Genomic DNA, 98,110 nt, shown 5'->3' with positions numbered 1-98,110 from the left:
TTGTTGTTTTAGCGGGGATTGGCTGCGCCTTTCCCTTGACGGTCCCCTTTGCAAATACAAGCCTGTATTGCGAGGCAATACGCTTTGTTGTTTTATATAAAATACTGAAGCAGGGCTTCGTATTTTATATAAAACAACAAAGCCTGCAACTTTCGTTGCAGGCTTTGTGCTTGTAGTGACCGCGAAGGGATTCAAACCCCCAACCCTCAGAGCCGAAATCTGATGCGCTATTCAGTTGCGCCACGCGGCCAATAATAAGTAGCGATCAGTCTGTAAAGACCGATCTATTTTTTGCTAAGATAATTTATTTTTAACAATATTAGAAATGGTTTTCCCATCGGCTTTTCCTGCCAATTCCTTTGACACCAATCCCATTACTTTCCCCATATCCTTCATTCCTGAAGCTCCGATACTTTCTATAGTTTGCAGAACTACTTTTTCTACCTCTTCCTCGCTTAATTGCTCTGGCAAAAACTTCTCAATAACTCTGGCCTGCGCAATTTCCGGTGCGGCTAAATCCTCACGTCCTTGCTCTATATAAATAGCGGCACTGTCTTTTCTTTGCTTCACCAATTTTTGAACCAGTTTCACTTCCTCTTCTTCAGAGAGTTCTTCGCCGGATCCAGTTTCTGTTTTTGCCAATAATAAAGCCGATTTTATAGCTCTTAAAGATTCCAAGGCTACTGTATCCTTGGCTCTCATTGCAGCCTTCATATCTTCCATTATCCTTTGCTGTAAACTCATCTCTTTATATTTTTAGCGCTGCGAAGATAAAAAATAAACCCGAAAATAACCGTAATTTTCGGGTTTAAACTTTATAAAAAAAACAGCTATTTTTATCCTAGTCCACATTGTCGTGTAAAAATGAATTATTAGACCTTAATCTAATCTCATCATTACCATCTTCACCCAAAGTTGTTCTAGAAATCTTGTTCTCTCTAGGGGTCTCATTTAAATCTATTCCCTGCCTTTTATACGCAGGTTGTTTAGAAATCTCTTCCAAGTTATTAAGACTGTTTTGAAACTTATAATTGTAATCTTTTAATTTTCTTCTTCGTTCGTCTGCTCTTTCTTTTAGCAATAAATGAATTGGAGTATTCATTGGATCTTCTACCTCCTCGACAATTTCGCTAGGTTTTGCTTCCTGCTTTAGAACGGTGCGCTTTTCTATTCTAAGTTCTTCCTCTACAATGGTCGGTTTGGCAGTCTCTTTGGATTTTGATTGAGCACTATTCAGTTTACTCTCCAAATCCATGTAATCGTCCAGGCTATATCGCTTTTCTCCACCTTTATTATAATCGACGGATGGGGTTACCTCCACAGGATCCTTTACGGCCATATTCTTAACCTCATCATCAAAATCCAAGGTGACAATTTGCTCCTCTTCCACCTCATCGGCTTCCGATTTCTTAGCTAAAGGCATATCGAAACTGATTTCGAATTGATCTTCACCTGGCACCTCGTTCGTTATTTCCTGAGCATCTACGACTTCCATCTCTTTTACTGTGTTAGAGGTGTCAATAATAATAAAATCGTCTTGGGCACTTTTTGATGCCACCTCTTCATGAAAGACAGTAAGGTTTTTTATATATTCACTAGTAGACACTAAGTCTCCCTCGGAAGTCTTCTCGTCTAATGTATGTTTAATAGGCTCCGTTTTAACTTCCTGTTTATCCTCGACCAACTGATGAACCACATTTTTCGAAACCAATACTTGTTCCGCTTTTTGCTCATCTTCTAACGTATGAATGATTTTTTTTGTTTCGGTATTTACAATATCATCCTGTTGGTCTATATTAAAACCCGTGGCAATAACCGTTACTGCGATCGCTTCGCCCAGTCCCTCATCTTCTCCAACACCCATAATGATGTTTGCTCCAAATCCTGCCTCATTTTGGATATGGTCGTTAATTTCCCCTATTTCATCAATGGTAATTTCCTGGGACCCCGAAACAATAAGCAATAACACATTCTTGGCACCGGTAATTTTATTATCGTTCAACAAGGGCGAGTCCAATGCCTTCATAATAGCCTCATGGGCCCTTGCAGAGCCCGAAGAAATAGCAGATCCCATAATGGCAGTACCACTATTGGAAAGCACCGTTTTGGCATCACGTAAATCTATGTTTTGAGTATAGTGATGCGTAATTACCTCTGCGATACCACGCGCAGCAGTAGCCAAGACTTCGTCCGCTTTAGAGAATCCGGCTTTAAACCCAAGGTTGCCATATACTTCTCTTAATTTATTATTGTTGATGACAATTAAAGAATCTACATTAGCACGAAGTTTTTCGATCCCCAACTGAGCTTGTTGGCAACGCATTTTACCTTCAAAAAGAAAGGGCATGGTAACGATCCCAACCGTAAGTACATCCATTTCCTTAGCCATCTTGGCAATTACAGGCGCAGCACCAGTTCCTGTTCCACCGCCCATTCCAGCCGTAATGAAGATCATTTTTGTAGTGGTATCCAACATGTTTTTAATTTCTTCCATGCTTTCGATCGCAGCTTGTTCCCCAACCTCTGGGTTGGCACCAGCCCCCAATCCTTCGGTCAATGAAACCCCTAACTGTATCTTATGGGGTACAGGGCTATTTTCTAAGGCCTGCGAATCGGTGTTGCAAATAATAAAATCGACCCCATTGATTCCGGCCTGGAACATGTGATTGATCGCGTTGCTACCTCCCCCACCGACACCGATGACTTTGATTACGTTACTTTGATTCTTGGGTAAATCAAAAGATATGTTTTCGAATTCTGTGCTTTTGCTCATCTTTTCTTGTTTACTGGTTGCTTTCCTACGTTCTTTCTTAATTGTCTTACTCTGCGCTATCTAAAAAATTCTTAAATCTTTCAGTAAATCTTTCAAAAATAGATTTTTCAGCTTTTACTTTTTCTTTTTTAGCCTCTATTTTTGAATCTTCCGCCACGATTTCTTTTTCCGTGGTCTCTTCCATCAGAATTTCCTCTTCCTCGGAAACACCTTTTGGTTTATTTTGCACGGCATTCATTAATAAACCAACCGCTGTAGCATACAAAGGGCTCGCTATTTCCTCATCGGAATCCCCCGCTAAATGCTCGTTAGGATATCCTATTCTCGTATCCATTCCGGTGATGTATTCTACTAATTGCTTTAAATGCTTTAACTGGCTTCCGCCACCAGTTAGTACGATGCCGGCGATCAATTTTTTCTTTTGCTCTTCATGCCCGTAGTTCTTTATCTCTACATATACCTGCTCTACAATTTCCACTACTCTGGCATGAATAATTTTAGAGAGATTCTTTAAGGTAATTTCCTTTGGCTCTCTTCCTCTTAATCCGGGGATAGAAACAATTTCATTGTCCTTATTTTCTCCTGGCCAAGCCGACCCGAATTTTATTTTTAATAGCTCTGCCTGTTTTTCTATAATAGAACATCCCTCTTTGATATCTTCTGTTATTACATTTCCACCAAAAGGAATTACGGCCGTATGACGGATTATCCCATCTTTAAATATCGCTAAATCGGTAGTACCGCCACCGATATCTACCAAAGCCACACCAGCTTCTTTTTCTTCCTGACTAAGTACTGCGTTTGCCGAAGCTAAAGGCTCCAAAGTAATATTGCCCAAGCCCAAGCCTGCACTTTTTATACAGCGACCAACATTACGGATAGACGATACCTGCCCTACTACCACATGAAAATTGGCTTCGAGCCGACCTCCGTACATCCCCATAGGCTGCTTGATCTCTCCTTGCCCATCAATTTTAAATTCTTGAGGCAATACATGGATAATTTCTTCCCCTGGAAGCATTACCAATTTATATACTTGATTACATAGCTTTTCTACATCTTCCTCATTGATTACATCTTCAGAATTAGATCTCGTTATATAATCACTATGTTGTAAACTTCTTATATGCTGCCCAGCAATACCGACCACTACGTTTTCAATTTTCAAACCAGAATTTGCTTCTGCTTCCGCTACGGCTGTTTGAATAGATTTTATGGTCTGGGTAATATTGTTGACCACGCCCCGGTGCACCCCAAGACTTTTAGACCTCCCAATACCTAAAACTTCAATCTTTCCGTACTCATTTTCCTTGCCAACAATAGCTACAATCTTGGTGGTACCAATGTCTAAACCAACTGAATATTTACCTTGTTCCATACCTTATATTTTGGTGCAAACTACCTGGTTATTAAATTCTAAACTAACTCTACTATATTGACTCAATGTTTTGTCCTTATATGCCTTCGAATAAAAGGCCTTAAAATTGTTAAATTTCTTGGGCATCTCTTCTGTTCTCCCCAAATCGACCACAAAATTATCCATTCTAAACTTTAAAAGATAATTTAGATCCTCTGTTACGTGTATACCTATCACGTTTTTCTTTAAAAAATCATCCCGGTTAACAAATGTTATAATATCATGTACGTCACCTAGGCTTTGCTCTGTAACGTTTCCCGTAACCAAAGGAACTCGTGCCGAATGGTTATTCGATAAAGGCATACGTTTTCCATCCTCATCCACATAATATTTCGCAACACCTTCTACTCGCCCGATGGGCTTACGCTGCTCTATTTTAGCCCTTAACTCCCCCTTTATTGTCAAATAAACATGGGCTTTTTTCACCATTTCATTAGATTCTATTAGTTTTTCTACAGCATTCAAAACTAATTTTTCTTTAGGCAAGTTTTCTAAGTTCCCTAATTTTTGTATCAACAAATTTTGAACGCCCTCATGGCTAAGATAAAAATTTTGATCACCTATAAAAGAAATGTTCACCTTTTCTATATGTCTCCGATTATTGCGATGGTTCGCAAATATATAAAGACCTATTACTGTAAATAACAGGACTCCCATCGCAAAGAAATTCCAATTAATTTTCATAATAATTCTTTTTTAATATTTGCTACCTCTAAACCAATATCCCCTGCCCCCATCATTACTAAAACTTCGGGCTTCTGCGCCTTTATTTCAGCTAATAGATTAGACTTTTCTATTAATTTTTTATTAGGATTTTTAATCTTATCCAGCAACCATTGCGAGCTTACCCCTTCAATTGGTTGCTCCCTTGCCGGATATATATCTAACAAGACTATACTGGTAAACTTAGCCAAACTTTTTGCAAAGTCGTCTACAAAGTCTTTTGTTCTGGAGAATAAATGTGGCTGAAAAACGGCCAATACTTTTTTCCCTGGATGCATTTGGGAAACCGCTTGGTACACCGCATTAATCTCTGTTGGGTGATGCGCATAGTCATCAATAAAAATGAATTCCTCCGTATTTATCTGATACGAGAACCTTCTTTGAACTCCCTTAAAAGTCTCCAATGCTTTTGCAAGGCGATGTGGCGGGGCACCAGCTTGTATCGCCATTGCAAAGGCAACTAAGCCATTGAGCAAATTGTGCTCCCCAGGCTTATGGAACTTTACTCCGCTGAGCGTCGTCTCCGGAGTTACCAAATCAAATATGTAGGCTCCATTTTCTATTTTTATATTTCGGATGCAATACTCCGAATCGTCTTCAATCCCGTAAGTAATCCCCTCTATAGGCAAACCATTGCGTACAAAAAGCTTTCCATTGGGCTTCAATCTTTTCGTGAACGCAACAAAGGAGTCTTTTAATGCCTCACTATTGCCGTAAATATCCAAATGATCGGCATCCATAGAAGTTACACAAGCAATATCCGGAGAGAGCTGTAAAAATGAGCGGTCGAACTCATCGGCCTCTACCACAGAATACTTTGTGCCTTCCAATAAAAAGTTACTATTAAAATCTTCTGATATACCACCCAAAAAGGCGGTCATAGCAAAACCTGACTCTTTTAACAAATGAGCTAAAATACAAGTAGTAGTTGTCTTGCCATGGGTCCCGGCCACCGCTAGGCAATAGGTATCCCTGGTGATCAGCCCCAATACTTCTGACCGTTTTTTTACCGTAAAACCCCGATCGATAAAATGGCGGTATTCTGAATGGTCTTTAGGTACAGCCGGAGTATATACAATCAATGTATTTTCGCTATCCAAACATTCTTTCGGTACTAACTTTAAATTATCCTCGTAATGAATATCAATTCCCATACCTTCCATATCCTGGGTCAGCGGAGATGCCGTCTTATCATAACCGGCTACCGCCTTTTTTATAAACTTAAAGTATCTGGCAAGTGCAGACATACCAATGCCACCTATACCGATAAAGTAGACGTTATGTATATCTTTTATATTCATTTTTATGCTTTAATTCTTAAGGCGATTATGCCGTACATTTAATTTTATACATTTCAAGGTCAACTATTTTAAAATATCCGGAAACCTTTTCACTCCCTTCTTCAGGGCCCTTATTCCTGCTTATACTTTAAAAGCAACTACCCTTTACCCAACATTTTTTCGATCTCATCAACAATCCTCTTAGTGGCATCGGGCAAGGACATTCTTTTTATATTGTCACTCAACTCCTGTTGTCTATTTTTTGTCAGCATTAAATCGGTAAAATCCTCTTCAAACTCAGTATCCAAATCCCTTTCAGCAATCATAACCGCAGCATTTTCTGCTACCAATGCCTTGGCATTTTTGGTTTGATGATCTTCTGCCACATTTGGCGAGGGTATAAAAATTACCGGCTTTCCCACAATACTCAGTTCCGAAACTGCTCCTGCCCCTGAACGCGAGATAATCATATCGGTGGCCGTATAGGCAAAATCCATTCTGTTTATAAATGGATATACCTTTACCTCTTCGCTATCGTACTTTTTGTATTCTTCATAATACAGTTTACCACATTGCCAAATCAGTTGCAATCCGAAAGTTTTAAAAAAAGATAGTTTATCCTCTATCAATTCATTGATGCGTCTAGCTCCTAAACTCCCCCCCAACACCAATAATGTGGGCTTATCCATATCCAGGTTAAAGAATTGCATAGCATTATCCCTGTTTTCTGATAGGGAAATCAGATCTGACCGAACTGGGTTTCCTGTTTTCACGATTTTATCTTTCGGAAAAAACTTATCCATCCCCTCATAGGCCACACAAATCTTTTTAACCTTATCGGCTAATAACTTATTAGTGATTCCTGCATAAGAATTTTGTTCTTGGATCAGACATGGAATACCCTTTACCGACGCTACCTTTAAAAGGGGCCCGCTTGCAAACCCTCCCGTACCTATAACAGCATGGGGTTTAAACTTATTAAGAATGCTAGCCGATCTCACCAAACTACTTATTACTTTAAGGGGAAACATTAAATTTTTAGGGGTCAGTTTCCGTTGAACCCCACTTATCCACAAGCCCTCTATTTTATAACCAGCCTGTGGTACTTTTTCCATCTCCATTCTGTCTTTTGCCCCTACGAACAAAATTTCAGCATCGGGAAATCTTTCTTTTAACTCATTGGCGATAGCAATGGCCGGATATATATGTCCGCCTGTACCACCTCCCGAAAGTATAAACCTATAATTGTCCACTTAATACTTCTAAAGGGTTATTCTCATCTATTTCTTCTGATTCGGACTGACTTTTTTTGTTACTGGCACTAAGAATAATCCCTATTGCCAAACAGGTCATCCAACTCGATGTTCCTCCACTACTGATCAAGGGCAATGTTTGTCCGGTAACCGGAAACAACTCTACCGCCACGGCCATATTTATCAATGCCTGAAAGACTATAGGGAGTCCAACTCCCAACACTAGTAACTTTCCAAAAATTGTTGGATGGCTATTGGCTACCACCACAATCCTAAAGAGCAACAGCAAATAAAAGAACATTAGAGTAAATCCACCGATCAACCCATATTCTTCTACAATAATGGCATATATAAAATCTGAAGAACTCTGTGGTAAAAAATTCTTCATAACGCTTTTCCCTGCGCCATTACCTATAATACCCCCCGTAGCAATAGCGATTTTTGCTTTTTCTATTTGGTAATTACCTTCAGTATCTTCCGGATTAGAAAAACTTTCTATTCTATTCATCCAGGTATCTACTCGGTTCGGAAATAAATCCGGAACCGCCTTGGCCGTAAGGATGAATATGGTAAGCAGCAACACTCCTGCCCCTATAATCCCCATTAAATAACGTATGGGGTATCCTCCCAGAAAACACAAAAGCAGCACCATGCTAAACATAATCCCGGCAGTGGAAAAATTCGCTGGCAAGATGAGCATGATCACCAAAAACACCGGCGTCCATAACGGCAAAATACTTTCTTTAAAAGTAACGGTCCTATCCTTTATTTTAGTCAAGTATCTGGCCACATATATCATAAGCACCACAGAAGCTAAACTAGAAGTTTGAAAAGTAATCCCAACCACTGGTATACGTATCCAACGGCTAGCATTGGCACCGTCTATTACGTCTCCTTGTGCCAAGGTAAACGCCAATAAAAGCAACACCACCGGCATAGCTATTAAAGATAACCCCTTAAAAAAGTGGGTCGGTATACGGTGAACCCCATAAATAATCCCAAAGCCTAGAAGTAACAGAAAGGCATGCTTTACTAAATAGCCGATAGAGGTTCCGCTACCTACCACATACACCAAGTTGCTACTGGCACTGTACACTGGTAAAAATGAAAATAACGCCAAAAGGGCTACCACTGCCCAAATAGCCTTATCTCCACTTATATTTTTAAATAACCCAGCCACCTACTATAATTTATGTATTGCTCTTTTAAACTGATTCCCTCTATCCTCATAGTTATCGAAAAGGTCAAAACTTGCACAAGCAGGAGACAATAAAACCGTATCGCCACGTTCGGCCAATCTGTAGGCCATGGCAACTGCTTCTTTCATAGTTGTCGTTTCCTGTATACTATCTATAACGTTTGCAAAAGCATCCTTTATTTTAGAATTATCAACTCCCAAACAAATAATAGCCTTTACCTTTTCCCTTACTAAGGACATTAATTCTTTATACTCATTCCCTTTATCTACCCCACCGACAATCCAAATCGTTGGTGTTTTCATACTTTCCAATGCGTAATAAGTTGCATTGACATTGGTAGCTTTGGAATCATTGATATATTGTACGTGATGAATCTTCAACACTTTCTCTAACCTGTGCTCTACCCCCTGAAAGCTCTCCACACTACGACGGATCGAATCCTTCCCTATACTTACTAGCTTGGCCGCAGTTGTTGCTGCCATGGTATTCTTAAGGTTGTGCTTTCCTTCCAAGGCCAAATTATCTGTATTCATCTCCATGATCTTATTTTTTATGATCAAAATAATTTTATCATCTTCCAAATACGCCCCTTCATTTAATTTTTTCTCTAATGAGAAAGGCAATAACTTCGATTTTACCGGGTTTTTCGATAACCAATCTACAATCACTTCATCGTCGGCATCGTAAATTAAATAGTCTTCATTGGTCTGATTTTTTGCAATCCTGAATTTTGAGGCTATATAACTCTCAAAATTATAGTTATACCGATCCAGATGATCTGGTGTAATATTCGTTAAGATGGCAATATTGGGCCTAAAATCGACCACCCCGTCCAACTGAAAACTACTGATTTCCAAAACATAGTAATCGACATCGGTATTAGCCACCATTTTTGCGAAACTATCCCCAATATTCCCCGCCATTCCCACTTTTAAACCGCCTTCTTTTAAGAGGTGGTTTACTAATGCCGTAGTGGTTGTCTTCCCATTGCTCCCTGTAATCCCGATAACTGTTGCTTTAGTATAATTAAAAGCAAATTCTATTTCCGAAACAACAGGAATATCCTTATCCTTTAACAATTTAATTAAGGGCACATTGTCTGGTATACCCGGACTTTTCATCACCAAATCGGCATTTAAGATTTTAGCCTCTGTATGCTGATTTTCTTCCCAATCAATTTTATAGTCCCTAAGAACCTTTTTATACTCTTCCTTTATAGTGCCTTTATCCGACACAAAAACATCGTAGCCTTTTTGCAAACCCAATATAGCGGTGCCAACCCCACTTTCTCCTCCCCCTAAAACCACTAATCTTTTCATATGTGTTTTATTTATTGTTTTTTAACGGTCATATGTAATTCGCATAGCTGAATTCGTATTTGCAACCAATTTTCGGTCATTCTCATTTCATTTTAACGAACCTTTAAGGTAACGATGGTTATAACTGCCAAAAGAATCCCTACTACCCAAAACCGGGTAACGATCTTACTCTCATGATACCCTTTTTTCTGATAATGATGATGCAGGGGTGCCATTAAAAAAATCCGTTTTCCCTCACCGAATTTCTTCTTCGTATATTTAAAATATCCCACTTGTAGCATCACAGAAATAGATTCCGCAAAGAATATTCCACATAAAATTGGGATCAACAATTCTTTTCTAATGATTATAGCGATCACCGCAATAATACCTCCAATGGTCAAACTTCCCGTATCTCCCATAAAAACCGTGGCGGGATAGGCATTGTACCATAGAAACCCTACTAGAGCCCCCACAAAGGCCGCTAAAAAGACAACTAATTCTCCTACTCTGGGTATGAACATTATATCTAAATAATTAGAAAAGATATAGTTCCCCGATATCCAGGTAAAGATCATCAAGGTCAATACAATAATGGCCGAGGTACCCGCGGCCAGCCCGTCTATTCCATCGGTGAGGTTAGCGCCATTGGATACCGCCGTTACTATAATGATTATTATAGGAATAAAAACCAACCAAGCATATTTTTCTGCTCCTTTTCCCATCCATGAGATAAAGCTGGTATAATCTAATTCATTGTTCTTAAAAAAAGGAACGGTCGTTTTGATCGATTTTATTTCTTCACTGGCCTGTTGCTCCATTACGGTTCCTTGAGATGTCATCTTATGAGAACTTTCCTTCATGGTAACCCCTGGATGAAAGTATAAGGTTGTTCCGACGATAAGCCCTAAAACAACTTGCCCTAATATTTTGAATCTTCCTTTTAATCCTTCCTTATCCTTTTTAAAAATTTTAATATAATCGTCCAAAAACCCTATTGCCCCCATCCACAAAGTGGTAATGATCAAAAGAATCACATAAATATTGCTCAATTTGGCGAACAATAGCACTGGAATAAGGGTTGCCATTATTATGATGAGTCCTCCCATGGTAGGCGTACCAGCTTTTTGGCTTTGTCCTTGAAGACCAAGATCTCTCACTGTTTCTCCTATTTGTTTTTTCTGAAGGAATACTATAACCTTCTTACCGTAAACGGTAGCGATAAATAAGGACAACAACACCGCCAAAGAAGCACGAAATGTTAAAAACTCAAACAGTCCTGCCCCTGGCAATTGGTATTCTTTTTCCAAATATTCGAACAAATAGTATAGCATAAATTAATTTTCCTTGCTTTTCGTAATTATATCTTATTTATTTAGACCGTTTAGCAGGTCTTTCACTATTTTAAAATCATCAAAATCTATCCTTGTCCCCATAGTCTCCTGATAGGTTTCGTGTCCTTTTCCGGCGATCAAAATAATATCATTGGGAGCCGCCATCATACAAGCCGTTTTAATTGCCTGTTCCCGGTTCTCTATCGACACTATTTTTTGTACATTTTGAGGCTCCACCCCAACTTCCATTTCCGCTATGATGGCCGTTGGCGACTCCGATCTTGGATTATCGGATGTCAAAACCACTTTATTACTTAAGGAAGAAGCTATATGCCCCATTAAAGGACGCTTGCTTTTATCCCTATCTCCACCACAGCCTACCACTGTGATAACATTTTCATTTCCCGTCCTTAATGAGTTGATGGTCTCCAATACATTTTTCAAGGCATCGGGAGTATGTGCATAATCTACTATAGCCGTAACTTTTTGTTTGGAGATATAATACTGAAACCTTCCATCTACATTCTCCAACTCACTGATAAGCCGTAAAATCTCCAATTTCTCGAGACCCAAAATATCTGCTGTAGCATAAATAGCCAACATATTATAGGCATTAAAATCTCCTATCAACCTAGACCAAACTTCGTTTTCTTCAATTTTAAGCAACTGCCCATGAAATTGATTTTCCAGAATTTGAGCCTTGTAATCGGCGTAAGATTTTAAGGCATAGGTATGTTTCTTAGCCTTGGTATTTTGCAACATAAACAAACCGTTCTTATCGTCTATATTGGTAAGGGCAAAAGCCTTTTTTGGCAAATTATCGAACAATTGTTTTTTAATATTTCTGTACTCTGCAAAACTATGATGATAATCTAAATGATCGTGTGATAAATTGGTAAAAATAGCCCCTTCAAAAACCAAGCCATCGGTTCTTCTTTGATGGATACCATGAGAACTTACCTCCATAAAACAATATTCTACACCGGCATCGTTCATTAACTTTAAATAGCTATTAATCGTCAAGGCATCTGGCGTAGTATGCCTTGTAGGATATACTTTGTCATCCACCAATATTTTTATGGTAGATAACAACCCAACCTTAAAGCCTGCTTTCTTGAACAATTGGTACAACAGACTGCTCACAGTCGTTTTTCCATTGGTACCGGTAACTCCAACCAGTTTTAAATTCTTTGATGGGTTGCCATAAAAGTTTGAAGCCATTATAGCCATGGCTTTATTTCCGCTATCTACTTGAACATAGGTAATTTCGTTGATCAATTTTTCTGGAAGCTCTTCACAAACAATAGCCTTTGCTCCTGCTGCTATAGCGATATCTATAAACTGATGCCCATCTGTCAAAGTTCCCTTTATGGCTACAAAAACATCGTCCATACCTATGGCACGAGAATCGAAACAAATATTGTTCACCATCACGGCAGTACTACCGCTTACCGCAGAAATACCAACTCCATACAATATATCTTTCAATGTCTTCATAATAGCTCCAAAACGATTTTTGCATCTTTTACTAAATCTGCCCCTTGGGAAATAGACTGTTTTTTAACCTTTCCATTTCCTTTAACCTCTACCTGCACTCCTAAGTTCTCCAAAATGGAAACAGCATCCATGCCACTCATTCCTTCTACATTTGGCATCTGATGATATTTCTTATTAGCCGTATCATAAAATTTCTGATAAGCTGCATCTAACTTGGCATCTGCCAAAAGAGTTACATCTACCTCGTCCACCAAGGGGGAAGTAGCATATATTTTTTGCGCCACAGATTTAAAAACCGGGCCAGATACATCGGCTCCATAATACCCAACACTCTTGTCTGGTTCATGAATAACTACGATACAAGAATATTCCGGATCATCCGCTGGAAAATAACCTGCAAAAGTCGAAATATATTTTAATTTATCAGGGTCTTTAGCCTCATAATGTTTCTGGGCAGTCCCTGTTTTTCCGGCCATGGAAAAATTAGGGGAATACAATTTATGACCTGTCCCATGTTTTTTTTCTACTGCATTTTTCAACAACTGCCTAACCTTAAGCACTGTCTCCATAGAACAAATAGAGGGATTAATGACTTCCTTATCAAACTTAAGAATAGTCTTATCCCACTCCTTTACCTCCTTTATAAGTCTCGGCTTTACCATTTCTCCATTATTGGCTATGGCATTATAAAAAGTAAGCGTCTGCAAGGGCGTTAAAGACACTTCATAACCATAAGACATCCAGGCCAAAGAAATACCAGACCACCCTTTATCGCCAGGGTATCTAATGACCGGTTTCCCCTCTCCTTTTACCGGCAAACCCAATTCTTGATGAAGGTTCATGTTCATCAGACGGTTCACAAATTTTTCGGGATTGTCCTTATAATTATTATGAATAATTTTGGCCATTGCGGTATTTGAAGAAACTTCAAAAGCTCGTCCTGCCGAGATCTTTCCATATCCCCCGTACTTAGAGTCCCTAACCGTACGGTCGTATACCTTAAACCGTCCGTTTTCTGTATCTATAACAGTACTAGTATCGATCACCTTATCCTCTAAGGCTACCACCATGGACACCAATTTAAATGTAGAGCCAGGCTCGTGAGATTCTCCTATTGCATAATTTAACCTTTCATAATAATGACCATCCTTGGTACGTCCCAGGTTAGAGATTGCTTTAACCTCCCCTGTTTTTGTCTCCATCACTATTACAGTACCGTGATCTGCCTTATACTTTTCCAATTGTCCTAATAAAGCATGATGAGCAATATCCTGTATATTGATATCTATAGTAGAAATTACATCGTACCCATCTTTTGGTTCTACCTCATTATCCCATCCTATAGGTTTCCATTGCCCCTTGGCTATTTTTTGCTTCAATCGCTTCCCTTCCTGTCCTCTTAGGTAATCCCCAAAAGCGCCTTCTAAGCCCACGCGCGTATAGTACCCGTTTTCATCTACCCTTTCATAACCTACACTGCGTTCTGCAATTTTCCCCAAAGGATGTTCTCGAACCGTTTTTTGCTCAATAATCAATCCTCCTTTATAGGGTCCTTTTTTAAACAAAGGCATTTTCTTTACCGCCATATACTCAGAATAGTCCAAATTCCTAGCGACTAAAGCATAACGGTTTTTATTAGCTCTTGCCTTTCTTAACAATTGTTGATAGTAAGAAGATGTCCTTCCGAACAATTTCCCCAAGGCGTCGGATAAAGGCTTTATATTTTCCTCAAAATCCTTACTGCTAACGGTTTCGGCATCGAATCTAATGGTATATCTGGACACGGAGGTTGCCAGCAAACTCCCATCATCCGAATACAAGTTTCCCCTGTTGGGGGCTATGGTAAACAATTTAGAAGTACTCTCCATAGCCAACTTCCTGTATTTGTCCCCGTCTACCATCTGAATACTGACCAATTTGACCAAAACAGCAAATGCAAACAGAAATAGACATCCTGCCACAATATATAACCTAGTCAATATGCTCTTTTCTGTTATCGGCACTATTCTTTTGTTAGTCTTTTTACTTTTATTTTCTTAGGGGGAGTTTCGGAAGGAAACAAGCCTCGATTTTCTACCTTTTGCAATATGGACGACTCTAGTTTCAATTCTTGCACATCGGATCGCACATCTACAAATTCACTTCTAAGCTCTTTCACTTCCTCGTTCAAGGCTGCTATTTTATGAACTAATCCATCGGCCTTATGTGAACTCGCTATCATTATAGTTGCTAAAAACGAAACAAAAACAATAAACATCCAGTTTTTAGGAGCACCACCGTCTACCAAAAACTTTCCTTTTAATATGTCTAAGATCCCATCCTTCATATTCGACATACAGCATAAGGTTTTAACTATTCCAAAAACACCAACAAGAATCTAAAGAAAGTTATAGTTTTTCGGCTATCCTTAATTTTGCACTTCTGGCTCTATTGTTTATTTTTATCTCTTCTCTAGTCGGTACGATCAATCCACCTACCTTTTTAAAAGGCACATTGATATTTCCGTAAAAATCCTTCTCTGGCTCTCCTTCAAACTGACCAGATCTTATATACCGTTTTACCAAACGATCTTCTAAAGAATGATAACTAATCAGACTTAACCTTCCTCCCTTTTCCATTAATTCTGAGGACTGCTCCAAAAACTCTTTAATCACCTGAATCTCTTGATTCACTTCAATACGTATCGCCTGATAAATTTGGGCCAGAATTTTATGTTCCCTAAACTTTGGCAGGTATTGTTTCAATACCTCTTTTAACTGCTCGGTCGTTTTTATAGGCGTTGTTTCCCTGTAAGCTATAATTGTTTTTGCCATGGCATTGGCATTTCGCAAATCGCCATATTGAAACAAAACCCTTCTAAGCTCATCGTAATCGTACACATTAACCACCTCAAAAGCCGATACCGTATTTTTTTTGCTCATCCTCATATCCAAATCTGCATCAAACCGAGTCGAAAACCCTCTTTCTGCCTTATCGAACTGATGGGAAGAAACCCCAAAATCTGCCAAAATACCATCTACCTTTCGTACGCCATAGAACTTCAAGAACTGCTTTATGTATCTAAAATTTTCATTTATCAATTGAAAACGGCTATCATCAATAGCATTTTTCAAAGCATCCTCATCCTGATCAAAGGCCAACAACCTTCCCTTTTCGCCCAATCGATTTAATATCTCCCTAGAATGCCCACCTCCACCGAAGGTAACATCCACGTAAATGCCGTCAGGCTTAATATTTAGTCCATCCACGGACTCCTTCAACAAAACCGGATTATGATAATTCATCTCTGTCATCCCCCATTATTTCTTCTGCCAGACTTGAAAAGTCCTCAGCTGTTTCTTGCAATATCTTCTCATAACTATCCTTATCCCAAATTTCTAATATTCCAACCGAAGAACTCAAAACTACCTCCTTCGTTATCCCTGCCGTTTCCACTAAATTTTTCGGAATCAACAAGCGTCCGGTAGCATCTATTTCGACAATTTTCACTCCTGCCGTAAACGCTCTTATAAAATTGTTAATTTTTTTGTTATATCTATTTTTTTTACTCAACTCCTCCATCACCAAATTCCATTCCGCCATTGGATACAGCTCTAAACAAGAATGAAAAACAGAACGTTTTATCACAAACCCCTCATTTAGAACAGGTGCCAATTGAGTCTTCAAAGCCATAGGGAGCATCACCCTTCCTTTGGAGTCTGCTTTACAATCATATGTCCCTATGAAATTTACCACTTAAAATGGCTGGTTTTTAATTGATAACTCAAATATATAGAAATTATTACCACTATTTACCACTTAATACCACATTGTTAATAAATAATGTTTATTTTCGACAAATCGACAGATTTTTACGTCTTAAAAACAGATCAAAAAACTGGTAAAAATCTCGTTTTTCACAAAAAAATATTCGAAAGTTACGGTTCACAAAAGTTAGCTGTGCTTGCATAATTAGGAAATGCCTATATTTGCGCATCAAGATTAGAAGCTGTCCTTAATGGAAGAAAAAATAATTAGCGAAGGAAAATACCGATATATAGAAATAGGAGATGGTACCCCCATTATAATCCTACACGGGCTAATGGGAGGATTAAGCAACTTCCATGGGGTCATGAGTCATTTCCCCGCAAAAGGATATAAGGTTTTAGTACCAGAACTACCAATATACAACATGCCTTTATTAAAAACCAATGTCAAAAGCTTTGCAAAGTTTTTAGATGGTTTTATAACGCACAAGGGCCTTAAAGACGTCATATTACTAGGAAATTCCTTAGGAGGACATATTGGATTATTATACACCAAATTGTACCCCGACACCACAAAAGCCCTTATCATTACCGGAAGCTCTGGGCTTTATGAAAGTGCCATGGGCGACGGTTATCCAAAAAGAGGGGATTACGAATTTATCAAAAAGAAGGCTCAGGATGTTTTTTACGATCCTGCAGTTGCTACCAAGGAGATCGTAGATGAAGTTTTTGCTACGGTGAATGACCGGATTAAACTGGTAAAAACTTTAGCTATCGCCAAAAGTGCCATTCGCCATAACATGTCTAAGGACTTACCACACATGCACACTCCTACCTGCATTATTTGGGGAAAGAACGACACGGTCACCCCTCCTAATGTGGCAGAAGAATTTCAATCATTACTACCGGACTCTGAATTGTTTTGGATAGACAAATGCGGTCATGCTCCAATGATGGAACACCCGCTAGAATTTAACTCAATTTTGGACCAGTGGTTGACCAAACGTAATTTTTAAGTAAATTACACACAAGGAGCCAATCCTTATAATATCATAATTAAAAAAAACAGATGAAAATAAAGTCGGCTGACTTTGTCATGAGCAATTCCAAGGTTGCCCATTGCCCAAAGGACCCTATACCCGAATATGCATTTATTGGTCGCTCTAACGTAGGGAAATCTTCCCTGATCAACATGTTAACGCAGCGAAAAAATTTAGCAAAAACTTCGGGAAGGCCTGGTAAGACCCAATTGATAAATCACTTTAAAATTAATGAGAATTGGTTTCTAGTGGATTTACCAGGGTACGGTTATGCCCGCGTTTCCAAGAAAGACAAGAAAACATTTCAAAAATACATCACCGATTATTTTCTGGAGCGCGAACAGTTAGTATGTGCCTTTGTACTGATCGATATTAGACATGAGCCGCAAAAGGTAGACATGGATTTTTTAGAATGGATGGGAGAAAACCAAATTCCGTTTTGCATCATATTCACTAAAGCCGATAAATTAAAACCTAAAGCCATAGAAAACCATGTCAATTCTTATATCGGAAAATTACTGGAAGGTGTTTGGGAAGAGGCCCCTCAATATTTTATCACTTCCTCCTCAACAGGAATAGGACAAGAAGAGGTTCTCAATTTTATAGAACCTATCAATGAACAATTTTACAAAAAAGGCCTCTAGGCCTTTTTTTATGTGCTTCAAGACCAACAAAGCCAAGGAAAATTAAATATCCTATCGCTTTTCTTCTTTTTCCAAAATTAACCTTATCAACTCCTCTGGACTTTCCAACGCATTTATTTCTCTACTACTGAGATAAACGCGTAAATCATTCATGGGACCAACCAAAATAACAGGAAAAGAAAAGTTATATCCGTAATTATCCCCATAGTGCTCCTTGAATTCATCTCTATGAAGCACATTTAATTGAACAGTCGATTTTTTTCTGAAATCTTTCCATACTTTCCGCTCCACAAATACCCCATGTGTCAATTCGCATAACTTACATTGGTAAGTTTTTGGACTCCAAATTTTATGTACACTATCTAGGACAGCATTCCCAATACCGGAATCTGCATTGTACACCAAAACAAGTGATTTCACCCCCTGCAGTTCAGTATTTCCCATACCCATCTATTTCGTCAACATAGCAGCACTAAGCACCCTGTCACCTATAAAGTAACCAAAAAAAGGGCGTTTTGAACGCCCCTTTATATTTTTATTTCTTCAATTCAAGTTTTTCTGCAAAATAGTCACAAAAATCTTTCATTGTAGCCGTCATTTTTTCGTCTTGGGTAGCCTTATAAAAGGTATCGGACAAAGACACCAAAGTCTGATGAAAGAACACCTTCATTTCATCGACAGGCATATCTTTCGTCCACAAATCTATTTTCAAGGATTCTTGGTTTTGACTATCCCAGACAGACAATAACATTGCCTTTGCTTTTTCATTTATTATTCCACCATCTTCAGCAGACCAACTCAGCTCTTCCGGTACCCTATTTTCGTCCAATTCAACTTTTAAAGTAATTTCAGATGTGTGCGTTTTTGCCATGTACTTTTATTTTATTAAAATTATAACCTATTTTATTTTTTTGGTTTATACCCGGATTTCTTAAACAATTCTTCTTCTGGCAAGGACAACATTTCATCCAATCCCACCTTGTTGTTTTGCATAAAGGCCCTTACGATCTGCCAACCTACAAACCGACCGATTCTTCCCGGTGTTTCGTTATCTAAGGTCAAACGGAATTTAGAAAATGGTGCTGGATCTAAAAAACGCGCTCTTAGACCATAGTCTGTACTGTACAACAATTCTCTTTCTATAAAATATCTCCAAATATAGTCTTCATTTTCTATCGCCCAATCTAATTGTTCCGAGCTGTACCCTATTTTATTAAAATCGCTTTTAAACGGCATTATCACATCCTTCAGATATAATTCCTTGCCGTAATAAATAAGCTGCGATAAAAAACTTCGGTCTTCAGGTACCGGTATCACCGTTTTTGCCCAAGCACTACAGACATCACTAGCCAATAATTCCTTATCCAAACCAGCCGCAATATAGCTAGAGATGCCCTGATAAAATTTATGGGAAGGCCCTAGGTAATTATCCAAGCTTAACAGCAATAAGCTATCGGCAAAAATAACACGGTTATGATAATCAACATCAGAAATTAAAGTGATCACCTTAGGAGCTTTTGCTTTAGGAAAATAATACTTTATGTGTTTAAATAGTCTCTCTAACTCCTCCTGTTCGGTATTAAAATCGGGAAAAGCCTGGCCCACTTCTTGCAAAATCTCTACTTGTAGACTATCATTTAACTTTTGAACCCAAACACTATCTGAATATTGCTCGGGAAATAGATAGGGATACTTTTTTTTTAAAACGGGAATATCCTTGTCCTCGGCCTGAGCAAATTCCCTCTCGAACCTAGAAACATCTATTTCTACCTTAACCTTGGAGATTTCCTCGGCAATTTTATCGTCCATTTTACAACCGACGACCATTAAAACTAAAACGCCAAAAAACAGTGTGAAGTAATTCATTATAAAGTAATTCTCTTTTAGTTTCATTAATTAGCCCAGAGGTTTTATTTTTACCGACAAAGTTAAGTTTTTAAACCTAATTAAATGTTCTAATGCAAACTGAAAAAGTTATAGACCACATAGTAACCTGGTTACAAGAGTATGCCAACAAGGCCAATATGAAAGGTTTTGTCATTGGTATTTCTGGAGGAATAGACTCCGCCGTAACTTCTGCCTTATGTGCCAAGACGGGATTGAGCCTCTTATGCTTAGAAATGCCTATCCACCAGGCCAAAAACCAAGTCACCCGGGCCTCAAACCATATCGATTGGCTACAGGGCAACTTTCCCAATGTAGACAGAAAACAAATAAACTTAACACCAGTTTTCGACAGTTTAATAGCTGCGCTTCCAGCCGTTGAAAATGAAGAAGAGCGGTTTATGTCCCTTGCAAATACCAGGGCACGACTTCGAATGACTACGTTGTATTACTTTGCTGCCTTAGACAGCTTACTAGTTGCAGGAACAGGGAACAAGGTAGAGGATTTTGGGATTGGATTTTACACAAAATACGGAGATGGCGGAGTAGATTTAAGTCCGATTGCCGATTTGTTAAAAAGCGAAGTTTACGAAATCGCCAAAGTATTGGGAGTCCAAAACGACATTATCCAAGCAGCTCCTACAGATGGACTTTGGGGAGATGATAGAACAGACGAAGATCAGATCGGAGCTTCCTATCCAGAATTGGAGTGGGCGATGGAAATGGTGGAAGCCGGAAAAAACGAGGATGATTTTAAAGATAGGGAAAAGAAGGTTTTTAAAATCTATAAACGCCTTAACACTATTAACTTACATAAAATGAATCCAATTCCAATTTGTGAGATCCCTAGTGCGTTAAAACTTACTCTTTAGCAGTAATTATACCACTTCGGTCGAAAAAAAGGCCAATTATTTCTTAATGTAAATAAAAAAAAGGAATTTTACCCTGAAATTAAGCCAAATTAACCTTACATTGCATATCATATTTTGAACGTTTTTATTGTTGCGGAATATTGATGGTGAAATAAAGAAAAATAATTCAAGATGATCAAAATTTTAGTTGCAGACAATCACCCTATCATTCGAATGGGTGTAAGACAAGTTTTAGAACCAGTTTCCGATATTGAAGTCATTGCTGATGCCTCAACAACAACAGAATTATTTCAACAACTTGAAACTTTAACTCCAGACATCATACTTTTGGAGATGGATATTCCTGAAATTAACGGAATTGCTACCCTTAGAAAAATTAAAAAAGAATACCCTTCTATCAAGGTTATCATATACAGCGGTCAATCGGAAGACGTTTATGCCCTTAGCACTATTCGTGCAGGAGCTTTCGGATATCTTTCAAAAGCATCGGATGTAGATTATATCCTAAGCGCCATCAGAAAAGTAAGCGCCGGTAGCATGTTTATTACCAATGAATTGGCACAACGTTTAGCCTTTGATGAAAGCACCCAAAAACCTAGAAGATTTTTCAGAAAACTTTCCACTAGAGAAGTCGAGGTTCTTAAGTTATTGGCCAGCGGAAAACGAAACAAGGAAGTAGCTTTAGGCTTAGATTTAAACGAAAAAACAGTCAGTACCTACAAGGCACGATTGATGCGAAAATTAAATGTAGATAATATCGTAGATTTACTACAACAAGCCAAAGCGTTGGAATTGTATTAAAAACACAAGAAACTCCTTAACAGCAAAAAAGCTCCTTATTTTAAAAATAGGGAGCTTTTTTTTATTGACAACTCAATTTCTTCTTTTAAGAAATCACTCTGTTTAACTTTTTGTTTAACAGCATATTGAGCTGAATATAGTTCATAATCTCTTCCAAAACTTCGTTATGGCTATCAAAGCTGTCCTGAGTATTCGTTTGCAGACTACTAATCCGCTTTTTAATAAGGAAGCACCTCAGGGTTAAAATAGTCTCACTGACCAACTGGGCAATTCCTTTCTCTTTTTCCTTTGGAAAAATATCTTTTCGCCCCCAATCGTGCAATACATACTTCTCTTCTTCCATTAAAATAGAGGAGATTTCAGCAACCAACTGCTGGTCTAAATCTGCCAAGAATTTATTGACAGAGAAATTCTCGTCCTTATTTAATTCTTCTATGAGTTTATAATAGATTTTTCTAAACTGCTCATTGGCCAGTTCTATTTCATCATCCTGAAGATCTAAAAATATTTTTTCGTACACACGTGCATCCAGTGACTCTGGCTCCAACACAAGGTCGCCGCTTTCATTTTCCTTTAACACCAAATCCTCAAACTCCTGACGCATCCCTCCATATAACAACAGTACTTCTATAATTTTCCTTTCCAGCTCGTACTGAACATCTACTTTTTGTTGGGCAGGTTCATTTTTAACAACCTGAAAAGCTTCCTGTTGTGCTTGGACATTTTTAGTACTTTCGGCAGCCCCCTTTTTCCCCAATTGAGCCAAGGTATTAAACAATACTGCCTCGGAAATATTCATTATTTTGGCACATTCCTGAATATATACTTCCTTTTGGATCTTATCGGGAATTTTAGAAATACTGTTCATAATATCCCTTACAGTATCGGCTCTTTTAATAGGGTCATTAGCAGCTTCCTTTACCAACAAGGAAGCTTTAAACTGTATAAAGTCCTTGGAGTTTTCTGTTAAATATTCCCTAACCGTTTCCAAGCTGTTGTTTTTAGCGAAGCTATCTGGGTCTTCCCCTTGTGGAAAGGTGCAAATCTTTACATTCATTCCTTGCTCAAGGATCAGATCTATACCTCTTAAGGATGCCCTTAAGCCCGCGGCATCTCCATCAAACAGAACGGTGATGTTTTTTGTCAGCCTATTGATCAATCTAATTTGATCTGGAGTCAATGCAGTACCACTAGAAGCCACCACATTATGGATGCCTCTTTGATATAATTGGATCACATCGGTATACCCTTCCACCAGATAACAATTGTCTTCCTTGGCTATAGCTTGTTTGGCATAATATATTCCGTATAAAACCTTGCTTTTATGGTAGATATCGCTCTCGGGCGAATTTAAATATTTTGCCGCTTTTTTATCACTGGACAAAATACGTCCACCAAAACCAAGCACCCTACCGCTCATACTGTGAATTGGAAACATCACCCTTCCTTTAAACCTATCAAAAGTCCGGCTATTCGTTGGATCATTAGTATCGGACTTCACTATAGAAAGTCCGGTTTTCTCCAAATACTCTAACCGATACCCCTTATTCAAGGCTGTTTTGCTAAAGCTATCCCATTGATCTAAACAATACCCAAGTTCAAATTTCTTAATGGTTTCATCGGTAAATCCTCGCTCTTTAAAATAACTTAACCCAATAGCCTTTCCCAGTTCTCTTTCCCACAGCACCTCCGAGAAATATTTCTGGGCATATCCAGATACCAGGTACATGCTTTCCCTTTCATCGGCCTGCTCTTTTTGTTCATTGCTCTGCTCTGTTTCCTCTACTTCAATATTGTATTTTTTGGCGAGGTATTTTATAGCTTCGGGATAGGTAAAATGCTCGTGTTCCATTAAAAAGGCGACCACGTTCCCCCCTTTTCCACTACTAAAGTCTTTCCAAATCTGTTTTACCGGTGAGACCATAAAACTAGGGGAGCGCTCGTCACTAAATGGACTAAGACCTTTAAAATTGGATCCCGATTTTTTCAATTGTACAAAATCTCCGATCACCTCTTCCAAACGAGCGGTTTCGTATACTTTGTCTATAGTAGTTTTTGAAATCAAAATATTTGTTTTAACAACTCCAAAGGTACTATTTTTGTAAGCGTCAAAAAACCCAAGGTCGCAGCATTTTTTAAGGGTTTAGGTGATGATTAAGACTATAAAAACACAATTTTATGATATTATTCCTTGGCACGAAACCCGGCAAAACATCCTCCCAAGTCCTAAGCGACATACCTTGCCCCTATTGCCAAATAAACAATACCCTGACAGCTACTTCTCATTCCACCTATTTCCATGTTTTTTGGATCTCTCTTTTTAAAATCAGCAACTTTACGGAAATACGGTGCTCCCACTGCAAGAAAGTGTATTACGAAAAAGAATTTACCCCAGCAATGCAGCAACAACTGAAGGAGCAAACCAAGCTTCCTAAATAAACTAAAACCCCAAAACATCCTTACACCTCACAGCTCCAAATACCCTGCTTAAAGGATCGTAAACAAACTTTAAAATCTTTATCTTCTTTGCCTGTAATCTAAAGCTAGTACTAATCAGCTCATAATTTATAATAAGGCGACTCTACTTCGTCTAAAAACGGAATCCATCTTAACCCCTGTAGGTTCCAAAAATTCATTTCTTTTTGCTCAATAACATTTGAGAATGGTTTACTATTTAAAACTCTTTCCCAATTGACTCTTTAAATGGCACCCCTCCTACAGCAGCGTCCCCCTATTTATTCCTTATCTTTTTTTTGCGTTAGGGATCGCAGCGGCATCCCCGCAGCAAAGCAAGGGATATAGCGAAGCGCCCGACCGACAAAGGAGGAAACCCCCAAATTGATTGAATATGAATGGATTTAGAAATTGAACAGGCTTCTACAACCTTTGTCTAGGGATTTTTCACCTACACCCTAAGACGCCACGGTTCCTGAAGGCTCGACATTTTGCAAGCCAGGCCGACCTTTTAGCAAAAAAGAAGAAGAAGGTTAAATTCTATCCGTTAAGCTGGCCTACTTGGATTCCTTTGGCATACAATAATAAAGTGCCAAAGAGTATAATTACAGAGGTAATTATATGGTGGTCTTTATAGATATTTTTTAACGAAAAGAATACTATTTTTTCCTATCTACAACATAATTCACCATAAGTTCCAGTGAATTTTTATAATCGGAATCGGGATAGGCCGTCAATAGGCTTAAAGCCTCTTTCTTATAGGCAAGCATCTTCTTTACCGCATACTCCAAGCCGCCATTTTCTTTTACAAAACCGATGACTTCCTTAACCCGTTTTTTGTCCTTATTGTGGTTTTTAATAGAATTAATCAACCATTTTTTCTCACTTTTGGTACAATTGTTCAATACATATATTAAAGGCAAGGTCATTTTCTGTTCTTTAATATCTATTCCAGTCGGTTTTCCTATTTGCTCTTCTCCGTAATCGAACAAATCGTCCTTTATCTGAAAAGCCATTCCTATGAGCTCGCCAAATTTACGAAAGGTCTCTACATCTGTAGATCCTGGTTTTACCGAACAAGCCCCTAAACTACAACAGGCCGCTATAAGGGTAGCGGTTTTTTGACGGATGATATCGTAATATACATCTTCGGTGATATCCAATCGTCTTGCTTTTTCAATTTGCAACAATTCTCCCTCACTCATTTCGCGAACGGCGACAGAAATTATTTTTAGCAAATCAAAATCCTCATTATCTATTGACAACAACAGCCCTTTAGACAATAGGTAATCGCCTACCAAAACAGCGATCTTATTTTTCCACAGCGCATTTACCGAGAAAAACCCACGACGTTTATTACTATCATCTACCACATCATCATGGACCAATGTAGCGGTATGGATTAACTCTATCACAGAAGCCCCTCTGTAAGTTCTTTCGTTGACCTCGCCGTTATTTAAAAGTTTGGCCGCCAAAAAAACGAACATAGGACGCATTTGCTTCCCTTTTCTATTGACAATATAATAAGTAATTCTATTGAGTAAGGCCACCTTTGAAGACATGGATTCATAGAACTTTTTTTCAAATAGTTCCATTTCATGATTTACCGGTTCCTTTATTTGTGCTACTATTTTCAAGCTAATGATACGGGTATTAGAGGTTGCCTTTTCGGAGGTTCAAAATTAGGAAAAATAAAATATTAATATCGGCCATGGGATCAATAAAATCCTTCTATTAAGACTTATTGGCCAATTGGCCACAAGCGGCATCAATATCCTTACCTCTAGAACGTCTTACGGTAACGGTTATTCCGTTTCTTTCCAATGTAGCTACATATCTTTCTATAGCCTTATTGCTGGCTTGTTGAAATTCGCCATCGTCAATAGGATTGTATTCGATCAAATTCACTTTGGAAGGTGCAAAGCGACAGAACTGTACCAAGGCATCCACATCTTTTTGAGAATCGTTGATACCATCCCAAACTACATATTCGTAGGTAATCCTACTTTTTGTTTTTTGATACCAATACTCTAGTGCCTCCCTTAAATCCTTTAATGTAAAAGTAGCATTAAAAGGCATAATAGAGGTCCTTATTTCATCGATAGCCGAATGTAGGGACACTGCCAACTTAAATTTGACCTCCTCATCGGCCATTTTGCGAATCATTTTAGGCACCCCCGAGGTAGAAACGGTAATTCGTTTTGGAGACATGCCCAAGCCCTCTGGAGAAGTAATCTTATCAATAGCTTTTAAGACATTGTTATAATTCATCAGGGGTTCTCCCATCCCCATAAAAACAATATTGCTCAAAGGCCTATCAAAATACAACCTACTTTCGTTGTCTATAGCTACTACTTGGTCATAAATTTCATCCGGATTTAAATTCCGCATTCGTTTAAGCCTTGATGTGGCACAAAACTTACAGTCTAAACTACATCCAACCTGACTAGAGACACAGGCGGTAGTTCTGGTTTTAGTGGGAATTAAAACAGACTCTACGATAAGATCATCGTGCAACCGGACTGCATTTTTAATGGTGCCGTCCGAACTGCGCTGCATCTGATCCACTTTAATGTGGTTGATCACAAAGTTATCATGGAGCATTTCCCTGGTTTTTTTAGAAAGGTTGGTCATATCCTCAAAGGTATGGGCAGACTTTTGCCACAACCATTCATAGACTTGATTCCCTCTAAAAGGTTGATCCCCGTTGGTCTCAAAGAACGTCCTAAGCTGTTCTTTGGTAAATGCCCTAATATCTCTTTTCTTTTTTGCGATTTCCACTTTATAAAGATAATTGATTCTATAAAAAAATCCCGTCAATCCTGATGTAACTTATAGACTGACGGGATTAGATCTGAAAATTATAAGCTTATATGATTAACATAGCATCTCCGTAAGAATAAAACTTATATTCTTCTAAGACCGCCTCTTTGTATGCTTTCTTCATTAAATCGTGTCCCATAAAGGCCGAAACCATCATTAAAAGGGTCGATTTTGGTAAATGGAAGTTGGTTATCATCGCATTAGCAATGCTAAAATCGTAAGGAGGGAAGACAAATTTATTGGTCCATCCTTCGAAAGTATTTAATGTTTGTTTCGATGAAACAGCACTTTCCAAAGCTCGCATGGCCGTAGTACCTACAGCACAAACCCTGCGTTTCTTAAGTTTTGCGTTGTTTACGATTTCAGTAGCCTTTTCCTCGATGATCAGTTCTTCACTGTCCATCTTATGTTTGGAAAGGTCCTCTACCTCTACCGGGTTAAAAGTTCCCAAACCTACATGTAGGGTCACCTCTGCAAAGTCTATACCTTTAATTTCCAGCCTTTTTAATAAATGCTTAGAAAAATGCAACCCAGCCGTTGGTGCTGCTACCGCTCCTTCATGCTTTGCATAAATAGTCTGATAACGTTTTTCATCTTCTGGCTCTACATCCCTTTTGATATATTTAGGCAAGGGAGTTTCTCCCAACTCTTTCAATTTCCTTCTAAAATCGGTATAAGACCCATCGTATAAGAAACGTAAAGTTCTACCTCTAGAAGTGGTATTGTCTATTACCTCAGCTACCAAGGTATCATCGTCTCCAAAGTACAATTTGTTTCCTATTCGAATCTTACGTGCCGGATCTACCAACACATCCCAAAGACGTTGTTCTTCATTCAATTCCCTCAACAAAAAAACCTCGATTCTAGCGCCGGTCTTTTCCTTATTTCCATATAATCTGGCCGGAAAAACTTTAGTATTGTTAAGTACCATCACATCTCCCTCATCAAAATAGTTAATAAGATCTTTAAACATCTTATGTTCTATTTTCCCTGTATCCCTATGAACGACCATTAATTTGGATTCGTCCCTGTTTTCTGAAGGGTATTCTGCTAATAAGCCGTCTGGAAGTTCAAAATTGAAGTGTGATAATTTCATTTATTAAATACCTTATTTTTAATTAATGTTTTTAGAGAATGCAAATATACGATGCTAATGGTAGCGTTGTCAAGTAAATACCGATTTAAATAAAATCTGCCTACTTTCCTACTTTAATTTTCAATGCTTTCATATCATTCCAAAAGTCGGGATAAGACTTGGATACCACTTCCGCGTCATTGATAAACAAGCTTGTTTTTAAGGCAAGAGGAGCAAAGGCCATAGCCATTCTATGGTCGTTATAGGTATCTATAGCGATTTCGCTATTCATAGTTTCCGAAGGAGACAAGGTTAAGCATTTATCTGTAACGCTTATCGTAGCTCCAAGTTTTGTCAGTTCTGTTTTTAAGGCTTCCAACCTGTCCGTTTCCTTAATTTTAAGGGTATGCAATCCTGTTAGATGGCAACCAACTCCCAAACCAAAACAAGTAACAGCAATAGTTTGCGCTATATCCGGAGCATTGCTTAAATCGATTTCTATAGGTTCTGGGATTTCACTGCCTACCTTTTTTAAAACAACCTGGTTCTCTTTAAATATGCTGTCTACTCCAAAAGACTTATAAATTTCAGACAAAACACTATCGCCTTGTAAACTATCCTTTTTGTATGCCGATAGTTCTATTTCACTACCTACCTCTGATAGTGCTGCGATACTATAAAAGTAAGAAGCCGAACTCCAGTCCGATTCTACCACCAAAGTTTTAGGAGCTATGGCATCTTTTGGAAAAACCCTGATAGTATTCCCTTCAAAGGAGCTTTCTACTCCTATTTGGGACAATAAACCAAGGGTCATTTTAATATAGGGTACTGAGGTAATCTTACCTACCAACTCCAATTCCAATCCATTTTCTAGTCGAGGCGCTATCAATAACAAGGCAGAAATATATTGGCTACTGATATCAGCAGGCAAACTCACCTTATGTTCCACTAATTTTTGGCCTTTTATTTTAATAGGCGGATACCCATCATTCTTAAGGTAGGTTATATCGGCACCCAACTCCTTTAGGGCCTCTACCAAAACTTTTATAGGCCTTTCCGTCATTCGTTGCGATCCTGTAAGGGTTACTTCCTTCCCTGGTTGTGAAGCAAAATAAGCCGTTAAAAAACGCATAGCAGTACCTGCATGGTGAATATCGACTATCCCGTTGCTTATTTGCAAGCCTTTTTGCATTACTTCGGCATCATCGGAATTAGAAAGGTTTTTTATGGTTACACTAGGGAACAATGCCTGTAAAAGCAACAATCTATTAGATTCACTTTTGGAACCTGTTATTTTTATGTTCGATTTAAAAAGAGTGTTCGAAGGGGCAGATAAATGTAGTTTCAATGTATTTATGTGTTTTAAAACTTAGTATTGGCAATTTATATTTAGGTCCTGTACTCAAAGAGCATAACAACAAATATACTACTATTTCAGCTTTTTATTGTTGTGATGCCTATCATGATCGCGACGTGTCTTTAGATCCAACTTTTTATCAAAGGCCTGCTGCAAGTCAACTCCTGTTTGATTGGCCAAGCACAATACTACAAACACCACATCGGCAAGTTCTTCTCCCAGGTCCTTATTTTTATCAGATTCTTTTTCACTTTGTTCACCATAACGTCTGGCAATAATACGGGCTACTTCCCCTACTTCTTCGGTGAGCTGAGCCATATTGGTTAGTTCATTAAAATAGCGAACCCCATGTTCCTTTATCCATTCATCTACAGCGAGCTGTGCATTTTCTATATTCATTATTCCTTATTTTTAGTATCTATCTGTATGGTAACCGGCCCGTCGTTTAGGAGGGCTACCTTCATATCGGCCCCAAAAACTCCTGTACCCACTTTTTTGTCTAGATCTAACTCCAATCGTTCTACAAACTTCTCATATACCGGAATAGCTATATCTGGCTTTGCTGCCTTGATATAACTAGGCCTATTGCCCTTTTTTGTTGCCGCATGAAGGGTAAACTGACTTACGACAATAGCATCGCCATTGACCTGTAATAGGGATTGATTCATAACCCCCTCCTCATCATTAAAAACTCTTAGATTGGCAATTTTTTTAGACAACCAAATAATATCTTCTTCTGTGTCTTCACTTTCTATTCCTAAAAGCACCAAAAGACCGGAGCCGATTTCAGAAATAACTTCTTCGTTAACGGTAACACTAGCTTGGGTTACCCTTTGAATAACTGCCCTCATTATTTTTCTCCGTAAATATCTACTCTATAATTTTCTTGCTCACCATTAACCATCTGTACATAGCTTCTATATCTGCTCCAAGCTACTTCATTCCGGTCTAAGGCTTTCTTTACGGCACAATGCGGCTCATCGATATGCAAGCAGTTGTTAAACTTACATTCGTTTTTTAATTTAAAAAATTCTGGGAAATACCCACCAATCTCTTCCTTTTCCATATCTACAATCCCGAACCCTTTTATACCTGGCGTATCAATAATTTGGGCCCCAAACTCTAAGTCGAACATTTCTGCAAAGGTGGTAGTGTGCTTTCCTTGTAAATGTTGCTCAGAAATTTGCTTGGTCTTAAGATCTAAATTAGGTTCTATTGCGTTTACCAACGTAGATTTTCCAACCCCAGAATGCCCAGAGAACATACTTGTTTTCCCCTTCATCAATTCCTTTACCTTATCGACATTCTTACCACTTACAGCCGAAATACCTAGGCATTTATACCCTATTTCACGATACATCGCTGCCAAATACTTTACTTCGTCCAATTCTTCTTCATTATAGCTATCTATTTTATTGAACAACAGAATAGCCGGAATCCCATAGGCTTCAGAAGTCACTAAAAACCGGTCTATAAAGCTAGTAGAGGTAGGCGGATTGTTAAGCGTAATCAGCAAAAATACCTCATCTAAATTAGCCGCTATTATATGGGTCTGTTTAGAAAGATTTACGGACTTCCTAATGATATAGTTTTTCCGTTCCTCAATATCCGTGATAACACCCCTTACCTCATCCCCCTGATCTTCTACATCAAAGGTCACCAGATCTCCTACGGAAACCGGATTTGTACTTTTAATACCTTTAAGACGGAATTTACCCTTTATTCGGCATTCGTAAAATGTTCCGTCTTCGGCTTTTACGCTATACCAACTCCCGGTAGATTTATATACGGTTCCTTTCATTAAAAATTACTAACAGATTTTATACAAAGAAACAACTTTAGTTTTATACTACCTTTTAAAAAGGCAGCTTCCTAAATCTATTTGAAGCAATCACTCCTATAAACCACTTGAAAACCAAGGTCTTTTTTCAGGTAAAAATCCACCCCCTAATGAAACCAATAATATTTCTCCAAAGACCGGACTATTAACATATCGCAAATACATTGCTTATGCTCTGAAAATTTGTAGTAGAAAAGAAATATGAATAGGCATAATAAACCAAAAGCCCGATGGAATCCATCGGGCTTTCGAAATTGCAACAACAGGGCTTACTTGATAATTTTCACCCTACCTCCTGCAAAGGTATTTTGATTAATTTCTTTAGGATTCCCATGTACATTTACATCTCCACCAATTCTAATATTTATATCTACTTTTTCGGTAGCATTGATATTGGCTTCACCGGCTGCTGTAATTTTTATGTTCGCCATCTCACTCTTTAAATCCTTCCCTAGAAAGACACCCCCAGTATTAAGTACTACGTCTTCGAATCTGGTTTTCCCCGATACTTCTACGACTCCACCGGTAACCGCGCGTACCACAACATTTTCGACATCTAATTTTGCCGTAATCTTGGCGCCCTCTTGGGTTTTTAATTCTATTTTAGATTGTTCCAAGCTTGCCGCAAGGTTAATTTTAGAACCTTCATTCCCATCAATTAAATCGAGTTCAGAGAAATGCACTTCTACAAAGGTGTCTTCTCCGCTAAATTTTTTATCTAATTGCATCCTTAATTTAAGAACACCATTCTTATTGATCACCTGTAAATCATCGGCCTTATCTCCTTTGACCACCACCCTGTTTTCATCAGATTTAATCAGCTTTACTTCAATTAGATCATAGACTTTTATTTCATTAAAATCACCTACAGCCTTATCTACGACACGTTGAGAAAAAGCATTAAATGTCAAGAAAAGTATCCCGATTGCTACAATATTTTTCATATGGTTTTTGTTTAGTATGCATCTCACCTCGCCATGCATTTTATGGAGCATGGCAGTGCGGAGCTTAGTGTTTTTTATTATTTAAGGTAAAGATCAAAAAAAAGTTAATTCGCCACATCTAATTAAGGAAACAATTAACTTTTTGAAACTCTCTAACACTAAAAAACCCGCTCTAAAAGCGGGTTTTAATATTTAAGAGCCAAGAGAGACTTTGGTCAACAACTTAAGAGTTTATAATTTTCTCTTGGTGATTGATCGATTCCTGGTGAATTGCTTTGAACATTTTAAGAATGAATTCTTCGCTCAATCCTTTAGACTCTCCTTCTAAGATCATATTACCTAGGATAGCGTTCCATCTATTGCTTTGTAATACGGCTACGTTCTTTTGTTTTTTAAGAGCTCCAATACCATCGGCTATCTTCATTCTTTTCCCAAGGGTATCGATCAGTTGATTATCAATAACATCAATCTGTGCTCTTAGATTGGTTAATTTGCTATTGTACTCCATTTCTTCATTGGTCTCTTTTCTGATTTTCAAATCTTTCATGATTTGTATCAATTTGGCCGGCGTTACTTGTTGTGCAGCGTCACTCCATGCATTATCAGGATCAAAATGCGTCTCGATCATTAATCCGTCGAAATTTAGATCCAGCGCAGTTTGCGATACATCAAAGATCATATCCCTGTTACCGGTAATATGCGATGGGTCGTTGATGATTGGCAAATCAGGGAATTTTGTCTGTAACTCAATGGCCATTTGCCACTCTGGAATATTTCTGTATTTTGTTTTCTCATAAGTAGAGAATCCTCTATGAATAACCCCTAAGTTTTTGATATCGGCCGTATGCAAACGCTCCACAGCTCCTAACCACAAGGCTAAATCTGGGTTTACCGGGTTTTTTACCAAAACAATTTTGTCGGTCCCTTTTAAGGAATCTGCAATTTCTTGAATTATAAACGGACTAACGGTAGAGCGTGCACCAATCCAAAGTAAATCTACATCGTGCTCCAAAGCCAATTCTACATGGGCTTTGTTGGCAACTTCCGTAGCCGTTTTCATACCCGTCTCTTTCTTTACTTTTTGTAACCACTTTAAACCTAAAGAACCTACTCCTTCAAACATTCCTGGACGCGTTCTTGGTTTCCAAATACCAGCACGGAAATAATTGACGTCCGTATCTTTTAACTCGTGGGCAATCCTTAGTACTTGCTCCTCTGTTTCCGCACTACATGGTCCGGCAATTACTAATGGATGGTCCAATTTCATATCGTCCAACCATGTTCTCATTTGTTTTGAATTTTCCATTTCTATACTCTTTTTTTGTTAAGTGGTATTCCGTTTAATATTTCTTTAATCTTATTAGTGCTTGTCATTTCTTTATAAATGCCCTCATAATCGTCTGCGATCAGCATTTTTTCGAAAGCTTGGAGGTTTTGAATATACTCCCCTAAGGTTTCTACCACGTTCTCCTTATTTTGTCGAAAAATAGGCGTCCACATTGCAGGGGAACTTTTTGCCAAGCGCACGGTGCTTTCAAATCCACTTCCCGCCATGTCAAAAATATCACGTTCGTTCTTCTCTTTTTCAATAACCGTCTTTCCTAACATAAATGAACTAATGTGTGATAAATGGGAAACATAAGCAATATGCTTGTCATGTGCCTTAGGATTCATATAACGGATGCGCATTCCCAATTCCCGAAAAAGCTCTAATGCTCTTTCTTGTAGCTTAAAGGCCGTTTTTTCTACCTCACAAATAATATTTGTCTTTCCATAATACAATCCTTCAATTGCTGCCGATGGACCAGAAAATTCTGTTCCCGAAATAGGGTGGCAGGCCAAAAAGTTTCTTCTTTTGGGATGACCTTCCAAAACACTACATATTAAGGCCTTGGTAGATCCTGCATCGATTACCACGGCATCTTCGTTTACCGCATCTAGTATTTTAGGTAATTCCTGTACCATTACATCTACCGGAATACTGACCATTACCATATCGGCCTTATGAAGCTCGCTATAATCTGATTTCTCATCGATCAAGGATAAGGACAGCGCCTCTTCCAAATGAGCCTCATTGGCATCTATTCCAAAAATTTTGGTGTTGGGACGCAGACGTTTCACATCTTTTGCCATAGACCCCCCAATGAGCCCAATTCCGATTACAAATAAATTCATATTTCTTTTAGCTTTAAGGGTAAAGAATAACAATCACTTTATGGTCGCTTTTCTTCGGCCCCTATATTCTATATTTCAGTTTTACAAAGACAGCCTTCGTTTATCGTCCTCCAAGGCTGTTTAAAATCTACTTATCGCCTCATTAATTTTATCGGCTGTCACACATAAAGAGAACCTGATATACCCTTCCCCATTAGATCCAAAAATGGTCCCAGGAGTAATAAAGATATTTTTATCGTACAAGACTTCGTCGATAAACTTCTCTGCCGATTGGATTCCTTGGGGCAATTTGGCCCAAACAAACATTCCTACTGAATTTTTATCGTAGACACAATTCAACTTATCGGCAAGTACATAGATCAATTCCCTTCTTTGGTCATAAATTTTATTCAATTCCTTAAACCAAGAATCTTCACTATTTAAAGCTGCAATTGCGCCTTTTTGGATGCCGTAAAACATTCCCGAATCCATATTGCTCTTTACCTTTAAAACGGCATTAATATGGTCTGCATTCCCTAATATCATTCCAACTCGCCATCCGGCCATATTAAAGGTCTTGCTTAGTGAGTTCAGCTCCATTGCCACCTCCTTGGCACCCTCTATATTTAATATACTTATGGGGCTGTCATTTAACACAAAACTATAAGGATTGTCGTTCACTAATAAAATATCGTTCTTTTTAGCAAAAGCAACCAGCTTTTGTAATTGCTCCAAGCTAGCTGTAGCTCCCGTTGGCATATGCGGATAACAGGTCCACATAATTTTTACCTTAGAAAGATCTTGCTGCTGCAATTTTTCTAAATCCGGAAACCATTGCTGCTCTCCTACCAAATCATAGTATTTCGCAACTGCGCCTACTAAATTGGTCACCGAAGTATAGGTTGGGTATCCAGGGTTCGGAATCAGCACCTCATCACCTGGATTTAAAAATGCCAAGCTTATATGCATAATACCTTCCTTAGACCCCATTAACGGCAAAACTTCAGTTGCAGGATCAATCACCACGTCAAATTTATCCTTATAAAAACTGGCAAAAGAGGCTCTTAATTCAGGCAAGCCCTGATAACTTTGATATTGGTGGGCCCCGTCATGATTAAGGGCTTCCTTTACAACATTAAGTACTTCTATGGACGGGTCCAGATCTGGACTTCCGATACCCATATTAATTATTGGCCTACCTTTTGCCATTAATCCTCTTACCTCTCTTAGTTTTTTAGAGAAATAGTACTCTTCAACGGTATTTAGTCTGTCTGCGGCAATCATATTATTCTTGCGTTTTTATATTCTCCTAAAACTTTAAATTCTTCTGACATAATCTCTAAAAGAGCTTTTGCCTTTTCAAAATGCTGGTACTTCTCAAAAGTAACATCTACAAAAAAGGAATATTTCCATGGCATTTCTATCACTGGTAGGGATTGTATTTTTGTAAGGTTTAAATTACAATCACTCATCACGTTTAATATTGCTGCCAAACTCCCTCGTTTATGATCTGTAATAAAACGTACAGACGCCTTATTGATTGCAGATTCGGGCAAAACTTTATTTTGGGTCTTTACCACTATAAATCTGGTAGAGTTGTCCTTTATGGTCTGAATGTTGGCCTCTATAATTTCTAGTCCGTACAATTCGGCAGCAACTTTTGGCGCTATGGCCGCTACTCCCATTAACCGACCTTCTTGAATTCTTTTGGCAGTCTCTGCAGTATCTACATCCTCTACCAATTTAATATGTTTATAATTCCTAAAAAAGTCCTTGCATTGCAACAATGCCATAGGATGCGAATGCACTTCTTTAATATCATCTAAGGTCTGCCCCTTCAATACCATCAAATTGTGATGGATATTTAAATAGTGTTCCCCTATTATATGAAGATTGTTACTGAACACCAGAGCATAATTAGGAATGATAGATCCGGCGATAGAATTCTCTATGGCCATAATTCCTTTATCTGCTGTTTTATTCAACAAATGTTCTACCAAAAGGTCAAATGATGAACATTCTACCAAATCTACCTCATCCCCAAAATAGTCCCTTGCAACTTGATGGTGGTTTGAACCTTTTATTCCTTGTATCGCTATTTTCAATGCCATTTCTTTTTTTCCTAAAGGGAAACTTCAATCAATTTATTCCAAAAAAAAAAGTCCCAGTTTTCACGGGACTTTTATCTATATATATACTTTAAAATATGCTAGAACAGTCCCATGCCTCTTTGAAAAAAGAAGTTAAAATAAAAGCCGATCCAGAAATATTGTTTTGTCATTATTTGTAAATGTTCAGCTAAAGTAATCATTAAATTTAAAAAAATGCTTCGCCAAACATCTTTTTTTTCAATATTTATTTTCAGCGGAAGATTTTTATGAATTCCCTCTATAAGTACCGCCTAAATTTAGGAATAATGAACCCTTTTATTTCACAGAATTCCCATTTGATGGCTACAATGACTACAAGAGGACTGTAAATCAGCTATTTTAAGAATAACTATCTTTCAAATCTCCCTTTCATTATTTTGCTTTATTTTTGATCAAAACTTACGCTATGTCGATTACCGTAAAAAACATCAGTAAATCCTTTGGCAACACAAAAGCCCTGAATAACGTTAGCTTCACCATTAACAAAGGTGAAATTGTAGGCTTCTTAGGTCCTAACGGCGCAGGAAAATCTACCATGATGAAGGTTTTAACGACCTATCACCAGGCCGATAGCGGTGAGGCCTATGTAAATTCATACGATGTAACGAAGGATAAAAAGAATGTGCAAAAGAGTATTGGCTACCTCGCGGAACACAACCCATTATACCTAGATATGTATGTAAAGGAATACTTAAATTTCAATGCAGAGGTATATAAGGTCAATAAGGAGAATATTGCTAAAGTAATTGAACAAACGGGGCTAGGACCAGAATCCCCAAAAAAAATAGGGCAACTTTCTAAAGGATATCGTCAAAGAGTAGGCTTGGCAGCTGCTCTTTTACACGATCCGGAAGTCTTAATCTTAGACGAACCCACTACCGGATTGGATCCTAACCAATTGCTGGAAATCAGAAAATTAATTCTCGAAATCGGGAAAGAAAAAACCATTCTACTTTCGACACATATTATGAAAGAGGTAGAAGCGGTATGCGATCGGGTGCTCATTATTGACAAGGGATGCCTGGTAGCCGATAAAAGACTATCGGATCTTAGGAAGGAAGAAGAACAGGTATTGCTGGTTGAATTTGATTTTAGGGTTGAAGAGGCTTTTCTTAAGAAACTACCCTACGCTACCAATGTTATCAATACAGGTGGATTTATCTATGAAATAACTTTTGACACCACTAAGGATATGCGAGCCGAGGTTTTCGACTTTGCCCATGACAACGAATTGAAGACCCTACAATTGAGTAGAAAAAATAAAAACCTAGAAAGTTTGTTTACCGAACTCACCCAAGCTTCGCATTCATAAAGGTAACAAAAGACACTCCCCTATAGACCGACTATATTTTTTGGAGTATAGGGTTAAAAGCCTTTGATGCCACATATACCTTATCCCCAATTGCCAATTGCCTTACCTCAGCAAGATCGGCTATTACCTTAACAAGCTCATTGCCGATCAAGACCCCTACCACATAAACAACGTCTTCCTTTTGAATACTGATTATTTCTCCGGTAAACTTAAACTTGGCGCTAGCTTTGTTTAATCCAAAAAAGTCTGCCGTGGCAGCTGTTTTTATGACTTTCCCTTCTTGCAATTCTACAACCCGATCGGACATTCTAACAATCTCGCCTATATCGTGACTGACCAAAATAGTCGTAAGCTTAAACTTTTTATGGATCCTTAAAATATAGGCCTGTAATTTTACCCTCATCGCATAATCTAGGGCTGATAATGGCTCGTCCAAAATTAAAATTTCGGGTTGTTGAACCAAGGCTCTCGCCAAGGCTACCCTTTGTTTTTGGCCACCCGACAAGCTCATGGGTTTGCGGTCTTGTAGCTCTAACAGCTCCATAAACTCCAACAATTCAACAACAATGGTACTAGCTTGTTCTTTAGTCAGGGCAAATTCTAAATTTTGACGAACCGACATATGAGGAAAAAGAGCATAATCTTGAAATACATACCCTAATTTCCTTGTTTGTGATGGAAGGTTTATCTGTTTTTCTGCATCGAACCACACGCTTCCGTCAACGGTTATATTGCCTAAATCGGGAGTAAGCAATCCGCTGAGCAACCTTAAAGTCGACGTTTTCCCTGCTCCGGATTCCCCGTAAAGCGTCACAAATTCTCCCTTTTTTATATCCAAGGAAAGTTCCAGTTCTATGTTTTTCCCGCTACCTTTTAGGGTTTTGCGTACATGGAGGCCTATCATTTTAAAAATCGTTTTAAATACCCGCCATTGGTGAGGTAAACTAATAAAAGTATACTGAAGGTGACGGCAAATAAAATAAGTGAATAACTGTTTGCCGCAGCATAATTCAGCGCTTCAACCTCATCATATATAGCTATAGAGGCCACCTTAGTTTTTCCCGGCATATTCCCTCCGATCATTAAAACCACCCCAAACTCTCCTACCGTATGGGCAAAAGTCAATACTATTCCCGTTAAAAGAGCAGGTTTAATATTGGGTAACAACACCTTAAACAAGGTGGTGAATTTAGATTTCCCCATCATATAAGAAGCCTCCTTTAAACTAGGGGACAAGGAAGCCAAACCAGCCTGTACCGGATGCACCATAAAGGGTAAGCTATACACAACGGACCCGACCACCAAACCACTAAAGGAGAAAAGTAATTTTATACCCATCCACTCTAGCAACCAACTCCCTATAGCACTGGTTGGACTAAAGGCTACAAGCATATAAAATCCAATTACGGTCGGCGGTAAAACCAGAGGCATACTTACCAAGGTTTCAATAACCGGTTTTATCCTAGCCTTAGAGTAAGATAGCCAATAAGCCAATGGAATTGCCAATAGCAATAATATGACAGTCGTAACCAATGCCAATTTAAAAGTGAGCAGTAGTGGATTCCAATCCATTATGGCGACAGTATTACTTCGTTTAACTTTATCATTGCGGTAGCTTCTTTCCCTACGGTTAGCTCTAACTTTCTTGACGCATCGACACTGATCACAGCTACAATTTCGCCTATTGAGGAAGACAAGCAAATACGGCTTAATAGCTCCCCATTTTCAATAGCCTTCACACGGCCATTAATGTCATTATCTATACTTAACACCCCAACGTTTGTGGCTAAAATCACCTCTGTTTCTTTAAACATAAGGGTTACTTCCCGCCCTAAAACCAGATAAGGTGCCGTTTTAGGCGTATCTATCAATACTGCCTTTATAGACACATTTTCCTTTATGGTTACGATAACCATAGTGAGGTTTCCGCTTGTTTGGATGTGGGTAATAGCCCCCTGAAAACTATTCATATAACAAATATCCAAATTCTTTTAAGATTTCTTTGGCCTCGGAAGAAAATAGATAGTTATAAAATTCTTGTGCCTTTTTAGGATCCTTAGCCTGTTTGACCAACACAACTCCTTGATGAATTGGGGTGTATAATTCAGGAGCTAAGGCCATCCAACTCCCTTTGTCCTTTACTGTTGGGGACAATACGGCAGACAAGGATGTAAAGCCTATTTGTACCGCTTTTGAGGTAATGAATTGATTTGTTTGGGCAATACTTTCGCCATAAACTAACTTGTCACTTAAGGCTTCCAAGAGCCCATAGTGTTGTAATACTTCGGCTGCAGCCACCCCATAAGGAGCTGTTTTAGGATTGGCCAAAGCAATATTGGTTATTTCCGGACTATTTAAGCTCGTTATATTCACCGCTATATTTGGCTCCATAGACCACAACACCAGTTTTCCACTAGCATAAACTTTTGGGGCATTTAAAGCCAATCCACTATTATAAACGGCTTCTGGATATTTCATATTGGCCGCTAAAAAAATGTCATATGGGGCACCTCCAACAATTTGCGAAGTTAGTTTGCCCGATGAGCCGATAATAAGCTCGCAATCTACTCCGGTCTTTTGCGTATATTTTTCCACAATTGCCTTCATAGCAAATTGCATATTGGCAGCCGTGGCTATTCTGAGTTTGTCGGATTCTTTTTGGGAACATCCTAGAAAAAGAAGCCAAAAAAAGAGTGTCCCAAGTATCAGTATCCTTAATCTCATATCGTATTATTATATTCTGAGGTATTATCTTTGCTTTAAACCAAGCCAGAATACGTGAATGTATTTAAAATTATTGAGTATTGCCGCCCTTCAAACCTATTTTAATAGAACGGAAAAACCTCTTGATTCTATTCATTTTTACCATTCTTCCAATATTCTCCACAACAACTTAGATCACTCCCATACCATAGCTAATGCTCTTTTTATTTTGCCCCCTTGTATTCTTTAAGAAGAACAACTAGATTAACCAATAAGTAATTAACCAAGGTAATTTATAAAAATAGAGCAATGAATTTCTATTGAAATTCATTGCTCTATTTTTATAAATTTTCAGAAAAGGCATGCTTTTCCGTTGTTTGATTTATGGTTGTACCATCGCCTTTTCAAAACTTGCAGCACCTCCTACGACCGGCAACGTAACACTCGTCCCGTCCAAATCGACCGTTAATTCAGTTCCCGGTTTTGGCAAAAGGGTAAATTCCCTATCACTAGAAAAAATCAGCAATCCTATTTGCTGCCCTTTGGCAATAATTTGATCATCGGGCATTAAATCAAAACTCACTTCATAAAATTCTCCAGGAACCAAAGGTTTTCCATCGGTGAGCGAACTATGGTTCTGGGGATCTGCCCATCCACGGGTGATGATGTTATCGGTAATTTTGGTATTTCTACCCTTGTTCCAAGGCAGGGACACCAACCAGACCGAAAGATTTGCTGCTGGTTTGCTACTGGCCAGTTTAATAGTTACCCTTGGCACACCTGAAATATGAACATCTTCTAACAAGCTTGGAGTAACGTATAATAGTCTATGATCGGTATTTTCTGCTTGTGCCAGCACGGCACCAGAAAACGAATAATTATCGACCAAGGTTTCTTGTCCTTGAGCATCTTTTTTATGCAAACTTAATCCTCCTTTTTCCGGTGCTCCCGCCCCTAGGTATAAAGCTACAGGTAATGCTTCGGGATGGGGATAATCCTCATAGGCGGTAGGGGTATCCTGAGGATCGTTCTCACGAACAATCCAAGCTTTGGCATCATTCTCTACCCCATTTTCTATACCGTGCAAATAACGCGTAAACCATCTGTTCATCATCTTCATCGGTGGTGGACCACCATGACCATTTTGATGGTAGTATATTTGTGAAGGAATACCCTTTTCTTTAGCGGCCTTATAAATTCTATAACTATGCTCAGGCATCACATTCCAGTCGTTAAAACCATGAGACATCAATAAAGCGGCCCTCATAGGTTCCATATCGTTTAAATAATCCCTTCCTGCCCAAAAATCATTGTAATCCCCACTTATCCTATCCATACCGTTCTTCAATTCGCTATCTCTAACGGTTGCATTGTTATAAGGGCGTTTAGACTCGTCACCACTATGGATAAAATCATATAACACATCAATATCTTCCCCCAAATAACCCCCTGGCGAACGCACCAGCCCATTAGATCTGTAGTAGTGGTAATAAGAAGTATTGGGCGCAATTGGAATAATGGCTTCTAACCCCTTAACTCCCGTAGTAGCTGCTGCCAATGGCAAGGTTCCGTTAAACGAAGTCCCCGTCATTCCAACCTTTCCGGTAGACCAATATGCTTTTACCCTTTCTTTTCCATAAGGCGTAGTAAACCCTTTGCCACGACCACACAACCAGTCTATAACAGCCTTTGGAGCCAAGGACTCGTTATCTCCACCAACGGTTGGCGATCCTTGCGACAATCCTGTCCCAGGAGAAGAGGAATGCACTACAATATACCCTCTTGGCACCCATTCCTTAATATGTGAATTAGAAATTATTGGCCTTTCTCCTGTTCGTACTACCTCTACATGGCTTCGAGGTTTTGGAGTTTCTCCCAATTCGTGTTTTACATCCCAAAACAAACCCTCTATATTTGATGCAACCCCAGCAAAATAAGGACTGGTAACATAGACCACCGGTAACTTCAATTTTTCGGTATCCGTTTGATAAGGTCTGGTGACCGCCACATGCATCCTATCTCGTTTTCCATCACCATCGGTATCAAATGCCGTTTCTACCCATAGGTCATGTCTAATCCATTTTTTTTCGTCCGTAAAACCGGGAACGATCTGTGCTTCCCCATGTTCAAAAATCGGCCCTGTTAATCCGGCGATTTGTGAAGTATTCTGCTGGGCCGTGGCAGAGAACATAACCGCCAATAGCATGATTGAGAAGAATTGTAATCTAAAGTGTTTATTCATAAGTAGTAATAATGTGAATGATATTAATTATTTCAAAAGGAAGATCCTCAAAATAGTTTCAATGGCATTCAAAGTATATCTTTTTTTGACAGCCGACTAAATTACATAATTTTTATACTCGCCCATGCAATAAGGAGCATCTTATGGACATTTCAAAAAATACATGTCAGGAAATTATCCTATAAAAATGAAATTGATGGTAAGGGAAGATGACTGTGGGCATTGTCCTAAACTGTAAGTGTTAATTTATATTTTTAGAAAAATATTTTAAAAAAGGAGATGCCCATTAACGAACTGTCCATCCGAAGGGCACCTTTAGTACTAAGTAAACAATAATTTAAAATGACTTTTTATAGCCACAATCCTTTAGGTTACTATGGTAGCCGTTAAAGTAATGCTAGCCTTGAGAAGTTTGGAAATAGGACACACTTCCTTAGCCTTTTGGGCAACTTCCTTAAACTTTTTGTCGTCTATTCCCGGTACCTTACCTTTTAGTTCCAAATGGATGGTAGTTACACTACCATCTTCGAAGGTCACTTTCGCCTCGGTATCTAGATTCGTAGGTGTAAACCCAGCTTCGCCCAATAAAAAGCTCAACTGCATTGTATAACACCCCGAAAGAGCTGCCCCTATTAGTTCCTCAGGATTGGTGCCTACCCCATCCTCAAATCGTGTATTGAAAGAATATGGAGTCTTGTCTAATACAGAACTTTCAGTACTTAGGGTTCCTTTTCCTTCTTTTCCGCCACCTTTCCAATTGGCATTTGCATTTCTTGTAAATTTCATCTTGCTTAAATTTTAGTGATTCCTAATTAAATTTTGTTTGCCAAAGGCTCGGCCATAAACATGGGCTGCCCTTAAAATAAAATTCCAATGGACGCTACCTTTGGATCATTCCTTAAATTTAAAGAAAATTACACTTATATTTTAATAAAGACTATTGTATCCAAAGCAATCTCTATTATAATTTGTCATTTCTTAGTCGTTTGCCAATAATTCTACAAAACGATGGAACGATTTTTTAGAAATACTCCAATCCGGAGGCTTTAACTCGCCCCATACCTTTGGGTAAACAACCAATCCTAACTTGTCCATCATATTCCTTTTAATATTGTAGTCTTGACTTTTTTTCCCTTAAAAACTGAACAAGGCTACTCTAAGAATATATCTATAACCGCGTTCAATTCTTCCAAGACCCCAGGGTTTGTGCAGTTGGTCATGATAGAAAAAACCATTTCCTGTGCTGGAAACACATAAAAAACAGCATAACCACCGACCCCATTCCCAATATGGCCAAAGTATGGTCTACCTTTCTTATCGGCACTCACCTCCCAGCCTAGGCCGTAATAGGTAGGAATGCCTTCTATTAGCTGCGATTTTAAGAACTGAGGCACTACAGCATTATCGGACATTTTTCCGTTTAAATAAGAATCTCCCAAAAGGGCTATATCCGCGGTAGTAGACAAATATCCTCCTCCTGCCAGTTTATAAAAATTATTGACGGGTATCGCTTTTCTAAAACCCGACTTCCTTTTAGAATAAAAAGTAGCGGCAAAGGGCATTGTTTCCCCGGAAATCTCGGCAAAAGTATTTTTTAACCCCAGGGGGTCCAACACTTTTTCTTTTACATAATCCTTAAATTGCAAACCGCTAACCTCTTCCATGGCCAAGGAAATCAGCACCCAGTCATAACTGCTGTAGTGGTAGTTGCTTCCGGGCCTGAACAATAAAGGATCGTCTTTAAAAACAGAAATCCCATCTTTTATAGAAAAAGGCTTGTCCAAGCCGTATTCCATTCCTCTATAACTCCGAATACCAGCCGTATGGCTCGCCAATTGTCCGATCGTAAAATCATATTCCTTCGGTGGAAAATAAGGAACGTACTGGTAAAATGAAGTATCCAGCCTTATTTGCCCTTCGTTCACCATCACTGCCAAGGCGCTAGCGGCAATGGGCTTAGAAACACTTGCGATTCTAAAAATAGTTTTCTGGGGATCTATTGGAATTCCGTCTTCCAAATTGGCGCAACCAAAGCCTTTCTCATAGCATACTGCATTCTTTTTACGTACAGTAATAGCCAATCCGGGAATCCTTTGCTCCTCAATCAACTGTAACAGCATTTCTTCGGCAAGTTGTATTTCCTTAGAACTCATCAGTCAGCGTAATTATAAATAGTCCTACAAAATAAGAACCATCAAAACGTTCAAAGATTGTCATGAATTGTGTGTTTATGCCAATGGCAGCCTATGGCTTAAAGATCAATGCTCCTTTATACAATTGTTCTACTTCTACTATAGGCGGAGCCGTAAAACAAACCAGGTCGCCTGTTCCTCGTAATATACCTTTTAGGGAAAGTTGCGGGCTTACTCGTATATCGTTGGAACCACGATGATTAAAGGTGATATTATCGGCTAGTAAGGCTTCGGCTTCAAGACGAGAATCCCCTGCAGAGAATAAAATATTAAAATTTACGGTTTTCCCTTTGAGGTTATAGTACGATATACCATTTGAGATGATAGAAACCTCCTGTGCATCGACCTCCATAGCAAATTCCCCACTCGTATGCCCAGCCTCCGGCTCTACATAACTTTCCGAAATCAATTTTAGGCTAGGAAAAGCCAATACACCATCACTCTTTACTGCTAACCCCGTACCACTTCTTATTTCTGTGATATTGGGCGCTGTAACATATACCCGGGTGACCCCATACTTTCTGATAAAATTACAGGAATTGGAGTCCCGTAGCAACAAACGCCCATCTTTTACGGTCACACTGACCTCATCACGCAAATATTTCCCCGTTTCTACGGCTACTTTTAAGGTATCACCCTGTTTCACTACCAATTGCACATTTTCATAGACCGTAATTTTTGTAAAATCGGCAACAGATACCACTTCCTTTTCAATAGGTCCCGTATTTTGAAAACAATCAATAGAATTTTCACTATTACAGTTAAGCATTAAGAAGCATAATAAGAGTCCCCCTACTGGCTTTAAACCCCTCCAAATTGTCTTCCTTCCCAGTTTTTTTACATTACCCATGTGACGTATGTTGTAATTTTATATTATGGGAATCCCATAATGTGTTTTCTTCTTAAAAAGAGAACAGTTCTTCTTGTTTACCGCTGTTTTGGCCTTCTTTTAAAATAACTAATTTTTATGGTTTTACAATCGTATCCCCACTCCAAATTCTACTGCCTCAGCCTTTGCTCCGTGCGATTTAAGACTAACCGCCCCATAAATTTTATCGTTAAAATAACGCTTTATCCCCATTCTATTATACACCCTTCCTTCAAAATCAAAAGGATAATAAACATAATACCCCAATTGGGAAATTACCGACATCTTATTAATGAACAACTCATGGCCAACAAATACGCCCACCCGTCTATAATCGGTATCGGCCCGAACCCCATAATCGGGAAAAGAAACCGCCTGATAGCGTATAAGTTCCTTCAAAAAATTAGAGAAAAATAGATCAGCCCCCAATTGCAACGCACTTATACGTCCCACCTGTTTATCGGCATAGGCCGAAAAAATATAAAAGGCATATTGCCCAGAGTCTACTACATCGCTCTCATTAATTCCACTTCTAAAGGCCAAATTATAACGTAAAGCTCCCTTGGTTTTCAGGGTATCTGCATGTCTTTTATACCTAATTGTCCCCCCCCCGTCCAAATCATAGGTCAGCCCTATGTTCGCCCCCAAAGTATTGGTAGAGGTATTGGGGGCCCTTACGTTCGCATTAGAGTAGTGTATGACCGATAACCCGGCCTTAACGCCCCATCCATTAAAAATATTTTCCCGCTGATAATTCAACATCAGATAGGTCGAACTCAACAAATGAGAGCCATAGGCATTGTTTCTGAAATTTTCATTCTTATCAAAGGGATTGGTATTATACGCTATGCCCTGTCCTAGCCTAAACTGAAGGTTTCGCCTTAGAAAATAAAAATTGTAATGTACATACAGCCCAATATTTTTCCCCAAGGTATTGTTGTTCATATTTTGGTATACCAAGGAATATCCGGTATCGGGGTAATTAAAACGCTGCTGCCATAGCTTATCCCCATATGTTTTTTTGTTATAACTTAAAATCACTCCTCCCGGATGGTCGGTAATCAGATGCGAAATATCAGGATTGTGCAATAAAATAGAGCCGTAGAAATGGCTCATATCCAACACCTGCTTTTGAGATTCTTCTTGGCCCTGGGAAAAGCAACACCCCGCCCAGAAACAGTAAACGATCAGTAACCTTAAGTTCATAGAAAACAAATGTAGGAAAAATTAAAAAGGGAACTTTAGAATTTCATACGGCGGCTCCTACCAAAATACAGGGAAGCAAATTACTATCTATATTTTCCCTCAGTCTCATCATTAAGTCTTTTTGCAAAAAAAATGTGCCTATACAAATCATAAAAAGCCATAAAAAAACCCCGATACCAAAGGTAACGGGGCAATCTTTTTACTATTAGGCCTTAAAAAAGCGCTTTCGCAATGGCCTGTATGTTATCAGATTTCCCCATGGAATAGTAATGCAAAACAGGAACCCCGGCTGCCTTTAATTCTTTGGACTGCTGAATGGCCCATTCTATCCCTACCTGTCTTACCGCGGCATTATTCTTACAAGCATCCACTGCCTGTATCAAATCTTCGGGCAAATCTATCCTAAAAACCTGAGGCAACAATTGCATATGCCTTTGCACGGCAATAGGTTTTATCCCTGGAATAATCGGAATATCAATTCCCATATCCCTCGCCGCAGCTACGAATTCAAAGAAACGTTGGTTGTCAAAAAACATTTGGGTAACCACATAATCGGCTCCGGCATCAACCTTTTCCTTTAACCTTTTAAGATCGGTTTGCAAGGATGGTGCTTCTAAATGCTTCTCAGGGTACCCGGCCACCCCAATACAAAAATCGACACTATAGGCAGCGTCCACCGTATCGTGCAAATAATTCCCGTCGTTTAAATTTTTAATCTGTTTCACCAAATCCTTGGCATAAGAATGCCCGCCTTGGGTAGGGTTAAAATATTTCTCTTCCTTTCTGGCATCGCCCCTCAAAGCCATAATATTGTCAATACCCAAGTAATGGCAATCTACCAGCACATACTCGGTTTCCTCCTTGGTAAAACCGCCACATAACAAATGTGGCACCGTGTCTACCTTGTATTTATGCTGAATAGAAGCACAAATCCCCACAGTTCCCGGACGCATACGGGTCAGTTTTTTGTCCAATAACCCATCCCTTTCGATGTAAATATACTCTTCCCTAGAAGTTGTAACATCGATAAAAGGCGGCTTAAACTCCATCAAAGGATCTATATTATTATAAAGTTCCTGAATCCCCTTTCCCTTTACCGGGGGTACAATTTCAAACGAAAACAAGGTCTTCCCCTGTGCATTTTTAATGTGATCCGTAATTTTCATTTCTACTAAACTAACCCGAAACCGCTGGGGTTTCTATTTAATAATTTCTTTTAAACTCTATTTTTTTAGGGCGTTCGGGCGGGCTTTCGGTAGTCGCTTTTACATGTTGTCCTTGCTGTTTTCGCAAGGACAACATGTAAAGAGCTTCAACAAAACCTCAATCCCTAACGCGAGCCTCCATCACCATCAACACCTCTTTAGTCATCCGCTATATTCGGAGCCAACCATTTTGTAGCCTCCTCCAACGGCATGTTCTTACGTTTGGCAAAATCTTCGACTTGGTCTTCTTTAATTTTACCAACACCAAAATACCTAGCCTCCTTACTACCAAAATAATAACCGCTGACACTAGCAGCAGGCCACATGGCCAAACTATCGGTAAGCGACACCCCTATTGTTTCTTTTACTTGCAACACTTCCCAAATAGTCAACTTTTCCAAATGGTCAGGGCATGCCGGGTACCCTGGCGCAGGCCGTATACCTATATAGGATTCTTTGATCAATTCTTCGTTGCTCAATCCCTCCTCCGGAACATAGCCCCAATGTTCCTTTCGGACTTCCCTGTGCAGGTATTCGGCAAAAGCCTCGGCAAACCTATCGGCCAAGGCCTTCACCATAATGCTGTTGTAGTCGTCCAAATTCTTTTGGTAGGTATCGGCAAGTTCGTCGGCACCAAATCCTGTAGAAACACAAAAACAACCTATATAATCCTGAAGACCACTATCCTTCGGTGCGATAAAATCGGAAAGGGCAAAATTAGGTTTCCCTGCATACTTCTTTGTTTGTTGGCGTAGTGTCCTAAATATATACGGTTTCCCTTCATGCAACAGCTCAATATCGTCATCATTTACTGTATTGGCCGGAAACAGTCCAAAAACAGCCTTGGCCTTAAACAAATTTTTATCCAATATCATTTTCAACATCTGTTGGGCATCGGCAAAAAGCTCGGTCGCTTGCGTACCCACCACCTCATCTTCTAAGATATCTGGATACTTACCGTGTAATTCCCAACTTCTAAAAAATGGAGACCAATCAATGAAGGGCAACAATTTATTAAAATCAAATTCTTCAATAATCTGAATCCCCAATTCTTTAGGCTTTATAATTTCGGCCTTGCTCCAATCTACCTGATATTTATTTTCCCTCGCCTGTGCGATATTCAAATACTCTTTATGCTTGCCTCTATTTAAGAATTTATTCCTAAAATCTTCATAGTCTAACTTAATGCTCTCCTTATATTTTAGAGAAGTTTCTTTCTGCAACAAATCCCCTACTACGGTAACGGCACGCGAGGCATCGTTTACGTGTACCACGGCACTTTGGTATTGAGGATCTATCTTCACGGCCGTATGGGCTTTACTGGTGGTTGCCCCGCCAATAAGTAGGGGGACTTTAAAGTTTTGGCGTTCCATTTCCTTGGCCAAAAATACCATTTCATCCAAAGATGGGGTTATAAGACCACTTAGGCCAATAACATCGACATTTTCATCCTTGGCAGCTTGAATTATTTTTTCCGGGGGTACCATGACCCCTAAATCTACTATTTCGTAATTGTTACAGGCAAGTACCACACTCACGATATTTTTTCCAATATCGTGTACATCGCCTTTTACGGTAGCCATTAGAATTTTACCGTTATGAGAATTCCCTTCCTGATGATTTGGGTTTAACAATTTCTCCTCTTCTATAAAAGGGAGCAAATACGCCACTGCCTTTTTCATTACCCTAGCCGATTTTACAACTTGGGGCAAAAACATTTTACCGCTTTGGAACAAGTCGCCAACCACGTTCATCCCTATCATTAAATGCCCCTCAATAACCTCTATGGTTTTAGATGCCTTCTGCCTTGCCTCTTCAACATCTTCTGTTATATATTGGTCTATACCTTTTACCAAGGCTCTGGTTATTCTGTCTTGTAAGGGGTCTTCGCGCCAAGAAAGATCGACTTTGTTTTCCCTTGCCTTTCCAACGACATTCTCTGCAAATTCTAACAAACGTTCCGTAGCATCGTCCCTACGGTTAAGAATAACATCTTCTACATGCTCTAAAAGATCCTTGGGAATGTCGTCATAAATTTCCAACATATTAGGGTTCACAATCCCCATATTCATTCCTGCCTTAATAGCGTGATAAAGGAAAACAGAATGCATGGCTTCCCTTACCGGGTTGTTCCCCCTAAAACTAAAGGACACATTACTAACCCCACCACTAACGCTACAATAAGGCAAGTTTTCCTTTACCCATGCCGTAGCCTTAATAAAATCGATGGCATTCAACTTGTGTTCATCCATTCCTGTTGCCACAGGAAATATATTTAAATCAAAAATGATGTCTTCAGCAGGAAACCCCACTTCATTGACCAAAATGTCATAAGAACGTTTCGAAATTTCACAACGTCTATCAAAATCATCGGCTTGTCCTACCTCATCAAAAGCCATTACGATCACGGCAGCACCATAGCGCCTGATCATTTTGGCATGCTGTACAAATTGCTCTTTGCCTTCTTTAAGGCTAATAGAGTTCACCACACATTTCCCTTGTACTACCTGGAGTCCCGCCTCAATAATTTCCCATTTAGAACTATCGATCATAATGGGTACCCTGGCTATATCTGGTTCCGCTACAATCAGGTTTAAGAACTTTACCATGGCTTCAACTCCATCTAAAAGCCCATCATCCATATTCACGTCAAGTACCTGCGCACCACCTTCTACTTGGTCTCTGGCAATGTCCAAGGCCTCCTCATATTTCTCTTCCTTAATCAGCCTCAGGAATTTTTTGGAACCTGCCACATTAGTCCTTTCTCCTACATTTACAAAATTACTTTCTGGGGTAACTACCAAGGGCTCCAATCCTGAAAGCTTTAAATATCTATTTGTATCCGCTTGCCGGTTATTGTTTTCTGTACTCATTTTTTATGCTGTAAAGATTTTGGTAATACTTCTTTTAAAAGGGCAAATTAGATAGGTCTACGTTGCCTCCCGAGAGTATTATGCCTACTTTATTATTTTTAAACCGTTCTTTTTCCTTTAATAGAGCGCCAAATGCCACTGCACTGGAAGGTTCTATAATTATTTTCATTCTTTCCCAGATCAATCTCATCGCAGCTATAATTTCATCTTCTTCTACTCGTATGATATCGGTCACCAATGTTTTAATAATCGGAAAATTTATATCTCCTAAATTCGTTTTAAGTCCGTCCGCTATAGTATCTCCAAATTCATTGGCTTCTATTTTTCCACTTTTCAATGCCCTATAGGCATCATCCATGGCCAAGGGCTCCCCGCCGATTACTCTAGTGTTTTTCCCAAAATAATGAGCGGCCAGAGCAGTCCCCGCAAGGAGTCCACCGCCGCCGACAGGGGTTAGGATATAGTCCAAATCCTCGATTTCTTCAAGCAGTTCCATTGCGGCTGTTCCTTGTCCTAAAATCACTTCCATATCATTGGAGGGGTGTAATAAGACAGCGCCCTTTTCCTGGACGATTTTATCGGCCGCTTTTTCCCTTGCTTCCAAGTTCGATGCTGTAATCGTGACCAATCCACCATACCCGCGTACCGCTTCCACTTTAACAGAAGGAGCACTTTGCGGCATTACAATATAGGCCGGTACTGCCAAACTTTTTGCGGCTAAGGCTAAAGCCTGCCCAAAATTGCCCGAAGAATGCGTTACTACGCCTGCCTTTTTTTGTGCATCACTTAATTGTTGAATGGCATTAATGGCACCACGCATTTTAAAAGCGCCCATTTTTTGAAAATTTTCGCATTTAAAAAATAATTGGGCTCCAGACTTCTCATTTAAAAAATAGGATGTTAAGACAAGGGTTTTATGTACAAAAGGAGCTACCCTTTTGCCTGCTTCCTCCAAAAATTTTCTGGAAGGTATCATAGAACAACTTTTTCCAAAATATTGACACCTCTAGGCTTGTGATCCTTTACGATGGCCAACATAGCAGCAATATGCTCGGGAGTAGTCCCACAACATCCCCCTACGATATTCACCAGTTGTTTTTCGGCATATTCCTTTATTTGGGCCGCCATTTGTTCTGGCGTCTCATCGTACTCTCCAAAAGCATTTGGCAATCCTGCGTTGGGATGGGCAGAAATCGCATAATCCGATTTGGCAGAGAGCACCTCTAAATGCGGCACTAACTGACTCGCGCCCAAAGCACAATTTAAACCGACAGATAAAATAGGAATGTGACTAATAGATATTAAAAAAGCTTCGGCCGTCTGTCCAGACAGCGTTCTTCCCGAGGCATCAGTAATCGTTCCGCTCACCATAATTGGAACATCAATTTTTCTTTCTTCCTTTACTTCTTCTATGGCAAATAATGCTGCCTTGGCATTTAGGGTATCAAAGACGGTCTCTACCAATAAAATATCAGACCCCCCATCCAATAATGCTTCTATTTGTTGCTTATAGGCCTCGCGCAACTCATCGAAAGAAATAGCGCGGTATCCCGGATCGTTTACATCGGGAGACATACTAGCGGTTTTGTTCGTAGGTCCTATACTACCTGCTACAAAACGGGGTTTATGAGGCTCCTTGGCCGTAAATTCGTCTGCGACCTTCTTCGCAATACGCGCCGATTCATAATTTAACTCATATACCAATTCCTCCATATGGTAATCGGCCATAGCAATAGTGGTTGACGAAAAGGTATTGGTTTCCACAATATCGGCTCCCGCTTCAAAATATTGTCGGTGTATATCGGCAATGGCTTCGGGTTGGGTAAGGGACAACAAATCGTTATTCCCCTGCAAAGGGTGAGCCCAATCTTTAAACCTTTCACCCCGAAAATCTTCTTCGGTAAATTTATAGCGCTGTAACATGGTCCCCATGGCACCATCCAAGATTAAAATTCTCTCCTTTAGGATCTCCTGTATATTTTTCATTTTCCTTTTCTTATAAGTTTGGAACATTTCTCCCTAAAAACTTGTGGCCCCTAGTGGCTACTTGGTAAAGTGACTACTATGCCCAAAAACTGGTCACCGAATACTAAAGGGCACGCCAAGAGAAACGGTAGTTTAAAAATTAATAAATATCAAGTAAAGGAAAAGTGGTTGCCCCTGGTTTCTTTTGTTATCTATTCCTGTGCCACGAAGACCCTTTTTGGGCATCCTGACAGGATTAGAAAGTAGCACCTTCTTCATTCCTTCCGAGCGCTATCGGCGTGGAAAAAAGGGTTGCTAAGGCTTCATTGGGTCTAATCCCTCCGCCTTTCTTGATAACGTATTACAATTTGGTAATGAACAAGCTACAAAGTAACGCAACAACAACGGCAAAAGCAAGCAAATTGAAGGGTTTTTAACGCTTTGAAGAGTGCATTGTAGCATCTAAGCTACTTTTAAAATTAAGGTAAGTAATATGAAAGGGAATACCTAAGGGGACTTCCCCTTAGGTATTTCTCAATTAGGCCAAAATACTTTGTACTACTTCTTTTTTAGCTTCTTTTTTAGTTCCATCAAAACCTTCTACACCTCCAACGGTAGTATATTTCATTACATAGCGCTTTCCCGGATTAATCTTTTGGTAGGCACTCTGACACATTACTGCCGCTTCGTGGAAACCAGAAAGTATTAATTTGAGTTTCCCTGGATAGGTATTTACATCGCCTATAGCATATACCCCTGGAATATTGGTCTGGTAATCATAGGAGTTATCTACTTTAATAGCATTTTTTTCTATTTCCAATCCCCAATTGCCAATAGGCCCTAATTTAGGCGAAAGTCCAAACAAAGGAATAAAATTATCGGCCTCTACATAGGTTTCTCCCTTGGCAGCATCGTTGTGTTTTACAATCACTGCTTCTAATTGTTCGTCACCAAAAATCTTTACTACTTCGGCTTCGGTAAACAATTTTATTTTCCCTTCCTTGGCCAGTGCAGCGGCCTTTTCAACAGAATCCAACGCTCCTCTAAATTCGTTTCTTCTATGTACCAAAGAAACTTCAGCAGCTACATCGGAAAGAAAAATCGCCCAATCTAAGGCAGAGTCACCTCCTCCAGAAATTACTACTTTTTTGTCGCGGTATACTTCCGGATCTTTTATAATATATGCCACTCCCTTATCTTCAAAACTCTGAATATTCGGAATTAAAGGTTTCCTAGGCTCAAAAGATCCCAATCCGCCAGCAATTACCACTACTGGAGCGTGGTGCTTTGTACCTTTGTTGGTGGTGACTATAAAAGAACCATCTTCTAAGGTTTCCAAGGTTTCTGCTCTTTCTCCCAAGGTAAAACCAGGTTCGAAAGGCTGAATTTGTTGCATTAAATTTTTAACCAAATCCCCGGCGAGAATTTCGGGAAAGGCCGGAATATCATATATTGGTTTTTTTGGATAGATTTCAGAACATTGACCACCAGGTTGTGGCAAGGCATCGATTAAATGCGTTTTCAATTTTAATAAACCCGCTTCAAAAACGGTAAACAATCCGGTTGGCCCCGCGCCAATAATTAGTATATCTGTCTTTATCATGCTACTTTATTTTATTCTCTATGAATATTTTAAAACCCCATTTAGACCAAGGATTCTTTGTTTATGTTATGTTGTTGAATCGTGTTTGTATAATTCAATACGGTTTCGCGGTGTTTTACCACTTCCCCAATAATAATGATCGCCGGATTGCTCAATTGCTGTTGCGCAACTATTTCTGTAATATTGGCAATAGTCCCAATCCCTAATTTTTCGTCTTCACGTGTTCCATTTTGAATAATGGCTATAGGAGTATTGGCTTTTCCCTCCTTATTGAACAGGGCTACTATTTCTGGAAGCTTACTCATTCCCATTAAAATCACTACCGTGGCATTGGATTTCGCTGCCAAGGCAACATCAGAAGATAATTGATGATCCTTTGTAGTACCGGTAATTACCCAAAAACTTTCCGCTGCCCCTCTTTTGGTTACCGGAATATTCTGTGATGCAGGTACTGCAACCGAAGACGATATTCCAGGGACTAAGGCAACTTCTAAACCATGGCTCGCCGCATATTCCATTTCTTCGGCTCCTCGGCCAAAAACAAAGGGGTCTCCTCCTTTTAACCGAACCACATGCCCGTGCGATTTGCCTCTACTAACGATCAGCTCATTGATTTGTGTTTGTTGGTAGGCATAACACCCCTTTCTTTTACCAACAAATATCTTTTCGGCCCGAGGTGCGTAGTTCAACAAGGCAACATCTACCAAGGCATCGTACAAGACAACATCTGCTGCCTCTAAAGCCTTAACGGCCTTTATCGTTATCAGTTCCACATCCCCAGGCCCGGCTCCCACTACGGTTAGCCGCGCCTTTGGCGATATAGGATTGTTTTGGGTATTGGTACTGCTCTTCTCCATCTTTCTATATTTCTGAAAGTTCTAATTTCCTATAGGTATGTGCAGTCGCTAAAAATGCTTCTGCCGTTTCCAAATACCCTTTCGCAAACTCTTCCGACGGTTTGTTCTTGTTTATTTGTAGCACCAATTCTTCAAAACTCGCTTTTAAGGCTATCTTTCCTGAAGCCACAAAAATGCTGTCAAAATCCTTGATGATACTCACATGCGTATTCACCTTTGTTTTTTCAGAGGTCAATAAGGCTTTTGCCGTATTAACCATAGAAGAATAGGCGTGATAGATGCTGGCAGTCCATTTCTCTTCTTCCAAGTTCAATTTCGCTGTCTCTATTTTTTCCTCACTGTCAAACAGAAGGGTCGCTACCAAATCTATAACTACCCCGGCACATTCGCCCACTCCAATAGCTTGCTCATATTTCTCAGTGTTCCCCCAGTCAATGAAATCATCGGCCGTTAAATTGTCTATTTCCGATAAAGGCTTTAGGAAATCATAAAAATATAACTGCCCCTTTTCTTCGTAATAAGCCTCAAAAGAACGATTCTTCCCATGAGCCTCAAAATCATCAAGTATTAATCGCAAGGCCTCTGGTCCTCTTTTGCTCGGTATTTTAATTACCTTATCGGCAAAACGAGCTTCTCCATTTCCAAAATTACCGCCACCTAATAATACTTGTAAGGCAGGCGCCACTAATTTATCCTTGGTTCTTATAGACATCCCTTGGAAGCCAATATGGGCCATATTGTGCTGCCCACAAGCATTCATACAGCCACTGATTTTAATAACCACATCTGGATTATTGATATAGTCGGGGTATTCTGCTCTGATCACTCGTTCTAGTTCCTCTGCTATTCCTGTACTACTGGCTATTCCTAAATTACAAGTATCCGTTCCAGGACAAGCTGTAATATCCAAAGCCTTGTTGTAGCCGGCTTCGGCAAATCCTAACTTTTCCAATTCTTGGTAAAAGAAAGGTACTAATGCTTCCTTAACATAAGGAATCAATATATTCTGACGAAGAGATAATCTCAACTCTCCCGCAGCATACGCCTCTACCAAATCTGCTAAGGCTCGCGCTTTTTCTATATAAAAATCACCCAACAATACTTTAATCCCAATAGCGACATAGCCTTCTTGTTTTTGAGGTACCAAGTTAGTCGATTTCCACTGTTCAAAAGCTTTCTCGTCCTTGATAACGACAGAAGGTATCTCACTAGGCTCAGCAACCTGAACTTTTGGATAGGCATCTACATCAATCGGATAGGTCGCAAAAGGTATGGCCAACTGCTCTTCATCCAATAATTGCTTAAATCCGTCTAAACCTATATCCTTCAACAAGAATTTCAACCTAGCCTTTGCTCTACTTTTACGTTCTCCGAAACGATCAAAAACACGAACAACACCTTCCATTAATGGAATTATTTTTTCGGCTTCTAAAAATGAATATAACACATCGGCATGTCTGGGCTGAGAACCTAAACCACCTCCCAATAACACTTTAAATCCGTGAACACCATTTTCTATCTTCGCTATAAAACCTAAATCGTGCATATAGGAAAGTCCTGTATCTTTATCACTGGCTGAAAAAGAAACTTTAAATTTTCTTCCCATTTCCTGACTTACCGGATTTCTTAAAAAGTATTGAAACAAGGCATGGGCATATGGCGATACATCAAAAGGTTCATCAACATCTATCCCAGCTGTTTCACTGGCGGTTACATTACGGACCGTATTACCGCAAGCTTCACGAATGGTAATATCATCTTTATCCAATTGTGCCCACAATTCCGGGGTACGGTCAATATCCACATAATGAATCTGTATATCTTGCCTGGTGGTAATATGCAGACGCCCGGTAGAGTACTCTTCGGAGACATCAGTAATTCTTCTCAGCTGATTGGAAGAAACCTTCCCATATGGTAATTTAATCCGAATCATTTGAACCCCTGGCTGTCTTTGGCCATAAATACCACGAGCCAATCGAAGACTACGGAATTTTTCCTCATCGAGTTTTCCTTCCTTAAATTCCCGGATTTTGGCTTCCAATGCAATGATGTCCTTTTCTACTATCGGGTTTTCTATTTCTGTTCTGAAACTCTGCATTTTACTTTATTTTAATTCTGTACGAGACTATTATTAATATGCTTATCCTATAGACTTTATAGATTATAAATTCAAACGGATTTTGTTCCCCTAAGGAAACTGCTCCGTTGTTAATGAATAAAACCTACACCAGCCGTGGCATTCGTTTGGGGATCGATCAGTATAAAGGATCCATTTGCCTTATTATCCTGATAGGAGTCATAAAAAATAGGCTTACTAAGTTTTATACTAACGGATCCTATTTCATTCAAGGCTAATTTATTATTAGCATCCTGATGGCTACCATACTGCGTGGAGATGACATGTTTTACACCATCTATTTTAGACAACACCTTATTGGTATTGTGCTGAATCAAATATTTTGCGCCAGGTTGCAATTGTTTGTTATCCATCCAACAAACTGTAGCCTCAATTTGTTTTTCTATTTTAGGAAGCTCGTCCGATTTCACCAACATATCCCCTCTGGTAATATTGATTTCGTCTTCTAGGGTAATCACGACCGAACTACCGGCTGCGGCCTCCTGATACGTTTTGTCAAAGAAGTATATTTCCTTCACTTTAGATTGTGTCAGGGAAGGCAATACAGTTATCTTATCACCAACCGTCAATTTTCCGCCTTTAATTTTCCCGGCAAATCCTCTAAAATCATGGTATTCCTCTGTTTTAGGACGAATAACAGTCTGAACGGCAAATCGAGTTTGTCCACCATCCTGTACATCGGATACTTCCAGTTGTTCTAAATGCCCCAAAATAGTATCGCCTTTGTACCAAGGCATGGCGTCTGTTTTATCAACAATATTATCTCCTTTAAGCGCACTTACGGGAATATAGGTAAGCTGTTGCTCCGCATAGGTACTCACCGCGTTCAAGGCTTCAAAATCGCTTTTGATTTCGTTAAAGACCTCCTCGGAGTACTCTACTAAATCCATTTTGTTCACCGCAACAATGATATCCTTTACCCTTAGTAAGTTATTGATAAAAAAGTGACGGTAGGTTTGCTCTATCACACCCTTTCTGGCATCGATAAGGATAATAGCTACTTGTGAGGTCGAAGCCCCAGTAACCATGTTACGAGTGTACTCTACATGCCCAGGAGTATCGGCAATGATATAACTTTTATTAAGGGTAGAGAAATAAATGTGGGCTACATCAATAGTAATACCTTGTTCTCTTTCTGCTACCAATCCGTCCGTAGCAAAGGAAAAATCAAGATAATCATATCCTCTTTGTTCACTACTTTTTCGAATCGCTTCTACCTTATCATCCGTCAAAGATTTTGTATCGTAAAGCAACCGCCCTATCAAGGTACTTTTACCATCGTCTACACTACCTGCTGTTGCTATTTTAAGTACTTCCATGTTTTTTTTGTATTCTGTAATTTGTATTCCGTTTTTCGCCACCGTTTTAATCCTAAGACCACCGGCAACCGCAGCTTTTAAAAGTAACCTTGTTGTTTTCTTTTTTCCATTGCCGCTTCGGAGCGTTTATCATCAATACGGGCTCCTCTTTCCGAAATTTTGGACTCCCTAATTTCACTAACAACTTTTTCTATAGTATCTGCTGTAGACAATACCGCTGCTGTACAACTCATATCCCCTACCGTTCTAAATCGAACTGTTTTTTCTTCTACCAACTCGTCTTCTGCTCTAAATACAACCTCATCGTCGGCAGACCAAATAAGACCATCCCTGACAAATATGTTTCTTTGATGCGCAAAATAAATAGACGGAATTTCTATGCGTTCCTTTTCTATATAACTCCAAACATCCAACTCTGTCCAGTTACTAATAGGAAAGACCCTGACATTTTGTCCCAATTCTATTTCCCCATTCAGCAAATCGAATAATTCTGGACGTTGATTTTTTTCGTCCCACTGGCCAAAATCGTCCCTTACCGAAAAGATACGTTCTTTGGCCCTGGCCTTCTCTTCATCCCTGCGGGCTCCACCGATACAAGCATCAAACTTAAATTCTTCAATAGCATCTAGGAGTGTAGTCGTTTGCAACATATTTCTACTGGCATATTTACCAGTCTCCTCTACAACCTTTCCTTCATTGATAGAATCCTGAACGTTACGAACAATTAGCTCTACCCCCAACTCTTTTACCAATTTATCCCTAAAAGCGATCGTTTCCGGGAAATTATGTCCGGTATCGATATGCATTAAAGGAAAAGGAATCTTAGCAGGAAAGAATGCCTTTTGAGCCAAACGAACCAAAGTAATGGAATCTTTTCCTCCTGAAAATAAAAGAACGGGATTTTCAAACTGTGCCACTACTTCTCTAAAGATGTAAATAGCCTCGCTTTCTAGAGCATTAATTTCCAAAACAGATGGGTTGGAAATTGCTGCTTTTGTCTGTGTTTCTTCTGTTACTGTTTCCAATATATTGTCTTTTTATGATACGATTTCCGAACCGGAAATGATTAGTTATTATTAGGTATGCAAGCCACATTCCCTATTCTCCAAAACTTTGGTAGGATCAAAATACTTATGCTCATTAGGTAAATCCCGATCCTTTAAATAGGCATCTAATTGGGTATCGCTATAGTGATAAAACGGACTTACTTTTAACACCCCGTCCTTAGAGAGGCTTAATATATCCAAAGAATCCCGTAAAGCTGTCTGCCCCTGACGAAGATTGGTAAACCAAACATCTGGTTTATGCTCTTCCATAGCTCTTTTAAATGGCTCTAACTTCACCTGCTCCGTAAACACTTTATGACGTGGATCATCGATAGTAGGGATCCCCATAACAGCATCTCTATGAGCCGTAGTTTGTTTTGGAACGTATAATTTAATATTCAACTGCAAGCTAGAGATTAATTCCTCGGCATGTTTATAAGTATTTGGTGTATTGTAACCTGTATCGCACCAAACCACCGGAACACTTACATCTACGTGGGTAACGGCATATAAAATAGCCACCTCATAGGGTCTAAAATTTGTCGTAACCACAGGTCTTTTGGCATTTTGAATCGCCCAAGAAATAATCTCCTCTGGCGGAATACCCTTAAAATGTATGTTTAACTTCTTAATTTGATCTTCTGTAAATCCCATTTGTTCCGATGCTTTAATTTTTTTAATTATCCCTTCTACTTTCCCCAACTAATCCTATCCCATATTCTTTCATGGAAAAAATAAAGAATCATTTTTGTAAACAACTCTACTGCCCCAATTGAAAATGCAACACTTAAGGTACCTGTCACCACCCAAGAGATAACGATGGTATCCAAAGTACCTATAAACCTCCAACTTATAGATTTTACGATACTCCTTTTGGGGTTTTCAGAATGCCTGTCAGCTTTATAGCTTTTTGTACCAGTATTATTTTTGTTGATGAATTGTTCAGCAATCATTTAAAAAACGTTTTACTTATTACCCTATCGGTTTAATAGAGTAAGCAAAAGTAACTAATTTTTTCAATCGACCACACTAAAAGTCAATTAATTTCCCGATTACCCTATAGTTTTAGTAGATTAATAAAAATTGAGGTAAATATTTAATAAATCCTAAACAAGTTTTTAAGACTTTTATCAGGTTCCGGAAGCTAATCAGATGATATTATGAAGGATATAAACAGATTACGGAACTAAGTCGGCCAAGGTTGTATTCCTAAAAACCTCCAAAGTACTATCGCGTACCTGTAGCATTAATTTATGTACGGAACAACTCTCTTCACTGGGGCAATCACTACATTTTTCATAAAAATTGAGACTGACACAGGGCACCATAGCGATGGGACCTTCTAAAACACGCATTACCGTAGTCATGGAAATATCGGCGGGATCTTTTATGAGGTAGTACCCCCCTCCTTTTCCTTTTTTGGAACCCAAAACGCCCGATTTACGTAAGGTTAATAGGATACTTTCCAAAAACTTTTGAGAAATATTCTCCTGTTTGGCGATTTCAGAAATCTGCACAGGCTGTTGATCCTTTTGTGTTGCCAAAAAGGTCAGTGCTTTTAATCCGTATTTAGTCTTTTTTGAAAGCATGGCACGAAGATAAGGAAATTCGGAAATTATCGCCATTTAAATTCGAATACCAAATTTACTGCGATAATTTCCGATTCCTATTATTGGCCTTGACCTATACCTTCTTCAAAATAAGTAGGTCAATAATATTGTATATGACAAGCCCTAATGAGCCAGGGCCTGTTCTATATCCTGTATAATGTCATTTATATGTTCCAAACCTACAGAAACTCGTACGGTACCGCCAGTAATACCCACGGCTAGCCTGTCTTCTTGAGACAGTTTGCTATGCGTTGTAGAGGCCGGATGCGTTACGATACTTCTAGAATCGCCCAAATTGGCCGACAAGGAAAGTAGTTTTATAGCATTAAAGAATTTTTCTCCTGCTTCTATCCCTCCCTTTACTTCAAAAGCTATGACACAACCACCTGCTTTCATTTGTTTTTTAGCCACCTCATATTGGGGGTGTGATTTTAAGAATGGGTATTTCACCCAGTTTACCTTTGGATGGGATTCTAAGAATTCGGCTAATTTCAATGCATTATCACAATGTTTGTCAACACGAAGGGCAAGGGTTTCCAAACTTTTAGATAATATCCAGGCATTAAAAGGCGATAATGCTGGACCAGTAATTCTGGAAAACCGGTACACTTTATCTATCAATTCGGCATTCCCCACGGTAATTCCGGCCAAGACCCTCCCCTGGCCGTCCATAAGCTTGGTTCCAGAATGGATGACCAAATCGGCGCCAAATTTTATTGGTTGTTGCAAGTAAGGTGAAGCAAAACAATTATCAATGATCAATAATAGGTTGTGCTTTTTGGCTATGGCTCCCAAGGCTTCAAGGTCTAACACATCAACTCCGGGATTGGTAGGTGTTTCTGCATAAAGCACTTTGGTGTTCGGGGTAACCATGGCGTCAATTTCATCCAAGGCATCGATCTCAAAATAAGAGGTTGAAATATTCCATTTGGGCAGAAATTGAGTCAGTAAAGTATGGGTAGATCCAAAAATACTTCGCGCAGAAATTACATGATCTCCACTATTTAATAATGCAGCAAAGGTCGAAAACACCGCCGCCATCCCCGAAGAAAATGCAAATCCAGCCTCGGCTCCTTCCATTTTGCAGACCTTGTCTATAAATTCGGAAGAATTTGGATTACTATATCTAGAGTATACATTACGATCTTTCTCTTCTGCAAATGAAGCCCGCATATCTTCCGCATCTTCAAACACAAAACTAGAAGTCATATATATTGGAGCCGAATGTTCTAAGAATTTGGTACGCTCTATTTGAGTACGTATTGCTTCTGTTTCGAACTCATATCTTTTTTTCATTTCACTCATTTTTGTCTATTTCTACTTATTAAAAATCCATGGTGCCCCAAGGAGCACCACTTCAATTAATTAGGCAGTTAATTAACCTTTCTCTGCGATCCTCAGAATATCTCCAAAAACACCTCTTGCCGTTACGGCAGCCCCGGCACCTGCCCCTTGTATTACCAAAGGATGCTCTCCGTAAGACTCCGTATAAATTTCAATAATAGAATCAGATCCTTTTATTTGTCCAAGAGCACTCTCTTTTGGTACCGATACCAATTGTACGTCTAGATTTCCTTTTTCTCTTTGAAGGTCCCCGGACAGGTCTCCTATGTACCTAAGCACATGATCTGGTTTTTGCGCCTTCTTTATAGCACTGAACTTTTCGTCCAAGATATTTAAATGAGCTAAGAACTCTTTTACACCACCTCCCTGTAATGCCTCGGGAATAAGGTTTTCAATATTGATGTCGGAAAATTCATTTCGCAAATCGAGTTCCCTAGCTAAAATCAATAGTTTTCTGCCCACATCGTTCCCTGAAAGATCCTCGCGAGGATCTGGTTCTGTAAATCCTTTTTCCATCGCCTCCTTTAAGATTTCAGAGAACAGGGCTTCTTTTTCCGAAAAGGTATTAAATATATAGCTCAAGGATCCAGAGAACACTCCCTTTATCCTAGTAATGTTCTCTCCCGATAAATGCAACAACTTAATTGTATCTATCAATGGCAATCCTGCTCCCACATTGGTTTCGTACAAGTATTGTTTCTGGTTTTTAGCCAGCACCTCTCTTAGATCTTGGTAATAATCAAAATCGAGGGTGTTGGCAATTTTATTGGATGATACTAAATCGAAACCGTTTTCTACAAATTCGATATAATGGGCTACAAAACCCTTATTGGCCGTATTATCTACAGCGATAAGGTTTTCTAAATGATTGGCTTTTGCATAGGCAAAAATATCCTTCAAGGTATAAGGAACGGCCTTTGTTCCCAAGTCTGACTTCCAATTTTCAGATATACCGTTCTTTTCCAACAACACCTCTTTAGAATTGGCTACAGCAAAAACATTCAGATGAACCCCCTTGCGTTTCTCTATGGTTGTATTCGATTTTAGAATTTGGTCAATCAAGGTGCCTCCTACGGTCCCATGTCCAAATATGGCGATATTTACCTTTTTGCTGATACCGAAAATTTGGCCATGCATTACGTTTAGCGCCTTGGTTAAATCCGTTTTCTTCAGTACCAAGCTCACGTTTTTACCCGAAATGGTATTGTTGAACAAAAGTGGTACTATCTGATTTTTTATCAAGGCATTATACGGCTTGTGAAAAGTACTAAGATCTTGTCCTACAATGGAAACCACGGATACCTGATCGACAACAGTGATATTATTGATATCCTGAAGTTGAAAATCGGTTTGAAATTCTTCTTGCAAGCACGATTTCGCCAAGGCCGCATTTTTAGCATCTACTACCAATCCGATTCCTCTTTCCGAAGACCCCTGAGAAATAATACTAACACTAATATTATTATTCCCCAAAGCTCTAAAAATACGAGCATCGACCCCTACTTTCCCCAATAAACCGCGACCTTCTAAATTAATCAAGGCCATATTTTCGATAACCGAGAGCGATTTTATACCCTCCTTACTAGTTTTGGCACTGATTAATGTGCCTTCATTGTCCCCGTTAAAAGTATTTAGGATCCTAAGCGGAATATTCTTTTCTATCAAAGGAATAATCGTTTTGGCATGTAAAATATTGGCGCCAAAATTGGCCAATTCATTGGCTTCGCTATAGGATAGTTCCGAAATTCTTTTTGCATCTGAAACCAAATCGGGATTCGCCGTAAAAATACCGTCTACATGCGTATAGTTCTGCAGCTCTTCGGCATTCAAGTAATTGGCTAACAAGGCGGCAGAATAATTACTCCCATTTCTACCCAGGGTAGTGGTTTCATTCGCTAGTGTAGATGATATAAAACCGGTAGTCACTACAACATCATATGCCCCCAAGCTAGCAAATTCCCGAGTAACATTCTCTTTGGAAATAGCTTCCAATACCTTGGCATCTCCAAAATTGGCATCTGTTTTTATAAGCTCTCGAGAGTCAATAAACTTAGCCTTAACCCCTCTCGATACTAAAAGAGCAGTCACTGTTTTTGCAGACAAAAGTTCGCCATAGGCCAACACCTGATCTTTAATTTTTAAGCTGTAATCTCCTAGAAGGGCAACCCCTTCGAACAACCTTAACAAAGCATTAAACTCTTGCGAAAGATCTACGTTTTCAATATTGTATTGTTGATATTTTTTAAAATCTTCAAAACCTTTGTGATAATCTTTTCCCTTAGCTGCCTTTTCCAATAAGGATTCCAATTCATCGGTAGCCTTATTCCGTGCCGAAAGCACCACCGCCAAATGTCCTCCTTCGCTAATCTTATCACCTACAATTTGTAGCACAGTGTCCAATCCTTCGCCATTTGCCAAAGATTTTCCTCCAAATTTTAAAACTTTGATCTTTTTAGCTTTTCCATTGCGTTCAAATACCCCTTTAAGCAGCGCTTCCATTTGGTTAAACTCTAATAAAAAGGCATCGTGTCCGTGTAGAGAGTTTATTTCCCCATAGGTAACGTTGCTATTGGCCTGCGCTAATTTTTTAAAAGTATCCTTATTTTCTTGAGCTGTAAAGAACAAATCAGAGTCTACCCCTATAATATGTATATTTGTTTTACTATTTTGAAGGTTGATAAAAGCCTCTTCTCCATCCCGAGTAATGTCGATGGTTTTTAACAATTGATTCATCAGCTTATAAGCCGATAACTGAAAACGTTGCTGAAGTTTTTCTCCATGATGAGTAAGCCAGCTTTCTACGTTAAAAACCTTTAGTTCCTCATTGGTACTTCTTTTAAAACGTTCCTTAAAAGATTCCGGAGTCCTATAACACAACATAGCGTGCATACGGGCGTCGTGTACCGGCTTTTTGGAATTGACTAAAAACTGCTCTTGGATTTGACAATTCGCTATCAGCCAATCGGTAGACTTCCAATCGGAAGCCACAGGGATAAGATGCTGGGTAAGCGATGGATTTATGGCTGCCATTTCCCAAGCTATTCCTCCTCCCAAAGAACCTCCAATAAGGCAATAAAGTTTGGTTATTTTTAAGGTCTCTAGCCCTAAAAGAAATATTTTCGCAATATCCTTAGCCACAAACTCCTTATATTCTTCTATAACAAATCCGTCATAACCGTTTCCGGGTATATTAAAACAAAGAATAGTATATTTATTGGTATCTATACATTTGCCTTCCCCTATTAAGGTAGTCCACCACCCCTTATCTCCGGCAACGGTCGAATTCCCAGTCAGGGCATGATTAACCATTATAATTGGCGCTGAATGTAAAGGACGTCCGAAGACCTCATAAGACAAAGTAATATCTAAGGAAAAGCCGCTAATAGTAACGTAATTGCTAAGGGTAAGTTGTTGTAGCATGGATTGTGTGTGCGTATAAATATTTGTAATTCTAAATATTGGTGTTTTGATAAAAACAGGGAGTACCTCAGATAAGAATTGCTTCAATAGGCACTCCCAAGTATTATTCACATTAGCCGGGTTGATTCCCAACCACTGGCTGAGTGATTATTTTGTTAAAACCGATTTGTCGATGGCTGTAAACGCTTGCTCTAAATCGGCTTTAATATCTGCTATATCCTCCAAACCAACACATAATCGAATTAAATCTGGACTCACACCGGTAGTTTTCTGCGCATTTTCATCCAATTGTTGATGTGTTGTACTAGCTGGGTGGATTATTAGTGACTTAGAATCCCCTATATTGGCCAATAAAGAGAACAGCTTTGTTTGATCTACTACTTTTTTTGCAGATTCATATCCTCCTTTTACACCAAAAGTAACGATACCACTTTGTCCTTTTGGCAAATATTGTTTTGCCAACTCATTATATGGGCTCGAAGCTAGTCCAGGGTAATTAACCCATTCAACCTCTTCTCTGCTTTCTAACCATTGAGCAAGGTTTAAGGCGTTCTCACTGTGTTTTTTTATACGGAGTTCCAAGGTCTCTAGACCTTGAATAATCTGAAAAGCATTAAACGGACTCAATGCTGCCCCAAGATCTCTAAGTCCTTCTATTCTTACCTTAGCAATAAAGGCTGCTGCCCCCAATGCATCATGGTAAACTAAACCGTGGTATCCTGGAGATGGCTCCGTAAATTCAGGGAATTTACCACTGCTCCAATCAAAAGTACCGGCATCAATAATAACACCGCCCATAGCGGTTCCATTACCATTAACATATTTTGTCAAGGAGTGTATTACTATGTTTGCCCCGTGCTCTATAGGCTTTAATAAGGCTGTGGTAGCTACAGTGTTATCTACAATAAACGGTAATTTTGCTTTTTTTGCCTCTTCAGAAATAGCCTTAAGGTCCAATACATCCAATTTTGGATTCCCAAGGGATTCTACAAAAATAGCCCTAGTATTTTCTTGGATGGCATCGGTAAAGTTTGCAGCATCGGACGGATCTACAAAGGTGGTAGTAATTCCTACTCTAGGTAATGTTACTGCCAATAAATTATAGGTTCCTCCATACAAACTGCTAGAAGCTACAATATGGTCACCTGCCTTTAACAACACCAATAAAGCGGTAGATATGGCCGCAGTACCAGAAGCAGTAACGACACTACCGATCCCACCTTCTAAAGCAGCTAAACGCTGTTCTAAAACATCGTTGGTAGGGTTGTTTAGCCTAGTATAGATATAACCAGGTTGCGATAAATTAAAAAGGCTGGCCGCATGGTCGGTATCATTAAAAACATAAGCCGTATTTTGATAAATAGGCACTGCTCTTGTACCACCGGTTAAATTAGTGTCGTGACCGGCATGTAAAGCGTTGGTTGCAAATTTTTGAGTACTCATGATTTTATTGTTTTTTTTTAAATTATTAAAATATATAAGTTAAAAATTCCAAACAGACAATTGCGCACTGCGCACTATCATAAAATCAAAAAGCTAAAAAGAAAGTGAAAATTACGGAAAGTAATTTGATCGTTATCTATTCCGAAAAAATATTTAGAGTTCACCAATGATGATCTCCTTTTCGAATAGAATTTAGCACCTTCATTGCATATTGGGGCAAAGGGTTGCTAAGGTTTCAAAGGGTCTATTCCCTCCACCTTTCTTGATAACAATTCAATAAGTGTTTGAACTTTGTGATTACAAATATAGGGACGGAAAAATTGAATTTCCTATTTTTTGCCTATAATTTATAAATTAAATGCATTTTTCACTTGATCCAAGGCATCTAGTTTTTCCCAAGTAAACAATTCCACTTCCTTTTCTATTCTGCCGTTATAAGGCGATTCAAAAACCTTAGTGACCGTTTTAGGTTCTTTCCCCATATGACCATAAGCGGCAGATTCCAAATAAATTGGATTCCTTAATTTTAATCGTTCTTCAATGGCAAAAGGACGCATATCGAACAATTCTGCGACTTTTTCCGCAATGGCCCCATCGCTAAGAGCAACCTTAGAAGTACCATAAGTATCTACAAATATAGAAGTTGGCTCTACCACTCCAATAGCATAACTTACCTGTACCAATATTTCATCGGCTACCCCTGCGGCTACCAAATTCTTGGCGGCATGTCTTGCTGCGTACGCCGCACTACGATCTACCTTGCTCGGATCCTTTCCACTGAAAGCACCACCACCATGGGCACCTTTACCCCCGTAGGTATCTACGATGATCTTTCTTCCGGTTAAACCGGTATCCCCATGAGGACCACCAATTACAAACTTCCCGGTTGGGTTAATATGATAGGTAATACTGTCGTTAAACAATAACTGAATGTTTGCCGGTAATTGTTCTTTTACTCTTGGTATAAGGATGGATAAGATATCCTCCTTAATTTTCGCTAACATCACCTCATCTTCTCCAAACTCATCATGCTGGGTAGACACTACTATAGTGTCTATACGCTGTGGTATATTGTCGTCAGAATACTCTATAGTTACCTGAGCCTTGGCATCTGGGCGTAAATAGGATATTGCCTTCCCTTCGCGTCTCAAATCTGCCAATACCTGTAAAATTTTATGGGAAATATCCAATGCCAAGGGCATATAGTTTTCGGTCTCCTTAGTAGCATAACCAAACATCATCCCCTGATCTCCTGCCCCTTGCTCTTCCTTAGCACCACGATCTACACCTTGGTTGATTTCCTGCGATTGTTCGTGTATTAACGATATAACCCCACAAGAATCGCCACTAAATTTATATTCTCCATTGGTATACCCAATTCTGTTAATTACGTCCCTAGCTATTTGCTGGACATCTAAGTAGGTGTGACTTTTTACTTCCCCGGCCAAGACTACTTGCCCTGTGGTTACTAATGTTTCACATGCTACTTTGCTATCAGGATCAAATGCCAAAAAGTTATCTAATAAGGCATCGCTAATTTGATCTGCTATTTTATCTGGGTGTCCCTCACTAACCGATTCTGAGGTAAATAAATATGCCATAATCTCTTTCTTACTTACTTTAGTTTTACGAATAAGAATTTGACCTGTACACTAAAGAAGAGTGGATGCTGAGATTCCGATGTAGAGACAACATAAACTGCTTTAGCATTTTTAGTATGCCGAACCTATTTCCGTTCCCATAACAGTCACAAAAACAAATTCAGCCTTGAGGTTGCAATCAGTCAAATCCTTCCTCTTTAAATTCGCAGACAAAAGTACAAGAAATCTTGAGCTTTCAAAAAAGGTTTAACAACTATTTTTATTCTCCTAAAAAATACCCACGACTATTGAATCAATCCTTTACAAGCATGGCCTTTCTAATTACATCCTGCCTCTCTTTTCTAAGCACTATGTTTTTACAACCTACTTTTCCAATAATCCATCCTGAAAACCTTTCAAAGTTTTCATTAGACAGACGGCAAAACACCTAAGGTTTTAAAAAAAATACACTTAGCACTTTCATCAATCCTTAAAAAGGGTTACACTTCGTAATTACAAGGCTTTTTAAGCCTCAATATTTTACACTAAAGCCTTCTCCCACCACCATTGCCATTACGGCCACGAAAATTTTGCCTCATTTCCTCCATTTTCTTTTGATAGATCTTCTCGTATTGATCCTTGCTCATTTTTTTTCCTTTGTCTGGCGCAACGATTTCCTTTTTTTCTTTCGGATTTAGGACTAATTTAATGCATTGAAGATTTGTAGTATCATCATTAATTTCCAAAATAAGTCCTGGAAGCCCCCAATATTCACCCGGCCCTTGGTTTATAGGAATTTCCAAGGTATACCAGGCCTCTACTTCTATTTCTTTTTCTGTAAATAGCGACTGTTCGGTTTCGGCTTCATTGTCACTACCACGTCTAAAAAATCTTCTATTAGGACGCTTCACTATTTTTGTTGCTATTGCTTTAGAAACGGTATAATTACCTATTTTTTTAGTTTCGTTGACAAGTTTCCAATCCAACTTCTCCAAGGTGTCTTCAACAATAAAAGCCTTCCCCATAAGATCTTTTTGCTGCGTATAATTTTCGGCAAGAATATTTTTATAATAATCCCCACCGGAATTGCCCCGTATCCCAAGCCTCGTTCTACCCCGTGTGTTTCCAGGCCTATTTGTAGTTTCTTCTTTATAAATGGACGCATTCCTATCGAAGGTCAACACATAGGAGCGCTCATTGGCTTCTTTGACACGTTGCATGATTTGCTTTTTGCGTTCTTCTGGCATTTCACGATCACTTAGATCCAAATCGACTGCCGTTCTACTAAAATAAGTCACTTCTCCCTGAAAATCTTGGGAATAACTCCTTATGGGACTTAACATTAAGGCTACTACTAAAAAAAGAAACCGAATCATATTTTTACATTTTATATTAATACTATGACTGTCATACGAACATATGGTTTAAACCTACAGCCTAAAAATACTGGTTTTCTATTTGCTCGCTATTTTTTGTCCGATAAAGCGATAAAGATTTTAACTTAATCAATGATATCTTGTATATTGTACCACCCTATCAGTAGGGTATGGACATTAATTATAATTATATTATCTATGCATATTGCAGTAGCTGGAAATATCGGGGCCGGAAAGACAACACTAACCGCATTACTGGCCAAGCACTACCAATGGGAGGCTCATTTCGAAGATGTTGTAGACAACCCATATTTGGATGATTTTTACAATCAGATGGAAAGATGGAGTTTTAACCTTCAGATTTATTTTTTAAACAGTCGGTACAAGCAAATATTACAGATAAGGAAAAGCGGTAAAAACGTCATCCAGGATAGGACCATTTATGAGGATGCCCATATTTTTGCTCCCAATTTACACGCCATGGGATTAATGACCAATAGAGATTTTGAAAATTATTCGGGTCTTTTTGAACTGATGGAATCACTGGTACAGCCTCCTGATTTGTTGATTTACCTAAGAAGCTCCATCCCTAATCTTGTAGACCAAATACATAAGAGAGGCCGAGATTACGAGAATTCTATTTCTATAGACTACTTAAGCAGGCTAAATGAACGGTATGAGGCCTGGATACAGAGCTATAACAAAGGGAACCTATTGGTGATTGATGTCGACAAACTTAATTTCGTTGATTCCCCGGAAGACCTGGGATTGGTGATCAATAAAATTGATGCAGAAATAAACGGTTTATTTTAAATTTTATCATTTTATAAAGCCATTTTTTCTGGCATGTTCAATGGCCTGATCGCTGTTCTCTACAAGTAAGACAGGGCAGGCCTTAAAGTCTTTGTACAGATTTCTTATACGATCCATTTTTTTCCTATGCTTTACACTATGCAGGTAAATCGCCAATATTCTCTTGGGGTATTTACGGGCTATTTCCCGGTAAATATCAGCATCGCTCTCCCCTGCATCCCCTATCAGTATAATAGATAGCTGAGGGAATGTTTTTAATATATTTTGAATTTCATGATATTTATGAGAAAGCTCCCAGGAGGCAGCTTTTTTAAACAAAGCCCTGAAACTTCGCAGCAATATAGGCCCCCGTGGAAAATTATTGTTCTTTAAAAAAAACTCCAAATAACGATATAAGTTCCAAGGACTGTTACTGACATAGAAAATAGGATTTGCATTATTGCCCCCGCATCCCCTATGCAACAAATGGTAAAAATCCGAAGCCCCTTTAAGAGGTATCCTATTTTCTGGAGTTTTTAAAAAGGTATTATAAATTACCCGCCATTTTAATAGAGAAACCACTCCGGTGTGCAAGATTGTATCGTCAATATCACTGATAATCCCAAAATCGGCTTCGACCGCAGGTATCAACATTTCTCCGGGAAAACGATTTTCCTGAATTATTTTTCTTTTTACTGTGGTATCGGCAAAGGAGAGCTCATAAGAAAGCCACCCTTCTTTATTGCACATCGCCCGCAAATTAGAACCAGTGAGATATAAATAAAAATACCCTTCCCGATTCGTTTTAAAGCTGTGTTCCTTCCCGTCAGGAAGCTTAAGAATTAATTTACTATTCCCAACTACATCGGTCTCAAAACGTTTCCATGTATTCACCAGCAATCCCAAAACACTTTTTTCCGACAAGTCTATATTTTCATCCTCCAAGGCCCTTCCTTTAATATAGAGATGAGTATCTGTACCATAGGTCTGAAAACCGATTAACTGTAAGGGATCTGCCTTTTTTAAAAACCACATCTATTTAAAATTCCAGGATTCTGGCCAAAAGCCAATTATACATACACCTAATATTACAGCTATCCCAAAGGACAATGCCACCCATTTCGTGAGCTCTTTAGGTCCTAAAACAGCCACTAAAACACCCTTAAAAACTAAATTGGACAAGGAAGCTAACAGTATCAACTTCCATCCAGTAGTCGGATTTAAAGTGTTGTTCTTTATTATTTGGGACAAAGAAAGGGTAATGGCATCTACATCTGTAAGACCGCTGAGTATAGCTACCAAATACAGGGCGTCATTGCCAAATTCTGCTTTTGTAAAAGCCACGGCCAATAAAATTACCCCGTAAAGCAAGCCAAAAATCAAGGCACTTTTCAATTGGGCGGGATTATCGGGTTCTGGCATTTCATCGTCCGACTCGTCCTTTTGAATCCTATAAAACAATCCAACACAAATAAAGGCCATTACGAAAAATTGAACCAATAACGGCAACAACACTTCTGCTAACCTTTCGGGAATCACCACCCCTACCTCAACCATCACTCTTGCCAAGGCTATGGTCGATGCCGTGGTGATTACAAAGGCCGACAGCTTACTTATAGCAACAGCATTGGAGGTTCTTTGGGCATAACTGACCGTTGTCGCGGTACTGCTTATCAATCCACCCAATATACCATTGGAAATGACCCCTAATTTTTTACCGACAATTTTGTAAATAAAATACCCCAATACACTCAACCCTACAATTAAGGTAACCATTAACCAAATATTCCTGGGGTTTAAAACCTCGTAGGGCCCAAAATTTCTATTGGGCAGTAACGGTAAAATGACCAAAGAAATCCCGGCAAAGGTCATTATAGCTTCTAGATCCTTTTCTTTCAAATTATCGATAAGGGCATGCAAGCGTTCTTTAACATATAAAAGTACCGCCATTGCACCGCCAATAATGGTTCCCAATATCCTATCGCCCATCACCAAATAGGCCCCAATTGCAAACATCAATAAAGCTGCCACTTCTGTTGTCTGCCCCACGTCGGCCCGGGAAATTGCCTTTACCTTAATAATATTGGCAACCACCAAAAGAGCAGTAATGCCCAGTCCTAAAACTGGCAATATAAACGGATTATCGTAGTCACGGGATAAGAAACCACCGAGCACCCCTAATATCGCTATCAAGGTAAAGGTACGCACCCCTGCCATTTCGCTATTAGATTTTTGTCGCTGCATTCCCACCAACAATCCAATACCGAAGGCTATACCCAATGTGGTTAAATCTTCATAATTCATCCTAAAAAACTAATCGATACAAAAATAAAACCCCGTTAAATAAAACGAGGTTTTTAAATATAATACCAAAAAACAGCAACTGCAACAATACCTGCTCAAACTGTTTAATTCCGGTTAAAAATAAATTTACTTGTTAATATCTATTTTTTCGATTACTATTTTCTGGTTTTCGTTTGCTGAATTCAAGGTGTTTTTCTCAAAGGCATCCAATTGCGCCTTTACTTCGGCCTTGGTACCCTCAAAAACCTTTTCATGAGACTTTTTTACACCATCAACCACTATGGTATACGTCACTATTGCTTCGGCCTTTTCACTGTTCTGCACTTTCATTTCTACCTTAACCTCTTTTTTGTCCCCTTTCTGAGGAATGGCATGCCCACCTAAAATAGGCGCTATCACCAAGCCTATCAAACAAGTAAGTTTTATCAAAATATTCATCGAAGGCCCCGAGGTATCCTTAAAGGGGTCGCCCACAGTATCCCCAGTTATAGCAGCCTTATGTGCATCGGATCCTTTATAGGTCATTTCCCCATTAATTTCGACGCCTGCCTCAAAAGATTTTTTAGCATTGTCCCAAGCTCCCCCGGCATTGTTTTGAAAAATTGCCCATAAGACCCCAGATACGGTCACTCCGGCCATATATCCGCCCAGCATTTCGGCAATCAACTGATTGTCTTCATTGTAGACCAATTTCCCTAACAAAACAATGGCAATAGGAAAACCAATGGTCAACACCCCAGGCAACATCATCTCGCGCAAGGCCGCTTTCGTAGAAATATCCACACATTTGGCATAATCCGGTTTTGCCGTACCTTCCATAATTCCCGGAATTTCTTTAAACTGCCTCCGCACTTCGTATACCATATCCATCGCAGCTTTCCCCACGGAATTCATAGCAAGGGCAGAGAACACCACCGGGACCATCCCTCCCACAAAAAGCATGGCCAATACAGGAGCTTTAAAGATGTTTATACCATCTATACCGGTAAAGGTCACATAGGCTGCAAACAAAGCCAAAGAGGTTAAGGCTGCCGAAGCAATTGCGAAGCCCTTTCCTGTAGCTGCCGTCGTATTCCCAACAGAGTCTAAAATATCGGTACGCTCTCGCACTATAGGATCTTGCTCACTCATTTCGGCAATCCCCCCGGCATTATCAGCGATAGGACCAAAGGCATCTATAGCAAGTTGCATGGCTGTAGTAGCCATCATTGCCGAGGCTGCTAATGCCACGCCATAAAAACCTGCCAAGGCATAAGAGGACCAAATAGCTGCAGCAAAAATTAAAACCGTTGGAAAAGTGGAGATCATCCCTGTTGCCAAACCGGCGATCACGTTGGTTCCTGCTCCGGTACTAGATTTTTGAACAATTGCCAAAACAGGTTTAGTTCCCAAGCCAGTATAATACTCCGTAATGGAAGAAATAACACCCCCCACCGTTAAACCAATGACGGTAGCATAAAACACCCTCATGGAAGAAATATCTTTTAATCCTTCCCCAAAGAATTCCATCTGCATGGTTTCTGGCAATAAATATTTCACCAAGACAAAACAAGAAATAAGGGTAAGCCCAATAGACACCCAATTCCCAACATTTAAAGCGCCTTGTACTTGCTTTTCTTTGGCGTCATTACTTTTTATTTTCACCAACATGGTTCCGATTATTGAAAATAGAATTCCAAAACCAGCAATAGCCATAGGCAATAAAATAGGACCTATTCCCCCAAAATTATCATCAAGGGCACCCCCCATATCTTTAATCACATAATTCCCCAATACCATGGCGGCCAATACAGTCGCTACATAAGAACCGAACAAATCGGCTCCCATCCCGGCTACATCTCCAACGTTGTCTCCAACATTATCGGCAATAGTAGCAGGGTTACGAGGATCGTCCTCCGGGATACCGGCTTCTACTTTCCCTACAAGGTCTGCGCCCACATCGGCAGCCTTCGTATAAATTCCACCCCCTACCCTAGCGAAAAGGGCAATAGATTCTGCCCCTAAAGAAAAACCAGCCAATGTTTCTAAAACAATGGTCATGTCTTCTGTAGAAGTCCATGTACCGTTCATAAAATATTGAAATAAAAGAATAAAAAAAGAAGTCAGCCCCAATACCGCTAAACCAGCTACGCCCAATCCCATAACAGTTCCTCCGCCGAAGGACACTTTTAAGGCTTGTGGCAAACTTGTGCGTGCTGCCTGAGTAGTCCTTACATTAGTTTTAGTCGCGATTTTCATTCCCATATTTCCCGCTAAGGCAGAGAAAAATGCGCCAAAAACAAAGGCCACCACAATAAGGATATGAGTAGTAGGAACAATAAAAGACACTGCCGCTAGAGCTATGGAAGCAGCAATCACGAAGAATGTCAATAATTTATATTCTGCTTTTAAGAAGGCCAAGGCACCTTCATAGATGTAGTCGGAAATCTCCTTCATTTTTCCATCGCCTGCATTTTGATTTAATACCCAAGACCGCTTTACGGCCATAAAAGCCAAGCCTATTAATGCCATAATAATAGGCACATACATAATTATTGAATCCATTGGTTTGATTATTTAATATTGGTTAGGCTTAAAAGTAAGAAAATATACGAGAATAAAAAAAGCAATACCATTGGGATGATATTGCTTTTTTTATATTGTATTTACGATGTCTTATCTGATTGTAACGTCCTTGGTGGGCACATCACTTTCTTCAAATCTCTGTATGCATTTTGCTACTATTTCCTTGGCTTCATCAATATTTCCCCATCCACCAACGTCAACTTTTTTCTTTTCCAAATCCTTATAAACCTTAAAGAAATGTTCGATTTCTTTGATTAAGTGTGGATTTAATTCTGTTAAGTCATTGATCCTATTCCAAACTGGATCGGAAACAGGTACACAAATCACTTTTTCATCGGGTCCCTTCTCATCGGTCATATGAAAAACACCGATAGGCTTTACTTCCATAACACACCCAGGGAAAGTAGGTTCAGTAACCAACACCAAAACGTCTAATGGATCGCCGTCCAACGCTAAGGTTTCTGGTACAAACCCATAATCTGCAGGGTACATCATAGAGGAAAAAATCATCCTGTCATAACGGATTCTTTTTAGCTCAAAATCATATTCATACTTGTTTCTGCTTCCTTTTGGAATTTCTATCAAAACGTCAAAAGACGTTATTTCTTGACTACTCATATTCTTATGTTTATTCTTTATATAATTCTTAACGCTACAAATATTTACTACACTATTACACTACTTCTTAAAAATAAAACCCAAAGGATCCTGTCACGCCAAAAGGCCGTGCATTTGGTAGATCTAGGTAATTGCCCCTAAAATTAAAATCGATCCTTAGGAACTTAAAAATATTGCCCACACCTACTGCATACTCCCAATAAACTTTATCGTTCGGTGCCAACAGCTGCATTCCGGTCGGCGCACTTAGTTGCATATTTTTCTCAGAAATATCGCCCCACACACCTCTTAGGCCAACAATCTCTCTTAGGTTCCATTTGCCAATAACCGGAATCCTAGAAAGGAGCCTTCCATTAAAATTGTGCTCCAAATGAACGGCGGCATAGGTATCGGTTACAAACTCATAAAAATCCAAATTCGAAAAAGTATTGTACATAGAGAACAAGGTCTGGTTTCCTGGCACCGGACTCAGCAATGCCAAGGGAACCTCGCCAAAGGTCTTCCCTGTTTCTACTGTACTTAACAACCTTCCATAGCCTCCAATTTGCCATGGTTGGGTATAACTGAACTGTATTTTTTCATAATCGAAATCACTGTCAAAAAACTGTTTCAGCCCATTGGTATAGGACAACACCAAGGTACTGTAATCTTCATTTATACTTCTGCGTTCTACCCCATTGCCAATGGTTCTTTTTCCTGGCGTATATATTAAAGTAGTATTCAGATCAAATTGGGTGACTTCCGAAGACACCCCTGTCGGAGAAGATGCATCGATATAATCTAAGCTAAAGGCATCTGGCAGTGCCGAACTAAGACTTCTTAAAGATCCTCCTATGTTAATCCTTAAGTTCCTCCAAGGCTCCATTTCCAAATTAAAGGTACTTAAATTAATGTTGGTTAGCCTATCATTAGATCCAACGGTAAACACAGAGGAAGAAGCCACACTCCTGCCCAACACATCATTGGTAGCCGATAGACTTATTCCTAGCTGTTCTATATCCCGTCTGGTCCCACCGGAAATAATAAATCTTGTCTCCTTATCGATCAACCATTTTCCCGAAATCCCATATTTAAACTTATCATCGCCAAATCCATAGGCGATATACCCTTCTAGACGCCAGGGATCATTTTGCCCAAAATAGGTCCTAGCTCCTAGCCTACCCCGGATCCCTTCGGCTTCGTTATATCCAAATACACTGTAAACGCTACCAACATCTATATTCCATTTGTCAATTTCTACAAAACCAGATCCCAAAATACTGACAAAATTATAATAGGTCTTAAATTTTGGCACCGTCTTTAAAGTATCCAAAAGTTTGTAAATCCCCTTTTCATCGCTGTTTAACGACTCCAAACGATTCATCTCCCAAAACTCGTCCTCTCTATTTAAAACCTTAACATTAAAGGGGTCCGATTTCGTTTTATAAAACTCTTTTGGTCTTACTTCGTTAAACTTATAGTCATTATATACGGTTGTTCTCTTACCGTAGACGCCTCTAGAATTTTCTTTTTTGTTAAAACTAAAGTCGGACAACATATAATCTCGGGTCAACAGAAATACAGAATCATTTACAACATCAAATTCCTGTTCTATATAAATCTCCTTTACCCAGTTGATATTGGCACTTTTAGTTACCGCCAAATTTATATTTTTAACTGCATAGGTAGTGTCATTTACCCAGAAATCGCCCTTAAAGGTCAATTCGTTCTTTCTACGGGGGTAATACACTATATTATAACACCATTTGTCGCCAATAAAGGCGCTGTCTCGTAAGACATAATTATAAGTATCTACCCCTGTTTTGGATAAGGGACTGGTAAAGCTTTTATCGAAAAATTTTAAGTAGTTATTATAGATATCGTAATCGGAATACAAATCTTCTATAAACGCTATTATGGCCTGATTATTATTGAACCCCGAATTTTTACTCCCGAGCACTTCTTCCTTTTCCGTAGCCAGTTCATTATCTCCATAAACCTTGGAAAAAGTTTCATTTAAAAATATAGGCAAATACGTTTTTCCGGTAATCCTGGAAGTATCCAGATCTTGAAATATAAATTCCAACCCTTTAAAGACCTTACTTTTTATAAGAGCACTATCTATTGTATTTAGATCAAATTCTATTTTTTCGTATTTATCATACCCGTATTGTTTAAACATACGAGTGCCATTACTACGTTTTTTGGCCCATATCTTTTTTAGGATATCTATTGCGGGATTATTTTTTTTGCTTGTTTTACCAGAATAAAGTACCACCTCATTTAATTGTTCACTAGCCTCGGGCAAGACCACTTTTATATCAAGGGTTACTTTGGAAACAAGGGCTATTTCTTGGGTTTCATAGCCTATAAAGGAAACTACAAGAGTGTTATAAGAATCATCAGATTCTATATAAAACCTTCCATTATCGTTGGTAATGGTTCCTTGGGTCGAATTTTTTAATAAAATATTAGCAAAAGGCACGGGTTCACCCGCCTCATCCGTAACAATACCCCCTACCTTAGTCTGAGCCATCGAAAATTGGGCAACAACAAGAAATATGACGAATAAAGCTCTATTCATTATGTGATCAAATAACGTTTCAACACCCTGTAACCAATTGAAAACCAACAAAGTACAAAGGATTATTATATATTTTGAAACGCAATTGTTAAACTATTTATCAGGAACATAAAAGCTTCGCTAACCAATGATTAACGAAGCTATACTAATGGCTTTAATAAAACAGCTATTTTTTATATAATACTTTCTTTACAGCTTTAATCACATCCTCGTGGTTTGGCAACCACTCTTCCAATAATACTGGAGAATAAGGAGCTGGTGTATCTGCTGTGTTAATTCTAACTATTGGAGCATCTAAATAATCGAATGCATTTGCTTGTATATGGTAGGTTATCTCTGTTGAAACATTACCAAAAGGCCAAGCTTCTTCCAAAATTACCAATCTATTGGTTTTCTTAACAGATTTTAATACCGTTTCATAATCTAAAGGTTTTACAGTACGCAAATCGATGATTTCAACACTGATATCTTCCTTTGCTAATTCTACTGCTGCCTTATCTGCTTCTTTTATAATCTTTCCAAAAGAAACAATGGTAACATCTGAACCTTCTCTTCTGATATCTGCTACTCCTAATGGAATGGTATAATCTCCTTCTGGAACTTCACCCTTGTCACCATACATTTGTTCAGACTCCATAAAAATAACTGGATCGTTATCTCGGATAGCTGCCTTCAACAATCCTTTGGCATCTCTCGGGTTAGAAGGCACCACTACTTTAAGACCTGGGCAATTGGCATACCAACTTTCGAACGCCTGTGAGTGAGTAGCTGCTAACTGACCGGCAGAACCTGTAGGGCCACGGAAAACAATTGGACAATTGAATTGCCCACCAGACATTTGCCTGATCTTTGCAGCATTATTGATAATCTGATCTATTCCTACCAATGCAAAATTGAAGGTCATAAATTCTATAATAGGCCTATTCCCAGTCATTGCAGAACCTACACCTACCCCAGCAAAACCTAATTCGGATATGGGGGTATCAATAACCCTTTCAGGACCAAATTCGTCCAACATTCCCTTCGAAGCTTTATACGCTCCATTATATTCGGCAACTTCCTCACCCATTAAATAAATGGACTCATCTCTGCGCATCTCCTCGGACATTGCCTCTTGTATAGCTTCCCTAAACTGTATTGTTTTCATTGTATATGGAATTCTTTTTATTAAAATTCTAAAAGCGAAGCAAAAATAGGAAATTATAAATCAAAACTAAGGAGGAAAGAATTAAAAAAAGATCAAAAAAATTATTATGCACGCATAATAAATTATGATTTTATTGATTATATTACCGTCCTTTGTAACTAAATGGTATAAAAATATAATCATATGAAATTATTGGTGTGCATAAGTAATGTTCCAGATACTACTTCTAAAATTAATTTTACAGACGATGATACTAAGTTTGATACCAATGGTGTCCAATACGTTATCAACCCAAATGACGAATTCGGCCTTACCAGAGCCATGTGGTTTAAAGAAAAACAAGGTGCCACTATTCACGTTATAACTGTTGGCGGAGCTACTACCGAACCAACGATCAGAAAGGCTTTGGCTATTGGTGCCGATGAAGCAATAAGGGTTAATGCCGAACCAACGGACGGATTTTTTGTTGCCCAGCAAATAGCAGCTGTGGCAAAAGCAGGCGATTACGATCTTATTATTGCCGGAAGGGAGTCTATAGACTACAACGGCGGGATGGTTCCAGGAATATTGGCAACCTTATTAGATTTTAATTTTGTCAATAATTGTATATCCTTAGAAATTGATGGCAACACTGCTACCGCTATTAGGGAAATTGATGGTGGAAAGGAAAAATTAAATACTAGCTTACCCCTTGTTATCGGAAGTCAAAAAGGACTGGTTGCCGAAAGCGATTTAAAAATCCCTAACATGAGAGGTATTATGATGGCTCGCCAGAAGAAATTGAATGTTGTAGAGCCGGTATCAGCTACTGATACCACTAAGGACGTTAAATTTGAAAAGCCAGCAGCCAAAGGTCAGGTAAAACTAATAGATGCGGACAATATTGACGAGCTAATCAATTTACTACACAACGAAGCAAAAGTTATATAAGCTGAATCCTAATTTTTATGATAGCGGCGGGTATATTTAGATATCCCCTTTTATTTCAGCAATTTCGCCAACCATTTTCCGAATGAAATTTCGGAAATAAAAAAAGAATATTAATATGTCAGTTTTAGTATATACAGAATCCGAAAACGGAAAGTTTAAAAAGAATGCACAAGAAGTCGCTTCTTATGCCTATGAAGTAGCCCAACAACTCGGCACTCATGCCACGGCAATTTCTATTAATGCCACCAATGCCGAAAGCCTAGGTAACAATGGTATTTCTAAGGTATTAAATATCACCGATGACAATTTAAAAACCTTTAACGCCAAGGCTTTTGCTATTGCCATTGCACAAGCAGCAGAAAAGGAAGGTGCCAAAGTAATCATCCTAAGCTCTAGTGCGGACACTAAATTTTTAGCACCTATATTAACGGCCAAATTGCAAGCATCCTATGTACCTAATGTAGTTTCGGCACCAACAAGTACTGCTCCCTTTACCGTTAAAAGAACAGTATTTAGCAATAAAGGTTTTGCCGAGACCCAGCTGAGCGCTGATATAAAAATCATTGGCGTTTCTAACAATGCTTTCGGAAGCCACGAAAATAAAACTGAAAGTAGTGTAGAGAGTTTTGAAGCCAATATTCCAGAGAATTCCTTTAGCACCAAATCTGTCGAGATAGACAAGGTTGTTGGAAAAGCTACTATAGCCGACGCAGATATTGTAGTTTCTGGAGGAAGAGGACTTAAGGGCCCTGAGAACTGGGGAATGATAGAGGAATTAGCCGATGTTTTAGGTGCCGCCACCGCTTGTTCCAAACCTGTATCGGACCTAGGATGGAGACCGCATGGCGAACACGTAGGACAAACTGGAAAACCTGTAGCCAGCAACCTTTATATCGCCATAGGCATCTCTGGCGCCATTCAACACCTAGCCGGGGTCAGTGCATCCAAGGTAAAAGTCGTCATCAATTCTGATCCTGAAGCCCCATTTTTTAAAGCGGCCGACTACGGTATTGTAGGCGATGCTTTTGAAGTGGTCCCACAACTAATCGAAAAATTAAAGGAATTTAAGGCTCAAACCGCTTAATTTTTGTTAAATTGTGCCCCTAAGGGCTGTTCAAAACAACTTGGTCCTTCGAGTGCTTTGAACAGCCTTTTTTAGTTATTTACTATGAGTTTAGTTAGATTAAAAATAAAAGGGATATCCTATAGCCAAACGCAAAATGGCGCATATGCCCTCATATTGAATGAAGTTGATGGGGATCGAAAATTGCCGATCGTAATTGGAGCTTTCGAAGCCCAATCGATTGCAATTGCCTTGGAAAAGGAAATCAAGCCCCCTCGACCCCTTACCCATGATCTTTTTAAAAATTTTGCCGAGCGATTCGACATTTCTGTCAAGCAGGTAATTATCCATAAATTAGTCGATGGTGTTTTTTACTCCAGTATTATTTGTGAACGCGATAATATTGAAGAAATCATAGATGCCAGAACCAGCGATGCGATCGCCTTGGCCCTAAGATTTAACGCCCCTATATTTACGTATAGAACTATATTGGACAAAGCCGGAATATTCCTTAAATTCTCTTCCAAAGAAAAGGAAAAAGAAGATTCCGATGACAGTATTATGGTAAACGAAATATTGCAAGAAGGAGAAACTGTAGAAATTACTTCCCAGAGCTCAGAAAGCTACCAAGAGCTGAGCTTAGATGAGCTTCATACCGAATTGGATAAGGCTGTTGCCAGCGAAGACTACGAAAAAGCAGCTAAACTTAGGGACGAAATTTCTAAACGCAAATAACCCCTTCATTTTAAGATTTACTGGATGAGAAATAAGCTTTGGATCCTTTTAGTTTTATTTTTGATTGCTTTCCCATCCGTTGCTCAAGACATTAGCGCTACCCCCCTCAGCAGTTCTTCCGAAATAGTCCCCAATCAGGGGGTTTCTTTTTACAGTATCGGAAGAGGGATTCTAGGCATGGCCACATTGTTATTTATCTCCTACCTCTTTAGTGCCAATAAAAAAGCAATTAATTGGAGAACTGTCAGTATTGGTGTTTTCATTCAGCTGCTATTGGCCATATGTATCTTAATTGGCAACCAAATTGGCTTTAATGCCTTTGGCTACCGGTTTGATTTGAGTTTTGTCTCCAAAATATTTGAATTTGGCGGAAAACTTTTTGTCAGCGTATTAGATTTCACCAGAGCAGGAAGTAAATTTTTATTCGAAGGATTGGTTGTAGACATGGATACTTTCGGTTTTATTTTTGCCTTTCAAGTACTTCCTACCATTATATTCTTTTCGGCCTTAACCTCCTTATTATTTTATTTGGGGATTATCCAAAAAGTAGTCAAGGCCTTAGCGTGGTTATTATCCAGATCTCTCGGTATTTCAGGAGCAGAAAGCTTAAGTGTTGCCGGGAATATCTTCTTAGGACAAACAGAGGCCCCCCTACTGATCAAAGCTTATTTAGAGAAAATGAGCAAGTCCGAAATATTATTGGTCATGATCGGGGGCATGGCGACGGTTGCGGGTGCTGTTCTGGCCGCTTATATTGGATTCTTAGGTGGAGACGATGAAGTGCTGCGCCTCCAATTTGCCAAGCACCTTTTGGCTGCTTCGGTAATGGCCGCTCCTGGAGCTATTGTAATATCAAAAATCCTATATCCGCAGACCGAAAAAATAAATACCGATGTCCAGGTTTCCACCGAGAAAATAGGAGCTAATATATTAGACGCCATTTCTAACGGAACTACTGAAGGATTAAAACTTGCTGTAAACGTGGGGGCCATGCTTTTGGTTTTCGTAGCTTTTATTGCCATGCTCAACGGCATATTGAATTGGACCGGCGATATTACCTCTTTAAATCCTTGGATAGCGACCAACACCCCTTATAACTCCTTTTCTTTGGAAGCCATACTAGGCACCCTATTTGCTCCCCTTATGTGGCTTATTGGAGTGGATTCGGTTGATGTGATGCTAATGGGACAACTTTTGGGAATTAAATTGGCCGCCAGTGAGTTTATAGGCTACATTCAATTAGCAGAATTAAAAAATATGGCCAGTGCCACTCATTTCACCTATAACAAATCGGTAATCATGGCCACCTATATGCTTTGTGGCTTTGCCAATTTTGCCTCTATTGGCATCCAAATTGGAGGAATTGGCTCCTTGGCCCCCGGACAACGCAAGACTTTGTCAGAATTTGGAATGAAGGCTGTTCTTGGCGGTACGTTAGCCTCGCTTCTCTCGGCTGCCATAGCTGGAATGATCTTAGGATAAGCCCATAATAAGCCTTCTTGCTTTCCTTTAAGCCATCCCGTTAAATTTTAGGGAATTTTAACAGCAAACTCACTTTAAGTAAAAAGAGCTTTTTATCTTTGCCTTTATTTTGAGCCTCTAAACTGAAGCCGTATATTACCTTTATTTTGTAGCAATCCTTAGCAGTAGAATACCATGAAGCAATACCACGATTTATTAAAGCACGTATTAGAAAACGGAGTTCAGAAAGGCGATAGAACTGGTACGGGTACCAAAAGTGTTTTTGGCTACCAAATGCGATTTAATCTAGCCGATGGTTTTCCCATGGTTACTACCAAAAAACTACATTTAAAATCTATTGTTCACGAATTGCTTTGGTTTTTAAAAGGAGACACCAATATTGGTTATTTACAGGAAAACGGTGTACGTATCTGGAACGAATGGGCCGATGAACAAGGTGAATTAGGCCCCGTTTATGGCCACCAATGGCGCAATTGGAACAATGATGAAGTAGATCAAATAAAAGAAGTAATAGAAACCCTTAAAACGAATCCAAACAGTAGAAGGATGTTGGTTTCTGCATGGAATCCGAGTGTACTGCCCGATACCTCTCTTTCTTTTTCGGAAAATGTAGCGAACGGCAAGGCGGCCTTACCCCCATGCCATGCCTTTTTTCAGTTTTATGTAGCCGACGGCAAGTTGTCATGTCAGCTATATCAGCGCAGTGCCGACATTTTCCTTGGAGTTCCTTTTAATATTGCCTCCTACGCCCTATTTACATTAATGATAGCGCAGGTATGCGGATACAAACCAGGAGAGTTTATTCATACCTTCGGTGATGCCCACATTTATAACAACCATTTTGACCAAGTAGCACTGCAACTGAGCAGAACTCCAAAAGCATTGCCTAAAATGATCCTAAACCCCGACGTTAAAGATATATTCGACTTTAAGTTTGAAGATTTTACCCTAGAAGACTACGAACCATACCCACATATCAAGGGAGCAGTAGCCATATAATTGATCTTTGACCTATTTATTTTATAGGCACATACTTACCAAACTCCCTTAAGCGTCCAATACTTACAGCATAGGATTCTAAAAGTGTGCATTATATTTTTTATCTTGTATAGCATAAAAAATATAGCATGGTTGTTGTCGCTGAAATATTGGATTTCTTCCTAGATACCAGAAAACACACCGAAAGCCTTTGCCGCCCTTTGGCGGTAGAGGATTATGTTGTACAACCAATTAGTGACGTTTCTCCTCCAAAGTGGCATTTAGGCCATACTACATGGTTTTTTGAGGAGTTTATCCTTGCAAAATATTCGCCCGATTATCAGGTTTTTGACCCTGATTTTTCATTTGTTTTTAATAGTTATTACGAAACCCTTGGTAAAAGAGTCCTCCGAACCGATCGAGGAAACCTCTCTAGGCCTACCGTAAAAAAAGTAATCGAATACAGGACCTACGTAACCGAGCAAATGACCACTCTATTGGAAAAATCTTCTTCAAAAGAATTATATGATTTGGTAGAAATAGGCATCCACCACGAAAAGCAGCATCAAGAATTGTTGTTAACAGATATAAAGTTTATTCTAGGCAACAATCCGCTACTCCCCATTTATTCGGCTAATTATTCGGAAAACAGCCCGTGCCAAATTAGCCATCAATGGCTTTCTGTTTCAGAAGGCGTTTATACTATTGGCCATCAATCGGACTCCTTCTGTTATGATAACGAACTCGGAAAACACAAGGTATATCTAAATCCCTATCAAATCTCCAATCTTCTAGTAACCAACGGTGACTATTTACAGTTTATGGATGCTGGCGGGTATCAGGATTTTCGATTTTGGCATGCCGATGGATGGGATTGGCTGACCCAAAACCAATTAAAAGCGCCGCTTTACTGGCATTATATCGATCATCAATGGTACCAATACACCTTAAACGGATTACAACCATTAGCTTCCAAGGCCTACGTAACCCATATTTCCTATTACGAAGCCTACGCCTACGCCCAATGGAAAGAATGCCGTTTACCGACTGAATTTGAATGGGAAGTAGCAGAAAAACAATTTGAATGGGGCCATCGATGGGAATGGACTGAAAGCGCCTATTTACCGTACCCTCATTACAAAAAAGCCGTCGGTGCCTTGGGAGAATACAATGGTAAGTTTATGGTCAACCAAAAAGTTTTAAGAGGGAGCTCTATCGCAACTCCTCCAAAACATGCCAGAGCCACTTACCGGAATTTTTTTGGCCCTTCGGCGAGATGGCAATTTACAGGTATACGCTTGGCCAAATAACCCTTACTAAATTCTTATGGAAAACAACCCAAAACCTTATTTGGACACTCCTTTTAAACAAGATGTTTATAAGGGTCTTAGCGATTTTCCAAAGCACCTCTCTTCCAAATATCTTTACGATGCCAATGGGGACAAGATTTTTCAGGCAATAATGAACCTTCCTGAATACTATTTAACCAATTCAGAATTCAGTATTTTACAGGAAAACAAGGAAGAAATCTGCACTCTTTTTGCAGAGAACACCCCTGCCTTCAACCTAATAGAGCTTGGTGCGGGCGATGCAAAGAAAACAAAGATACTACTAGCACATTTAAACAGCATCAATGCCAACTTTAAATACCTACCTATAGATCTGAGCGAAAATGCACTAAAACAACTAGAATCCTCCTTGGCCGAGGATTTTCCTAATATCCATGTTGCCCCAAAATGCGGAAGTTATATTGATGCGCTTGAAACGGTAGCCTTCAGCAAAAACAATAAAAACATCATTCTTTTTTTAGGATCTAACATTGGTAACATGCTAATATCCCAAGCCATTAGCTTTTTAAAAAAAATAAAGCGTTTGATGCATAAAAACGATATCTTATTCCTTGGTTGTGATCTAAAAAAAGACCCACAACTTATCTTAAATGCGTATAGCGACACTAGCGGTATTACAGCGTCCTTTAACAAGAATATCTTAAAACGCATCAACACTGAATTACAAGGCAATTTTAATGTCGAAAGTTTTATGCACTGGGAGGCATATGACCCCGAGTCAGGAACCGCAAAGAGCTATTTGGTCTCCCAAAAGCCACAGCAGGTGACCATAGCAGCGATAAACTTAAAGGTTCATTTTAAAGCATGGGAAACCATACATACAGAAATCTCCCAAAAATACGACCATGAGATGATTCAACAACTGTCGGAAGAAGCCGGATTAAAAATAGTATCCAAATTTGGAGACAAGCAAGACTACTTTCAAAATTATCTACTAATAAAAAAATAGGTCTATACCTCTCTCTCTCCTTTTTACTTTAAGAAGAAAAAAAGACCAATTTGCTGTTATTGTTATTTTATTCCAATAACAGCAAATTAGCGTTCTTATAATTCCAACACCGAATTTTCAGTACCGGCATAATCGTTCCACTGTAAACGGTCTGCCTCTGCTTCATTGACAAAATTACCATCTACTAAATATTTGAATTCATATGTTTTTTCCTTTGGCAAATTAAAGGTGCCTTTAAAAGTTCCGTTTTTCAATTTTTTCAAGGCACTTCCCGTAGCACTCCAATTATTGAAATCACCAACTACGGCAACCTCTTTCACTCCCTCTCCCGGAACTGTAAACGTTACCTTACAAATTGGTTTGCTCTTTAAATATTGTTTTGTAATTGCCATAATCCATAGTTTTTAATAGACCCTAAAAATACAAATTTAAACCCCTCATTGCCAATGAATCATATGACTTTTGTGAAAATCATAAAAATTAACACATAATTAACGGATAATATCATTTAAGCACCTCTATATTTAGATGTAGGCAAAACTCCCTATTTAGATTTTATAATTCTTACAATGTTTTCAATCTCCTTTTCGGTGTTATAAAAATGAAAACTCAACCTAATCCCATCGCCGCGTTGTGAACAAACCACCTCATTATTACGCAATTTGTCCCATAATTTTCCCGAATCCTTGATATTAAAAATACTACTATGCCCTTTTCTTTTTATAACCGCCTCCTCTAGCAAGCCGGCTTCTGAAAACGCTTCCTTAGCCTGTAGTGCAAGTTTTTCTATCTGCCCGTACGTCTTATCTAGCCCAATACCGGTAAGAAACTCTAAGGAATATTTTAAACTTCCAAAACTAAAAGTATCCAAATGTCCTGGTTCAAATTGTTTGGCAAAACTCCTTTGGCCCTTGTGCTCAAAGTCATGGTTTACCGAATTAAACCCGGTAGATTTACATGAAAATTTAGCGCCAACCTCTTCTTTGAACATCATAAATCCATTGCCATAGCCTCCCAACAGCCATTTATAACCACTAGCTCCCAGGACATCGATCCCCGATGTATCGAAGTTAAAGTGTTGGGTACCACAGAACTGCGTCCCATCGGCGATAATCAACAAGTCGGGAAAATCATTTTTTAGAGTTTTTAAAAATCCTAAATCAATCTTAACGCCATTTAACCATTGTACTAAACTAAGGGCCAACACGTTAATATGATCCGATTTTATTTTTGCAAGAATCCGTTCTTCGAGATCTTCGTTAATTTTCACAAAAGAAACTTTATCCAATCTACTTTCAAATGGCCAATTAAGCGAAGGGTAGTCATCTTCCAACAACAATACATTCGCCGTTTTAGGCAAGCCCTCCAACAGCAAATTTAAGCCTATGGAAAAATTGGGCACCAAGGCTACATTCTCTGCCTTACACCCAAAAAAGGTACCGAGGGTGTCTTTAGTCTGGCAAAGCAACTCATGGGATGTCTTTCTCATTTTACTGCCTCCGATTAAAAAATCGAAGTCGTGTTCTTGCCTCCAATCCAATAATCCATCATAGAGCAATCCAGAAGCGGCGGTATCGGCATAAATATTTTGGCCTAAGACCGGAAATTGTTTTATAATCTTTTGCATATCCTTAGTGATAAGAATTTTTATTTTATGATATCTTTGCCATAAAGATACATATAAGGATGTTCCTCAAAAACAAAATAAATTCTAAAATAGCTATTGAGCAGCATGAGCAATTGGAATATGCCCAGGCTAGGATGTTGCAGAAAAAACGCCTGTACAATCACTTTGTTATTTATTTGATCGGCAGTATTTTTCTTGTCGTAATCAACAAAATATTAAAATATGGTATTCAGTACGATTGGTATATCTGGGTCGTTACCTTATGGACTTTTATCATTGCCTTACATGTCTTTAACGTGTTTGTGACCCATAAATTTATGGACCAACATTGGGAACGTCGCCAACGCGAAAAATTAGTTTTAAAACAGCAAGAACGGATTGCAGCAATGCAAAAGGAAATAGAAACCGAGTTTCCGGATTCCATGATCAATAAAAAAAAAGAATAGTGCAGACCTTAACCATGATTGCAGCAGCTGCCGAGAACAACGCTTTAGGATTAAACAATGATCTTCTTTGGCATTTACCGGACGATTTTAAACGTTTTAAAAACATCACTTCTGGCCACAAGATCATTATGGGGCGAAAGACCTTTGAAAGCTTCCCTAAACCATTGCCCAATAGGCACCATATCATTATCACCAGAGATAAAAACTACGCTGTAACTTATGACCATTGCACGGTAGTACATTCTTTGGAAGAGGCTTTACAATTGGTAAAAGAAGAAGCATTGGCATTTATAATCGGAGGCGGTGAAATTTATCACTTGGCCTTAAAACACGCAACAAATATAGAACTTACTAGGGTACATGCATCCTTTGAAGCGGACGCCCATTTTCCTGAAATCAATACTTCTGAATGGAAGCTCTTAGCAGAAGAATACCATCCAAAGGACGATCGCCATCAATACGATTTTAGCTATTTAACCTACGAAAGGGTCTAACCGAATTTATACTTGTAGGTTTTAAGGAGTGAAGACAGCACATTCACTTGTTGACATGCCAGTTTTTGCTACCCAAAAATTCTTTGTTCAATAGCCCTTCTATCCGCCCATGGCCTGATTTATTTTTGCGTTAGGGACCGCGGCGGCATCCCCGCAGCAGGGCAAGGGATATAGCCAAGGGCCCGACCGACGAAGGAGGGAACGCCCTAATAATAAAACTATTGACGATAAGGATTTGGAAATAGTCCAAGTAAAATAGGACGCCTCATTCCTTTTGAAATAGAGCCGATATTACAATCCATAAGCATGATATGGGCCTAAAAGCTAGGTACAGCGCGACCTTCATTGTGCCCTTATTATTTTAAAAGTCCAAATAATCTACCCTATAGCATCCGTTTACATCGCTTAGGAAGGTCTTGAGCACCTCTGGATTTACATTGGTATAGAATTGGTGTTCTACTGTAGTTTTAGAAGCACCGACCTTTAGCTGATGTTGCTCCAGAACAGCCAGGGTTCTCCGCGCGACACCATCACCGGAATCGATAATTTCTACTTCATCCGCCAAGATATCCTTTAATAAGGGAATTAGGTACGGGTAGTGTGTACAGCCCAGCACCAACTGATCTATACCTTCTTTAAGCATCGGTTTCAGATACCGCTGCAGCAATTCCTTGGTCTGATCCGAATACAACTTGCCTTCTTCGATAAGGGCTACCAAGCCCGTACCCTCTTGCTCCAAGACTTTTATACCGTTGGCATGCAATTCTGAGGTACTGTTAAACAAAGCGCTGGAAAGAGTCCCTTTGGTGGCCAAAACCCCGACCGTTTTGCTCTTAGTGTGCAATGCCGCTGGCTTTATGGCCGGCTCTATCCCGATAAGCGGTATAGTGTAGCTTGCCCTAAGTTCTTTTATAGCGTTTGTCGTGGCCGTATTACAGGCCACCACAATAATTTTACACCCCTTGTTAATGAGGAATTCGACATTCTTGATACTCAGCTCCAAAATTTGGGCCTGGGTCTTTTCTCCGTAAGGAGCATTCTTACTGTCGGCCAAATAAATGGTCGATTCCTTAGGCAGCAGCCTGTTAATTTCCCTCCAAATAGAGGTTCCTCCTATACCCGAATCAAATATACCAATGGGACGATCACTCATGCTAAAAATATCTAAAGTAGGATTTAAAGTTAGCTAATTAATTTTAGTAAATCCCCGCAAAAAAAAAACACTTTTAAGGAAGCGGATAAATATTTTCACTAAAATACAAGACATAAAAAAAGCCATACAAACGTATGGCTTTTCTTAAATATTTAAGCGCTTAGATTAGAAACCTAATTGTTTTTTTACCGCAGGCAAAATATCCTTACCCTTTGCAACGATAAGACCACTACCTTGAGTAGCATCCATTACGTAATCGATTCCTTGAGCAGCGGCAACATCTTCGATAGCCTTTTTAGCTTTCTCAGTGATAGGCCCCATTAGTTCTGCTTGTTTTTGTTGCAGATCCATTTGAGCTTTTTGTTGTGCCTCTCCAATGTTTTTTTCAAAGCCTTGTAATTCCAATGCTCTTTTTTCGTTTTCTTCCTTGGATTTTGCAGAAGACTCGTTAGAATATTGTGTGTACTTATTTCTAAGCTCGGTCATAGACCCTTCGATATCCGCTCTATAAGTCTCTTGTAATTTTTTCAATTCTGCTTCGGCAGCCTTCATTTCCGGCATTTCGGACAATAATTTTTGAACGTCTATGTGTGCTATTTTGGTTTGAGCGTTTACAAAACTACTAGCTGCTACGAACAAAACTAGGGCTACTGCTATCTTCTTAATTTGTTTCATGATTTTAATAAATTAATTAATTTTTGCGTGTTGATTTTAATGATTTAGTTATTTGATTTGAAAAATGGTTATCCTTATTCTATTTCCTTATTTTTTTAGTCTTCCTCTCCGTCTTTCTTTTTGCGTTTTTCTTCCGCCTCTTTTCTTTTAGCTTCCCGCTCTTCAAGCAACTTCTTCCTTCTTTCCTCGTAGGCCTTTTTACGGTCTTCTCGCAATTTCAATTGTTCTTCTCGTCTCGCTTCTGCCGCTTTTGCCCTTGCATCTTCTGCCTGTTGCGCCTTTTCTTGTCTTTCTTGAAGCGCCTCGTTAGCATCTTCTTCCTCGAACCGATCTAGCCTACTTTTAGGAACGTCCTTTTTATTTGGGGCACTAATTTTTCTTGTCCTAGCAATCCCTCTTAACACCAGATCGCTTAAATCGTGCCTTTGTTCGGAATACAACATTACAACATCTGCCGATTTATCAAAAATAAAATCATAATTTTTATTGGCACCTAACTGCTGTACTTCATTAAAGACCTGATCTTGAATTGGCTGTATCAACCTTCTTTTTTGCAATACCAAATCGCCTTCCGGACCAAACCTAGCTTGTTGGTACTCCAACATTTCTCTTTCTAGGATTTGAATCTCTTCTTCCCTTTCGGTTATCAGCTCGTCTGTCAATAGCACTTTCTCTGCCACTAACTCTTTCTTCATCTGGTCTATGACCGCTCTCTCCTGCTCTATTTCGAGTTTCCATCTTTGCACTTTATTCGCCAACTGCACATTGGCCTCCCTGTATTCCTCTACATTCTCCAGTATGTATTCCATATCCACATAACCTATCCTTACCCCTCTCTGCCCAAAAGCGGAGGTTGCATACATAGTTACGACTAGGAGAACAAGTACTTGTGCTTTTATTTTCATTTTATTTTCTTTTTATACCATAGAAAATATCGTGCCAAAATAATCAATTATTATAGAATCAACAGTAAAAGCCTGAAATGTCCAGACATTAAGGATTAAAACTGTTGCCCTATGATAAAATGCGTTTGCCAACCACTAGGTCCTGCAGAGTTTGGATTGTAATCTTGATCGAATCCATATCCAAAATCTATTCCCAATAATCCAAATGCAGGCATAAATATACGCAGTCCAACTCCGGCCGATCTTTTTATCTCAAACGGATTAAAATCGTGAAAATTGTTAAAGGCATTACCACCCTCCAAGAACGCCAGTCCGTAAATAGAAGCGGAAGGCTTAAGAGTTAATGGGTATCTTAATTCTAACGAGAACTTATTGTACACTACTCCACCGTCCTGCGATTGTCCGCCTGTCATACGGTCTACGCTATAAGGTGTCAATGACTGGTTTTCATATCCTCTTAACTGAACCACATCTCTCCCGTCCATGGTATAGGTTCCTAAACCATCACCACCGACATAAAAACGCTCAAAAGGAACTTTCCCTACCTCTTGGTCATAGCTTCCCAAGAATCCAAATTCAGCATTGGTCCTCAACACCAACTTATCGATCAGGGTAGTATACCAATCTCCTTTAAAGTTTACTTTATAGAATTCTAACCATTTAAACCGCTCCTGATCTATACGCTCTACTTCTTCAGAATCGCGATCTTCAATTGCTTGATCAAAATCGGCATTTAATTTTTTATAGTCCTTTCCGTTAAACAACGAATAAGGAGGTGTAAATTTTGCCGTCAGCTCAAAGTTAGACCCACTTCTAGGGAAGATACGTCCACCTCCTGTAGCATTTCTAGATAGCCCAAAGGTATAGGCAAGGGAATTAGATTTCCCGTTCCCAAAATTAAACAAGCCGATATTGTAATCTTGGAAATCGTACAACTGATACCCTAGCGAATGCGATACGGTAAAGAAATCATCGGGCCATTGTACTCTTTTTGCCAATCCTACAGAAAGACCTGTAATAGAAAACTGCTTGCTTTTGTCTGGCTTACGGCTTACATATGGGTTATAGTAAAACTGTTGGGTTCTAGACAAGGACATATTAAACCTTACCGGTTTTTTACCTCCCAACCATGGTTCTGAAAAGTTAAGGCTATACACTCTATAAGTCCTACTGGCTTGTAAACGCAAGGCAAAAGTTTGCCCATCGCCCATAGGTACCGGCTTATATGCCTCTCCATTGAACAAGTTTTTAATAGAGAAATTGCTAAAAGAAAGTCCAAGGGTTCCTATGAAACCTCCACCGCCATAACCTCCTTGAAGTTCTATTTGGCTCGATCCAGATTCTACAAGGCTATACCCGATATCTACCGTACCGGCATTTGGATCTGGATTTTCAATTTTAGGAACAATCTGCTCAGCATCAAAAAATCCTAACTGTCCCAATTCCCTGATACTTCTAATAATATCAGATTTATTATAACGCTGACCTGGTCTTGTTCTTAACTCTCTAAAAATTACGTGGTCGTTTGTCTTGTCGTTCCCCGTGACCGTAATGTGGTCTAAAAAGGTTTCCTTTCCTTCTATGATCCTTACTTCAAAATTTATAGTATCGTTTTCTGCAGAAATTTCTACCGGATTGATACTAGAAAACATATACCCGTTGTTTTGGTATAGGTTGGTCAAATCTTCTCCATCGGGTTTGCTGTCGTCTGCAATACGCTTACGCATCAGCACCCCATTATAGGTATCTCCTTTTTTAAGACCTAACACCTGTCCCAACTGACGGTCGGTATACACCGTGTTCCCTACAAAATCTATATCTCCGAAATAGTATTTATTCCCTTCCTCGACCTTTATCTTTAAGTCGATGAGATCGTCGCCTACCTTAACAAAGGTATCTGAAATTATACGGGCATCCCTAAATCCTTTTTCGGCATATCTATCGACCAAGGACACTAAGTCTGCCTTATAGTCTTCTTCGATGTATTTGGATTTTTTCCAGAAACGGTAAAATTTCTTTTTCTTGGTCTTCTTTAGGGCTTTTGCCAAGGTATTGTCGGACAGCTGATCATTCCCTTCAAAAATAATATCATTGATTTTCACCTTTTCCCCTTTTTTAATATTTACTACCATACTTTGGGTATTGTCTCCTACTGTATCTTTGGCGGTAGCAATATTAACCTTAACGTTCAAGTACCCCTTCTTTTTGTATTTGTTTTGAAGGTAATTTTTAGAATTGGCAATTAAACTCTCGGTAATCTTCTTTCCTTTTTTAAGATCGGTATCTTTTAGGATTTCATTGATTTTATTTTTCTTTTCTCCGTATACCGTTACGTTAGAAAGCGTTGGCCTTTCAATAATATTGAGTTCAAGAAAAATATTATCTCCTTCTATTTTAGTCACATAAAAGGTAATATCCGTAAAAAGTTCCAGCCCCCATAACTTATTAATCACGGCACTAATTTGATCGCTTGGGATCGTAATAGGCTGTCCTACTCGGAGTTCTGTATAGGTTTTTACAGTTTGTTCGTTATAACTTTGTAGTCCGGTTACCTCCAGGCCTCCTAGGATATACTTTTTACCGTCCTCATACGAGGTTTCCTGTGCGGTGATACAGGCGGTAAATAAAAAGAATAAAAATGCTGTTAGAAGGTGAAGTGACATGAATCTTTTCATATCTCTAGGTGAGTTGTTCGCTTGTTTTTCCAAATCTTCGTTCTCTGTTCTGGTAGTTCTTAATGGCTAGTATTAAATGTTGCTCGGTAAAGTCGGGCCAAAATACATCAATAAAATATAATTCGGCATATGCAATCTGCCAAAGTAAAAAATTACTTATTCTGTGCTCCCCACTGGTACGAATAAGCAGGTCCACATCGGGCAAATCATGCGTGTAAAGATGGTTATTTATAATGGTTTCGTCAATTTTCTCGGGAGAAATTATATTATTTTTAACTTTGAGACTGATCTGTTGCACAGCGTTTTTAAGCTCTTCCCTAGCGCCGTAACTCAACGCCAAAGTTAAAGTCATACCCGTATTTTGGCTAGTTTTAGCCATGACGTCTACCAGTTCTTTATGGGCTTTTTTTGGCAAAGAAGCTATATCGCCAATGGTATTTAAACGAATATTGTTTTTGTTAAGGGTAATGAGTTCCTTTTTAAGGGACGACACCAAAATGCGCATTAAAGTTTCTACCTCAAGCTTTGGCCGGTTCCAATTTTCGGTAGAAAAGGTGTATAAAGTGAGGTACTTAACACCGATTTTCGCAGAACTTTCTACGGTGCTGCGCACTGTTTTTACGCCTTGTTCATGCCCAAAAACCCTAAGCTTGCCTTTTTGTTTAGCCCATCGTCCATTACCATCCATTATTATAGCAATATGCGCTGGTAATTTTTCAATGTTAAGTTCTTCTATAGTATTCATATATGTATTACTGGAAGCAATCTTGACAAGGTTTTCTTCCGAAGGTATACGTTAAAGTAAGCCCCGAGAAAACATACCAATCATCACTAAAAATATTTCCAAATTTAAACTCTTCATAATTAGACCCTTCAGGGTTACTCCCATCCAGGTTATCGGTAAAGGTATATCGGGCTCCAATTTCGGCTCCTAGGACCAAAAACTGGTTAAGACGCAACTTGGCCCCAACGGTCATGGGAATCGCAAACGCCCCTTCTTTCTGCCCATCATCCTGCGGGGTTTGTCCACCGCTAAAATGCATATATCCATATCTAAAATAGGTAACCCCCGTATACAGATAAGGGGTAAATGCGGATCCAAACTTATGCAGGTTATAGTCCACAAAATTAAATTCGAGTCCCGCCGATGCTTCAAGGACATCATTTTTTATCACAAAACCTCTTGATTCACGAGCGGTATTATTGGATTTGGTATCGTCAGCGGTAAATTCACCGTAGATAACACTGGCCCGCCATGCATAGCGCTTACTTTTATTCCATTTAAAAAGCCCCCCAAAAGCAGGACCAGAAGGCAAGATATAAGTAGACCTGCCCACATCGCCAATATTATTGGCGCCACCGGCAAATATCCCTACTTCATATGTCTGCCCATTGACTTCCCCTAAAAAGAATACAAAAATGGCCGCAAAAAATAATCTCATTTGTTCCAAAAGTTTGCAAATATAAGAAATTCAGTACTTAGACTACTATTTAATTAGTCACTCCTTATCAACTCAGTTTCTTTTTCAAAAAAAAGCGAGTCAAAACGGGATTAAAAATATAAAACAATAATAATTCGACTTCGTTTTTTAATTGCTTCATCATTTCCTTAAGATTCCACCCCGTTGCAGCTAAAAAAGCATTGATTTGCGGTGAAGTTGCCCCACTAAGATAGTTTTGTGCCATTCTAAAGTCCGTTTTTAGATGCCCTATAACTGGCTCGATGGCCGCTCTTCTCCTAAACTTTTTGCGTTTACTCCGCTTTTGATATTCTGTATCTCGTTTTAAAGGTTTGTAGTCC

The 98,110-nt window shown here is 39.1% G+C and carries 86 protein-coding genes, 1 tRNA gene, 1 pseudogene and 2 riboswitches; of the genes and pseudogenes, 16 read left to right on the top strand and 72 right to left on the bottom strand.

What is annotated here, in order from left to right:
* Positions 1-176 precede the first annotated feature (176 nt).
* The 15 genes from BUA16_RS10210 to mraZ all read right to left on the bottom strand — a co-directional run bounded on the left by BUA16_RS10210 (position 177) and on the right by mraZ (position 16,509).
* Positions 177-250 (bottom strand) — tRNA-Arg (locus BUA16_RS10210).
* A 44-nt stretch (positions 251-294) separates the two neighbouring features.
* Complete coding sequence (locus BUA16_RS10205; RefSeq protein ID WP_072764646.1) at positions 295-744, bottom strand: GatB/YqeY domain-containing protein; 450 nt, start codon at positions 742-744, stop codon at positions 295-297.
* A gap of 97 nt (positions 745-841) precedes the next feature.
* Positions 842-2,773: a cell division protein FtsZ gene (ftsZ, locus tag BUA16_RS10200; protein ID WP_072764645.1), complete on the bottom strand. Its 1,932-nt coding sequence runs from the start codon at positions 2,771-2,773 to the stop codon at positions 842-844.
* Between the two features lie 46 nt (positions 2,774-2,819).
* Positions 2,820-4,151 (bottom strand): cell division protein FtsA, encoded by a 1,332-nt coding sequence (ftsA, locus tag BUA16_RS10195; protein ID WP_072764644.1) that lies wholly within the window; start codon positions 4,149-4,151, stop codon positions 2,820-2,822.
* Positions 4,152-4,154: 3 nt separating this feature from the next.
* Entirely contained in the window at positions 4,155-4,874 is a 720-nt protein-coding gene (locus BUA16_RS10190; protein ID WP_072764643.1) for a cell division protein FtsQ/DivIB, read from the bottom strand.
* Positions 4,871-6,214, bottom strand: coding sequence for a UDP-N-acetylmuramate--L-alanine ligase (gene murC / locus BUA16_RS10185; RefSeq protein ID WP_072764642.1), 1,344 nt, complete (start codon positions 6,212-6,214; stop codon positions 4,871-4,873). Before murC ends, BUA16_RS10190 begins: the two co-directional genes overlap by 4 nt.
* 137 nt (positions 6,215-6,351) lie before the next feature.
* Positions 6,352-7,446, bottom strand: coding sequence for an undecaprenyldiphospho-muramoylpentapeptide beta-N-acetylglucosaminyltransferase (gene murG, locus BUA16_RS10180; RefSeq protein ID WP_072764641.1), 1,095 nt, complete (start codon positions 7,444-7,446; stop codon positions 6,352-6,354).
* Positions 7,433-8,626 (bottom strand): FtsW/RodA/SpoVE family cell cycle protein, encoded by a 1,194-nt coding sequence (locus tag BUA16_RS10175; protein WP_072764640.1) that lies wholly within the window; start codon positions 8,624-8,626, stop codon positions 7,433-7,435. Before BUA16_RS10175 ends, murG begins: the two co-directional genes overlap by 14 nt.
* 3 nt (positions 8,627-8,629) lie before the next feature.
* A complete protein-coding gene (gene murD, locus BUA16_RS10170; RefSeq protein WP_072764639.1) occupies positions 8,630-9,964 on the bottom strand; it encodes a UDP-N-acetylmuramoyl-L-alanine--D-glutamate ligase in 1,335 nt (444 codons plus the stop codon).
* A gap of 92 nt (positions 9,965-10,056) precedes the next feature.
* Positions 10,057-11,277 carry a phospho-N-acetylmuramoyl-pentapeptide-transferase gene (gene mraY, locus BUA16_RS10165; RefSeq protein WP_072764638.1) on the bottom strand — a complete coding sequence of 407 codons (1,221 nt, stop codon included), beginning with the start codon at positions 11,275-11,277 and terminating at the stop codon, positions 10,057-10,059.
* Positions 11,278-11,310: 33 nt separating this feature from the next.
* Positions 11,311-12,774 (bottom strand): UDP-N-acetylmuramoyl-L-alanyl-D-glutamate--2,6-diaminopimelate ligase, encoded by a 1,464-nt coding sequence (locus BUA16_RS10160; protein WP_072764637.1) that lies wholly within the window; start codon positions 12,772-12,774, stop codon positions 11,311-11,313.
* On the bottom strand, positions 12,771-14,777 hold the full coding sequence (locus BUA16_RS10155; protein WP_072764636.1) for a penicillin-binding protein: 2,007 nt from the start codon (positions 14,775-14,777) through the stop codon (positions 12,771-12,773). Before BUA16_RS10155 ends, BUA16_RS10160 begins: the two co-directional genes overlap by 4 nt.
* A complete protein-coding gene (locus BUA16_RS10150) occupies positions 14,777-15,100 on the bottom strand; it encodes an FtsL-like putative cell division protein (protein ID WP_072764635.1) in 324 nt (107 codons plus the stop codon). The genes BUA16_RS10155 and BUA16_RS10150 overlap by 1 nt, the downstream gene beginning before the upstream one ends.
* Positions 15,101-15,161: 61 nt before the next feature.
* Positions 15,162-16,058 carry a 16S rRNA (cytosine(1402)-N(4))-methyltransferase RsmH gene (gene rsmH / locus BUA16_RS10145; protein ID WP_072764657.1) on the bottom strand — a complete coding sequence of 299 codons (897 nt, stop codon included), beginning with the start codon at positions 16,056-16,058 and terminating at the stop codon, positions 15,162-15,164.
* Complete coding sequence (gene mraZ / locus BUA16_RS10140) at positions 16,045-16,509, bottom strand: division/cell wall cluster transcriptional repressor MraZ (RefSeq protein WP_072764634.1); 465 nt, start codon at positions 16,507-16,509, stop codon at positions 16,045-16,047. Before mraZ ends, rsmH begins: the two co-directional genes overlap by 14 nt.
* Before the next feature lie 262 nt (positions 16,510-16,771).
* Here mraZ and BUA16_RS10135 point away from each other — a divergent pair, with 262 nt between their 5' ends.
* Positions 16,772-17,536 (top strand): alpha/beta fold hydrolase, encoded by a 765-nt coding sequence (locus tag BUA16_RS10135; RefSeq protein ID WP_072764633.1) that lies wholly within the window; start codon positions 16,772-16,774, stop codon positions 17,534-17,536.
* Positions 17,537-17,589: 53 nt separating this feature from the next.
* Positions 17,590-18,204, top strand: coding sequence for a ribosome biogenesis GTP-binding protein YihA/YsxC (gene yihA / locus BUA16_RS10130; protein WP_072764632.1), 615 nt, complete (start codon positions 17,590-17,592; stop codon positions 18,202-18,204).
* A 51-nt stretch (positions 18,205-18,255) separates the two neighbouring features.
* On the opposite strand, the gene BUA16_RS10125 is transcribed toward yihA, so the two are convergent.
* The 3 genes from BUA16_RS10125 to gldB all read right to left on the bottom strand — a co-directional run bounded on the left by BUA16_RS10125 (position 18,256) and on the right by gldB (position 20,097).
* The gene (locus BUA16_RS10125; RefSeq protein WP_072764656.1) at positions 18,256-18,648 is read right to left on the bottom strand and encodes a hypothetical protein; all 393 of its coding nucleotides are present in this window, start codon (positions 18,646-18,648) and stop codon (positions 18,256-18,258) included.
* Positions 18,649-18,739: 91 nt separating this feature from the next.
* Entirely contained in the window at positions 18,740-19,075 is a 336-nt protein-coding gene (gene gldC / locus BUA16_RS10120) for a gliding motility protein GldC (protein ID WP_072764631.1), read from the bottom strand.
* Between the two features lie 32 nt (positions 19,076-19,107).
* Positions 19,108-20,097 carry a gliding motility lipoprotein GldB gene (gldB, locus tag BUA16_RS10115; protein ID WP_245795547.1) on the bottom strand — a complete coding sequence of 330 codons (990 nt, stop codon included), beginning with the start codon at positions 20,095-20,097 and terminating at the stop codon, positions 19,108-19,110.
* A 65-nt stretch (positions 20,098-20,162) separates the two neighbouring features.
* Between gldB and nadE the strand changes: the two genes are divergently transcribed.
* A complete protein-coding gene (gene nadE / locus BUA16_RS10110; protein WP_072764630.1) occupies positions 20,163-20,960 on the top strand; it encodes an NAD(+) synthase in 798 nt (265 codons plus the stop codon).
* A 171-nt stretch (positions 20,961-21,131) separates the two neighbouring features.
* Entirely contained in the window at positions 21,132-21,761 is a 630-nt protein-coding gene (locus tag BUA16_RS10105; RefSeq protein WP_072764629.1) for a response regulator, read from the top strand.
* 85 nt (positions 21,762-21,846) lie between these two features.
* On the opposite strand, the gene dnaG is transcribed toward BUA16_RS10105, so the two are convergent.
* Positions 21,847-23,826 carry a DNA primase gene (dnaG, locus tag BUA16_RS10100; RefSeq protein ID WP_072764628.1) on the bottom strand — a complete coding sequence of 660 codons (1,980 nt, stop codon included), beginning with the start codon at positions 23,824-23,826 and terminating at the stop codon, positions 21,847-21,849.
* Between the two features lie 113 nt (positions 23,827-23,939).
* On the opposite strand from dnaG, the gene BUA16_RS10095 reads away from it, so the two are divergent.
* On the top strand, positions 23,940-24,200 hold the full coding sequence (locus tag BUA16_RS10095) for a zinc-ribbon domain-containing protein (RefSeq protein WP_072764627.1): 261 nt from the start codon (positions 23,940-23,942) through the stop codon (positions 24,198-24,200).
* Between the two features lie 674 nt (positions 24,201-24,874).
* Here BUA16_RS10095 and BUA16_RS10090 read toward each other — a convergent pair.
* The 12 genes from BUA16_RS10090 to BUA16_RS10035 all read right to left on the bottom strand — a co-directional run bounded on the left by BUA16_RS10090 (position 24,875) and on the right by BUA16_RS10035 (position 36,519).
* Complete coding sequence (locus tag BUA16_RS10090) at positions 24,875-25,852, bottom strand: polyprenyl synthetase family protein (RefSeq protein WP_072764626.1); 978 nt, start codon at positions 25,850-25,852, stop codon at positions 24,875-24,877.
* 97 nt (positions 25,853-25,949) lie between these two features.
* Positions 25,950-26,990, bottom strand: a complete 1,041-nt coding sequence (gene rlmN, locus BUA16_RS10085) for a dual-specificity RNA methyltransferase RlmN (RefSeq protein ID WP_394333075.1) — start codon at positions 26,988-26,990, stop codon at positions 25,950-25,952.
* Between the two features lie 94 nt (positions 26,991-27,084).
* Positions 27,085-28,134, bottom strand: coding sequence for a tRNA preQ1(34) S-adenosylmethionine ribosyltransferase-isomerase QueA (gene queA / locus BUA16_RS10080; protein WP_072764624.1), 1,050 nt, complete (start codon positions 28,132-28,134; stop codon positions 27,085-27,087).
* 100 nt (positions 28,135-28,234) lie between these two features.
* Positions 28,235-29,461: a 3-phosphoshikimate 1-carboxyvinyltransferase gene (gene aroA / locus BUA16_RS10075; RefSeq protein ID WP_072764623.1), complete on the bottom strand. Its 1,227-nt coding sequence runs from the start codon at positions 29,459-29,461 to the stop codon at positions 28,235-28,237.
* A gap of 81 nt (positions 29,462-29,542) precedes the next feature.
* Positions 29,543-29,869: a nucleotide pyrophosphohydrolase gene (locus BUA16_RS10070; protein WP_072764622.1), complete on the bottom strand. Its 327-nt coding sequence runs from the start codon at positions 29,867-29,869 to the stop codon at positions 29,543-29,545.
* Positions 29,869-30,321, bottom strand: a complete 453-nt coding sequence (gene dtd, locus BUA16_RS10065; RefSeq protein WP_072764621.1) for a D-aminoacyl-tRNA deacylase — start codon at positions 30,319-30,321, stop codon at positions 29,869-29,871. Before dtd ends, BUA16_RS10070 begins: the two co-directional genes overlap by 1 nt.
* Positions 30,321-31,271 carry a ribosome small subunit-dependent GTPase A gene (rsgA, locus tag BUA16_RS10060; RefSeq protein WP_072764620.1) on the bottom strand — a complete coding sequence of 317 codons (951 nt, stop codon included), beginning with the start codon at positions 31,269-31,271 and terminating at the stop codon, positions 30,321-30,323. Before rsgA ends, dtd begins: the two co-directional genes overlap by 1 nt.
* 308 nt (positions 31,272-31,579) lie before the next feature.
* Positions 31,580-32,254, bottom strand: coding sequence for a head GIN domain-containing protein (locus tag BUA16_RS10055; RefSeq protein WP_072764654.1), 675 nt, complete (start codon positions 32,252-32,254; stop codon positions 31,580-31,582).
* A 223-nt stretch (positions 32,255-32,477) separates the two neighbouring features.
* Positions 32,478-33,560, bottom strand: a complete 1,083-nt coding sequence (locus BUA16_RS10050; protein WP_072764619.1) for a bifunctional 3-deoxy-7-phosphoheptulonate synthase/chorismate mutase type II — start codon at positions 33,558-33,560, stop codon at positions 32,478-32,480.
* A gap of 2 nt (positions 33,561-33,562) precedes the next feature.
* Positions 33,563-34,429, bottom strand: a complete 867-nt coding sequence (locus tag BUA16_RS10045) for a prephenate dehydrogenase (RefSeq protein WP_072764618.1) — start codon at positions 34,427-34,429, stop codon at positions 33,563-33,565.
* Positions 34,430-34,549: 120 nt separating this feature from the next.
* Positions 34,550-35,692, bottom strand: a complete 1,143-nt coding sequence (locus BUA16_RS10040; protein WP_072764617.1) for a pyridoxal phosphate-dependent aminotransferase — start codon at positions 35,690-35,692, stop codon at positions 34,550-34,552.
* Entirely contained in the window at positions 35,689-36,519 is an 831-nt protein-coding gene (locus BUA16_RS10035) for a prephenate dehydratase (protein ID WP_072764616.1), read from the bottom strand. The genes BUA16_RS10040 and BUA16_RS10035 overlap by 4 nt, the downstream gene beginning before the upstream one ends.
* Before the next feature lie 445 nt (positions 36,520-36,964).
* On the opposite strand from BUA16_RS10035, the gene gldA reads away from it, so the two are divergent.
* A complete protein-coding gene (gene gldA, locus BUA16_RS10030; RefSeq protein ID WP_072764615.1) occupies positions 36,965-37,870 on the top strand; it encodes a gliding motility-associated ABC transporter ATP-binding subunit GldA in 906 nt (301 codons plus the stop codon).
* Positions 37,871-37,901: 31 nt separating this feature from the next.
* Here the strand turns inward: gldA and BUA16_RS10025 are convergent, their stop codons facing one another.
* The 26 genes from BUA16_RS10025 to BUA16_RS09900 all read right to left on the bottom strand — a co-directional run bounded on the left by BUA16_RS10025 (position 37,902) and on the right by BUA16_RS09900 (position 70,859).
* Positions 37,902-38,774 (bottom strand): ABC transporter ATP-binding protein, encoded by an 873-nt coding sequence (locus BUA16_RS10025; protein WP_072764614.1) that lies wholly within the window; start codon positions 38,772-38,774, stop codon positions 37,902-37,904.
* Positions 38,771-39,442: a molybdate ABC transporter permease subunit gene (modB, locus tag BUA16_RS10020; RefSeq protein ID WP_072764613.1), complete on the bottom strand. Its 672-nt coding sequence runs from the start codon at positions 39,440-39,442 to the stop codon at positions 38,771-38,773. Before modB ends, BUA16_RS10025 begins: the two co-directional genes overlap by 4 nt.
* Positions 39,442-39,840, bottom strand: coding sequence for a TOBE domain-containing protein (locus BUA16_RS10015; RefSeq protein ID WP_072764612.1), 399 nt, complete (start codon positions 39,838-39,840; stop codon positions 39,442-39,444). Before BUA16_RS10015 ends, modB begins: the two co-directional genes overlap by 1 nt.
* A complete protein-coding gene (modA, locus tag BUA16_RS10010) occupies positions 39,833-40,594 on the bottom strand; it encodes a molybdate ABC transporter substrate-binding protein (protein WP_072764611.1) in 762 nt (253 codons plus the stop codon). Before modA ends, BUA16_RS10015 begins: the two co-directional genes overlap by 8 nt.
* Positions 40,595-40,955: 361 nt before the next feature.
* Positions 40,956-42,815, bottom strand: a complete 1,860-nt coding sequence (locus BUA16_RS10005; protein WP_262482961.1) for a Xaa-Pro dipeptidyl-peptidase — start codon at positions 42,813-42,815, stop codon at positions 40,956-40,958.
* 366 nt (positions 42,816-43,181) lie between these two features.
* Positions 43,182-43,601 (bottom strand): OsmC family protein, encoded by a 420-nt coding sequence (locus BUA16_RS10000; protein WP_072764609.1) that lies wholly within the window; start codon positions 43,599-43,601, stop codon positions 43,182-43,184.
* 365 nt (positions 43,602-43,966) lie between these two features.
* Positions 43,967-44,968 carry a serine hydrolase domain-containing protein gene (locus tag BUA16_RS09995; protein ID WP_072764608.1) on the bottom strand — a complete coding sequence of 334 codons (1,002 nt, stop codon included), beginning with the start codon at positions 44,966-44,968 and terminating at the stop codon, positions 43,967-43,969.
* A gap of 91 nt (positions 44,969-45,059) precedes the next feature.
* The gene (locus tag BUA16_RS09990; RefSeq protein ID WP_072764653.1) at positions 45,060-45,776 is read right to left on the bottom strand and encodes a head GIN domain-containing protein; all 717 of its coding nucleotides are present in this window, start codon (positions 45,774-45,776) and stop codon (positions 45,060-45,062) included.
* Between the two features lie 204 nt (positions 45,777-45,980).
* Positions 45,981-47,081, bottom strand: a complete 1,101-nt coding sequence (locus BUA16_RS09985; protein ID WP_072764607.1) for an acyloxyacyl hydrolase — start codon at positions 47,079-47,081, stop codon at positions 45,981-45,983.
* Positions 47,082-47,293: 212 nt separating this feature from the next.
* On the bottom strand, positions 47,294-48,247 hold the full coding sequence (gene metF / locus BUA16_RS09980; protein WP_072764606.1) for a methylenetetrahydrofolate reductase [NAD(P)H]: 954 nt from the start codon (positions 48,245-48,247) through the stop codon (positions 47,294-47,296).
* A gap of 197 nt (positions 48,248-48,444) precedes the next feature.
* A complete protein-coding gene (gene metH / locus BUA16_RS09975; protein ID WP_072764605.1) occupies positions 48,445-51,159 on the bottom strand; it encodes a methionine synthase in 2,715 nt (904 codons plus the stop codon).
* A gap of 34 nt (positions 51,160-51,193) precedes the next feature.
* Positions 51,194-52,135: a pyridoxal-phosphate dependent enzyme gene (locus BUA16_RS09970; protein ID WP_072764604.1), complete on the bottom strand. Its 942-nt coding sequence runs from the start codon at positions 52,133-52,135 to the stop codon at positions 51,194-51,196.
* Positions 52,132-53,145, bottom strand: coding sequence for a homocysteine S-methyltransferase family protein (locus BUA16_RS09965; RefSeq protein ID WP_072764603.1), 1,014 nt, complete (start codon positions 53,143-53,145; stop codon positions 52,132-52,134). The genes BUA16_RS09970 and BUA16_RS09965 overlap by 4 nt, the downstream gene beginning before the upstream one ends.
* Positions 53,146-53,329: 184 nt before the next feature.
* Positions 53,330-53,484, bottom strand: a riboswitch (SAM riboswitch).
* A gap of 178 nt (positions 53,485-53,662) precedes the next feature.
* Positions 53,663-54,727 carry an NAD(P)/FAD-dependent oxidoreductase gene (locus BUA16_RS09960; RefSeq protein WP_072764602.1) on the bottom strand — a complete coding sequence of 355 codons (1,065 nt, stop codon included), beginning with the start codon at positions 54,725-54,727 and terminating at the stop codon, positions 53,663-53,665.
* A 41-nt stretch (positions 54,728-54,768) separates the two neighbouring features.
* Complete coding sequence (gene cobA / locus BUA16_RS09955; protein ID WP_072764601.1) at positions 54,769-55,584, bottom strand: uroporphyrinogen-III C-methyltransferase; 816 nt, start codon at positions 55,582-55,584, stop codon at positions 54,769-54,771.
* 4 nt (positions 55,585-55,588) lie between these two features.
* Positions 55,589-57,682: a HEPN domain-containing protein gene (locus tag BUA16_RS09950; protein WP_072764600.1), complete on the bottom strand. Its 2,094-nt coding sequence runs from the start codon at positions 57,680-57,682 to the stop codon at positions 55,589-55,591.
* A gap of 110 nt (positions 57,683-57,792) precedes the next feature.
* A complete protein-coding gene (locus tag BUA16_RS09945; protein ID WP_072764652.1) occupies positions 57,793-59,040 on the bottom strand; it encodes a sulfate adenylyltransferase subunit 1 in 1,248 nt (415 codons plus the stop codon).
* A gap of 77 nt (positions 59,041-59,117) precedes the next feature.
* Positions 59,118-60,065 carry a sulfate adenylyltransferase subunit CysD gene (cysD, locus tag BUA16_RS09940; protein ID WP_262482960.1) on the bottom strand — a complete coding sequence of 316 codons (948 nt, stop codon included), beginning with the start codon at positions 60,063-60,065 and terminating at the stop codon, positions 59,118-59,120.
* Between the two features lie 51 nt (positions 60,066-60,116).
* Complete coding sequence (locus tag BUA16_RS09935; RefSeq protein WP_072764650.1) at positions 60,117-60,740, bottom strand: phosphoadenosine phosphosulfate reductase domain-containing protein; 624 nt, start codon at positions 60,738-60,740, stop codon at positions 60,117-60,119.
* Between the two features lie 35 nt (positions 60,741-60,775).
* Positions 60,776-61,039 carry a DUF2061 domain-containing protein gene (locus tag BUA16_RS09930; protein ID WP_072764599.1) on the bottom strand — a complete coding sequence of 88 codons (264 nt, stop codon included), beginning with the start codon at positions 61,037-61,039 and terminating at the stop codon, positions 60,776-60,778.
* Between the two features lie 225 nt (positions 61,040-61,264).
* Positions 61,265-61,675: an RrF2 family transcriptional regulator gene (locus BUA16_RS09925; RefSeq protein WP_072764649.1), complete on the bottom strand. Its 411-nt coding sequence runs from the start codon at positions 61,673-61,675 to the stop codon at positions 61,265-61,267.
* Between the two features lie 144 nt (positions 61,676-61,819).
* Positions 61,820-62,992, bottom strand: coding sequence for a trans-sulfuration enzyme family protein (locus BUA16_RS09920; protein WP_072764648.1), 1,173 nt, complete (start codon positions 62,990-62,992; stop codon positions 61,820-61,822).
* 81 nt (positions 62,993-63,073) lie between these two features.
* Entirely contained in the window at positions 63,074-66,460 is a 3,387-nt protein-coding gene (gene thrA / locus BUA16_RS09915) for a bifunctional aspartate kinase/homoserine dehydrogenase I (RefSeq protein WP_072764598.1), read from the bottom strand.
* A 147-nt stretch (positions 66,461-66,607) separates the two neighbouring features.
* Positions 66,608-67,903, bottom strand: a complete 1,296-nt coding sequence (locus BUA16_RS09910) for an O-acetylhomoserine aminocarboxypropyltransferase/cysteine synthase family protein (RefSeq protein ID WP_072764597.1) — start codon at positions 67,901-67,903, stop codon at positions 66,608-66,610.
* Positions 67,904-68,070: 167 nt separating this feature from the next.
* Positions 68,071-68,175: riboswitch (SAM riboswitch) on the bottom strand.
* A 75-nt stretch (positions 68,176-68,250) separates the two neighbouring features.
* Positions 68,251-69,504 (bottom strand): methionine adenosyltransferase, encoded by a 1,254-nt coding sequence (metK, locus tag BUA16_RS09905; RefSeq protein ID WP_072764596.1) that lies wholly within the window; start codon positions 69,502-69,504, stop codon positions 68,251-68,253.
* Between the two features lie 524 nt (positions 69,505-70,028).
* On the bottom strand, positions 70,029-70,859 hold the full coding sequence (locus BUA16_RS09900) for a GLPGLI family protein (RefSeq protein ID WP_072764595.1): 831 nt from the start codon (positions 70,857-70,859) through the stop codon (positions 70,029-70,031).
* Positions 70,860-71,057: 198 nt separating this feature from the next.
* On the opposite strand from BUA16_RS09900, the gene BUA16_RS09895 reads away from it, so the two are divergent.
* Positions 71,058-71,672 (top strand): deoxynucleoside kinase, encoded by a 615-nt coding sequence (locus tag BUA16_RS09895; RefSeq protein WP_072764594.1) that lies wholly within the window; start codon positions 71,058-71,060, stop codon positions 71,670-71,672.
* 6 nt (positions 71,673-71,678) lie between these two features.
* On the opposite strand, the gene BUA16_RS09890 is transcribed toward BUA16_RS09895, so the two are convergent.
* From BUA16_RS09890 to BUA16_RS09865, 6 genes are all read right to left on the bottom strand, one after another.
* Positions 71,679-72,686: an App1 family protein gene (locus BUA16_RS09890; protein WP_072764593.1), complete on the bottom strand. Its 1,008-nt coding sequence runs from the start codon at positions 72,684-72,686 to the stop codon at positions 71,679-71,681.
* Positions 72,687-73,955 carry an MgtC/SapB family protein gene (locus BUA16_RS09885; RefSeq protein WP_072764592.1) on the bottom strand — a complete coding sequence of 423 codons (1,269 nt, stop codon included), beginning with the start codon at positions 73,953-73,955 and terminating at the stop codon, positions 72,687-72,689.
* A 126-nt stretch (positions 73,956-74,081) separates the two neighbouring features.
* On the bottom strand, positions 74,082-76,499 hold the full coding sequence (locus BUA16_RS09880; protein ID WP_072764591.1) for a sodium-translocating pyrophosphatase: 2,418 nt from the start codon (positions 76,497-76,499) through the stop codon (positions 74,082-74,084).
* A gap of 111 nt (positions 76,500-76,610) precedes the next feature.
* Entirely contained in the window at positions 76,611-77,138 is a 528-nt protein-coding gene (locus tag BUA16_RS09875) for an inorganic diphosphatase (RefSeq protein WP_072764590.1), read from the bottom strand.
* Positions 77,139-77,205: 67 nt separating this feature from the next.
* Entirely contained in the window at positions 77,206-79,701 is a 2,496-nt protein-coding gene (locus BUA16_RS09870) for a DUF5686 family protein (RefSeq protein WP_072764589.1), read from the bottom strand.
* A 166-nt stretch (positions 79,702-79,867) separates the two neighbouring features.
* Positions 79,868-80,848 carry a pyruvate dehydrogenase complex E1 component subunit beta gene (locus BUA16_RS09865; protein ID WP_072764588.1) on the bottom strand — a complete coding sequence of 327 codons (981 nt, stop codon included), beginning with the start codon at positions 80,846-80,848 and terminating at the stop codon, positions 79,868-79,870.
* Between the two features lie 183 nt (positions 80,849-81,031).
* Between BUA16_RS09865 and BUA16_RS09860 the strand changes: the two genes are divergently transcribed.
* The 7 genes from BUA16_RS09860 to egtD all read left to right on the top strand — a co-directional run bounded on the left by BUA16_RS09860 (position 81,032) and on the right by egtD (position 88,334).
* Positions 81,032-81,778 carry an electron transfer flavoprotein subunit beta/FixA family protein gene (locus BUA16_RS09860; protein ID WP_072764587.1) on the top strand — a complete coding sequence of 249 codons (747 nt, stop codon included), beginning with the start codon at positions 81,032-81,034 and terminating at the stop codon, positions 81,776-81,778.
* Positions 81,779-81,893: 115 nt separating this feature from the next.
* Positions 81,894-82,862: an electron transfer flavoprotein subunit alpha/FixB family protein gene (locus BUA16_RS09855; protein WP_072764586.1), complete on the top strand. Its 969-nt coding sequence runs from the start codon at positions 81,894-81,896 to the stop codon at positions 82,860-82,862.
* Between the two features lie 84 nt (positions 82,863-82,946).
* Entirely contained in the window at positions 82,947-83,576 is a 630-nt protein-coding gene (locus BUA16_RS09850) for a bifunctional nuclease family protein (protein ID WP_072764585.1), read from the top strand.
* Between the two features lie 24 nt (positions 83,577-83,600).
* On the top strand, positions 83,601-85,058 hold the full coding sequence (locus tag BUA16_RS09845; RefSeq protein WP_072764584.1) for a NupC/NupG family nucleoside CNT transporter: 1,458 nt from the start codon (positions 83,601-83,603) through the stop codon (positions 85,056-85,058).
* A 174-nt stretch (positions 85,059-85,232) separates the two neighbouring features.
* A complete protein-coding gene (locus BUA16_RS09840) occupies positions 85,233-86,057 on the top strand; it encodes a thymidylate synthase (RefSeq protein WP_072764583.1) in 825 nt (274 codons plus the stop codon).
* Between the two features lie 128 nt (positions 86,058-86,185).
* Positions 86,186-87,346, top strand: a complete 1,161-nt coding sequence (gene egtB / locus BUA16_RS09835; RefSeq protein ID WP_072764582.1) for an ergothioneine biosynthesis protein EgtB — start codon at positions 86,186-86,188, stop codon at positions 87,344-87,346.
* Positions 87,347-87,362: 16 nt separating this feature from the next.
* Positions 87,363-88,334, top strand: coding sequence for an L-histidine N(alpha)-methyltransferase (gene egtD, locus BUA16_RS09830; protein ID WP_072764581.1), 972 nt, complete (start codon positions 87,363-87,365; stop codon positions 88,332-88,334).
* Between the two features lie 95 nt (positions 88,335-88,429).
* Here egtD and BUA16_RS09825 read toward each other — a convergent pair whose 3' ends face one another.
* On the bottom strand, positions 88,430-88,726 hold the full coding sequence (locus tag BUA16_RS09825; protein WP_072764580.1) for an isoamylase early set domain-containing protein: 297 nt from the start codon (positions 88,724-88,726) through the stop codon (positions 88,430-88,432).
* A 152-nt stretch (positions 88,727-88,878) separates the two neighbouring features.
* Positions 88,879-89,961 carry an aminotransferase class V-fold PLP-dependent enzyme gene (locus BUA16_RS09820; protein ID WP_072764579.1) on the bottom strand — a complete coding sequence of 361 codons (1,083 nt, stop codon included), beginning with the start codon at positions 89,959-89,961 and terminating at the stop codon, positions 88,879-88,881.
* 59 nt (positions 89,962-90,020) lie between these two features.
* Between BUA16_RS09820 and BUA16_RS09815 the strand changes: the two genes are divergently transcribed.
* Together BUA16_RS09815 and BUA16_RS09810 are read left to right on the top strand one after the other, a co-directional pair.
* Entirely contained in the window at positions 90,021-90,407 is a 387-nt protein-coding gene (locus tag BUA16_RS09815) for a 2TM domain-containing protein (protein WP_072764578.1), read from the top strand.
* Positions 90,407-90,901, top strand: coding sequence for a dihydrofolate reductase (locus BUA16_RS09810; protein WP_143150490.1), 495 nt, complete (start codon positions 90,407-90,409; stop codon positions 90,899-90,901). Before BUA16_RS09815 ends, BUA16_RS09810 begins: the two co-directional genes overlap by 1 nt.
* Before the next feature lie 361 nt (positions 90,902-91,262).
* Here BUA16_RS09810 and murI read toward each other — a convergent pair whose 3' ends face one another.
* The 7 genes and pseudogenes from murI to BUA16_RS19205 form a co-directional block, all read right to left on the bottom strand.
* Positions 91,263-92,054 (bottom strand): glutamate racemase, encoded by a 792-nt coding sequence (gene murI, locus BUA16_RS09805; protein WP_072764576.1) that lies wholly within the window; start codon positions 92,052-92,054, stop codon positions 91,263-91,265.
* A gap of 165 nt (positions 92,055-92,219) precedes the next feature.
* Positions 92,220-92,729 carry an OmpH/Skp family outer membrane protein gene (locus tag BUA16_RS09800; protein ID WP_072764575.1) on the bottom strand — a complete coding sequence of 170 codons (510 nt, stop codon included), beginning with the start codon at positions 92,727-92,729 and terminating at the stop codon, positions 92,220-92,222.
* Between the two features lie 95 nt (positions 92,730-92,824).
* Positions 92,825-93,634: an OmpH/Skp family outer membrane protein gene (locus tag BUA16_RS09795; RefSeq protein WP_394333072.1), complete on the bottom strand. Its 810-nt coding sequence runs from the start codon at positions 93,632-93,634 to the stop codon at positions 92,825-92,827.
* Between the two features lie 95 nt (positions 93,635-93,729).
* Complete coding sequence (locus BUA16_RS09790; protein ID WP_245795546.1) at positions 93,730-96,297, bottom strand: BamA/OMP85 family outer membrane protein; 2,568 nt, start codon at positions 96,295-96,297, stop codon at positions 93,730-93,732.
* A 16-nt stretch (positions 96,298-96,313) separates the two neighbouring features.
* On the bottom strand, positions 96,314-97,054 hold the full coding sequence (locus BUA16_RS09785; protein WP_072764573.1) for an isoprenyl transferase: 741 nt from the start codon (positions 97,052-97,054) through the stop codon (positions 96,314-96,316).
* A 7-nt stretch (positions 97,055-97,061) separates the two neighbouring features.
* The gene (gene porG, locus BUA16_RS09780; RefSeq protein ID WP_072764572.1) at positions 97,062-97,751 is read right to left on the bottom strand and encodes a type IX secretion system protein PorG; all 690 of its coding nucleotides are present in this window, start codon (positions 97,749-97,751) and stop codon (positions 97,062-97,064) included.
* 219 nt (positions 97,752-97,970) lie between these two features.
* Positions 97,971-98,110 (bottom strand): annotated as a pseudogene (locus BUA16_RS19205) (hypothetical protein); the annotation flags it as partial.

Origin of the sequence: Arenibacter nanhaiticus, from assembly GCF_900141935.1 — a bacterium.
Taxonomy (GTDB): Bacteria; Bacteroidota; Bacteroidia; order Flavobacteriales; family Flavobacteriaceae; genus Arenibacter; species Arenibacter nanhaiticus.
This window is presented reverse-complemented; position numbering and strand designations above follow the sequence as displayed.

Bases quoted from the DNA above. Each gene is read 5' to 3' on its own strand.
- metK (WP_072764596.1), bottom strand. From the start codon at position 69,504: ATGGCATATTTATTTACCTCAGAATCGGTTAGTGAGGGACACCCAGAT.
- BUA16_RS09860 (WP_072764587.1), top strand. From the start codon at position 81,032: ATGAAATTATTGGTGTGCATAAGTAATGTTCCAGATACTACTTCTAAA.
- BUA16_RS09985 (WP_072764607.1), bottom strand. From the start codon at position 47,081: ATGAACTTAAGGTTACTGATCGTTTACTGTTTCTGGGCGGGGTGTTGC.
- BUA16_RS10125 (WP_072764656.1), bottom strand. From the start codon at position 18,648: ATGGGAAATACTGAACTGCAGGGGGTGAAATCACTTGTTTTGGTGTAC.
- BUA16_RS10015 (WP_072764612.1), bottom strand. From the start codon at position 39,840: ATGAATAGTTTTCAGGGGGCTATTACCCACATCCAAACAAGCGGAAAC.
- murI (WP_072764576.1), bottom strand. From the start codon at position 92,054: ATGAGTGATCGTCCCATTGGTATATTTGATTCGGGTATAGGAGGAACC.
- egtB (WP_072764582.1), top strand. From the start codon at position 86,186: ATGGTTGTTGTCGCTGAAATATTGGATTTCTTCCTAGATACCAGAAAA.
- BUA16_RS09880 (WP_072764591.1), bottom strand. From the start codon at position 76,499: ATGGATTCAATAATTATGTATGTGCCTATTATTATGGCATTAATAGGC.
- BUA16_RS09895 (WP_072764594.1), top strand. From the start codon at position 71,058: ATGCATATTGCAGTAGCTGGAAATATCGGGGCCGGAAAGACAACACTA.
- BUA16_RS09930 (WP_072764599.1), bottom strand. From the start codon at position 61,039: ATGATTGCTGAACAATTCATCAACAAAAATAATACTGGTACAAAAAGC.
- murC (WP_072764642.1), bottom strand. From the start codon at position 6,214: ATGAATATAAAAGATATACATAACGTCTACTTTATCGGTATAGGTGGC.
- nadE (WP_072764630.1), top strand. From the start codon at position 20,163: ATGCAAACTGAAAAAGTTATAGACCACATAGTAACCTGGTTACAAGAG.
- modA (WP_072764611.1), bottom strand. From the start codon at position 40,594: ATGAGATTAAGGATACTGATACTTGGGACACTCTTTTTTTGGCTTCTT.
- BUA16_RS10150 (WP_072764635.1), bottom strand. From the start codon at position 15,100: ATGAAGGATGGGATCTTAGACATATTAAAAGGAAAGTTTTTGGTAGAC.
- BUA16_RS09995 (WP_072764608.1), bottom strand. From the start codon at position 44,968: ATGAGTTCTAAGGAAATACAACTTGCCGAAGAAATGCTGTTACAGTTG.
- gldA (WP_072764615.1), top strand. From the start codon at position 36,965: ATGTCGATTACCGTAAAAAACATCAGTAAATCCTTTGGCAACACAAAA.
- BUA16_RS10040 (WP_072764617.1), bottom strand. From the start codon at position 35,692: ATGATTGCCGCAGACAGACTAAATACCGTTGAAGAGTACTATTTCTCT.
- BUA16_RS10205 (WP_072764646.1), bottom strand. From the start codon at position 744: ATGAGTTTACAGCAAAGGATAATGGAAGATATGAAGGCTGCAATGAGA.
- BUA16_RS09990 (WP_072764653.1), bottom strand. From the start codon at position 45,776: ATGCTTAACTGTAATAGTGAAAATTCTATTGATTGTTTTCAAAATACG.
- BUA16_RS09925 (WP_072764649.1), bottom strand. From the start codon at position 61,675: ATGCTTTCAAAAAAGACTAAATACGGATTAAAAGCACTGACCTTTTTG.
- gldC (WP_072764631.1), bottom strand. From the start codon at position 19,075: ATGGCAAAAACGCACACATCTGAAATTACTTTAAAAGTTGAATTGGAC.
- murD (WP_072764639.1), bottom strand. From the start codon at position 9,964: ATGAAAAGATTAGTGGTTTTAGGGGGAGGAGAAAGTGGGGTTGGCACC.
- modB (WP_072764613.1), bottom strand. From the start codon at position 39,442: ATGGATTGGAATCCACTACTGCTCACTTTTAAATTGGCATTGGTTACG.
- BUA16_RS09875 (WP_072764590.1), bottom strand. From the start codon at position 77,138: ATGAGTAGTCAAGAAATAACGTCTTTTGACGTTTTGATAGAAATTCCA.
- BUA16_RS09965 (WP_072764603.1), bottom strand. From the start codon at position 53,145: ATGAAAAATATACAGGAGATCCTAAAGGAGAGAATTTTAATCTTGGAT.
- BUA16_RS10000 (WP_072764609.1), bottom strand. From the start codon at position 43,601: ATGAAATTTACAAGAAATGCAAATGCCAATTGGAAAGGTGGCGGAAAA.
- porG (WP_072764572.1), bottom strand. From the start codon at position 97,751: ATGAGATTATTTTTTGCGGCCATTTTTGTATTCTTTTTAGGGGAAGTC.
- BUA16_RS09820 (WP_072764579.1), bottom strand. From the start codon at position 89,961: ATGCAAAAGATTATAAAACAATTTCCGGTCTTAGGCCAAAATATTTAT.
- BUA16_RS09910 (WP_072764597.1), bottom strand. From the start codon at position 67,903: ATGAGTACTCAAAAATTTGCAACCAACGCTTTACATGCCGGTCACGAC.
- BUA16_RS09795 (WP_394333072.1), bottom strand. From the start codon at position 93,634: ATGAAAATAAAAGCACAAGTACTTGTTCTCCTAGTCGTAACTATGTAT.
- BUA16_RS09970 (WP_072764604.1), bottom strand. From the start codon at position 52,135: ATGATACCTTCCAGAAAATTTTTGGAGGAAGCAGGCAAAAGGGTAGCT.
- BUA16_RS09785 (WP_072764573.1), bottom strand. From the start codon at position 97,054: ATGAATACTATAGAAGAACTTAACATTGAAAAATTACCAGCGCATATT.
- dtd (WP_072764621.1), bottom strand. From the start codon at position 30,321: ATGAGGGCAGTTATTCAAAGGGTAACCCAAGCTAGTGTTACCGTTAAC.
- BUA16_RS09825 (WP_072764580.1), bottom strand. From the start codon at position 88,726: ATGGCAATTACAAAACAATATTTAAAGAGCAAACCAATTTGTAAGGTA.
- BUA16_RS09850 (WP_072764585.1), top strand. From the start codon at position 82,947: ATGAGTTTAGTTAGATTAAAAATAAAAGGGATATCCTATAGCCAAACG.
- BUA16_RS09865 (WP_072764588.1), bottom strand. From the start codon at position 80,848: ATGAAAACAATACAGTTTAGGGAAGCTATACAAGAGGCAATGTCCGAG.
- BUA16_RS10190 (WP_072764643.1), bottom strand. From the start codon at position 4,874: ATGAAAATTAATTGGAATTTCTTTGCGATGGGAGTCCTGTTATTTACA.
- BUA16_RS10050 (WP_072764619.1), bottom strand. From the start codon at position 33,560: ATGGAAAATTCAAAACAAATGAGAACATGGTTGGACGATATGAAATTG.
- BUA16_RS10105 (WP_072764629.1), top strand. From the start codon at position 21,132: ATGATCAAAATTTTAGTTGCAGACAATCACCCTATCATTCGAATGGGT.
- BUA16_RS09960 (WP_072764602.1), bottom strand. From the start codon at position 54,727: ATGATAAAGACAGATATACTAATTATTGGCGCGGGGCCAACCGGATTG.
- BUA16_RS10045 (WP_072764618.1), bottom strand. From the start codon at position 34,429: ATGAATTTATTTGTAATCGGAATTGGGCTCATTGGGGGGTCTATGGCA.
- BUA16_RS09945 (WP_072764652.1), bottom strand. From the start codon at position 59,040: ATGGAAGTACTTAAAATAGCAACAGCAGGTAGTGTAGACGATGGTAAA.
- BUA16_RS10055 (WP_072764654.1), bottom strand. From the start codon at position 32,254: ATGAAAAATATTGTAGCAATCGGGATACTTTTCTTGACATTTAATGCT.
- BUA16_RS10070 (WP_072764622.1), bottom strand. From the start codon at position 29,869: ATGAATATAGAAAATGCACAGCTCGCTGTAGATGAATGGATAAAGGAA.
- BUA16_RS10095 (WP_072764627.1), top strand. From the start codon at position 23,940: ATGATATTATTCCTTGGCACGAAACCCGGCAAAACATCCTCCCAAGTC.
- rsgA (WP_072764620.1), bottom strand. From the start codon at position 31,271: ATGAAAGGAACCGTATATAAATCTACCGGGAGTTGGTATAGCGTAAAA.
- metH (WP_072764605.1), bottom strand. From the start codon at position 51,159: ATGAGTACAGAAAACAATAACCGGCAAGCGGATACAAATAGATATTTA.
- rsmH (WP_072764657.1), bottom strand. From the start codon at position 16,058: ATGAATTATCATAATCCGGTTTTGTTGAAGGAGTCCGTGGATGGACTA.
- mraY (WP_072764638.1), bottom strand. From the start codon at position 11,277: ATGCTATACTATTTGTTCGAATATTTGGAAAAAGAATACCAATTGCCA.
- yihA (WP_072764632.1), top strand. From the start codon at position 17,590: ATGAAAATAAAGTCGGCTGACTTTGTCATGAGCAATTCCAAGGTTGCC.
- gldB (WP_245795547.1), bottom strand. From the start codon at position 20,097: ATGAAACTAAAAGAGAATTACTTTATAATGAATTACTTCACACTGTTT.
- egtD (WP_072764581.1), top strand. From the start codon at position 87,363: ATGGAAAACAACCCAAAACCTTATTTGGACACTCCTTTTAAACAAGAT.
- BUA16_RS09900 (WP_072764595.1), bottom strand. From the start codon at position 70,859: ATGATTCGGTTTCTTTTTTTAGTAGTAGCCTTAATGTTAAGTCCCATA.
- BUA16_RS09885 (WP_072764592.1), bottom strand. From the start codon at position 73,955: ATGAATTATGAAGATTTAACCACATTGGGTATAGCCTTCGGTATTGGA.
- BUA16_RS10160 (WP_072764637.1), bottom strand. From the start codon at position 12,774: ATGAAGACATTGAAAGATATATTGTATGGAGTTGGTATTTCTGCGGTA.
- BUA16_RS09950 (WP_072764600.1), bottom strand. From the start codon at position 57,682: ATGCAGAGTTTCAGAACAGAAATAGAAAACCCGATAGTAGAAAAGGAC.
- BUA16_RS09855 (WP_072764586.1), top strand. From the start codon at position 81,894: ATGTCAGTTTTAGTATATACAGAATCCGAAAACGGAAAGTTTAAAAAG.
- cobA (WP_072764601.1), bottom strand. From the start codon at position 55,584: ATGGAGAAGAGCAGTACCAATACCCAAAACAATCCTATATCGCCAAAG.
- thrA (WP_072764598.1), bottom strand. From the start codon at position 66,460: ATGCTACAACAACTTACCCTTAGCAATTACGTTACTATTAGCGGCTTT.
- BUA16_RS09840 (WP_072764583.1), top strand. From the start codon at position 85,233: ATGAAGCAATACCACGATTTATTAAAGCACGTATTAGAAAACGGAGTT.
- BUA16_RS09845 (WP_072764584.1), top strand. From the start codon at position 83,601: ATGAGAAATAAGCTTTGGATCCTTTTAGTTTTATTTTTGATTGCTTTC.
- BUA16_RS09935 (WP_072764650.1), bottom strand. From the start codon at position 60,740: ATGGGATTTACAGAAGATCAAATTAAGAAGTTAAACATACATTTTAAG.
- BUA16_RS10135 (WP_072764633.1), top strand. From the start codon at position 16,772: ATGGAAGAAAAAATAATTAGCGAAGGAAAATACCGATATATAGAAATA.
- BUA16_RS09815 (WP_072764578.1), top strand. From the start codon at position 90,021: ATGTTCCTCAAAAACAAAATAAATTCTAAAATAGCTATTGAGCAGCAT.
- queA (WP_072764624.1), bottom strand. From the start codon at position 28,134: ATGAAATTATCACACTTCAATTTTGAACTTCCAGACGGCTTATTAGCA.
- BUA16_RS09920 (WP_072764648.1), bottom strand. From the start codon at position 62,992: ATGAAAAAAAGATATGAGTTCGAAACAGAAGCAATACGTACTCAAATA.
- BUA16_RS09790 (WP_245795546.1), bottom strand. From the start codon at position 96,297: ATGTCACTTCACCTTCTAACAGCATTTTTATTCTTTTTATTTACCGCC.
- BUA16_RS10025 (WP_072764614.1), bottom strand. From the start codon at position 38,774: ATGATAGGCCTCCATGTACGCAAAACCCTAAAAGGTAGCGGGAAAAAC.
- ftsA (WP_072764644.1), bottom strand. From the start codon at position 4,151: ATGGAACAAGGTAAATATTCAGTTGGTTTAGACATTGGTACCACCAAG.
- metF (WP_072764606.1), bottom strand. From the start codon at position 48,247: ATGAAAATTACGGATCACATTAAAAATGCACAGGGGAAGACCTTGTTT.
- BUA16_RS09870 (WP_072764589.1), bottom strand. From the start codon at position 79,701: ATGAATAGAGCTTTATTCGTCATATTTCTTGTTGTTGCCCAATTTTCG.
- BUA16_RS10035 (WP_072764616.1), bottom strand. From the start codon at position 36,519: ATGGCATTGAAAATAGCGATACAAGGAATAAAAGGTTCAAACCACCAT.
- BUA16_RS09890 (WP_072764593.1), bottom strand. From the start codon at position 72,686: ATGTGGTTTTTAAAAAAGGCAGATCCCTTACAGTTAATCGGTTTTCAG.
- BUA16_RS09800 (WP_072764575.1), bottom strand. From the start codon at position 92,729: ATGAAACAAATTAAGAAGATAGCAGTAGCCCTAGTTTTGTTCGTAGCA.
- ftsZ (WP_072764645.1), bottom strand. From the start codon at position 2,773: ATGAGCAAAAGCACAGAATTCGAAAACATATCTTTTGATTTACCCAAG.
- BUA16_RS10005 (WP_262482961.1), bottom strand. From the start codon at position 42,815: ATGAATAAACACTTTAGATTACAATTCTTCTCAATCATGCTATTGGCG.